This is a genomic window from Gordonia sp. IEGM753 (genome assembly GCF_050321825.1).
Lineage (GTDB): Bacteria > Pseudomonadota > Gammaproteobacteria > Pseudomonadales > Pseudomonadaceae > Aquipseudomonas.
In genome coordinates, this window is the sequence record NZ_JBNQGB010000001.1 from 2,033,490 (window position 1) to 2,148,832 (window position 115,343).

The following is a 115,343-nucleotide window of genomic DNA, read 5'->3' on the forward strand; positions in this document are numbered from 1 at the left end:
GAATGTTCATGGAATTCGTTCCTCATGAAGCGAATGGAGGTGCTCGAGCACGTATCAGGTATAAACCATCTTCAGCGATCGCGACGGCTGCGCAGCCGAACGGAGCCTGCATTTATTAGCCGGCACTCAACCGTCCGTTGAGCGGCTGAGCGCCTCCCACTGATCAATCTCGCGGCCCATGCTCGCCAGCCGCTCGCGCACCCGTTGCAACGCATCGCTGCCCAGCAGCAAGTGCGCTGGCGGAGCGTCACAGTCAATCAGCGCCAGCATGGCCCGGGCTGCCTTCACCGGATCACCCAATTGCTTGCCACTCTTGGCTTGCCGCTCATTACGGATCGGGTCGAATGCGGCATCGTAATCGGCAATGCTGCGTTGCGAACGCCGCATCGAACGCCCCGCCCAATCGGTACGAAAAGAGCCGGGAGCAACCGCCGTCACCGCGATACCGAATGGTTGGAGCTCTTTGCTCAACGTGTCGGATATTCCCTCAAGGGCAAATTTGCTCGCGCAATAGTAGGCAATGCCCGGCATCGTGATGAAGCCGCCCATCGAGGTGATGTTGATGATATGGCCTGCCCGGCGCTGGCGAAAGAACGGCACAAATGCCTTGGTGACGGCCACCGCGCCGAACACATTGACCTCAAACTGCTGACGCATTTCGTCGAGAGCAGACTCTTCGAAAATACCTTCGTGGCCATAACCGGCGTTATTCACCAGAACATCCACCGGGCCGAGGGTGGCCTCAACCTCGGCGACAACAGGATCGATGGCGGCGAAGTCTGTGACATCCAGGCACCGCCCGAAGGCCCTCTGCGAGGCATGCCGCTCGAACTCGACGCGAGCGGCGTCATTGCGCACGGTGCCGATAACCCGATGGCCAGCAGCGAGCGCTTCATTGGCCAATGCCTTGCCGAAGCCGCTGCTGACGCCTGTGACGAAAAGGGTCTTTTTCGTGCTCATGTTCATCTCCACGTTCAGAGCTGCTGCCGCACAGCGCGGCAGTCAAGCTGAAGCCCATGGTAGGAGTACCGCCCTGACGCCTGAACGCCCATTAGTGTGGATGATTTGCCTATTCCTATCAGACGATTGATTTTTTAATCTGAGCAGAACACATTTGCTTCAGTGAACACTGGGGAGTACCGCGTGGTGAGTCAGTCAGCATTAGATCAAAACGATTGCCAGCAGCGGACAGTCTCGTTACTCAGCGTGCTGGCGCCGGACGAAGGCTACAACCTGACGCCGCTGGCGGACGTGCGATTGCTGCGGTGCAACCGGCCATTGCAACGCACGCCGGTGCTTTACGACCCGGGCATCGTCATCGTCTGCCAGGGGCGTAAAAGGGGCTATTGGGGAGAGACAACCTACCGCTATGACGCCCGGCACTATCTGGTGGTGACCGTACCGGTGCCCTTCACCATGGAAACCGATGCCACCGCCCAGGAGCCACTGCTGGCACTTTATCTGCACCTTGATTTCAACCTTGTCGCCGAGCTGATGCTGCAACTGGGCGATGAGCCCGTGGCCAAGGCGCAAGGTATGTTTGCCTCGCCCATGGAGCCGCGTTTAAGCGATTCGGTACTCAGATTGCTGGAGGCGCTGCATTCACCGCTGGACAGTCGAATACTCGGACCGGCCCTGGTGCGCGAGATCTATTACCGGATACTCACTGGCGCCCAGGGCGGATCGATGCGCGCGGCACTCAGCACCCACGGTCGCTTCGGCAGAATTTCCCGTGCGTTGCGAAAAATCCACGCCAATCTCGGCGAAAGGCTGGACGTGGATGACCTGGCAACAGAGGCCAACATGAGCGTGCCAAGCTTCCACGCCCACTTCAAAGCCGTCACCCACACCTCGCCAATGCAATACCTGAAAACCACACGTTTGCACCAGGCCCGGCTGCTGATGGCCCGCAACGGTTACTCCGTGACGATGGCTGCAAACCAGGTCGGTTACGAAAGTGGCTCGCAATTCAGCCGGGAGTTCAAAAGGCTGTTCGGCCTGACGCCGACCGATGAGGTCGCTCGCATGAAAGGCGCGTTCGCGTTGCCGCCGCCACTGGAGAACTCGGTGTTTGTGTCATCGCACTGAACGCAATTGATCGTCAGCAGACCGACGGCAAAAATGTCTGCACGCATCGTCTACGATCATTAGCATCGAAAAATCGCCGACATTGAGGGTTCGCAGATGCCCGCTACACAGTTTTCCCTCGACAAGAAGATCATCACCCTCGACGCACGCCCGGACCGACTGGACCTGCGCGACCGGATTTTTACCCCACGTGTGCAGTCGCTGCCACCCTCGTGGCCCGCCGAAAATGAAATCACCGCCGAGCTCTCGGGTTACCTGGCCAGAGACATGGTGCTGTATCAAGGCAACGAAGGCGCGTGCACCGGGTTTGGCCTGGCGGAGGTGGTCAACTATTTGTTGTGGCTGCGCGACCGGGCCTCGACCAAAACCAGTCCGCGTCAGCTCTATCATCTGGCCAAACTGTATGACGAATGGCCTGGCGAGGATTACACCGGCTCCAGTTGTCGCGGCGCGTTGAAAGGCTGGCACAAACACGGTGTTTGCGCACAGGAGCTGTGGCCGTACACCGTCCGTCGCGACGGGTCGGTGCCGGCGTTCGAAGCGCCGGCCGAGGGCTGGGCCATCGATGCGGTGACCCGCCCGCTCGGGGTGTATTACCGTGTCGAAAAAGACGATGTCACCGCCATGATGGCAGCGTTGTTTGAGGCCCGGGCCTTGTACGTTTCGGCCAATGTGCACCAAGGCTGGGCATTGATGCGCGCCAAAGGCAAAAAACAACCTGCGGTGCAATTCAAGAGCCTGTCGCAACTGCCCGTGATCAAATGGCCGGCAAAAGCCCAGGGCGGTCATGCCTTTGCCATTATCGGCTACACCCGCCAGGGCTTTATCGTTCAGAACTCCTGGTCAACCGACTGGGGGTTTTCGGGCTTCGCCATCCTCACGTTCGAAGACTGGCTGGCCAATGGCACCGACTGCTGGACGGTCGCCCTCGGCGTGCCCATCGAACACGGTGGGCTATCGCACAACTCGCGCCCGGCGCGCTCGCGGGCCGATATCCAGTCGCCGTTTCGCAGCGCTTTGTCCAGCGCCAACGCCAAGCGCGAAGGCTTCTCGTTGTTCAGCGCCAGCAACCGCGACACCGAGCGTAAAGGGCCTGCGCTGCTGACCAGTGATCAGGCGTATGGCCTGACCGTGGTCATGGAAAACAACGGCAGCATCGGCCCCCGACTGACTGATGTGGAAAACGTCCGGGCGGGGGTTAAACGAATCGTCTACGAAGCACCGCGCGCCTGGTACGACAATTTGCCCGCGACCAACAAACCCTCGGCCCTGCGCATTGCGGTGTACGCCCACGGCGGGCTCAACTCCGAAGAAGATTCGATCAAGCGGATTTGCGCGATGGCGCCCTACTTCCTCGAAAATGGCATCTACCCGCTGTTTGTAACCTGGCGCACCGGAGCCCTGGAAACCTTTGCCGATATCGTCCGCGACACCTTGCCCGGTTTGTTTCCCGAGGCTGGCGGCATCAGTGATGTGTTGAAGAACCTCAAGGATAAAGCCCTCGAAGGCATGGACCGCACGGTGGAGCTGGCGACCAAAAAACTCGGTGGCGACCAGTGGAGTCAGATGAAGCAGAACGCCGACGCGGCTTCGGTGGCGGGTTTCACGCCGCGTGGCCTGGTGGAAATGGCCGACAACCTGAAAAAACTGGTGGCCGACATGGGCCAGAAGAACGTCGAACTGCACCTGATCGGTCACTCGGCAGGCTCGTTGATCAATGGTCACCTGATTCAATTGCTCTGGGCGCGAGGTTTGTCCATCGAGACGTCGACCCTGATGGCGCCCGCCTGCACCTTGGACTTTGCCAATCAGACTTTTCGCAAAGTGATTGAAGGCGGTGGGCTCAAACGCGCCGATTTCCACATCCACATGATGTCCGACAGCCGTGAGCAAGATGACAACGTCATCAGCGTTTACCACAAGTCGTTGCTGTACCTCGTTTCCCGCGCCTACGAAGAATTGCAACGCATGCCGCTGCTGGGCATGGCCAAGGCCCTGGACAAAGACTTCCAGGATTTCAGCGACCCGGACCTGTCGGAATGGAACATCGCGGCGAAGAACATGACCGAACAGTGGAACCGGTTTTATTGGGGCACCAACGTTCCAAGCGGTTTTGCCGCCACCGGCCGTGGGCTGCCGGACGCACTCGCGGCCACCCTGCACATTTTCAATGACCCGAAGATGAACTACGGCGCGGGCACCAAGGCCGACACCTCGCACGGCGGCTTCGACAATGATGTGAACGTCATGACCTATTCGCTGCTGACTATCCTGCGGCGAACACCCGACGGGAAACTGGATCAGCCAGTGGTAAACCTCAATTACTGAGGGCGTAATGGATGGAAACGGCAAAGCTGTACATCCATACAGATAAAGATTGCCCCAGCGTTCATCAACGGCCATTCTGTGCGCCTCTCGCACACTTGATGAACGATGGTGGCTATGCGGCTGTACCTCTGTGAAAAACCCTCCCAGGCCAAAGACATTGCGGCCGTGCTCGGCGCCAAACGCCGGGGCGAAGGCTGCTGGCTGGGAACAGACGTGACGGTGACCTGGTGCATCGGGCACTTGCTGGAAACCGCGCCGCCGGATGCCTACGACGCACGCTACAAGCGCTGGGTGCTGGCCGATCTGCCGATCATTCCCGACAAATGGAAAATGACCGTCAAACCGCGCACGGCCAGCCAGTACAAAGCCGTTAAACGCCTGCTGGGCGAGGCCAATGAGCTGGTGATCGCGACGGACGCCGACCGTGAGGGCGAAATGATCGCGCGCGAATTGGTAGAGCATTGCCGTTATCGCGGACCTATCCAGCGCCTGTGGCTGTCCGCGCTGGACGACGCGTCTATCCGCAAGGCTCTGGCGTCGCTCAAGCCTGGGGCCGAAACGTTCAGCCTCTATCATTCGGCATTGGGCCGCTCACGGGCCGATTGGCTGATCGGGATGAACATGAGTCGCTTGTTCACGCTTCTCGGGCGCCAATCCGGTTATCAAGGCGTGTTGCCGGTGGGTCGGGTGCAAACACCCACGCTGCGGCTGGTGGTGGATCGAGACCGCAGCATTGCCGATTTTGTCCCGATCGCTTATTGGGCAATCGATGTGCAATTGCTGCACGAAGGCACTGCATTCATGGCGCAGTGGCGGGCGGCCTCCGAGGTCTGCGATGATCAGGATCGTTGCCTGAACCCAGCGCTGGCACAACAGGCTGCGGCGGCCATTGGCAATGCCACGAGCGCCAGGGTGGTCAAGCTGCGTACCGAGCGCATGCGCGAAGTGGCGCCCCTGCCCTTCGATCTCGGCACCCTGCAAGAAGTCTGCTCGAAGAAACTCGGGCTCGGCGCCCAGGAAACACTAGACATCGCCCAAGCCTTGTACGAAACCCACAAAGTCATCACCTACCCGCGCAGTGACTGCGGTTACCTGCCCGTCAGCCAACACAGTGAAGCTTCGAGCATTCTCGCCGCGCTACGACAGGCCGATCCGGCGCTTGAGGCTCTGCAGGGCTACCTTGAGCCGCAGCGCCGTTCCCGGGCCTGGAACGACGCCAAGGTCAGCGCTCACCACGGCATCATCCCCACCGCCGCGGCAAAAAACCTCGAGCGGCTGGCGGGCAAACAGCGGGCGGTCTACACGCTGATTCGCGCGCGCTATCTGGCGCAGTTCCTGCCCAATCATGAATACGACAGAACCCAGGCCGATTTTGATTGTGCCGGCGAAGCGCTGCGGGCGGTCGGCAAGCAAATTGTCGAACCCGGCTGGAAACGCGCGTTACCCGAAGCACTCGCCCCGGCCAAGGGGCGCGAAGCACCGGCACCGCAAACGTTGCCGACGCTCGCCGAAGGACGTGATTGCGCAGTGGCGGACGTAAAGCTCAAGGACATGTGGACCCAACCGCCCAAGCCGTTCACCGAAGGCGACTTGATCAAAGCCATGAAAAATGTGGCCAAACTGGTCGAAGACCCGTTGCTCAAGCAGAAGCTCAAGGACACCACCGGCATTGGCACCGAAGCCACCCGCGCATCGATTATTCAGGGTCTACTCGACCGTGGTTACCTGATCAAGAACGGTAAGGCACTGGCCGCGACCCCGGCCGCTTTCAGCCTGATCGATGCGGTGCCCCGGGCGATTGCCGATCCCGGAACCACCGCGATCTGGGAGCAAGCGCTGGACATGGTGCAAAGCGGCGACATGAGCCTGGAAGAGTTCGTCACCAAGCAAGCCGCGTGGATGAGCAAGCAAGTCGCGCGTTGCGCCGGCCTCAGCCTGACCATCAATGGACCGGCGAGCCCTGCTGCACGTGCCGCCACGCCTTGGAAAAACAAGCGCAAACCGGCCAAACGCAAACCGGCGACCGGTGCCAAACGTGCGGCAAAACCTGCGGGCAAAGCCTGACGGCACTTCAAACCGCGTGTGATGGTCTAGTGTTCTTCAAGCCCAACGACAGCCCCACCCAACGAGAAGGCAACGACCATGATTATCGTGCATCACTTGAACAACTCCCGTTCGCAGCGGATTCTTTGGCTGCTTGAAGAACTGGCCATCCCTTACGAGCTGAAACTGTATCAACGCGACCCCAAAACCAACCTCGCGCCACCCGAACTGAAAGCGATCAATGCGCTGGGTAAATCACCGGTTATCGAAGACGGCGCGCAAAAGCTGATCGAATCTGGCGCGATCATCGATTACCTGATTCGCCGTCATGACGACGGTCGCCTGCAACCGGATCCAGCCACTGCCGCCTACGACGAATACGTGCAGTGGCTGCATTTTGCCGAAGGCTCGGCGATGTTGCCGCTGATGCTGAACCTGTACGTAGGCCGGCTGGGCGAAGCCGGAGCACCACTGCACCCACGGATCAATTCGGAAGTCGCTAATTACCTGGGTTACCTCGACGCGGCACTGAGCCAATCCGATTATCTGCTGGGTAATGAATTCAGCGCAGCCGATATCCAGATGAGCTTTATTGGCGAGATCGCCAGGGCCCAGGGCAAACTCGGCAACTATCCTCATCTGGCAGCCTGGGTTGAACGGTTCCAGAAACGTCCTGCTTATGTCGCCGCACTCAAAAAAGGTGGAAAGTACGACTTCGCCCCGCACTGATAAGCCCTGATTCCGGCTGGAGCCACTCCGCATGCCGTTAATAGAACTGCACGCCGCTCAGCGAGATGAATTGCAGACGATCGAAAACCTGATGCAGTTCTACCTGTACGACTTCAGCGAGTGGCTCCCGCTGAAGTTCGCTGACCACGGCTTCTACAGCAATCAAATAGAAACGGCGTACTGGCGCAACCCTGCGACACGGCCATTTTTGATCAAGGTCGACGACGAAATAGCCGGTTTCGTGACCGTTGATGACAACACACACATCGATGGCGCCGAGCACAACATTGGCTACATGTTTGTCGGCCGACGCTGGCGTGGCCGAGGTGTCGCGAAGTTTGTCGTGTCTACCCTCTTGAGCCAGATCCCTGGGCAATGGCAAATTTTTCATATCGACGCGAACCAGCCAGCGCGGCTGTTCTGGGCCAATGCGATGGCTCAACTCGAAGGCGTCGAATACACCCTGCATCAACAGTCGGTCGACGGCTACCCCTCCACCTTTTACCGCTTCCAATCCCTCGCCCGCTAATTCCAAACAGCTTTGTCGGACAATATGTAGTGCTTGAAAATATTCACTACAAAACCGTTGACGACTCCGTTTTGCCCTTGCATGATGCAGACATCTCCCCGATCGGGAGTACAGCAACATGTTTGAGCAAGCTCGTCTGACCGCCGAGCTGTTTTTTCCGGATACACCCTGCCCACAAGGCAGATTGAAGAAGCTGACCTGGCCCGAACGTCCAGTACAAGGACGAGAAGCGCTGGCGATCAATCCTCATGACGCTTGTGGCCGACCCTCAAAGTCGGCAATGGCCTCCAGGTTTTCGCTGCTTCTCTTCGTTGTGACGCTATTGCGTAGCAGTTATTCAATACGACTACATGCAACAGACGCGGGACCTCGCCACTTTTGGCGGCTGAACGCTGACGTCCTGGTTTCGGTGCCAGGGATCAACTAACCGATGGGCTACTTGTATTAGCGAATCAACTTTGAAAGATCACCAAATGGTCAAGGGGCATATTATGAATCTGAACAATCAACCCACTATCGATGAACTGGCTCGTATGTTCGCGGCGCAAAAAGACAGCCTGGACAGCCATATTTTGTGGATCAGCAAATCGGGCCAGGTTCATATCGACTGCCTGTCGCCTCACGCTCACGAAGCGGAGTTCGACAAGAATAACCAGCACTTGCTCGCCAGGCTGAAAATGTACCGTCGCGGCCAAGGCTACGTCGGCAAAAAAGCGGCAGCCGATAGGGATTTCATCGGCAATGTCCTGCAAACGCTGAAGCAGGCGTGGGCATCAATGCAGAATCAGAACGAAGTTCGGGTGATCGACCGCTTCTGCTGATAGTTGAACTCCAATAAAAAGGCCCCGCTCAAATTATCGAGCGGGGCCTTTTTTTATCGTGCGATTTAATAAAACCTACACACTGTTAGCGTTTAACACTCAGGTCGATTTGCGTCATGCGGCTACGGATGGTGAATACACCGTCGCCTGAAAGAATCGCACTACGGGCAAACAACCGCCCGTTCTCCCAGTTCGATAGACCCAACTCCGGTTTATTCAGTGCGTATTGTCCGTCGACCCAGCGGGTGATTCCGTTGCCGACAAAAGGAGCGTTGACGGCCTTGTAGAAACGCTCGTGCGCCGCGGCATCTTCACTGATCAACGACACGGTGAATTGCGGGCTATAGCGATTGAACAAGGCGATGGCGCAGTCCAGATCATCGACGATCTTCAGACTGACCTCCGGGGTTTCTTCCCACTCCCACTCTCGACCCAACTGAGCTTCAGGCAACGGCTCGGCCAGCGCTTCGGTTTGATAGCCATCGGCGCGATACACCTCGACGCTCGCCGTTTGCCAATCAGCCGGCAAATACTGCTCGCTGCCCTCGACGATGTGCAGCTTGCAACCCTGTCCGCGAGCCTTGCCGGCGTGTTGCAGCGCATCGAGGAACAACGGCAACAGCTCAGCAACACGGTCGCGCTGGATAAGGCAAACATTAAGGGTGTTGCAGACTTTACGGTCCAGCGAATTTCGCACCACGGCGGCGAAACGCGTGGCGTCAGCGTCTCGATCAGCGATTAACCAGGCGCCGCCAGTGCCATGCAAGCTGACGGCGGTGCCAGCCTGCTGCGCAATGCTGCCCAACTGGCTCACGGCGCGGCCCGACCCTCGGGCGACGGCGAGTGACAATCGGCGGTCAGCAAACATCGCCCAACCGGCGGCGTGATTGATGCTGTTCACCAGTGATACAGCACCGGCCGGCAGCCCGGCATCGGCCAGTGCCGGGTTCAGGGCATGAGTAACGATGGCTTGAGCCGTGCCCAATGCATCGCTGCCAATGCGCAACACAGCGGTATTACCGGTGCGTAAAACACCAGCGGCATCAGCGAACACATTCGGCCGACCTTCGAATACAAACGCGACAATGCCCAGTGGCGCCACGACTTGCTCGACTTTCCAGCCGTCGTGCTCAACGCAACTGACCACTTTACCGCGTGTGGCCGATGCATCGCGCCACGCCCGAAGGCCCGCGATCATGTCACCGCGCATGCGTTCATCAGCCAGTAATCGGGTGGTGGAGCGTCCACGGGCCTTGGCTCGTTCAATATCTGCCTGATTGGCGGCAGCAATCAGCGCCCAGCAATCTGGGGCTTCCAGGCGCTGTGCGAAACGATCAAAAAATTCGCTGATCGCTGAATCCGGCACACTTGCCATCGCCGCAAACGCTGCTTCAGCTTGCTCAATCGCAGTCGCTGCCGCTTGCTGGTCAGCCACCGGGATCAGCAATAACTCGCCACTGACCTGTTCCACCAACACATGGTCACCGGGCTGGAAGCGCGCCGCCAGTTCGGGGCTGACCACAGTGACGCGATTACCAGCGAAAGGGATTGGCGTGCCAGCGACTAGACGTTCGAGCGCAAGAGACATGAAGCGGTTTCACCATGCAATGGGCGGCCGGAAAATGTATAGGAAAAGCCCTCAGGCGTCACGTACCGGCCACGCCACTACAAGGGCGAAAACACACGCCTGGTGGAGGCAGCAGCGCCCGGCAGACTGAACTTTTCTTAGGTTGCAACCCTCACTGAAATGTTAACGTGGCAAGCTTCAACCCCTACCTCACTTGCGAAGACAGGAGCCACCATGAGCGTAACCACCCAATGGATCGAGATTGACAGCCCGGACGGTAAATTCGGCGCTTACCTGGCGATTCCTCACACCAGGAAAGGCCCGGGGATCGTGTTGATCCAGGAGATTTTCGGCGTCAACGAACACATCCGCTCGGTTGTCGAGCAATACGCCGCCGACGGTTATCTGGTGATCGCGCCGGACCTGTTCTGGCGCAGCGGCGCGCGTATCGAACTGTCCTACGACGAGGCCGGCTGGAAACGTGCGGTCGAGCTGATGAATGCCACTGACGTCGCCAAGGCCCAAGACGACATCCGGCTGGCCATCGAGGCACTCAAAGACCAGCCAGGCCTGGATGGCGGTATTGCCTCCATCGGTTACTGCTTTGGCGGCATGCTCTCGTACAACACCGCGGCCAACGGCCTGGTGGATGTGGCTGTTGCCTACTACGGCGGCGGAATCCAGAACCAACTGGACCGTGCCGATGAAATCGACGTGCCGCTGTTGATGCACTTCGGCGAAGAGGACAGCCACATTTCACTGGATGCCGTGGAGAAAATCGCCGAGCGTTTCGAGAACAACGACAACGTCGAAATCGTCGTCTACCCAGAAGCCCAACACGGCTTCAACTGCTCGCACCGCGACAGCTACAACCAGCGCGCCGCAGCCGAAGCACATGGCAATACCCTGATCTTTTTGGGTCAGGAGCTGTAAACACTGCCCGCGCCTGGGTTGCCGGCAATGGCGTTTTCGAAAACGCCTTCGCCGGCAAGCCTCCCTTCCAAAAATCGTTCAGAGCTGATTTGCCAGCGCCATGTTGACGAACCGGCTATCGAATCTCAGCTTGATGTTGTGCGTGTCGCCCAGCGTCGAACCGTCGGCAAACTGCATGCCCACCGCGTCCGCGCTGGTCGCTGCCTGACCCAGCAACCCTTTGGCAAACGAGAACGTGCGCACCTTGTCCATGGTGTGACGAATAGCCTCTGAGTTAGCGAATTCAAACGCGGTCCCCGGCGTGTAGAACAGCATGGTCTGGGTGAGTTGTTCCTCGTAGCCTTTTAGATCCGTGCCCGAACGCTCCGCCATTGAGGTGCGTGCAGCCCTCGCTTGCGCGCTGTCACCGGACATCAACTGCAGGGTTTCGAACCAGGCGCCGACCAATGCCTTGCCAAACGCCGGGTTGGCATTCAACGTCTCGGTATTGACCGCCATCATGTCGATGATTTCGCCGGGGATCTCCTTCGACGTAAAAACCTGTACCGCCGTCGGCGACTGCTTCATGACCATGCTCAATTGCGGGTTCCACAACGCGGCAGCGGTGACGCCCGGCGTGGTAAACGAGGCCACTGCATCGGCGTCGGAGGTGTTCATGATCTTGATGTCTCGCTGGCTCAGGCCATGAATATCCAGGGCCCGTGACATCAGGTAATCCGACACCGACAACTCCACCAGATTGACCTGCTGGCCCTTGATGTCAGCGAAGGTCTTGCCGTTTTTCAGCACGATCGCATCGTTGCCATTGGAATAATCGCCAAGGATCAATCCCGTGGTATCCACACCATTCGCGCTGGGGATGGTCAAGGCATCCATGTTGGTCATGCCACAGGCATCGAACGCACCGGCAGCGTATTGGTTGATTGATTCGATGTAGTCATTCAGTTGCACCAGTTCGATCTTGATCCCGTACTTCTTGGCCCATTTGTCGATGATCCCGTGTTCACTGGCATAACCCCACGGCATCCACCCGGAGTAGATCGACCAGGCGACTTTGAACGTCTGCTTTTTCTCGGCAGCGTTTGCGCCAGAGACGAGACAGGACAACACCAGCAACACGGCTGCACAACGATAAATCACGCACGAGAATGCCTTCATGAAAACCTCACGGAGTCTGAAATGGGGTGACGCGTAAATGTCAGAAAAGTGCTTGGGTATAGCGGCTCAGGGTTGGGGACTCACGTGCGTACCACTGCGCGGCACTGTCGGTGAAACCAGTGGATTGCGCGTAGCTGACCGTGGGTTCAAGCGTATCGATCACAAACAATCGCTCGCGGGCAATACCGTCGATCACCAGCGACTGGACCACGTGCTTGCCATCCGCCAGGCATTCAAAACCGTCCAGTGGGATCAGGGGCTGACCGATACGCGCCGGCGCGGTCGACAGATGCACGTTGAAACCTTGATTCAGAGAACCGCTGGCGACCGAGGTTTCGAAATTGAATGCTCGCTTCAGCCACGTCGAATCCTGCGCGTTGCGCGCAACCAGATCGCGCATCGGCGTCTCGCTCACAAGCGGATCAGCACGACCCAACACCAGCGCCGCATGATCACCGCAGACAATCAGCCCACCACCGCGGTGGTGCACAACGCCACTGTCCAGCGCCTTGTCTTCCAGCAACCGCAGGCCAATCAACGGTCCGGCGGCCGACGACTGCAACCGCCAGTCTTCAACATAAGCGCCACTGGGGGCGAACTCGATCATGCAGTTGCCGATACGTTGCACAACACCGGGTTCTGGCCAGCGGTTGTGCACCTGAAAAGAGGTATCGGTGTGCCAGCTCAACACGCCGCCCTCCCATGAACACAAGGCTTGCCAACCCTCATAATTGGCCAGCACCTGCAATTCTTCAGCGCTGTATAGCCCCAGCGGTTTGGCGGACACCTGTTGGGCCTCCAGCGGCAGGCGCAAATCGATGGTGAAATGTCGACTTTGAAACCAGCAGACGTGGGTTTGCACATCGGTCAGGCCATCGGCGAAGCTGATCGAGTGCCGCTTGTAGTAGCCGAGCATCCAGTCCGGAACGCCGTGCGCCGGTTGCTGCGGGTACTCAGCAAGTAGATCACGAAGGTGCATGTCAAACCTCCCCGGCCATGGCAGTGCGACCAAATGAAGACAAGCCCTTGGCCCCCGTCGGCAAGCTCAACTCGCCCGTGGCGACACGCTGTTTGAGGTAGCGGAATGTTTGCAGGGTTTGCGCGTACAGGTGATCGCCGCAGGCAAGCGGTGCATATCGCTCGGGCATTGCCGCGTCGACCAGTTGCGCAATGGGCCGTATCAGCGTGTCGTAATCACAGGCGCAAAACATCGGAAACGCATAGCGTTCTTCGCCAACCTTGCGCACCCGATGAGCCGTGGCGATGTAAGTGCCGTTACTGAGCACTTCCATCATGTCGCCGATGTTGATCACAAACGCACCGTCCACCAGCGGCACGTCGATCCACTGCCCTGCCCCGTTCAGCACCTCAAGACCCGGCGCGGTCGGCAGCAGGATGGTGAAGCACTCGTAATCGGTGTGCGCGCCAATGCCGGGACGGTCCACCGGCGCCTCCGGCGAGAACGGGTAGTGAATCAGCCGCAGTTGGCTTGGGGGAGTGTTCACCTGCTGGCTGATGGTGTTTTCCGGTAAGCCCAGCGCCAGCGCAAAGCCTTTGAACAACGTAAGGCTGAGGCTGAAAACCGCGTCGTAGTAAGCCTTGATGTCTTCCTTGAAACCCGGTAATGCTGGCCACCGATTGGCACCCAGCATCGGCCTGCACCCCGTTGGCAGCAGGTAATCGTAGCCGACGTCAAACGCCTCCTTGTGATCGATGCTGCCTTCGACAAACTGCTCTTCACCCTCAGGAACATAGCCGCTGTGATTACTCGACAGCCCGATGTAATCCTGCAATTTCTGCTCAAGCGGCTGCGCAAAATACTCCGCCGCCCGCAGTTTCAGCCGACTGATGACCTGAGGGTCGATGCCGTGCCCGGTCACATACAGAAAACCCGCTTGTTCGGCCGCATGCCCCAAAGCGCTGGCAGCGCCTGCGCGGTCGGCCTGATTCGCAGAGTAGAGCCCGCCGATGTCCACCAGAGGCAAGCTTTGAAACGCGGGGCGAGGGTTGATTCGAGGCGTGGGCGCCATAAGTAACCTCCTGATGATTAGTCAAAATGTCACCTGGTCGTCCAGATATTGCAGAGCCGCGAGGCCTCCGGGTCGTCCCGGATCAAACGCACCCGAAAAGGTGCCAGACCGATTTTGCAAGCCGCATGCCACGTCTCCTAAAACGTCGCCTGCGCGCTTATCTCGCTGATTTGAAAAGGCCCGGTGATTGACCGGGCCAGAGCAGTGACAGGTTTTACCCCACGCCGACAGCACCAGAATGGGGCCGCCTGCGCACTGAGCGCACTATTTCGCAGAACCGTCCTTGGGCTTGTAAAACAAAAACCGTCCGATCTGGGCGGTCTTGATGTACTTGCCCGCCCAGTCTGGCTTGACGTTCTTGTCATGGAAGTACATCGCGCCATGCGTTCGGTCATTCAGTTGCTTGTTCAACGCCTTGCGTGCGATTTCCTTCGCCAACGTGTATTGGGTCTCTTCCTGCACCTGATCCGAGCGGCCGTCACACCACCACGAGAACTGGCAGTTTTTGGTTTCCGAACCTTGCTTCACCACCGCACACACCTTGTCCGGGAAGCCTTCATGACCCAACCGGTTCATCACTACGCTGGCGACGGCTTCCATCTCAGGTGTTTCCCGACCCTTGGCTTCCCAATAAATGGAGCGCGCCAGACAGGTGATCGCGTCGTCCAGTGGAGCCGTGCCGGCCGGGTCCACGGCCTGCACTTCGGTGGTGGTAATGGCTTCGGTTTTGGGCACCGGCACATCAGCGCTCTTGTCGGCGGCTTTCTGTTCCAGAACCACGGCTTTGTCTTTGGCTACCTCTTTTTGCTGTTCCTGGTCCGTCGCCATGGCGTTGCCGCCGACGAAGGTAATTGCAAGGCAGGTTGCTATCCAGATAAATCGCATGATCGACCCTTTGAGTGCAGCGAATTTGAACAACAGGATATTGGCGCTGTAACGCGCCTGTTCGACAAACTGGCTAGATTGTAGTTGCCAAAATTCGTTCCAACAGGCCGTTAATTAAACTGTGTTGAGGCGCGAAAAGGCATTGCGCTCACGGGGGTAAAATCGCGCATCATGGGGGCAATCAGTTCAAGGGGAATTTCCATGCGTTGCATTGCATCCGTCACGCGTCTTGCTGTGTTGTCACTGGGCCTGGCGTTCGCCGCCAATGCGCTGGCCGCCGAAGAAAAACAACTGATTGATTCGATCAACGTCTACCGCAGCCAGGTACAACGTTGCGGGGATCAGGCAGCGGGCGAGTTGCCGCCACTGGCGGGCGACCCACGGCTTGCGCTCTCCGCCACCAGTGTCGGCAACCTGCAACAAGCCATGGCCACCGTGGGCTACCCGATGGTCAATGTGCAGGCAATCAGCTTGTCCGGCCCGCGCGATGCCGCATCGGCGATGACGGCCATCCGCGAAAGTTTTTGTCAGGTGGTGCTCGACCCGCAATTCGTCGACGTGGGCGTTAGCCGAAATGACCGTGAATGGCGCATCGTGTTGGCCCGGCCACTGTTGACCGCACGTTTGGGCGACACGCAAGCAGAGGGGCAAAAGCTGTTGCTGCAGCTCAATAGCGCCCGGGCGCAGCCGCACCAATGTGGCACGCAATCGTTCGCTGCCACCACGCCGCTGACCTGGAACGCCACGTTGGCCACCGCCGCCGAAACCCACTCACGAGACATGGCCAACAACAATTACTTTGATCATAAGGACCGCAACGGCGGCACACCGGGTGATCGCGCTGAGCTCGCAGGCTATATCGCCCAGCAAATCGGCGAGAACATTGCTGCCGGCCAAGACACCGTCGGCAAGGTTGTCGATGGCTGGCTGGCCAGCCCAGGGCATTGCGCAAACCTGATGAACCCGCAGTTCCGTGAGCTGGGCGCTGCCTATGCGGTGGACCCGAAAAGTGACTCCGGCATTTACTGGACCGCAATGTTCGGCACGCAGTAAGTGCCGCCCGCTATCAATTGCGTTGATCTTTCAAATCATCAATTGGAATTTTTTATTTGAATCCGACGTCTTCAAGATGACACCACTCGAAAAACGTCGGACAAAACCCTCATGAATATCAATTTTGCGTTTGCGTGCATGATCGTGGTGTCGTTTGCGATTGCGTTGGGCCACAGCTGAGCGGCGCCAACCCATCGACAAATAATTGAGCATTTACATGCACAATAATCATCCCTAGTATTCAGCCATCTCCGGATGGCTCGTAGCACCTGCCTCCGACGTTTTCCGCAACCGGAAACACGTTTTATGAAACGCCGCATCGTTAACCTGCCGATGGCCCTGCGCCGTTCGAAACTGCGTCATTCCGCACGCCCGCCAGATACCGTCCTGTCTGCTTGAACGCGCGCCTCAAGCGCCGCGTTCCTTCAACTATCAATGCCCCTTGTGGATCGAGCTTGCTCGCGAACAGCCTGTGTCAGTCACCCTTGCGGGACATGATGCAGCGCCGTTGCGGGCAGCCTTGCACATCGTCTGCATTGGTTGAATGGCCTCGAGCTATTGCCCATTTTTGGACACTGACATGACTCAACGTTGTGATTCCTACTACACCGCTACGCTCAATCAAGAAACCGACTATCCGACCCTGCAAGGCCAGCACCGCGTTGACGTGGTGATCATCGGCGGCGGTTTTACCGGTGTCGCCACGGCGGTGGAACTGACCGAAAAAGGCTTGAAAGTCGCCATCGTCGAAAGCAACAAGATCGGCTGGGGTGCCACTGGACGCAATGGCGGCCAGGTCACGGGAAGTCTTTCCGGCGACGAAGCGATGCGCAAACAGATGCGGCGCACGCTGGGCGATGAGGTCGATGACTTTATCTGGCACCTGCGCTGGCGCGGACACCAGATCATCGAGCAGCGCGTCAAGAAATACGCGATTGCCTGCGACCTCAAGCACGGTCACTTGCACGCCGCTTACAAACCGAGCCACATGGACGGCTTGCGCAAGGATTATGAGGAAGCGGTACGCCGTGGCATGGCCGATGACATCAGCCTGCTCGACCGCAGTCAGGTACGTGATTTGCTGGAAAGCGACCTGTATCACGGTGCGATCAAGAACACCCGCAACCTGCATTTGCACCCGCTCAATTTGTGCATTGGCGAGGCACGAGCAGCTGAAAGCCTGGGCGCATTGATCTTCGAGAACAGCGAAGTGCTGGAGATCATCCACGGCCCGACACCCGGTGTGCGCACCGCTCACGGTCGTATCGATGCGAATCAAGTGCTGCTGGCCGGCGATGTTTATCACACACTCGAACCGGGCAAGCTCAAGGGCAAGATATTCCCGGCCATGGGCGGCATCGTCACCACTGCGCCGCTGGGCGACCTGGCCCGGCAGATCAACCGCGAAGACCTGGCGGTCTACGATTGCCGTTTTGTGCTTGATTACTATCGCCCGACTGCCGACGGGCGCCTGCTCTTTGGCGGTGGCGCCAATTACAGCGGCAAGGATTCTCGCGACATCGCTGCCGAGCTACGCCCGTGCATCGAGCAGACATTCCCGGCGCTCAAAGGCGTGGCCATCGACTATCAATGGAGTTGCGCGATGGGCATCGTGATCAACCGCATACCGCAGTTGGGCAAGCTGTCGGACAATGTCTGGTATTGCCAAGGCTACTCCGGCCACGGCATTGCAACCACGCACATCATGGGTGAAATCATGGCGCGCGCCATCACCGGCCAACTCGAACAGTACGAAACCTTTGCTGCCTGCCAGCACATCCGTGTGCCGATGGGCGACCTGCTTGGCAACCCGATGCTGGCCGCTGGCATGTGGTACTACCAGATGCTCGAGCGCCTGCGCTAGCGGCTGAACATGATCGGCGCCTGCGGGAGCCTTCGCGAATCCGCAGGCGCTGGCGTGAATGGCAAACCCAACGTCAGGCGCCGACGCGTACCAGCAACACCCGCGTCACTCGACGCTCCTCAACCGACACCACGCTGATCCGCCAGCCGTCCCACTCCAGGTTGTCGCCGATCACCGGCAACCTGTCCAGCAGGCTGACCACCAGTCCCGCCAGCGTCTGATAGTCCTCGGTTGGCTCTGCGGCAAACCCGGTGCGTTGCCGCACCCGTGTCAGGTTCAATGCACCGCCGACCATGAATCCCCCCTGCTCTTCGACGACGTCCGGGCCTTCGATTTCACTGGCGTCAGGCAACTCGCCCGCGATCGACTCAAGAATGTCGGTCATGGTCAAGATACCCACGAAGTCACCGAACTCATTGACCACAAAGGCAATGTGAGTCGACGCCTTGCGCATCTGCTCCAGCGCATTGAGGATCGAGTAACTGTCCAGCAAGTTCAGGGTCTTGCGCGCCAACGGCTCAAGGCCCGGTTGATTGCCGGCCAGGTATTCCTTCAACAGTTCCTTTTTGTGCACGAAGCCCAGTGGTTCGTCGACGGCACCGTCGCGAATCAGCGGCAGGCGCGAGTAAGGCGAATGCATCAAGCGTGTGCGGATGGTTTCGGCGTCACTGGCCACATCGATGTAGTCGACGTCGGCACGTACCGTCATCACCGTGCGGATCGGCCGCTCGGCCAGTTGCAACACACCACTGATCATCACCCGCTCGCGACGGTCGAACAATTCTTCGGCCGGCGTCTCGCCATTGTCGAGCAGGTCGACGATTTCTTCCCCGACCTCCTCGACCGCCAGTTTTCGCCCACCCAACAAACGCAGGACTGCGTGGGCAGTGCGCTCGCGCATCGGCCGCAACCCTTGCACCGATTTCTTGCGCCGGGCACGGGCGATCTGGTTGAACACCTCGATCAGGATCGAGAAGCCAATGGCCGCGTACAAGTAGCCTTTCGGAATGTGGAAACCAAGGCCTTCGGCGGTCAGCGCGAAGCCGATCATCATCAAAAAACCCAGGCACAGCATGATCACTGTGGGGTGCGTGTTGACGAAGCGGGTCAACGGTTTGCTGGCGACAATCATCAGGCCGATGGAAATGATCACCGCGATCATCATCACCGCCAACTCATCAACCATGCCCACAGCCGTAATCACCGCGTCCAGAGAGAACACCGCGTCGAGCACCACAATTTGCGCCACGATCGGCCAGAACATCGCATACGTTGCGTTTGTCGAGCGCTCGCCAATGTGGCCTTCGAGGCGTTCGTGCAACTCCATGGTGGCCTTGAACAGCAAGAACACACCACCGAACAGCATGATCAGGTCACGGCCGGAAAAGCTCTTGTCGAACACTTCGAACAGCGGTTGAGTGAGTGTCACCAGCCAGGAAATACTCGCCAGCAAGCCCAGACGCATCAGCAACGCCAGGGATAAACCGATGATGCGTGCACGGTCCCGCTGCTCGGGCGGCAATTTGTCGGCAAGGATGGCGATAAACACCAGGTTGTCGATGCCCAGCACCAGCTCCAGCACAATCAAGGTCAACAAGCCCAGCCAGGCTGTGGGGTCAGCTATCCATTCCATAAAAACGTCTCTATCTCTTCAGTGAAATCAGAATGCCGGGCACGGCAAGGCGCGGCGCAGAGGCCGTGAAGCTGCGATGACGAGGCGGTTCACACGTGTAAAGAAAGGATGTCTGATGTGCATCAAGGCTGCGCGATTGCGCGGGGAAGAAGGATAACCGGGAGGCTCCAAAAGGGTGTTCATGTAGATCCTGAATCGAAAATGGCCTTGAAGCGTACAGTCGAAAGCGATATTTCCTACAGCCGAATTCATTACAAGATTTGTACTAACGGTTTTTCAGGGCCTCGATGTACCTTGCGACCGCGGGTGACTTCTCAAAGCGCCGGTACACCAGCGACAACCATGAACTCGCCTCGCAGCCGTCGATGGCGCGGTACAAGACCCCGGGCAAACCGATGTGCCCGACCACGGACGCCGGCACGACAGCCACGCCTTGCGCCAGTGAAACCAGTGCCAGTACCGCCACCAACCCACCCGGTTGCGCGCCGAGCTTCGGTGAAAACCCGCCCTCGGCGGCCACCTGCAGCGTGCCGCTGATTTGTTCGGGCAGGATAAATACTTCGTCCTGCAGATGCGCAGCGGAAATTTTTGGCAAACGCGTCAACCAGGATTCGCCCGACACGGCCAGTACAAATCCTTCTGCGTCGAGACGAATAGCGTCCAGGCCGTCCGGCAAGGTCATGGGCGAGCGAACGTAACCGATATCAAACCGCCCCTCGGCGACCATGGCAGGCAACGTTGCCATTGGACTTTCTCGAACACTGAGACTCACCTCGGGGCATTCGAGACTGAAGGCCTGCACCTGCTTTTGCAGCAACCCTGTGTAAACCGCAGAAGCCACGTAACCCAATTCGATATGACCCGTGTCGCCTCGCCCCGCTCGCTGGGCATGACGTTGGGCTGACTCAAATTGGCGTACCGTTGCCGCCGCCTCGATCATCAGCGCAGCACCCGCCTCGGTCAGGCTCACTTCGCGTTGCTGGCGAACAAACAGCCGCGTACCGAGTTCGTGCTCCATGTCCTGGATCTGCCGGCTCAGGGTTGGCGGTGCAATGCCCAGTTGTTCGGCGGCGCGGGTGAAGTTGCGCTGCCGGGCGACGGCCAGAAAGTAGCGAAAGTGACGAATTTCCATAACGGCGTTAGCTCAAAGGTAATGAAGTGACGAGTTACGCCTAACAGTGCAATCACTTGCCAGCGTTAATCTTTAACCACTTCACAGTAGAGATATTTCGCCATGTACGTCAAACCCAAGGTGAGCCCGCGCCTGACCTTACTTATTGCCTCAGGTGTCTGTTCATTGATTGTGCTCGACACCAACATTGTTGCGGTGACCTTGCCGACCATTGCTCGCGACCTGGGCGCCAATTTCGCCGACATCGAGTGGGTGGTCAGCGCCTACATGCTGGCCTTCGCCGCGCTGCTGTTACCTGCGGGCAGCATTGCCGACCGCTTTGGCCGGCAGAAAACCCTGCTCTGGGGCTTGGGTATTTTCATCCTCGCCTCCGTAGGCTGCGGTGCCGCGCCGACGGCAGTGTGGCTGGACATCGCACGCGCTATCAAAGGTATCGGCGCGGCACTGCTGCTGACCTCCGCGCTGGCGTCCATCGGGCATATTTTTCACGATGAGGTTGAACGTGCCAGGGCCTGGGCATTTTGGGGGGCCTGCATGGGCGTGGCGATGACTGCCGCACCGACCGTTGGCGGGCTGATCACCGAATACATTGGCTGGCGCTGGATTTTTTATCTCAATGTGCCGGTAGGCGTGTGTTTGATGTTCATGGTGTGGCGTGCGGTGCCTGAATCCCGTGATCCCGAGGCAGCACGCCTTGACCCTTGGGGAAGCCTGGCATTCAGTGCGAGCCTGTTGTGCCTTATCTGGGGCCTGATCGAAGCCAACCGCATCGGCTGGAGCAACCCGCTGACCTATGTCCGAATGATCGCAGGCGCGCTGTTACTGGGGCTGTTTGTGGTGATTGAACAGCGCCAGCAGCGGCCGATGGTCGACCTGTCGCTGTTCCGGCATCCGCGATTTATCGGTGCACTGCTGGGCATGTTTGCCTACGCCGGTTGCGCACAAGTCATGATGACCCTGCTGCCTTTCTACCTGCAAAACGGCCTCGGTTTTTCAGCCATCGCCTCTGGCCTGGGCATGCTGCCGTTTGCCCTGACCATGCTGATGTGCCCGCGTATCGGTGTGCGTCTGGCGCAGCGGGTAGCACCGGCCACATTGATGGCCACCGGTTTGACACTGGTAAGCGTCGGTAACTTGCTCTGTGCATGGGCCGTCAACAACGCAGGTTACCTGCCCTTCGCCTTGGCGATTGCGGTGACGGGCGCCGGCGCCGGGTTATTGAACGGCGACACGCAGAAAAACATCATGGCCTGTGTGCCACGCGAACGCACCGGGATGGCCTCCGGCATGAGCACCACCATGCGCTTCAGCGCCATCGTGCTGGCGATCGGTGTGTACGGGGCGTTGTTGTCCAGCCACACCGAGTCACTGCTGCACGCCAGCCTGTCAGTACAGGGGCCGCAATGGCTGGACCAAACCCAAGGCATAGCCTCACGCGTGGTGGCGGGTGACATGGCGGCGGCGCTGAGCCTGCTGCCGGAAACGGCGCGGCCGATAGTCGAACCCTTGGCACGCCAGGCATTTGTCGGTGGTTTCAGCCTGTTGTTGTGGGTCGCAGGCTGGCTTGGGCTGTTGGGGGCACTGCTGGTGGGGACACTGATGCGCAATCCGATCCCGACGCCAAAGGCTTTTTCCCTCGCCAGCAAATAACCGGGGAGTCATGCGCGCCGCTCAGTTGTCATCTTTTAACCCGACGGACAACTCACTGATCACTGGAGCACCCCATGGCGAAAATCACCATTGCCCAGCAACTGGCAACCACCCTGGAACAGGCCGGCGTCAAACGCATCTGGGGCCTGACCGGCGACAGCTTGAACGGCTTGACCGATGCGTTGCGTACCATGGACAGCATCGAGTGGATGCACGTGCGTCACGAAGAGGTCGCAGCCTTTGCCGCAGGCGCCGAAGCGGCGGTCACTGGAGAGCTGGCGGTGTGTGCCGGCAGTTGTGGGCCGGGCAATCTGCACTTGATCAACGGTCTGTTCGATTGCCACAGGAACCACGTTCCGGTGTTGGCGATTGCTGCGCAAATTCCTTCGTCCGAGGTCGGCCTCAACTACTTCCAGGAAACCCATCCGCAGGAACTGTTCAAGGAGTGCAGCCACTTTATCGAACTGGTGAGCAACCCGGCACAAATGCCCCAGGTGCTGCATCGCGCGATGCGCAGTGCAATCCTCAATCGGGGTGTGGCGGTGGTAGTGATTCCGGGCGATGTGGCCTTGACGGAAGTCGAGGACAACCTCAAACCCTGGCCAGCACTTGCCCAACCTCGCACCTTGCCGGCGCCACATGATCTGGATCGGCTGGTGGAGTTGTTGACCCGCAGTAAAGCCGTGACATTGATGTGCGGTGCCGGGTGTGCCGGCGCGCACGATCAGGTGGTGGCATTGGCCGATGCGCTCGGTGCGCCAGTGGTGCATGCCCTGCGCGGCAAGGAACACGTGGAGTGGGATAACCCGTACGACGTCGGCATGACCGGGCTGATCGGCTTCAGTTCGGGGTATCACGCGATGCTCAACTGCGACACGCTGGTGATGCTGGGCACTGACTTTCCGTATCGGCAGTTCTACCCTACCGACGCGACCATCATCCAGATCGACCATGATCCGCAAGCGCTCGGCCGCCGAGCCACGCTGGATCTTGGTATAGCCGCCGATGTCAGCGAAACCCTGGCGGCGCTGTTGCCACGCCTGCCTTACCGCGCCGACCGGAGCTTTCTTGAGTCCTCGCTCAAGCACTACGAGAAGGCTCGCCAAGGGCTGGACGACCTTGCCAAACCTTCCGCCGCGGGTCGCCCGATTCATCCGCAATACCTCACCCGCCTGCTCAGCGAATTGGCTGATGAAGACGCGATTTTCACCGCCGACGTCGGCACGCCAACCGTATGGGCGGCGCGGTATCTGAAGATGAACGGCAAGCGTCGCCTGCTGGGTTCGTTCAATCATGGTTCGATGGCCAACGCCATGCCGCAGGCCATTGGCGCACAAGCGGCGTTTCCCGACCGTCAGGTGATTTCGCTGTCCGGTGATGGTGGTTTCAGCATGCTGATGGGCGACTTCATCTCGCTCGCGCAGTTGAAGTTGCCAGTGAAAATCATCGTTTACGACAACGCGTCATTGGGTTTCGTGGCAATGGAAATGAAGTCGAGCGGCCTGCTCGACACCGGTACTGATTTGCATAACCCGGACTTTGCCGCCATGGCCAATGCCATGGGTATCCTGGGGATTCGCGTTGAAGAGTCCGAGGCACTGGAGCCGGCGTTGCGCCGCGCGTTAGCGCACGATGGGCCGGTGCTGGTGGACGTGATTACGGCGACGCAAGAGTTGGCGATGCCGCCGACCATCAAGCTGGAACAGGCAAAAGGGTTCAGCCTGTACATGCTCAAGGCAGTAATGAGCGGGCGCGGCGATGAAGTGATCGAGTTGGCGCGGACTAATTTGTTCCGCTGAAAACCACGTCGCCCCTTTCGCGATGCAGGCGTCTGGCTTGCCAGCGATGGCGTCTTTGGAATCGTCATCACCGGCAAGCCGGTTTCCTACGGGATTTGGGTTCGGGGCATCAACCCAGGCACCACAACAGATCCGTAGGAGACTGGCTTGCCAGCGATGGCGTCTTCGGAATCGCCATCACCGGCAAGCCGGTTTCCTACGGGATTTGTGTTCGGGGCGTCAATCTGGGCAGGCACCACCGATCCGTAGGAGTCTGGCTTGCCAGCGATGGCGTCTTTGGAATCGCCATCACCGGCAAGCCGGTTTCCTACGGGATTTGGGTTCGGGGCATCAACCCAGGCACCACCGGACCGTAGGCGTCTTGCTTGGCAGCGATGGCGTCTTTGAAATCGCCATCACCGGCAAGCCGGTTTCCTACGGGGTTTGTGTTCGGGGCGTCAATCTGGGCAGGCACCACCGGACCGTAGGCGTCTGGCGTGCCAGCGATGGCGTCTTTGAAATCGCCATCACCGGCAAGCCGGTTTCCTACGGGATTTGTGTTCGGGGCATCAACCCAGGCACCACAACAGATCCGTAGGAGACTGGCTTGCCAGCGATGGCGTCTTCGGAATCGTCATCACCGGCAAGCCGGTTTCCTACGGGATTTGGGTTCGGAGCGTCAATCTGGGCAGGCACCACCGGACCGTAGGCGTCTGACTTGGCAGCGATGGCGTCTTTGGAACCGCCATCGCCGGTGCGCCGGACAACAAAGTCACTTAACCCATCACTCAGTTTGAAAACAGGTCATCAATGTGCCGATAGTCAACCTGCAAATCAGCCGCGAGCTGCTTCGCCCGCCCCAGCCGAATCGGTCCGCGCTCGATATCAATCAACAACCCCGGACACGCCAGCGCTGGCAACAGTGACCACTGCTTCAACCGGCCATCCGTGACCAGCAACAAACGTTGCTGCTCTGCGGGGAAACGCTTCTGCCTGGCCGCCAACCAATGGCCAGCTTCAATCAGTGCCGCCAGCAACGGCGTACCTCCGCCCGCCCCTAATTCCTCCAGCCATGAGCGCAAACCGCTAGAGGCTTTCAAGCCTTGAACCTGCCATTGCGGCAGATTGCCACTAGCCGTCAGCAAGGCCAGACGCGCACGTTGCCGGTAGGCGTCATCGAACAACTGCGCCAGTAATCCCTTGGCATCACTCAATGCCTGATGCCGGCGTGTCGAGGCCGAGGCATCGACGATCACCAGCCATAGTTCATGGGGTGACCGGGTTCGCAGGTGAAACAGCACGTCTTTACGCTGCTTTGGCCGCCCGTTAAGCAAGGTGCCAGACCAGTTGATTGATCCGCTACGCGCCGCATGACGCTTGCCCTGTTTACCTGCGTCCAGCCGTCCTGCGCGGGGTTTGGCATTCGCCCCCGCATCAGATCGAGGGCGAATGCCTAAGGCTTTTTTGGCCAGCTCGGCACTTCACGCCGAGCACCAACCGGTAGCGCTTGCGCGGGCATTTCACCCCATTGACCCTGGTTCCGATTATCCCCGGGGTCGGCTTGCTGGCTGGACGGTGGCGTACTCTGCGACGGTGCAGGCGGCGTTGGTTCGCGGCGGCGGTGGCGCAAGGCAAACTCGGCAACCGCGTCGATGTCTTCCTTGGCAATCGCCGTCGACCCGCGCCATGCAGCATGCGCACGGGCGGCGCGCAGCCACACCAGGTCGGCGCGCAAGCCATCGACACTGGCAGCAAAGCAACGCTCGGTAATGTCTGCCAGCGCGGCATCGTCCAGGGGAATGCTGGCCAAGGCACCGCGCGCCTTTTCGCATTGTTCACGCAGTGCTTGCTGCTGATGTTCCCATTGAGCGCAGAAACGGTGCGGATCGCTGTCGAAATCCAGCCGTCGACGGATAATCTGCCCGCGCTCGGCCGGCAAGGCATGACCACTGAGCGCGACGTTCAAGCCGAAACGGTCGAGCAGTTGTGGGCGCAGTTCACCCTCTTCCGGGTTCATGGTGCCGATCAGCACGAACCTGGCTGAATGCCGATGCGAAATACCGTCGCGTTCTATCAGGTTGGTGCCGCTGGCGGCGACGTCCAGCAACAGATCCACCAGATGATCCGGCAGCAAGTTGACTTCATCGACGTACAGCACGCCGCCGTCAGCCTTGGCCAATACACCGGGGGAAAACTGCGCCCGGCCTTCGCTGAGCGCCGCATCGAGGTCCAGCGTGCCGACCAGGCGCTCTTCAGTCGCGCCCAGTGGCAAGGTGACAAATTGACCGCTGGCCAACAGGTCGGCGAGGCCACGGGCCAAGGTCGACTTAGCCATGCCGCGCGGCCCCTCAATGAGCACACCACCGATTTTCGGGTCGATGGCGGTGAGGCACAGCGCGAGTTTCAGTTCGTCGGCGCCGACCACGGCACAGAGCGGGAAATGCGGAGTATCGGTCATGGTTAAATCTCGGTCGTGGTCGATGTTCCATCAACGCGTTAACGGTCTTCTTCGATGTCCAGCAGCAGGTTTTCCAGCGCCTCACGGTATTCGCCCGGGGCCTTCCACATGCCGCGCTGTTGGGCTTCCAGCATGCGCTCTGTCATATCGCGCAAGGCATGCGGATTATGTTCGCGCACAAAATCGCGGGTTGCCGGATCAAGCAAATAGGCATCGGCCAGCAACGCGTACTGGTGATCGTCGATCAATTGCGTGGTGGCGTCGAACGCGAACAGGTTGTCGACTGTTGCTGCCATTTCAAACGCACCTTTATAGCCGTGCCGCTTGACGCCTTCGATCCACTTCGGGTTGGCGGCGCGTGATCGAATCACCCGGTTCAGCTCTTCCTTCAAGGTGCGGATTTTCGGCAAATCCGGTTGGCTGTGATCACCGTGATAACTGGCTGCCGCTTCGCCGCTCAGGCTTTCAACGGCCGCCAGCATGCCGCCTTGAAACTGGTAGTAGTCGTTGGAATCGAGCAGGTCATGTTCACGGTTATCCTGGTTTTGCAGCACGGCTTGCACCTGGCTCAAACGCTGGGCGAACTGCTCGCGGGCGGCAGTGCCTTCGTCGGCGCCGCCGTACGCGTAACCGCCCCAGTTCAGATAAACCTCGGCAAGGTCTTCGCGGCTTTGCCACAAACGCCCGTCAATCGCGCCCTGCACGCCCGCGCCGTATGCCCCGGGTTTGGCACCGAAGATTCGCCAGCCGGCCTGTCGCCGGGCGGCGTCTTCGTCCAGCCCGGAGTGCATCAAAGCTTCGCGTTCGGCACGCACTTTGGCGGCCAGAGGGTTGAGGTCGTCCGGCTCGTCAAGCCCCGCAACCGCCTGCACTGCGGCATCGAACAGGCGAATCAGATTGGCGAAGGCATCACGAAAAAATCCGGACACGCGCAAGGTCACGTCCACCCGGGGACGGTCGAGCAAGCTCAGCGGTAGAATCTCGAAGTCATCGACCCGCTGACTGCCAGTCGCCCACACCGGACGCACGCCCATCAGCGCCATGGCTTGGGCGATGTCGTCGCCGCCAGTGCGCATGGTGGCGGTGCCCCATACGGATAATCCGAGTTGGCGCAGGTGATCGCCGTGGTCCTGCAGGTGCCGTTCCAGAATCAGACTCGCCGACTGGAAACCGATGCGCCACGCGGTGGTGGTCGGCAGGTTACGCACGTCCACCGAGTAGAAGTTGCGCCCGGTGGGCAATACGTCCAGACGTCCGCGGCTCGGTGCACCACTGGGGCCCGCCGGGACGAAACGACCACTAAGCGCATCGAGCAAACCGCGCATTTCAGCAGGCCCACAGGCATCCAGTCTTGGAGCAACCACTTCGCGAAGGCTGTCGATGATGGCGCTTACATCAGACCCACCTGATCCCGGTGGGCGCCAGCCTTCGTGGTGAGGGGATTCATCCCCGATGGACTGTGCAATCGACCCCATTTCCGGGGCCGCTTCGCGACCCGACGGGGATGAATCCTCTCGCCACAAGGGCGTGTTGCCACAGGGATCGGGGTTGGCATCCAGGACGTGCGAGATCAGCTGCGCGGCGAACAGTTCCAGACGTTCGCGGGTGTCGCCTGCGGTGCGCCAAACGTCGTTAAGCACGGCTTGCAACTCGGCAGGCTGCGGACCGTTCCAGGGTTCGGCCAGCGCGCAATCCAGCGGATCGAATCCCAGGCCAAAGGCCTTGGCCAACGCCCGCAACAAGCTCGACTGCGCGCCGCGACCATCGCCACGTGGAATGCGCAGCAACGCAAGCAACGTATCGATGCGCAGGCGTCCGGTCGGCGACTCGCCAAAAATGTGCAAACCATCGCGAATTTGCGACTCTTTCAAGTCACACAAATACGTGTCGAGGCGTGGCAACCAGATCGCAGCATCGGCATCGCTGTCGAGCTTTTCGTCCAGTTGCAGTTCACGGTCGATGTGCGTTTCGCGAACCAGTTGCAGGATATCGCGCTGCAGTTCTCGTGCACGTCGCGGATCCAGCAATTGCGCCTCGTAATACTCGTCGGCCAGCAACTCGAGATTACGCAGTGGCCCGTAGGTTTCAGCGCGGGTCAGCGGCGGCATCAGGTGATCGATGATCACCGCTTGGGTGCGGCGCTTGGCTTGAGCGCCCTCGCCCGGATCATTGACGATAAACGGGTAAATATTCGGCAGCGGCCCCAGCAGTGCATCCGGCCAGCAATGCTCTGACAATCCGACGCCTTTGCCTGGCAGCCATTCGAGGTTGCCATGCTTGCCAACATGAATCACCCCGTGGGCGCCATAGGTATTGCGCAGCCAGAAATAGAACGCCAGGTAGCCGTGGGGCGGCACCAGGTCCGGGTCGTGGTACACCGCACTGGGATCGACCTGATAACCGCGCGCCGGTTGAATGCCAACGAAGGTCTGGCCGAAACGCAGCCCGGCGATCATCATTCGTGCGCCTCGAAACATCGGATCGTTTTGTGGCGCCCCCCAACGCTCCAGCACCGCTTGTCGGTTGGCCTCGGGCAGCGCATCGAACATCCGATTGTAGTCATCCAGCGCAAGGCTTTGATGGCAAGGACGCTGGTCGAGGGTGTCGAGGTCGTTGCTGACGCCACCGAGCAGTTGCTGGATCAAATCCGTGCCGCTGGCGGGTAACTCAGCCGGCAACGGATAACCGTGCTGATGCAGCGCACGCAAGATATTAAGCGCCGCCGCCGGTGTATCAAGGCCCACGCCATTGCCGATACGACCGTCACGGGTCGGATAATTGGCCAGAATCAGGGCAATGCGTTTATCGGCGTTGGGCACTCGCGCCAGATCACTCCAGCGCCGCGCCAGTTGCGCGACAAAATCCATGCGCTCGGGTTGCGCCCGATAGCAAACCACATCCGACTGACTGCGCTCACTGCGCCAGGCCAGGTCCTTGAAGCTGATCGGGCGACTGATGATTCGCCCGTCCAGTTCCGGCAAGGCGATGTGCATTGCCAGGTCTCGCGGGCCCAATCCCTGCTCGCTCGCCCGCCAACCAGGCTCGTTGTCTTGGGCGCAGATGGCCTGGATAACCGGAATGTTGCGCCGAAACGGTCGCAAATGCGGCGCTTCAGGGCTCGACTGGGCGAAACCGGTGGTGTTCAAGATCACCGCCGCTTCAACCTCGTCCAGCAAATCTTCGACCACGGTGAGGCAACCTGGCTCTTTTAGACTGGCCAGCGCAATCGGCAATGGGTTAAGCCCTGCCGCCTGCAAACGCTGGCAAAAAATATCGATGAAAGCAGTATTGGCCGCTTGCAAATGTGAACGGTAAAACAGCACCGCCGCGACCGGTTGACCGACCTGCCATTCGGCTTGCCAATCGCTGAGGACTGCGGGGCTTTTTTGCGGGTGATAGATCGCGGTGCGTGGCAGCGTTTGCGGTTCGGCCCAGGCATAGTCACGGGCTAGCCAACGATTGGCCAGGCAGCGAAAAAAGTCCAGGGCATTGCTCATGCCGCCCTGACGCAGGTATTGCCAGAGCCGGTCACGTTCGCCCGCGTCAACCGTGCTCAGATCGCTGAGTTCGGGGTCTGGACGGTCATCGCCCGGCACCAGAATCAGCTGCACACCACGCTCGGCCAGTTGCACCAGACGCTCGACACCATAGCGCCAATAGCCAATGCCGCCGTGCAGCGAAATCAGGATGACCTTGGCATGGCGCAACACCTGGTCGACATACAGGTCAACCGAGGCGTGATTTTGCACCTGCATCGGGTTGGCCAGACGCACGCTCGGGTAATCGTCGGGCAATTGCTGCGCCGCTTCGGCGAGCAGCGCCAGGCTGGAATCACCACTGCACAGGATCACCAGTTCGGCGGGGGTTTGTCCAAGGTCGGCAATGTTGTCATCCGACACGAAACCGCCGGGCTGGGTCCTGAGCAGGTGCATGGGTTAGACGCTGAGCGCAGCGCGCAATTGCGCTTCGAGTTGCGCCGCATCCAGTTCCTGGCCGATCAACACCAGGCGTGTGGTGCGCGCTTCATCGGCGCCCCACTGCCGGTCGAAATGCTTGTCGAAACGCGTGCCCACGCCCTGAATCAGCAAACGCATCGGCTTGTTCGGGATTGCCGCAAAACCCTTGACGCGCAAGATGCCGTGCTTGACCACCAGTTGCGTCAGCGCATCCATCAGCAGGTTTTCATCGGCTTGCGGCAGCTCGATGGAGATCGAATCGAAGGCATCGTGATCGTGGTCGTCTTCGCCTTCATGATGGTGATCGTGATGGCTATGACGGCTATCGATGTGTTCTTCGGAACCGGCGCCGAGGCCAATCAACACGTCCAGCGGCACGCGGCCGCTACTCGCTTCAATTACTTTCACGGCGGGCGGCAGTTCTTCAGCGACTTCCAGGCGCACACGGGCCAGGTCTTCGGCACTGATCAGGTCGGATTTGTTGAGGATCACCAGGTCGGCGCTGGCCAGTTGATCGGCAAACAACTCGTGCAGCGGCGATTCGTGATCCAGGTTCGGGTCCAGTTTACGCTGGGCATCGACCTGGTCCGGGAACGCGGCGAAAGTACCGGCAGCCACGGCTGGGCTATCAACCACGGTAATCACCGCGTCAACCGTGCAAGCACTGCGGATTTCCGGCCATTGGAAGGCCTGGACCAAAGGCTTTGGCAGGGCCAGCCCAGAGGTTTCGATGAGAATGTGATCGAGGTCGCCGCGACGCGCGACCAGTTCGCGCATCACCGGGAAAAACTCTTCCTGCACGGTGCAGCACAGGCAGCCATTGGCCAGTTCGTAGACGCGGCCGTTGGCCTCTTCTTCAGTGCAGCCAATGGAGCACTGCTTGAGGATTTCACCGTCGATACCCAGTTCGCCAAATTCGTTGACGATGACCGCAATGCGGCGCCCCTGGGCGTTGTCGAGCATGTGCCGCAGCAACGTGGTTTTGCCCGAGCCGAGGAAGCCGGTAACGATGGTGACGGGAAGTTTGGCCAGTGTTTTCATCGGATGCCCTTTGGCAAGGTGGCGGGCATACGGGACGACGACCGCTGCGACAGTTGCGCGGAAGATTTCGCCACCGGATCACCCCGCCCGGTTGTAGTGAGAATCTATGACGAGGCAGGTCTCCTGGCTGACGGCGTGCAGGGCGTTGGCCCGGCATTCGCTGCGCCTTCCCGCGAAGCCGTTAAACAGGCTTCGCAGTGGCGTGGCAGCGAACAACACCGTTCACAGTTGCGGGGGCAGCCGCGGCATCGACCGCGTTCCCTTCTTAGCTTCGGCAAACGCCGAAGAACCTCGAAAGCGCAAGGCTACGCATCGTCTGGTGGCCGGTCAATCTCTTGTGGCGAGGGGATTTATCGTTAGGCAGCGAAGCGGCCCCGGTGTCTATTGGCGACGGCTTCGCCGCCGAGCGGGGATAAATCCCCTCGCCACAAAAAACACACCTGAGCTAATTGAGAACCCTTGCCAATTGACGTCAAACCCTCGCCCATGGTCTCCTACGCATCTTGTTACGGGTGCCCTTCACAGGGTGAAACGGGAAACCGGTGAATCATGTGCTTTACTCTAAAGCCATGTCAGTCCGGTGCTGCCCCCGCAACGGTAAACGAGCGAAGAATCAAAACCACTGTGCCAGCAGTTCGGCATGGGAAGGTGATTCTTGCAGGTCAAGGCGACAGCCGAACCCCCTCGTGAGCCCGGAGACCGGCCAGTAACACAAAGTGACCACTACGATCACTGAATAACAAACCCGCGGTGGGCGGGCGCTGTTTGCACCCCTGCGCGCCCGACTCGCGGGGGTTTTGCATGCGCCCCTTATCACCCGCTGACAGACCAGAGGGAAGCGCCATGTCGACCATCAGCAGCACCAAGCACAGTACCGCCAGCAGCACCACAACCCTGAGCCAACGCCTGACCGCCGCCATTTGTGCGTCGATCCTTGGCGCGTGCCTGGTGTATTTCGCCGGTTTCTCGCACATTGAAGCGGTACACAACGCTGCTCATGACACCCGTCACAGCTCCGCATTCCCGTGCCATTGAGACCTGCCGACATGATCAAGCGTATTGCTCAAACCGCAGGTTTTACCGGTCTGCTGGCCGCCCTCCTGCTGACCCTGTTGCAAAGTTTTTGGGTGGCCCCGTTGATTTTGCAGGCCGAGACCTACGAAAAATCCGAGCCAGCGGCGGTTGAAGTTCACGAACACGATGCCGCCGCCATGGCCGGCCATACTCACGATGCCGAAGCCTGGGAGCCGGAGAATGGCTGGCAGCGCGTTGCATCGACCACCGGCGGCAACCTGGTAGTCGCCGTTGGTTTCGCCCTGATGCTGGCGGGCCTGTACACCTTGCGCGCCCCGACCAAAACGTCCCAGGGCTTGCTCTGGGGCCTGGCCGGTTACGCGACATTTGTGCTGGCGCCAACCCTGGGCCTGCCACCCGAACTGCCGGGCACCGCAGCGGCTGATCTGGCCCAGCGGCAACTCTGGTGGATCGGCACCGCTGCCTCAACGGCTGTCGGCATTGCATTGATCGTGTTCAGTCGCCACTGGCTGATGAAAGTACTGGGCGTGGCAATCCTGGCCGTTCCGCACGTGATCGGCGCACCGCAACCGGAAGTGCACTCGATGCTGGCCCCGGAAGCACTGGAATCGCAATTCAAAATCGCTTCGCAGCTGACCAACGTGGTGTTCTGGCTGGCCTTGGGCCTGATCAGCGCATGGTTGTTCCGCCGCAAAAGCGATGGCCAATACCACGCATGAGTGAACCCGGCACAGCGCCGACTTTAGTGGTCGGCCTGGGCTGCCAACGCGGCTGCCCCGCCGGTACCTTGCGAGCATTGCTGGAGCAGGCATTACAGGCTCACCGCATCGAATTGCACCAGATAGTTGCCCTGGCCACTATCGACCTGAAGCGCGACGAGCCTGGCCTGCTCGAATTGGCCGCAGAGCTTGAGTTGCCACTGAGCTACTTCAGCAGCGAACAACTGGCCAGGTACCAAACGCAACTCAGCCATCGCTCGCAAATCGCTTTCGAACGCACCGGCTGCTACGGCGTCGCAGAAAGCGCAGCATTGGCGCTTGCGGAACACCTGGCGCAGTCACCGGCAACGCTACTGATTTCACGACAAAAATACGCTCAGGCCACCCTGGCATTGGCCTGCGCTGTATAAATTCCCCGATAATCCCCCCGTCCATCATGAGCGATCTTCATCTGAAGACCCGCCTAACCCTTTTTCTGACAGGAAATGACGATGACCGTCTTCTTCATTGGCGCAGGTCCCGGCGACCCGGAATTGATCACCGTCAAAGGCCAGCGGCTGATTCGCACGTGTCCGGTAATCATCTACGCCGGCTCGCTGGTGCCAGAGGCGGTGCTGCAAGGACACAGCGCGGAGTTGGTTGTAAACAGCGCTGAATTGCACCTGGAACAGATCATCGAGCTGATCAAGACCGCTGATGCCAAGGGGCAGGATGTGGCGCGCGTACATTCCGGCGATCCGAGCCTGTATGGAGCGATTGGCGAGCAGATTCGTTACCTGCGCGAACTCGAAATTGCATTTGAGATCGTCCCCGGCGTCACTGCCACCGCAGCGTGCGCGGCACTGCTGGGCGCTGAATTGACGCTGCCAGACGTATCTCAAAGCGTAATCTTGACCCGCTATGCCGACAAGACCGCGATGCCAGCAGGTGAGGAGCTGGGGAATCTGGCACAGCACGGCGCGACGATGGCGATCCACCTGGGGGTCAATCATCTGCAAAAAATCATTGTTGAACTGCTGCCGCATTACGGCGCCGACTGTCCAATCGCGGTGATTCATCGCGCGACCTGGCCGGATCAGGATTGGGTGGTGGGAACGCTTGCGGACATCGCCGGGAAGGTTGAAGCCAAAGGGTTTCGGCGCACGGCGTTGATATTGGTGGGTCGGGTATTAGGCAGTGATCACTTCAGTGAGTCATCGCTGTATCGCGCAGGGCATGCGCATCTGTACAGGTCCTGAAGCGTTGGTGGCGAGTGAGCATGCTCGCGCAGGACCGCTATGCGGCCCAACGACAGCCAATGCATTCATCACGGGAAAATGCATTAGCTGCTTTGCGACTGCTGCGCAATTGATGGGAGCAAGCTCCGTCGCCACCGCGACGTTTTTTTTCGCAGCGAACGCCCTTAGTAGTAGGCGTTTTCTTTCTGCGTGTGGTCGGTAACGTCACGCACACCCTTAAGCTCGGGAATACGCTCGAGCAACGTGCGCTCGATGCCTTCGCGAAGGGTGACGTCTGCCTGGCCGCAGCCCTGGCAACCGCCGCCGAACTTGAGCACGGCAATGCCGTCTTCAACCACATCGATCAGGCTGACCTGACCGCCGTGGCTCGCAAGCCCCGGGTTGATTTCGGTTTGCAGGTAGTAATTGATGCGCTCATTGACCGGGCTGTCGGCGTTGACCATCGGGACTTTGGCGTTTGGCGCCTTGATGGTCAGTTGGCCGCCCATGCGGTCGGTGGCGTAATCGACGACCGCATCATCCAGAAAAGCTTCGCTGAACGAATCGATATAGGCAGTGAAGCTTTTCAGCCCCAGTGCCGTGTCTTCCGGTTTTTCTTCGCCCGGCTTGCAGTAAGCAATGCAGGTTTCGGCGTACTGGGTGCCAGGCTGGGTGATGAAGACGCGGATGCCGATGCCTGGGGTGTTCTGCTTGGAAAGCAGATCAGCCAGATAATCGTGGGCGGCGTCAGTGATGGTAATAGCGGTCATGGAAACTCCTCGCAGGCTTGGGCGCAGTTTACGCCAATCATCGCGCCGCACAAAGTCCTAGTATTTTTGTCGGGAAAGCACTGGCTTCGATCTTTTCGCAGGTTCGCCGTCAATTCGGTCTTTTAGCCACCGATAGCTGCTTTTTTCGATCCATTCGTAACTTGCCCAAGACCCAAGGCCAATAGTCAAAGCACAAACCACAAACATCACGTAGGGATTCACCCCATAACGCTGTGCGATAAAACCACCGGCCGACAGCACCAGAACGTGCATCAAGTACACGGAATAGGAGCAATCGCCCAGCAACTTGAGCAGGCGTTTGTTCTCGAAATAGCGCTCCAGTGCCATGCAACACGCCACCAAAATCGCACTTGGTACGCCCCACGCCAGAAACCGCGGTTGGGGCTGCACGTGATAAATCGCCAGTAAGGCCAAGGCGATGCCCAGCAAGGGCAGGCTCAAACCGGGTTTTATCCAGCCACGACGGTAGATCATGCCGATGGCGATACCCAATAGAAACTCATAGACGATGTCCGAACGGTAGAACTCGCTGATCCAGCCCCAGTCAGTCCAGGCCCGGCAAACAGCAAATAGCAGGGCTGCGACGATCAGCAGGCGAACCTGCAAACGAAACAGCAGCGCCCACGCAAACAACACGTAGAAGAGCATTTCGTAGTTTAGGGTCCAGCCGACATTGAGCGTGGGGTAGATGCCGTAGCCGCCGGGGTTTTCAGAAGGGATAAACAGCAGCGACATCAGGAAGTGCGACCAGTCGACCGTTTGATCGGGCAACACGGGTCTGGCGAAGACCACCGCCAATGCCATCAACACCGAGTACAACCAGTACGCAGGCACGATACGAATCAATCGATAAAGCAGAAAACGCGCCGGCGGCAGCGATTTACCTTCGGTTGAGAGGAAGATCACCAAACCGCTGATGACGAAGAAAATGTCGACGCCGACCGCGCCTTTGTCGATGAACATCTGACCTATCGGACCACGTGCGTGGAAGTCGAAAAATATCTGCATGAAATGGTGGCAAACCACCGTCCAGGCCGCGAGCGCACGCAGCGCCTGTACCGAAATCAACATTGACGGCCCTCCCGCAACCACCGCGCCCACCAGAAATAAATGGCGCCTGTAGAGTCCGACAGCGGGAGGCCATCAAAAGTCGATCAAAGATTCTCGTACCGGTTCATGTCCAGCACACCCTCCTCCACCGGGTTGGTTTCGCGGATGTATTGGCTCAAGTCGTGGAAGTAGAACCAGAATTGCGGATGGCTGCGGCGAATTCCCCAGCGTTCGACGATTTTTTCAAAGCGGTTGGCGTCCTTGGCGTTTTCCATGGCGCTGACGAAATCCGGCACCTGGTCGGCCGGGATGTTGAACATGAAATTCGGATAGCTGCTGAGCACACCAGGGAAAATGGTCAGCGTGTCCAGACCCGGCTGGTAACGCAGTGATTCACCCAGAATAAACGCCACGTTGCTGTGCGCCCGGTTACGCAGCAAGCTGTAGATTTCGCGTTTGCCGGTTGAGGTTTCGATGCGCAGCATGGTGGCTTCGGGTAGTTGGTCAATCACCTTCAGCCCCGCGGCCGGCCGTGACGTCAAGCGACTGAGCGACTGCTCGGCGGCCTGCAACTGCGGGTCGATGTTGGGCCGTGAACAGTAGGCACCGTCGCAACGATTGATAGGGTCGGGGCTGGCGTTGAGGTCGCCGTAACGGGCCAGCAACTGCTTCGCGAAGTCGCGCTTCGGGTCCTTTTCGTCAAGCTTGAGCGCCGTCGGCTTGTCGTCATCGATCGACTCGTAATCCAGCCACATTTTGAATTGACCGCTGCTCTGGTACCAATCGTCGAGGTAATCATCGCGCGAGTCGGCAGGCATCAGGCGCAAGAAGTTCTGCTCGGCACCGTTGCGGATCAGGTCGAAATACAAGCGTGTCTGCGCCTGATGAGAGACGTTGCCATAGACATCGAAGTTGACCGCCAGCTGATAATACGTGCGCTCCAGCAGCGGAAAATCGAACAGCCACATCGTTTGCGGCACGTCACCAATCAAGCCTTTGTTAACCGAAGCGCTGTCAAAGTGGCGGAAGATACTCAGCAGCGCGTTGTCGTTCCCCGCCCACAAGGTCGACCAACTCGGTGCCGGCGCATCGGCGTAGCTGTCGCGGCGCAAGGCCTCGTACTGGTTGCGTTTATTGCGGTAGTCGTGCCACAAGCTCAGAACGCTGCCCACGTCGTCGTTTTGCCCGGGCATGGCCAACAACGGCGTGGCTTGACCGCGATAGTTAGGGTCGACGATATAAAGGTCGTGTTCCGGCGCCTGGAACATCACCCAGAAATTATCGCGAATCACATCCGTCGCGATCTGGCCGCGGCACACCGGACCACGGATGAAGGTGCGCACAAAGTACTCAGCGTTATCGAGCATGAACTGGTAACGCGCCTGAGCCGGAATCGCCTCGAAGGTACTGAATGGATTCGCCCGACGCTCCGGCCCGTAGCCCGGCAACGCGTCAACCTGCCAGTTGCCGCTGTAAAACAGGCTTTTGACGCGGGCCATCTTCGCCGCACTCAGCGCATAGGTGATGTGGGTTTTCTGCACAATCACGCCTTGCACCGGCCACAGACGGTAATACACCTGAGTGCCTGGATCGTCGTTCGGGCGGCGTGTACTGATCAGGTCGATAGGCTGCCCGGTTGGCGTGCGCGAGCGCACCCATTGGAAGAAATGCCCAGGCTCGCCCTCCTTGAAATAGAGGTGGGCCAGAAACCAATGCTCGAACAACCAGCGCCCCACCAGGGTCTCGCGAGCGCCTGGCGAGTTAAGGAGATTTTCCCACTGCACGATTTGCGACGCTTCTGCGGCACTCGGCACCAGGCTTTGTTCGTCGATCTGCGCGCCGGACGCCAGCCAGCGTTGCAATGTTTGATATTGCCGATCAGTCAGGCCAGTGACCGCCAGTGGCATGCCTTCTTTAGGGTGCGCGCTGGCATAACCCTCAAATTCCGCCGGCATCGCACACATGTTCTCGCGGTTCAGACCCAGAACGATGTCTTGCGGCAATTTGGCATTAGGCTGCAACGGTGCGTTATGGCCCAGCTCAAGCATCCGCGCCATCAACGAGGCCTGGCTGCCCTGACTGTCCAGCACCGGGTAGAAGCCCTTCTGCTGCCAGGCGTGCTTGCCAAAAGCGTCGAAAAAGAGCCGGGTCGGCGCTGAAGCTGTGCTGCGCTCGCCATCGTAAACCGGGATTTTGTTCGCGCCACGGGCTGCGCCCTCTCCACTGCCAAGATTGAGCTGGCACGCGGCGTCGTTGCACGCATGGCAGGCCACGCACTTTTCGGTGAAGATCGGCTGGATATCGCGGCTGTAAGAAATTGCCGGCGAAACGGCAGGATCCTGCGCACCGGCACTCAGGCTTAACAAAAGCAACACACTGCCGATGATGACGCGATACGACATGTCCTTGGTCCCAGTTATGAAAAACGCGCGATTCTACCGGTCTGGCGCTGCCACCAACATGAACGATATTCATGCAAAACCGGGACATGCTCTAAAAGCGCACAGGTTTGCTATTATCCCCGCCCTTCGTAATGGTCTTTCCGAGTAGTCCAAATGTCCGATCGCAGCCTTCGCCTTCAAGCTTTCAAGCACGCACTCAAAGAGCGCATCCTGATTCTCGACGGCGGTATGGGCACGATGATCCAGAGCTACAAGCTCGAAGAGCAGGATTATCGCGGCAAACGCTTCGCCGACTGGCCGAGCGACGTCAAAGGTAACAACGATCTGTTGGTACTGACTCGCCCGGACGTCATTGGTGCTATCGAGAAAGCGTACCTCGACGCCGGCGCCGACATTCTGGAAACCAACACCTTTAACGCCACTCAAGTGTCGCTGGCCGACTATGGCATGCAGCAACTGGCCTACGAGTTAAACGTAGAAGGCGCTCGGCTGGCGCGCAAGGTCGCAGACGCCAAGACTCTCGAGACGCCGGACAAACCGCGCTTCGTTGCCGGCGTGATCGGGCCGACCAGTCGCACCTGCTCCTTGTCGCCGGACGTCAACAACCCTGGCTATCGCAACGTGACCTTCGACGAACTGGTGGAGAACTACACCGAGGCCACCAAAGGCCTGATCGAAGGCGGCGCCGACCTGATCCTGATCGAAACCATCTTCGACACCTTGAACGCCAAAGCCGCGATTTTCGCGGTACAGGGCGTGTTTGAAGAACTGGGCGTCGAATTGCCGATCATGATTTCCGGCACCATTACCGATGCGTCCGGCCGCACCCTGTCAGGCCAGACCACCGAAGCGTTCTGGAACTCGGTGTCACACGCCAAGCCAATCTCGGTGGGACTGAACTGCGCGCTCGGCGCCAGCGAATTGCGCCCCTACCTGGAAGAGTTGTCGAACAAGGCCAGCACCCACGTTTCTGCGCACCCGAACGCCGGCCTGCCGAACGAGTTCGGCGAGTACGACGAACTGCCGGTCGAAACTGCCAAGGTCATCGAAGAATTCGCCCAAAGCGGCTTCCTCAACATCGTCGGTGGTTGCTGCGGCACCACGCCAGGCCATATCGAAGCCATTGCAAAAGCCGTGGCGGGTTACGCTCCCCGGGTTATTCCGGACATCCCGAAAGCGTGCCGCCTGTCAGGCCTGGAACCGTTCACCATTGATCGCAGCTCGTTGTTCGTCAACGTCGGCGAGCGGACCAACATCACGGGTTCCGCGCGGTTCGCCCGCCTGATCCGTGAAGACAACTACACCGAAGCCCTGGAAGTCGCACTGCAGCAAGTCGAAGCTGGCGCGCAGATTATCGACATCAACATGGACGAAGGGATGCTCGATTCGAAGAAGGCCATGGTGACCTTCCTCAATCTGATTGCCGGTGAACCGGACATCTCCCGCGTGCCGATCATGATCGACTCCTCGAAATGGGAAGTGATCGAAGCCGGCCTGAAGTGCATTCAGGGCAAAGGCATCGTCAACTCGATCAGCATGAAAGAAGGCGTCGAGCAGTTCATCCATCACGCCAAACTGTGCAAGCGCTACGGCGCTGCCGTGGTGGTGATGGCCTTCGACGAAGCCGGCCAGGCCGATACCGAAGCGCGCAAGAAAGAAATCTGCAAACGCTCCTATGACATCCTGGTCAACGAAGTGGGCTTCCCGCCGGAAGACATCATTTTCGACCCGAACATCTTTGCCGTGGCCACCGGCATTGAAGAACACAACAACTATGCCGTGGACTTCATCAACGCCTGCGCTTACATCCGCGATGAACTGCCGTACGCACTGACCTCGGGCGGCGTGTCCAACGTTTCGTTCTCGTTCCGGGGTAACAACCCGGTACGCGAGGCGATCCACTCGGTGTTCCTGCTGTATGCGATCCGCAACGGCCTGACCATGGGCATCGTCAACGCCGGTCAGCTGGAGATCTACGACCAGATCCCGGCCGAGCTGCGTGATGCGGTTGAAGACGTGGTGCTGAACCGCACCCCGGAAGGCACCGACGCCCTGCTCGCCATTGCCGACAAGTACAAGGGTGACGGCAGCGTCAAGGAAGCGGAAACCGAAGAGTGGCGCGGCTGGGAAGTCAACAAACGGCTGGAACATGCGCTGGTAAAAGGCATCACCACGCACATCGTTGAAGACACCGAAGAGTCACGCCAGTCGTTCGCACGCCCGATCGAGGTCATCGAAGGCCCGTTGATGTCCGGCATGAACATCGTCGGCGACCTGTTCGGTGCCGGCAAAATGTTCCTGCCGCAGGTAGTAAAATCTGCCCGCGTCATGAAACAGGCCGTGGCCCACCTGATTCCGTTCATCGAACTGGAAAAAGGCGACAAGCCGGAAGCCAAGGGCAAGATCCTGATGGCCACGGTCAAGGGTGACGTGCACGACATCGGCAAAAACATCGTTGGCGTGGTGCTGGGCTGTAACGGCTACGACATCGTCGACCTCGGCGTGATGGTGCCGGCGGAAAAAATCCTGCAAGTGGCCAAAGAGCAGAAATGCGACATCATTGGCCTGTCCGGTTTGATCACGCCTTCGCTGGATGAAATGGTGCATGTCGCCCGGGAAATGCAGCGTCAGGAGTTCTACCTGCCGCTGATGATCGGTGGCGCGACCACCTCCAAAGCGCACACGGCGGTGAAAATCGAGCCGAAGTACAGCAACGATGCAGTGATCTACGTGACCGACGCCTCGCGCGCGGTGGGTGTGGCCACGCAGTTGCTGTCCAAGGAATTGAAACCGGCGTTCGTCGAAAAAACCCGTCTTGACTACATTGAAGTGCGCGAGCGCACCGCCAACCGCAGCGCCCGTACCGAACGCCTGAGCTACCCGGTTGCAATCGCCAAGAAACCACAGTTTGACTGGAGCACGTATGAGCCGGTCAAACCGACGTTTACCGGTTCCAAGGTGCTGGACAATATCGATCTGAAAGTCCTGGCCGAGTACATCGACTGGACGCCGTTCTTTATCTCCTGGGACCTGGCCGGCAAGTTCCCGCGCATCCTCGAGGACGAAGTGGTGGGTGAGGCGGCGACCGCGCTGTACGCCGACGCGCAGGAGATGCTCGCCAAGCTGATCGACGAGAAACTGATCAGCGCCCGCGCGGTATTCGGTTTCTGGCCAGCCAACCAGGTACGCGACGACGATATTGAAGTCTACGGCGATGACGGCAAACCACTGGCCAAGCTGCATCATTTGCGCCAGCAAATCATCAAGACCGACGGCAAGCCAAACTTCTCGCTGGCGGACTTCGTGGCGCCAAAAGACACTGAGATCACCGATTATGTCGGTGGCTTCATCACCACCGCCGGTATCGGCGCTGAAGAAGTGGCCAAGGCCTACCAAGATGCTGGCGACGATTACAACTCGATTATGGTCAAGGCCCTGGCTGATCGCCTGGCCGAGGCCTGTGCCGAGTGGCTGCACCAACAGGTGCGTAAAGATTATTGGGGTTACGCCAAGGACGAAACACTCGACAACGAGGCGTTGATCAAAGAGCAATACACCGGCATCCGCCCCGCTCCCGGCTATCCGGCCTGCCCGGATCACACCGAGAAAGGCACGCTGTTTGCCTTGCTCGACCCTGAAGCCAGCGAAATGCAGGCGGGACGCAGCGGCGTATTCCTCACCGAACACTACGCGATGTTCCCGGCGGCAGCGGTCAGTGGCTGGTACTTCGCTCACCCGCAAGCGCAATATTTTGCGGTGGGCAAGATCGACAAGGATCAGGTGCAGAGCTACACCTCGCGCAAGGGTCAGGAACTGAGCGTAACCGAGCGCTGGTTGGCGCCAAACCTGGGTTACGACAACTAAGGCTGCCTTGTGGTGAGGGACCGGGGCGGCTACGCCCCCCATCGGGGATAAATCCCCTCACCACGCAGGTCTCGCCAACTCCGGCGCGACGCAAAAATTCTTCGACGTGGATCTATCCCCACTCACAGCAGTAATGAGGGCCTCTGTCCCTGATCACAGCCCTCTGCATGAGGGAATTTGCCCCCTGATCACTGCTCACTGTGGTGAGGGGATCTGAAATCCTGATCACAGCCCCCTGTGATGAAGGGATCTGAAATCCTGATCACAGCCCCCTGTGATGAAGGGATCTGAACCCTCATCACCGCCCCCTGTAATGAAAGGTTCTGAACCCTCATCACATCACCCTGCATGAGGGGATTTATCCCCTGACCACCGCTCACTGTGGTGAGGGGATTTATCCCCGTTCGGCTGCGCAGCAGGCGCTGAATCGTTAAACAAAACGCGGTTCAGGGTTGGCGTCCATAACTTGTCTATGCTTAGGCTTGAATTCAGCTGATGGGGGATTTATGGACGATCCAGTCGACAACAAGCCGCCGAGCTTCTGGCAAATGCTGCACAGCGTCATGGCCGCGGCATTCGGCGTGCAAAGCGGAAAAAACCGTGCCCGCGACTTCACTCACGGCAAGCCCAGTCATTTCGTGATTCTTGGCATTCTGTTCACGGCGCTGTTCGCCCTGACGCTGTTTGCCATCGTGCAATTGGTGCTGCACTTCGCCGGCGTCTGAAGGCGATCAGTGCATCACTGTTTGCAAGCTGAACGGATACCGATACGACGTCGGCCGACCTTTTGCTGACAACTTTTTAAAATCAACGCCGTAATCCTGGTCCGCGCCCAACGCCAACAGGCGTTTGGCCTGCACGTGATCAATCAATTGCAGCGCTGGAACCTGGCGGTCGCGACCGCCGTACTGGCTGATGTCCACACCCTGCTCGTCGTCATGCAACTCGACCAAGGCCCAGCCCCCGAGGGTGAAATGCCCGCCGAGCAACACACTCAGGCGTCTGTCGAGCAACGCCTGCAACGCTTCGGGGGATGTATTGAAAGCCCCGAACAACACGTCCTTGCCCGGTTGCCCGCCTGTTTGCGAATAGGCCTGCATGGCTCCGAAGGCCATTTCGTCATTGGCCGACCACACCAGCGACGTCTGCGGATAACGCGCCAACAGCATTTTCGCCTGTTCGTAAGCGCGTTCCCGGGTCCATCCGCCATACACCAATTGACGCAAATGCACTTCAGGGTGCTCGGCCAGCGCACGCATCATGCCCTTCTCCCGAAGTTGCGCCGCGGGCGTAATCTTCAACCCGGAAAAAGCCAGCAGGTCAACGCCTTGGCCAGGAGGAACCGGACCATGCAAGCGAATCAGTTCCTTGAGCATCAGGTAGCCGCCCTCCTCGTCATTGGGCACAAGACTGCCCAGCCAAGCGGGGTACTTGCCCGGTTGCGAGTCGTACAGGCGCTTCTGATCGGGCGTCAGAGCGTTATTGACGATGAACAGCTTCACGCCACTGCCTTGCGCCAGGCGCAAGATTTCAGGGGCGACATACAGTTCGTTGACGAAGACCAGATAGTCCGGCCGAATGGGGCCTTGAAGCGCATCGCGCGCCTGCTGGATGGTGGTTTCAGCCACTCGCTCGGAGTACTTGACGCGCAGTTCCATACCCAATTCATCGGCCGCAGCCTGCATGAACTGCGAATAGCTGACCCAAAAAGCTTCCCTCTCGGTCCCAGGGTTCAGGAACAGCACCGACGACGCCTGGGCGCAACTAGCCACGACCGCAGCCAGCGCCAGTATCAAACCGCAGAAAAACTTAAGCATTGTCCGTCCGAGCCCCGAAAATTCGCCGCGCATTATAGCCAGCGAAGTCCCGTAAAACGGGGTTTATTCCGGTTTTTTGTCCGACAATCGTCAGAACGGACCCGGACGGTGTGGTTTATTGATGGCTAACCCAGAAAACGGCCGTACCGACCACCAGGATTATAATAAACAGAATGGCCCAAGCATCGACCGTACTATCAGGCTTTGTAGCTTTGGTAGGGTTGCTCATTGCATCGCCTCTTGTCGGTTTTATCGGTGATTGCATAAAGACTCGACCACAGTTAAGACGATGATTGCCCACACCACAAATACGGGTTTAGTAATAACGATTCTCGTTAGTCGATTTGGTTCTTTACATATACTCAAACATCACTTTTGCGCATAACTGCAAACTGGTATCTTGCCCCGGCTCCGTTGGGAGTGCGCGGCCGTGCGCGCAGAATTGCCGAGGCAGTATCGGTCTTCAGCAAGCAAAAAACGCAACTGGAACCGACCGGCCCAAGCCTGAGAACAGGACTTATATGTACGTATATGACGAGTACGATCAGCGGATCATCGAGGACCGCGTCAAGCAGTTCCGTGATCAGACCCGACGCTATCTGGCAGGTGAGCTGAGCGAAGAAGAATTCCGCCCCCTGCGCCTGCAGAATGGCCTTTACATCCAGCGCTTCGCGCCGATGTTGCGAGTGGCGGTGCCTTACGGCCAATTGACTTCGCGCCAGACGCGAATGATGGCCAAGATTGCCCGCGATTATGACAAGGGCTACGCCCACATCAGTACCCGCCAGAACGTTCAGTTCAACTGGCCGGCGCTGGAAGACATCCCGGACATCCTTGCCGAACTGGCGACCGTGCAGATGCACGCCATCCAGACCAGCGGTAACTGCCTGCGCAACGTCACCACCGACCAGTTCGCCGGTGTCGCTGCAGATGAACTGATCGACCCGCGCCCATGGTGCGAGATCGTTCGACAGTGGACGACGTTCCACCCGGAATTCGCCTACCTGCCGCGTAAATTCAAGATCGCCATCAACGGTTCGACTTCGGACCGTGCAGCCATCGAAGTCCACGACATCGGCCTTGAGCCCGTGCACAACGCCGCTGGCGAACTGGGTTTCCGTGTATTGGTCGGGGGCGGTCTGGGCCGTACACCGGTGGTGGGCGCGTTCATCAATGAATTCCTCCCCTGGAAAGACCTGTTGAGTTACCTGGACGCCATCCTGCGGGTTTATAACCGCTATGGCCGTCGTGATAACAAGTACAAGGCGCGCATCAAGATTCTGGTGAAAGCCCTGACACCTGAAGTCTTCGCGCAAAAAGTCGATGCGGAAATGGAACACCTTCGCGGTGGCCAGACGACGCTGACCGAAGCCGAAGTGCATCGCGTGGCAAAACACTTCGTCGACCCCGATTACAAGGCGCTGGACAACCAGACTGCCGAACTGGCCGACCTCGACAAGCAACACCCGGGCTTCGCACGCTGGCGCACCCGCAACACCCTGGCTCACAAGAAGCCGGGTTATGTGGCCGTGACCCTGTCGCTGAAGCCTACCGGCGTCGCGCCGGGCGACCTGACCGACAAGCAGCTCGATGCTGTTGCCGACCTGGCTGACCGTTACAGCTTTGGTCAACTGCGCACTTCCCACGAGCAGAACATCATTCTGGCCGACGTTGAGCAGAGCCAACTGTTCGTCATGTGGGGCGAATTGCGCGAGCAAGGTTTTGCCACGCCGAACATCGGCTTGCTGACCGACATTATTTGCTGCCCGGGCGGGGACTTCTGCTCGCTGGCCAACGCCAAGTCGATCCCGATTGCCGAATCCATCCAGCGCCGCTTTGACAACCTGGATTACCTGTTCGACATCGGCGAGCTGGACCTGAACATTTCCGGTTGCATGAACGCCTGTGGTCACCACCACGTCGGCCACATCGGCATTCTCGGCGTGGACAAGAAAGGTGAAGAGTTCTACCAGGTGTCCCTGGGTGGCAGCGCCAGTCGCGACGCAAGCTTGGGCAAGATCCTCGGCCCGTCCTTCGCCCAGGAAGCCATGCCTGATGTGATCGAAAAGCTGATCAATGTGTACGTTGAGCAACGTACCGAAGACGAACGCTTCATCGACACCTACCAGCGTATTGGTATCGACCTCTTCAAGGAGCGCGTCTATGCAGCGAATCATTAAGAACAACGAGGTTGTCGACGAAACCTGGCACTTGCTGCCAAAGGACTTCAACATCGACGAGATCAGCAATTGCGACGACTTGATCGTTCCTCTGCAGTTGTGGCGCGAACACAGCCGTATGCTCAAAGCCCGCGATGGCGGCCTGGGTGTTTGGCTGGATGCCGATGAAGAAGCTGAAGAAATCGGTGAAGACGTTGATCAGTTCACGGTAATCGCCCTGAACTTTCCAGCCTTCACCGATGGCCGCAACTACTCCAACGCACGTCTGCTACGCGACCGCTATGGCTTTAAAGGTGAACTGCGGGCGATTGGCGATGTGCTGCGCGACCAATTGTTCTACCTGCGCCGCTGCGGTTTCGATGCCTTCGCATTGCGCGCCGATAAAGACCCGTACGAAGCCCTGGAAAGTCTCAAGGATTTCTCGGTAACGTATCAGGCCGCCACCGACGAACCGCTGCCGCTGTTCCGCCGCCGTTGATAGTCAACCCGCGAGCCCCTTCAGGCTCGCGGGTTCAACGTCGCCAGTCGCTGCTCCAGCATCTCGAATATCGCAAGCGGATTGTCCGCATCGCCCGCCGCTGCTTCCACATCCTCGCTTAATTGCTCCCACAGGGCCGGCGTCGCGTGCGCTTCACCCAACAGCCGCCACACCCGCGCCTTCAAGGCCAGATAGTCAACGCGAAAATCTGCCATCAAACTCAGGCCATCGATCACACGTAAAAAACGCGGTCCGGAAGGCTTGTCTTTCAACTGCTGCCAGATCAGTTGAGCGGCTGCGCGCTCATCCGCAGTACTCTCGTTTAACCAGCCTGTTGGTAAACCGTAATCGGGGCCCGGCTCACTCAGCCAAAGGTTGAATCCGGTTTGCTGCCTATGGGTCACCAAACGCCTTAATGTGTCTGCGTCGGTTATCGGGTTGCCCCACAACTGCACGCGCCCACGAACAGTGGCTTGATTGAACACGGACTGAGGAACCCGGGTGATCAAATTGTCGCGTAAGTCCAGGTAACTGAGGTAAGGCTCATCCATGATGCCGATCGGGCATCGACTGATACCGGTATTCCTGAGATTGATGCGCTGCAAATTGTTCATCCCCAACAACAGCGGCGGAACGCCCAACGGGTTTTCACTAAGGTCAAGGCTGCGCAGTGCATGCAGTTCACACAAACCCGACGCACTTTTTTCGGTAAAAGCCAACCGGGTATCGCTAAGGTTAAGCTTAACAAGGCGGCGTAGTTTCGAGATATCAGCCGGCAAAGCACTTTCCAGTACCCCGTCAATATTGAGCTGACGCAGATTAACGCTTTTCAGATTCAAGATGTGCAGGTTAGGAAACGTTGCGAGAAAGCCGCTGAGGCTGTCCTGCTCGGTCACGCTTGAGTTTCCCATCGACAGTTCAACGACATCATTGATCTTGACATTCAGCACCGGCAAACGGTGATAGTCCTCGAAATCCATATCGAGTTTGACATCGCTCAACCCGCCTCGCTTCTGCCAGATAGCGACCAGTTCCACGGCCAGCTCGGTTCTGATCACTCGCTCGTAATGCATTTCACTTTGCAGAAGCTCGACATTGTAAGCATTGATTTGCGTCTCGCTTAATCCCTGCGCAGCCTCATCACCCGCCCTCAAGTACGCAATGTCCATGTCATTGATATCGCGTGGTACTTGGTCAATCCAAGTGTGCAAGTCGATGTTCAATTGTTGAAACTGTGCACTCAACCACTCCATGCGTTCCGACGCTCTGGCGCCCATGCCCTGCAACGCTGCCTGCGCTTGGGCATCGCTGAAATCCGGATATATTTCCTTTATCCGCACCTTGATCATTGCGTGGTGGAACGCGTCGCCTTGCGCGGTTGTGGGAAAGCCGCCGCCTCGCAGCCCCTGCGAATCAAAAGCCAGCCCGGAGTCCATTCTGCTCAGCCCGGCAATCAATTCGTCCCGTGACAATGCGCAGTTGCTAATATTCAGCCGTAAATCACCGGCGGAACGCAGTTTTAACGCCATGCGCTCTTCGTCTGTTAATACCTGAAAAATCGCCTCATAAATGTCCATGTCGAGCAGTGTGTGCCGGTAGTGGTTTTCGACCTTGATCAGCCGCCTGATGTCAGTGGCATTGATCGACCCGCTATGGTCCAGAATCCGCCCCGACGCCGAGCGGTCGAGTACCTCAAAACGCAGATTCACAGGCCAATCCGGCAAATTGTGCAGCGAGTGCAACACCAGCACATCCGTCTCCGGATGGATCACCGAGCGCAGGTACAGCCCTTCATAGGCGCGATTCAGCCGTGCATGTTGCTGATATTGACGAGCCTTGCCATCCAGACGCTTGAACACCTCTAGCGCCTCGCCAGCATCAGGCGACACCCGAATATCCACGCCATAGCGATCAAGCGTTTGCTCGATGGCGCTTTTAGGCAGCCCGGGGTATTCATGCTGAAACAATTTCACCCACTCACTGGTGGAGTGCTGCAGCAATTCATAACGACTGTTGAACAGTTCAGCACGCTGCGCTGGTGAGCTGAACGTTTCGCCGATCTCTTGTTCGATCCGGAACCGGCTGATCGTATCCGCCAGCAACGGCGACGGTGCACGTCCGGTCTGAATCAGGCGCAGCATATCGTCATCGACCGTGCTGATCTTGCCGATGTACTTCAGCACATCATCGCTGAAGGAGGCCACCGAAGGCCCGATACCCCGAATCAACTCCAGACGCGATTGCCCGGTGACGGCAGCGGGCTCCGGGGCGTAAGCCGCGTCGCCTGGAACGACGTGCTCGATGTGCGCCCCGGCCTCCGTGCGTTCGGCTGCTACTTCCAGCTCAGCGCCGGCGCCAACCAGTGGCAACGCATTGAGCAGGCCAAAGACTGTGCGAGTCACACCCGCTGTTCGCTCAGCGTAAGTACCGCTATTCACCGCCTCATTCAGGCCATAACCGGCATCGATAAGACCCGCCAGCGCCAGTAATCCATCGCCGCCCGGCACAAACAAAGCCAATGGCCCAAACTGGTTGATCCAATGCACAACCGGCTCAACGACTGCGCTCAATTCATCACGATTGACCTGCGCATCGCTGCGAATTTCCTTGAGGCTGGCAGTGGCGGCCTGCTTCATCGTCAGCACCAGTTGTGCAAACGGATCGGGCATGTCTGCCTGTTCATCGAAGCTGATGTACTGCTGCGGATCCCAGAAGCCGTCGTTGTTGAAGAATCCCGCATCTTTTGTCAGCCAGTGCTGCTTGGGGTAAACCGCCATTGCATCAAGCGCCGTCACCACACCGGCGTGAAACATGCCGTCCTGGCGGTCATCAGCAGAAAAATGCTCAGCCAACGCCTGCCGCGTCTCAACACCGTGGCCCTGCGCCACAACCCACTGGCGCAGCTGGCCCACATCGGTGAACTCATGCAGCGCAGATGAATTGCCGGGTATGTACAGCAGCAGCCTTGAGAGGGTTCGGTCGGTGAAACACCAGATATCTGTCGCGGTGTATCGGTAGAGCTTCAAGCGTCTCGCAAGGATCGCCGGTATAGAATGGGTACTTGCCTGCAATTGTTCGATAGACAGCGTTTCCCACGCCTGGTCGGGCGACAAACCGGCCACTTGCATGGCAAGCATCAATCCCCCTTCAGTCAAGCGTTGCTCATGCCTTTGCAGCCAGGCCGTCATGAGAAACGCAGCTTTGGTTGCGGTCCTGAGCGCATAAGGCGGGTCGGCGGCAATGACCGTGTCCGAAGGCCAGGTTCGAGCGAGGTAAGCCTGATACAAGCTAGGCAGATCCAGTTGCCACACCCACTGTTTGAAATCAGCCGGCCTGATCGAGATCTGCGTCAGGGGACCATAGGTTTGCGGCTGTACGCTGCGATAAATGCCTTCAAACGTTTGATGATTGCCACTGCCGTGATCAGCAAACTCATCGACATTTTCCACCGCCCGGAACGTTGGCGAGGTATCAGGCGGTGTGTAAAAGCCAAAAGCGTTTTCGGCAAAACGCCCGTCGCCTACGCGTTGTTCATTGTTCAGTAAAGCTTGCAGCAGTGATTGAGAATTCGCCACGCGCCCCTGATGCACGCCATTAATTGCGCTATGGCCACGGTAGTCGTAGTCAAGCGTAACCAGGCAAACCCTGTGCGGATCAAGGTCCTGCCCCCACTTTTTTTGGATCAAACGTTCGGCAAATTGACTTGGCGTTTGCGGTAACGCGATGTCGACAGCAGCCTGCAGTTTCAGGCGCATCGGGTATATCGGCGACGGCACCGGGGTGGTGCCGTGATGGAGATCGGTCATGGTGCATTCCATTGCAGACATTTGAGGAACACCACCATAACCAGCCTCCGCTCAATCCTGCGCGGGAACAGTCGACAGAGGAGCTGGGACATTTCGCAAATACGGCAAGGAAAGCGTATCGCTGAAATAAAAAAACCGTGGGGTTAGCCACGGTTCATTTTTCCAACGATGAAGACTAAAGCATCACCAGAAGCGTTGCTGGGTCAAGCGGCTCCACCAGCTCAGCAGCACGCGGTCGACCGAACCGCTGGCAGCCATACCGATACGTTCCTGCAAGCTTTTGCGTTCGGCGTAATGCAAGTGATAAAGCTCGGACTGCTTGGCGCGCTCTGCCAGGTACTCATCGCTGGTCTTCAGTTCATCAACCAGTTGCTTGTCGAGTGCGGCCACGCCCAGCCAGATTTCCCCGGTGGCGACTTCATCAATCGCCAGTTGCGGGCGATAACGCGAGACGAAGTTCTTGAACAATTGATGCGTGATGTCCAGGTCTTCCTGGAATTTCTCGCGGCCCTTTTCGGTGTTTTCGCCAAACACGGTGAGGGTGCGTTTGTATTCACCGGCAGTCAGCACTTCAAAGTCGATGTTGTGCTTTTTCAGCAAACGATTGACGTTGGGTAACTGTGCGACCACACCAATGGAGCCGAGGATCGCGAAAGGCGCGCTGATTATTTTGTCGCCGATGCACGCCATCATGTAGCCACCACTGGCGGCCACCTTGTCGATGCACACGGTCAACGGCACACCAGCGTCGCGAATGCGCGCCAATTGCGAAGAGGCTAGGCCGTAGCTGTGAACCATCCCACCGCCGCTTTCCAGACGCAGCACCACTTCGTCTTTCGGCGTGGCGAGGGTCAGTAACGCGGTGATCTCATGGCGCAGGCTTTCAGTGGCGGATGCCTTGATGTCACCGTCGAAATCCAGCACAAAAACCCGGGCCTTGGCGTCGGGTTTCTTCTTTTGTTTTTTCTCGGTTTTAGCCTGCGACTTGCGCAGTGCCTTGAGCTGGTCCTTGTCGAGCAGGGTTTGCTCCAGGCGCTCACGCAACCCTTTGTAAAAATCATTGAGCCTGCTGACTTGCAACTGGCCGGCCGACTTGCGTCGACCTTTACTGCGCAACGCCGCAAAACTGGCCAGAACCACCAGAATGGCGACTACCAGTGTTACGGTCTTGGCCAGAAAACTGGCGTACTCGGACAAAAAATCCACAGAGGCTCCTTAAACGATGCGCTGCATGAAAGCGCGCGGGATGTTCCCAGCATACCCATGCGCCGGCTCGACGGCCAGTCGCGAAACCACGGGCAACACGCCTCAAGCGAGCATTTCAAACAAGCGTATGTTTTTTCATTGACAGCTCACTGCCATCCTCATAATCTCGCCAAACCTTCAACGTACCGGGATGACGCGGACGTGGGCAGCATCTATCTGATACGACATGGCCAGGCCTCCTTTGGTGCAGACAATTATGACGTCCTGTCGCCCATCGGTATTCGCCAGGCAGAAATACTCGGCCAACATCTGGCTGAGCTTGGCGTCAGCTTCGATCGCTGCCTGTCGGGCGACCTGCGCCGTCAGCAACATACGGCCAGTTGCGCGCTTGAGCAGTACGCTGCTGTTGGTCTTGCGGTGCCGATTGTCGAAACCGATTGCGCCTTCAACGAGTTCGACGCAGACGCGATCATCCGCGCGCTGTTGCCCGCCATGCTGGAAGACGAACCACACGCCCTAGATGTCCTGCGCAATGCCGCGCAGAACCGCACCGAGTTCCAGCGCATCTTCGCGTTGATCATCGAGCGTTGGCTGGCGGGCACTTATGACACGCCCGGTCTCGAAAGCTGGTTGGGTTTTGTCGAACGGGTTCGGGCTGGTCTGCAACGGATTCTCGACAGCACTGACAACACGCAAAAAATCGCCGTGTTTACCTCCGGCGGCACCATTACCGCCCTGCTCCACCTGATTACCCAAATGCCTGCCAGGCAGGCGTTTGAGCTCAACTGGCAGATCGTTAACACCTCGCTCAACCAATTGAAGTTTCGTGGTCGCGAGGTGGCTCTGGCTTCCTTCAACAGTCATGCGCACCTGCAACTGCTGAAGACCCCGGAACTCATCACGTTTCGCTGAGTCCGGATTACTGTGACCCTGGCTGTATCACCCAGCTCTCATTACCCAAGAAAGGATCGAACCATGACCTCCGTAGCTGACGCCGTACAAGCAATGAAAGCCAAGTTCAACCCAGCCGCTGCGGCCGGCCTGGACCTGGTGTTCGGTTTTCGCATCGACGACACCAAGAACTTCTCGCTGATCGTCAAAGACAGCACCTGCGAGCTGAAAGAAGGCGAGAACCCGGACGCCCAGGTGACCCTGGTGATGGACGGCGAAACCCTGGAAGGCATCGTCGACGGTTCTACCGACGGTATGCAAGCCTTCATGGGCGGCAAACTGCGCGCTGAAGGCGACATGATGCTGGCCATGAAACTGTCCGAGCTATTCCCTTCGTAAGAGGATGGCTCCCTGCTTCGGGGAGCCTCTGTGGCTGTACTCGAATCCCGCCGGTTTGGCGGGATTCGTCGTTCAGGGGCTCAACGAGTCCCGGCGTCATCCATTTCTTCAAAGACCTTGACGTACGCTTCGTGCTCTTCGTTGCCAGTGTCGACTTCCACCACGTCACCGTCGTAAACAAGATTACCGTCGTCCCCGTCCAACTGAAGGCCGATGACGAACTTGCGATAGCTGACTTGCAGGTAAAGATTGTAGAGATCGGCAGGTTTGTTCGGCGCGCTGAAGACGCTGTAGGTGTACCGCACACGACGGGTCAACACCGGCCACGCGTCCCAGATGGGCTTGGTGTCGACCTCGGGCTGGACATCTTCCAGCGCCTCAATCGCAGCTTGGATCAGGAACTCGTTGTCCTTGGCCGTGAAAACAAACGGTTTGCTGCGCATCATGATGAACGGATTCAACTTGCCATCGAATTCCTGTGCCACATACATCCCGCTGCGAAACCACTGGGTGGCGTCGAACGTCGGCCCGTTAGCGCCCGTAGCCCGGCTGGTCATCAAGAAGCTGTCGGCAGCGTTGGCGTAGAGGTTTGTTGCCAACAGGCCGACGGTTATCAGCGCCACGACCCATCGATGTTTCGAGGGAGCAGCATTAAGTGATGTCACTGTGCGTTTTTCCTTGTCCTTCGGATCGCGCGGCAGCGTACGCCATCGTCTACGTCCTTGTGTGAGCCCGGCGAGGAATATAACCGATCTGTCGACGGTTAAAATCCATCACCGGCTCCGGCACAAGACACCCCATTACGTCGGTAGCACACCCCGGGCGCGTGATAGGGTCAGCGCCAGATCTTCGATCATGTCCTCCTGACCACCGACCGTGCCGCGCCGGCCCAACTCCACCAACAACTCACGCGCGGGAATGCCGTATTTCTGCTCGGCACGCTTGGCAAACAGCAGGAATGAGCTATAGACCCCGGCGTAGCCCAACGTCAGCGCATCACGATCCAGGCGTATCGGATGGTCCATCATCGGCACGACCAGGTCTTCGGCGACGTCCATGATCCGGTACAGATCGATGCCGCTGCTGACGCCCATCCGTTCAAGTACCGCGACAAACACCTCTAGCGGCGTATTGCCGGCGCCCGCCCCCAATCCGGCGACCGAGCCGTCGATGCGTACCGCTCCGGCGTCGATCGCCGCCAGCGAGTTGGCGATGGCCATGCCCATGTTGTGATGACCGTGAAAACCGACCTCCGTGCCGGGGTTGAGCCCCTGACGCAGTGCGCCGATCTTCTCGCTGACTTCGTCAGGCAGCATGTAACCCGCAGAGTCGGTGCAATAGATGCAGTTGGCGCCGTAGCTTTCCATCAGCTTTGCCTGCGCCAGCAGTTTCTCGGCGCTGAGCATGTGCGCCATCATCAGGAAACCGACGGTGTCCAGACCCATTTTTGCCGACATGCCGATGTGCTGGCCGGAGACATCGGCCTCGGTACAGTGGGTCGCCACACGAATGGTCGTGACGCCGTGTTCATGCGCCATTTTCAAGTGATCGAGCGTACCGATGCCCGGTAACAACAGCGCCGACACCTTGGCCTGCTTGAGCTGCGGTATCACGGCGGCAAAATACTCTTCATCGCTGTGGGCCGCAAAACCATAGTTCAACGACGCGCCACCCAAACCATCGCCGTGGGTAATTTCAATCAATGGCACTCCGGCGGCATCCAGTCCGGTGGCGACGCTGACCATCTGTTCCAGACTGATCTGATGACGTTTGGCGTGCATGCCGTCGCGCAGGCTCATGTCGTGCAGCCGAACACTTTTACCTTGCAGATTCATGGCAATTCTCCACTTAACGAACGGGCAGTTGCAGGGTGCCCTTGTGGGCTTGCTCGGCGAACATTTCGGCGGTGCGCAAACCGGCGGCCGTCATGATGTCCAGGTTGCCGGCGGACTTGGGCAGGAAGTCCCCGAGGCCTTCCACCTCGATGAAAATCGACACTTTGTGCCCATCGAATACCGGCCCGTTAATCAGTTTGTACCCCGGCACATACCGCTGCACTTCGCTGACCATCTCCAAAACCGAGGCGCGGATCCGGTCCTGTTGCGGTTCTTCATCGGTCAGGCAATGGATGGTGTCGCGCATCATCAGTGGCGGCTCGGCCGGGTTGATCACAATGATCGCCTTGCCCCTGCGCGCGCCTCCGATCTGCTCGACCGCGCCTGCCGTGGTGCGGGTGAACTCATCAATATTTTGCCGGGTGCCGGGGCCTACGGAGCCTGAGGACACGGTGGCGACGATTTCGCCATAACTCACCGACTGCACCATAGAAACCGCCGCCACCATCGGGATGGTTGCCTGCCCGCCACAAGTGACCATGTTGACGTTCATCGCCAGGTTCGCCGCGTGCTCCATGAGGTTGACCGGCGGCACGCAAAACGGGCCGATGGCCGCGGGAGTCAGGTCGATCATGATCACCCCAAGCTCATTGAGCTTGCGGCTGTTTTCAGCGTGCACATAGGCTGAGGTTGCATCAAAGGCAATGCGGATATCGTCGTCGAGCACATGCGGCAGTAAACCGTCGACGCCGTCAGCCGTGGTTTTTATGCCCAGCTCCCGCGCGCGCTTCAGGCCTTCGGAGTGCGGATCGACGCCCACCATCCACACCGGCTCGATCCATGGCGAGCGGTGCATTTTCATCAGCAGGTCCGTGCCGATATTGCCTGGGCCGATAATGGCCGCTTTGAGTTTCTTGCTCATCCGGTTACAACCCCACAAGTCAGGCGCAGAAGGACACCCGGGCACTGCCCAGGCCATCGATGGTCAAGGAAAAACGGTCGCCAGGCGCCGCCGGCTCCAGCGGCACCAATGAGCCGGACAGAATGATTTCCCCGGCCTTGAACGGAATGCCGAAGGCGCCCAGCGTATTGGCCAGCCAGGCGACGGCGGTCAGCGGATTGCCCTGGACTGCAGACCCCATGCCTTCGCTGATCAACCGATCATTCTTGAACACACGCATCTGCAAATTAGGCAGGTCCAGTTCGCGCGGATCAATCTGCGTATCGCCGAGTACAAATACCCCGCAGGACGCGTTATCGGCCACGGTGTCCTGAATACGGATGCGCCAGTCATGAATGCGCGAATCGACGATTTCAAAGCACGGCATCACATAGTCGGTGGCCGCCAGCACATCGGCTTCGGTCACACCGGGGCCTATCAGGTCGTGCTTGAGGATGAAGGCAATTTCGCCTTCCGCGCGCGGCTGGATCAGGCGGTTGGCGGACAGCGAAATCTGCGCATCATTGGCGAACGACATCTGCTCGGTAATGAAGCCGAAATCCGGCTGATGCACGTTGAGCATCTGTTGCACGGCAGCTGAAGTCACGCCGATCTTCTTGCCGACGACACGATCACCGTCCTCCACCCGGCGTTGAATGCTGTACAGGGAAATATGATAAGCGTCGTCGATGCTGATCTGGGGCCAACGCTCGGTCAGCGGCGCCAGCGTCGAGCCATTCTGCAACGCCTGATAAAGTTCTTCGCCGTACTGTTGGCGCAATTGAACGCTCATGCGGTGTCGTCTCTGTCTATTGTCGTGCGGGAAGTATTGCGGGCACTCACCACTGCGACATCGTCCGACAGGACTACACCCCCACGGTATTCAAGCGCTGCTAAAATGCATACATCGCTGCAACAGTGCAGCACTCAATCATTGAAGCGTGCTTGAACGCCCATGTTTACGGGCTTTCGAGTTGGCATGCGATGTGCCCCGGTATTAGTACCTGATACCCAATGGAGCCGATCCCACCATGGATACCCTTAATGTGCTGGCCAGCCATGCACAGCTGCTTTCAAGCACGCTCAGTGCTGATGCACGCCTGATCAATGTGTCTGCCAGCCTGAGCGATCAGTTGGGTTACGCACCCGATGAACTCCTGGACCAGCCGATCGAGCGCTTTTACAACGTCGAGTCCGTGCGCACCTTGCGTCAGCTGTTGGCGAACCCGCCCGCCGACGAGCAAATCCACAGCCTGGAATTGACCCTGATACGGCGCAACGGCGGCCTGCTGCAAGTGATTGCCAGTGGGCTGCTGCAGTGGCGCTCCGTTGAGCAGCCACGACTGCACCTGTTGAAAATCCCGCTGGGAAAATTGGGCCATCAGCTGCGCGAAATGCACAACGCCACTGAAGTGATGAGCCAGATGCTGCAGAGCGCAAAAGTTGCCTATTGGTGCATCGAGTTTGCCGAGGCAGTCGACATCAATACGTCTCCCGACGAAATCGTTCGTCAGGTGTTCGAAAACGACTCGCACTGGCGCTTGTGCAACCGGGCGATGGCCGACGTCTACGAGATGCCTTCAGACGTCGACTTCAACCAGCAACCGGTGCGTCTCTACTGGCCACGCAGCCCGGCTAACGAAGAGTTTGTGAGGCGCCTGATCGAGGCTGACTTCAGCGTCGATTGCGCACTCTCGGTCGATCGGCGTCACGATGGTTCACCGGCTTACGTCGAGAACGATGTACGCGCCACGCTCGTCAATGGGCACTTGCTGCGGATGTGGGGCAGCATCCGCGACGTCAGTCAGGAGCTGCGCATGCAACATGATGCGCAGCAACGTATCGACGCATTGCGCCAGGTATTTGATGCCGTTCCGGATGCGGTACTGGTCATCGACGAGCACCTGCAGCCGCAATGGCGCAACGCAGCCTTTGAAGACACCTTCGGCATCACCAACGCCGCTGGCATTGCGCGGCGCCTGCTGGACAACGCCTTGCCGGAGAGAACGTGGCATAGCCTGGCGCTGCCCGATGTGAGCGGGCGCGATCTACAGTTCAATGTGCATTGCTCACGCATTCTGGTGCGTGAAGGTGAGGCCTGGCGTGTAGCAGTCTTTCGCGAGCGCTTGGGTGCTCATCAAGCAGAAGAGTTGCACCCATGAAAGACAAGAGCCTGCCGCCCTCACTGCAGATGGGCATGCGTTCTTCGGTCAATGTCAGTAGCGAGGTATTGGGCGCGTTAATGGAAACACCCGCGTTGCACGCCTTGCTCGACAGTTTCGGCGACGCGCTGATCGTGTTGGATGGCGAGGGCCGGGTACGCTTCCTCAACCTGGCCGCCGAACGCATAAACCGGCTATCGCGACAGCAAGCCGTCGGACTCTCCGATCATGATTTTTTTCAGCGCTCAGCGTTGAATTACGACGACTTGCAGGCGGCATTGCATCGCGGCGGTAACAGCGCACTCACACGTTCACGCGAAGGTCGGGTACTGCTGAGCAGCACGCACCCGATCCCGACCGGCGCCTATGAAAACCCGTTCGTGATGTTGACTCAAAAAGATTTCGACGCCAGCAAACCGCAACGGCGCGCGTCGCTCAGCGCCCGGCCGGTAGAGCCACCAGGCCTGCGCGACCCGCAGGACAATGCCCTGCACCTTTCACCACAGCTATCGAGCATTGCCGACACCGGTGTGCGAGCCTTCCGACGCCGCGCACGCCTGTTGCTGCTAGGGGAACCTGGCGTCGGCAAAACCGCCATCGCGCGCCACATCCACCGTGCTGCCGGTTGGGGCGACCGGCCGTTTATCCACGTCAACTGCGGCAGCATCCCTGAAAGCCTGTTCGAGTCAGAGATGTTCGGCTATGAGCGCGGAGCCTTTACCGGAGCGCTCGCGGGCGGCAAACAAGGCTATATCGAGGCGGCCTCGGGCGGCACGTTGTTCCTCGACGAGATCGGCGAAATCCCGCTGCACGTGCAAGCCAAACTGTTGAAGTTTCTTGAAGACAGCACCATACAATCGGTGGGTTCACCGCTGAGCAAAACGGTTCAGGTGCAGGTCATTGCCGCCACCAACAAGGACCTGCGTCACCTGGTCAGCACCGGCGAGTTTCGCGCCGACCTCTATTATCGTCTGGCGGTACTGCCGGTGGAAATTCCGCCGCTGCGTGAGCACCGTGATGATCTGCCGTTCCTGATCGACATCCTGTTAAGCCGCATCAACGGTGACCGCGAGCCGTCGCTGAGCCTGTCCGCCAATTGTCGCAAACGGCTGATGGGCTATGACTACCCAGGCAATGTCCGTGAGTTGGTGAACATCTTTGAACGGTTGGCGGTGCTCGCCGATGACGAGGCGCAGGAACATCATTTGCCAGCCGAGTTGCTCGAACCGGTGCGCCCTCAGCAGCGTTCGAAAGGGGTCATCACCGACGATGAGGCAACAGATGATCCGCAACAAAACCTCAAGCTCCAGGTTCAGTACTTCGAAACCGAAGTCATCCTCAAAGCCGTAAAGCTGTGTGGCAGCAAACGCAAAGCCGCCGCGCACCTGGGCATCGACATTGGCACGCTGATTCGCAAGCTGCAACGCGACTGACGCGCCAACGGTGGGTGCCAGCCTGCACCGTGCCCGAGTTTGGCGGCGCTATCGCCATCGTCAGATCGCGGTCCGGAGCAGGCAGCCAGCGTCCACTGGGACTTCGATTGCTGCCGAACCGCTGCAAAAATGCCTACACATCTAGTTACTTTTGCCTGCACCCCTCTTACAGATCAAGATAAAACCCTTTAATTTCAAATAGTTAAAACATGGCACGCCCTGTGCTCCTGCTATCGCAACCCATCACTGTTGGGCTTTGCATTAGAACCGGCCGCTTTCAATAGCGCCGGTAGCCAGGAGGAATAACAAAAATGTTGATCACCGGGATCAAAAGCCGACCGGTCTACGACCGTTTGCAACCGTTGCCGGGAGGTATGCGCCACATCATTGTCGGCCAAGGCAGCGGCGGTCGCGCCATGTTGCGTTTACTGGATGAAATGACGGGGCTTGATCGTCCGATCACCCTGCTCTATTCCCAGGAGTCATTTTCCGGCCAGGATTTTCTGTCGCAATTACAACAGCACTCCGGCCATCAATTGCAGGTGTACGCCAGCAATCAGGCATTGATCGACGACCTGAACGATCTGCTGTTTGACGCACGCATGGGCACCCGGCTGTACCTCGCCGGCTCGGAGAGTTTCCTGGGCAGTGCGATGCAAGTGGCGACCCGTTTCGACCTCAATCGCGATGAAGTGCTGCGCGAACACTCCGGAACGCTGGTGCGCCGCGTGTGGTGCGTGCACTGCGATACCTACACCGAAAACGTCACCCAACGTGTTTATGACTGCCCTGGCTGCAGCTTGACGCTGGTGGTGCGCGATCACTATTCCCGCCGACTGGCCGCTTTTCAGGCGGTCAAGGCCGATGCCGAAGTTGCGGGTGAATTACCGCAAGCAGAGGAGCTCGACACATGAGCCAGAGCAATGGAACGTTGAATCTGCGTGTGGCCCGAATCGAATCGGTAACCCCTGAAATAAAACGGTTTACCCTGGTGTCGCCTACCGGCGCGCACCTGCCCGCCTTCTCCGGTGGCAGCCACGTCGTGGTGTTGATTGGGGGTCAAAACAACACCCTGCGCAACCCGTACTCGCTGCTGAGTTCGCCCTACGACACCAGCAGCTATCAGATCGCGGTACGCCGAGTGGACAGCGGTCGCGGCGGCTCGGTATCGCTGCACGATAACGTCAGTGAAGGTGACCTTATTGAAGTCACGCCACCGGTAAACCTGTTCCCGCTGATCAAGCAAGCACGCCTGCATCTGTTTATCGCCGGTGGCGTGGGCATCACTCCGGTGATTTCGCAACTCGAAGAACTGCGGCTCAGCAAGGTGCCATTCGAGCTGCACTACGCGGTCCGTGGTGAAGAACATGCGCAACTCGGCAAGGAGTTGCAGGCGACCTACGGCAAGCAGGTACACCTGTACCGCAAGGGTATCGAGGCGCGGATGCAGATAGGCCAGATACTGGCCAATCGACCGCTGGGCAGTCACGTCTATGCCTGCGGCCCGGACAGCATGATCGACGCCACGCTGGTGTGCGCCCGTGACCTCGGCTGGACCGACAGTCACGTGCATTTCGAGCGTTTTCTTGAGCAAAGCAGTGGCGGTGAAGCGTTCAGTTTCACCCTCGGCCGCAGCGGCACGACCATTGAGGTATCGCCTGACCAGACGATGCTCGAAGCAGTCGAAGCCGCGGGTTACAGCATGCCTTACCTGTGCCGCGGCGGTGCCTGCGGGCACTGCGAAACCGAGGTACTGGAACTCGATGGCGAGATTCTGCACAGCGACGACTGGCTGTCTGACGAAGACAAAATCAGCAGCAAGAAAATCATGCCCTGCGTATCCCGCGCCAAGTGCAATCGACTGGTCATCGACCTCTGATCGACGGAGACATAACAATGAACATCAAATTTAATCCCGACGAAACCTACCGCGACGACTACACCTTCGTCAACAGCCCCGAAACCATCGCTCGTGCGCCCTTCCCGTTCCCGGATGATGACTACATGTACTCGATGAACCTCGAGCCGCATGTATCGCTGGGCGATGGTGCATTTCGTGCGGCCTTCGATATCGACGAGCACTACATCAGCGAATGCCGCGACCGTGCGATCACCCTGGAGAAAGATCCGGGCATGCACTACGTCTCCGCACCGCACATGATGGAAGCGCAGTGGGATTTACTTGAACTGATCATGGAGTCCTACGCCCGAGACTATCCGCAGTACTTCAGCCTGGCGCGGGAAGGACGGCAATGGCACTGGACCAATCGTCTGCTGGACATCGACGACCGTTTCACCTTCGGCGATCCGGCCACCCTGCCCTATGAACCGATGGAATACGTGACCCGACAGGCTCAGGGCGACTGGGTGCTGCAAGAGGAGCGCGACGGCACATTGTTCTGGGGGGCCGGCATCGCAACGCAACGCGCCGATTACTCGTTGCGCTTCAACCTCGGCATGAGCTGGGAGGAGTTTCACGGCCCAGTGCCGCTGGTCAAGGAAATCGGCATGCTCGACCGCGCGCTGAAGTTCCTGCTGCGCCTGCGTACCGGCCACCCGGTTCGCCGCCTCAACTGGTCGCTGACGGTTAATCCACGCCTTGAAGTGTCGGCGGAAAGCCTGCCGGAATGGGCACCGGATCGCACCATCGTCACCGCGCAAAACGCCGGAAAACTCGTGTACCTGCGCATCGAATTACAGCCCTTGCACCGTTTGCCGCGCAGCAACGCCATCGTGTTCCCGATTCGCACTTATTTGCTCAGCCTCGAAGACATTGCCACCAACCCGGCGTGGGCGCGCCGCATGCACCGAGTGCTTCGTGATTTGAACCAGCAACTGGTCGATTACAAAGGTTTCAGCCGCTACCGCGATGCCGCCGTGGAGTGGCTTTCGCAGTACGACGACGGCCGCGACAACACAACAAAAAAAGATCAAGCGTGACGGTACCACCTTGCAAAAACCTGCCATTGATAACGAGGAAATAAAATGAGTGGCTCAACTAATACGCGTGCAAACGTCAGTGCAGACCAGGATGCGGAACAGCTCCGCGCCCTCGGCTACAGCTCGGATTTCAATCGAAGCATGAGCCTGTGGGAAAACTTTTCCCTGGGCTTTACCTATCTGTCGCCGGTTGTCGGCGTCTACACCCTGTTCGGTTTGTGCCTGGCTGCGGGTGGACCACCGATGTTCTGGTCCTACCTGCTGATCGGAGCAGGCCAGTTGCTGGTGTGCCTGATCTTTGGAGAAATCGTCTCGCAGTTCCCGATTTCCGGTGGGGTTTACCCATGGGCGCGTCGATTGGTGGGCAAGCGCTGGGCGTGGATGGTGGGCTGGGTGTATGCCTGGGCATTGTGCGCGACCATCGCCGGTGTCGCGGTGGGCGCTGGACCTTACTTGGCAATCATGCTGGGCTTCCATCCGGGGCCCGAGGCCAATATCTACATTGCACTGACGATTATCCTGCTCTCGACCGCACTGAATCTGGTTGGCACCAAACTGTTGGCGCGGGTAGCGATGTTCGGCTTCCTCTGCGAACTGGTCGGCGCCATCCTGGTGGGTGGTTACCTGTTGATTTTTGAACGTCACCAGCCATTCAGCGTGTTGTTCGACACCTTCAATCTGCAAGTCAATGGCTCATACTTGCCGGCATTCCTCGCGGCATCACTGGCGGGTTTGTTCCAGTACTACGGTTTTGAGGCCTGCGGTGATGTCGCCGAAGAAACCCCGAACCCGGGCAAACGCATTCCGAAAGCCATGCGCATGACCATCTATATCGGCGGCGCCGCAGCCATGTTTGCCTGCCTGGCGCTGATTCTATCGGTGCCGGACATGGCCAAAGTGTTGGCAGGCGAAGACACCGATCCGGTCGCAACCATCCTGGCCAATGCGTTCGGGCCAGTGGGTTCGCGATTGGTGATGGCCGTGGTGATGGTGTCTTTCATTTCTTGTGTATTGAGCTTGCAAGCAGCCGCCAGCCGTCTGTTGTTCGCTTATGCCCGAGACGAAATGATCATTGGCAGCTCATTGCTCAAGCGGCTTTCGGGCAACCATGTTCCGTCATTCGCACTGCTGATCAGCGGCCTGGTGCCGGCAGGCATTGTCTGCCTTGGGATGTTCATGGCAGATGCCGTAGCGACCATCGTCGGCTTCGCGGCCATCGGCATCTACGTCGCGTTTCAATTGATCGTAGTGGCGGCGTTGATCGCTCGCGCCAAGGGCTGGCGGCCGAATGGTCAATTCACTCTGGGCGCCTGGGGCATTTGGGTGAACGTGGCGGCGCTGATCTACGGCGTGTGCGCGATCACCAATATGGTCTGGCCGCGCTCGCCGGATGCGCCGTGGTTCATCAATTATTCGATGATCCTGACCACCGCAATCGTGATGGGTGCCGGGCTGGTCTACATGCTGCTGGGCAAGCCGTACGACAAAGGCACTGCTCCGGCAGGCGATGCCTGGAAGTTCTCCAGACCTGTTGCCAACACAACAGCAATGAGCGGCGCAACGGTCACCAGGCCCACAATCTGATCACCATTACCTCCCCTGAAAACCGGAACTAAACATGGGAGCAAGCCTGCTCGCGAAGAGGCCATCACATCCAACATTGATGTTGCCTGACACGCCGCTTTCGCGAGCAAGCCCGCTCCCACAGGGGACCGAATTCCAAAGCGACAAAAACAACAGTTTTGATGAGGACACGTCATGCAAACCAAGTTACTGATCAACGGCCATCTGATTGACGGCGAAGGCCCCGCCCAACCGGTGTTCAACCCGTCGCTGGGCCGTGTTCTGGTCGAAATCAAAGAGGCCAGCGAAGCCCAGGTCGATGCCGCCGTACGCGCCGCCGATGCGGCGTTCGAGGGTTGGTCGCAGACGCCACCCAAGGAGCGCTCGCTGCTGCTGCTCAAACTGGCTGACGCCATCGAAGCGCATGGCGAGGAACTGGCCAAACTTGAATCCGACAACTGCGGCAAACCCTACAGCGCCGCGCTGAACGATGAGATTCCGGCGATTGCCGATGTGTTCCGGTTCTTCGCCGGCGCCAGCCGTTGCATGAACGGCTCGGCCGGTGGCGAATACATGGCCGGCCACACCTCGATGATCCGCCGTGACCCGGTCGGCGTCATCGCCTCCATCGCACCGTGGAATTACCCGTTGATGATGGTGGCCTGGAAAATCGCCCCGGCGCTGGCGGCCGGTAACACCGTGGTGCTCAAGCCGTCGGAACAAACCCCGCTGACCGCATTGCGCCTGGCGCAACTGGCGTCAGACATTTTCCCGGCCGGCGTGCTTAACCTGGTGTTCGGCCGTGGTCCTACCGTTGGCAGCCCGCTGGTCACGCACCCGAAAGTGCGCATGGTGTCGCTGACCGGTTCGATTGCGACCGGCGCCAACATCATTTCCAGCACCGCCGACAGCGTCAAACGCATGCACATGGAGTTGGGCGGCAAGGCCCCGGTGATCATCTTCAATGACGCCGACATCGACGCCGCCGTGGAAGGCATTCGCACCTTCGGTTTCTACAACGCGGGCCAGGATTGTACGGCGGCGTGCCGCATCTATGCGCAGGAAGGCATCTACGACAAGTTCGTCGAGAAACTCGGCGCCGCTGTCAGCAGCATCAAGTACGGCCTGCAGGATGACCCGGCGACCGAACTCGGCCCGCTGATCACCGCGCAGCACCGCGACCGTGTCGCCGGGTTCGTCGAGCGCGCCGTGGCGCAATCGCACATCCGCTTGATCACCGGCGGCAAAGCGGTGGAAGGCAATGGCTTCTTCTTCGAGCCGACCGTGCTGGCCGATGCACAGCAGGACGACGAAATCGTGCGTCGCGAAGTGTTTGGGCCGGTGGTTTCGGTCACCAAATTCAGCGATGAAGCGCAGGTGCTGGGCTGGGCCAACGACTCGGACTACGGCCTGGCGTCGTCGGTGTGGACCACCGACATCGGTCGCGCCCATCGCCTCGCCGCACGCCTGCAGTACGGCTGCACGTGGGTCAATACGCACTTCATGCTGGTCAGCGAAATGCCGCACGGCGGCCAGAAACTGTCCGGTTATGGCAAGGACATGTCCATGTACGGCCTGGAGGATTACACCACCGTGCGGCATGTGATGTTCAAGCACTAAAGAGCACCGCCGCACAGCCGCTCCTACAGGTCGGTGGTGATGCCGGAATGTGTAGTGCTAACGCAAATCCCGTAGGAAACCGGCTTGCCGGTGATGGCGATGCCGAAAACGCCATCGCTGGCAAGCCAGGCTCCTACAGATCGGTGGTGAATCCCGGATTTATGCCGTAACGCAAACCCGTAGGAAACCGGCTTGCCGGTGATGGCGATTCCGAAAACGCCATCGCTGGCAAGCCAGGCTCCTACAGGTCGGTGGTGATTCCCAGATTGATGCCGTTAACGCAAACCCGTAGGAAACCGGCTTGCCGGTGATGGCGATTCCGAAAACGCCATCGCTGGAAAGCCAGGCTCCTACAGGTCGGTGGTGATTCCCGGATTGATACCGTAACGCAAACCCGTAGGAAACCCGCTTGCCGGTGATGGCGATTCCGAAAACGCCATCGCTGGCAAGCCAGGCTCCTACAGGTCGGTGGTGATTCCCGGATTTATGCCGTAACGCAAACCCGTAGGAACCCGGCTTGCCGGTGATGGCGATTCCGAAAACGCCATCGCTGGCAAGCCAGGCACCAAGGGAATGCAATTACCGTGTGGGAGCGACGGCGTCACGTCCATCCCTCAAGCCGCAACGTCGCCCTGACCAGCCGCTGTTCTTCGCTTTCGATTTCCTTCAGGCTTTCACAAATACTCTGGATGTGCGCAACCGCCGCCTTGCGTGCCTGCTCCGGCATCCGACCGGTGACGGCGTTATAGAGCCGTGCGTGTTGGCGGTCGATCTGGCGCTTTTGCGGCTCGCGGTGGTACAGGTTATTGACCGAGGCAAACACCGTGCTCAACAGCAAATCCGTCAACGAACGCAGGGTTTGCACCAGCACCGGATTGTGCGAAGCCTCGCAAATAGCCAGGTGAAACGCATGATCGAGCCGAGCGTGGTCGGAGGCGTCCAGCTCACGGCTGTGGGCATCGAGCAGCGCCTGGTAGCTGCGAGTGATGAGCACAAAATCGGCCTCGGTGCCTCTTAACGCCGCGAGCCGCGCAGATTCGCCTTCAAGCAAACTACGCACCTCGAACAAGTCATACAGCGTGCGTGGCTGCGAGCTGAACAAATGCATCAGTGGCGAGCTGGCAGCCTGCGCCGAAAAATCGGCAACAAATGAACCTTTCCCCTGCTGCGTATTGATGATCCCGCGTGCGCGTAACAGCTTCAGCCCTTCACGCAGCGCGGTACGCGACACCCCCAGTTTCTCGGTCAGGCGACGCTCGGATGGCAGCAATTGTCCGGTCTTCAGCACGCCGTCGACAATCAACCGTTCAATACGCTCGCTCACCACATCGGCGACTTGCGGATTGCGATCTGTTTGCAGGCTATCCATCGACTCCCTCACTGGTATGACCAGTTTCGCCGGCACTATTGGGTGTGCTCAACTTTTGATCCAACACTATGTTTTAAAGCGATTATTTTTGTAGAACCACACACCAGCCACAGAAGAACTGGTTCGACCAGCAAAACCACCCGTAGACAGTAGAACGCCTGCGGCCAATCATGCAAGCCAGTTGCAGCCGCAAAACAGACCTCTAATAACAACAACCGAGTGTCTTAAGCCGATCATGAATATTCTCTACGACGAACGCGTTGACGGCGTCCTGCCTGACGTCGACAAAGTCGCCCTGCTGCAAGCGCTGCAAAAGCGCCTGCCGGATCTCGACATCCTGCACCAGCGCGAGGAACTCAAGCCATACGAGTGCGATGGGCTCTCGGCTTATCGCACCACGCCAATGCTGGTCGTGCTGCCGCGCCACCTCGACGAGGTTCAGGGCATACTGCGCATCTGTCACGACATGCAGGTGCCAGTGGTCGCGCGTGGCGCCGGTACCGGTTTGTCCGGCGGCGCATTACCGCTGGAGAAAGGCGTGCTGCTGGTGATGGCGCGCTTCAACAACATTCTGCACATCGACCCCGCCGCTCGCACCGCACGGGTTCAGCCTGGGGTTCGAAACCTGGCGATTTCCCAGGCCGCCGCACCGTTTGGCTTGTATTACGCGCCGGACCCTTCTTCGCAAATCGCCTGCTCGATCGGTGGCAATGTCGCCGAAAATGCCGGTGGTGTGCATTGCCTAAAATACGGCCTGACCGTGCACAACCTGCTCAAAGTCGACATTCTTACCGTCGACGGTGAGCAATTGAGCCTGGGCTCACAGGCGCTCGATTCTCCCGGGTTCGATCTGCTGGCATTGTTCACCGGGTCCGAAGGCATGCTTGGCGTCATCACCGAAGTCACGGTCAAACTGTTGCCCAAACCACAGACCGCCAGAGTGCTGCTGGCGGCGTTCGATTCGGTGGAAAAGGCCGGTCGCGCGGTCGGTGACATTATTGCCGCCGGGATTATTCCAGGTGGCCTGGAGATGATGGACAACCTGGCCATTCGTGCCGCCGAAGATTTTATCCACGCCGGCTATCCGGTCGATGCGCAAGCCATTCTGCTGTGTGAACTCGATGGCGTCGAAGCCGACGTCCACGATGACTGCACCCGAGTGCGCCAGGTGCTGGAACAGGCAGGTGCCACTGAAGTGCGTCAGGCCCGCGATGAAGCCGAGCGTGTGCGTTTCTGGGCCGGGCGCAAGAATGCTTTTCCGGCGGTCGGGCGCCTGTCTCCGGATTACTACTGCATGGACGGCACCATCCCCCGCCGGGAACTGCCCGGTGTTCTGCAAGCCATTGCCACGTTATCGGCCGAGTACGACTTGCGCGTGGCCAACGTTTTCCATGCTGGCGACGGCAATATGCACCCACTGATTCTGTTCGACGCCAATCAACCGGGCGAACTTGATCGCGCCGAAGCACTGGGCGGCAAGATCCTCGAATTGTGCGTGAAAGTGGGCGGCAGTATCACCGGTGAACACGGTGTAGGCCGCGAAAAAATCAATCAGATGTGCGCGCAGTTCAACAGCGACGAATTAACCCTATTCCATGCCGTCAAAGCGGCCTTCGACCCCAGCGGTTTACTCAACCCTGGCAAAAACATACCTACGTTGCATCGCTGCGCCGAGTTTGGCGCGATGCACGTGCACATGGGCCAGTTGCCCTTCCCTGAACTGGAGCGCTTCTGATGCACAGCGAACACGATGTCGATGACAGCGCGATGCTGCTGGAGCAGGTCAATCAGGCGCTGCAAAACGCCACGCCGCTGCGCATTCAAGGTTCAAACAGCAAAGCGTTCCTGGGGCGGATCGTCGCGGGTGAAGTGCTCGATACCCGTTCACACCGGGGCATTGTCAGCTACGACCCTACCGAGTTGGTGATCACTGCCCGCTGCGGCACCCCATTGTCGGAGCTGGCTGAAGTGCTGGACGCCGCGCAGCAAATGCTGCCCTGCGAGCCGCCCTCCTTCGGCGACGAGGCCACGGTGGGCGGGATGATCGCCAGTGGCCTGTCTGGGCCACGTCGGCCGTGGTCGGGCTCGGTACGCGACTTCGTCCTCGGCACGCGGGTTATCACCGGGCATGGCAAGCACTTGCGTTTTGGTGGTGAGGTCATGAAAAACGTCGCCGGTTACGACCTGTCGCGCCTGATGGCCGGCAGCTTTGGCTCGCTGGGCGTGGTCACGGAAGTCTCGCTCAAGGTGCTGCCTAAACCGCGGCAATGTTTGAGCATCAGCCTGGAGCTGGACAGCGATCATGCGCTGACTCGACTCGCCGAATGGGGCCAGCAACCGTTGCCCATCAGCGCTGCGTGTCACGATGGGCAACGTCTGCATGTGCGACTGGAGGGCGGCGAAGGTTCGGTCGCAGCGGCTCACGACCGCTTGGGTGGCGAGTTGTTGAGCCCCTCATTCTGGGATGACCTGAATGAACATCGCTTGAGTTTTTTTGATGAAGATCAGCCCCTGTGGCGTCTGTCCTTACCGCACAACACTGCCCCGCTTTCATTGCCTGGCCGGCAGTTGATCGACTGGGCGGGTGCGCAGCGCTGGCTCAAGTCCGATGCGCAAGCGGCGCTGATTCGCCAGATCGTCGAGGAGGTCGGCGGGCATGCGACCTGCTACAGCCATGGCCTTATCGACAGCCCTTTCCAACCGCTGCCGACAGCATTGATGCGCTATCACCAAAACCTCAAGCAGCAACTCGATCCACGGGGAATTTTCAACCCCGGACGCCTGTACGCGGAGCTTTGAACCATGCAGACCACGTTAAGCGAACACGCACTGAAACTGCCTCGCGCTGCCGAAGCGCAACGTATCTTGCGCAGTTGCGTGCACTGCGGCTTCTGCAATGCAACGTGCCCGACCTATCAACTGCTGGGCGATGAACTGGATGGGCCACGCGGCCGCATTTATTTGATCAAGCAGGTACTCGAGGGGAACGAAGTCACGCGTAAAACCCAAGAGCATCTGGACCGCTGCCTGTCTTGCCGCAACTGCGAAACCACCTGTCCGTCCGGCGTCGATTATCACAACCTGCTGGACATCGGCCGCGCCGTGGTTGACGCCGCAGTGCCACGTTCACTGGGTCAGCGTGTGTTGCGCGAGGGCTTGCGCGCCATCGTGCCAAACCCGCAACTGTTCAAAGGGCTGGTCGCCAGCGGTCAAGTCTTCCGTGCACTGCTGCCCACCGCCCTGCAAGCAAAGTTGCCACACCGGGCGCAGCCGGCAAAGGCGCGCCCGACCAATCGCCATGCGCGGCACGTGCTGATGCTTGAAGGCTGTGTGCAGCCAGGTCTGTCACCCAATACCAATGCCGCCGCCGCCCGCGTGATGGATAGACTGGGGATCAGCGTGACCGCCGCCCGTGAGGCGGGTTGCTGCGGCGCTGTGGATTATCACCTCGATGCACAACAGGCAGGCCTTGACCGGGCCCGACGCAATATCGATGCGTGGTGGCCAGCCATTGAAAACGGGGCCGAGGCAATCGTCCAGACTGCGAGCGGTTGCGGTGCGTTCATCAAGGACTATGGGCATTTGCTTAGCACCGATCCGGCCTATGCCGACAAGGCGCGCAAGGTCAGCGCGCTGGCCAAGGACCTGGTCGAAGTATTGCGCGACGAACCACTGCACCTGCTCAACGCACACGCTGATCAGCGCTTGGCGGTCCACTGCCCCTGCACCTTGCAGCACGCACAAAAACTCGGCGGCGCGGTTGAAACGGTTCTCACGCAACTGGGTTTCGACCTGACACCGGTTCCCGACGGTCATCTATGCTGTGGCTCGGCAGGCACCTATTCGCTGACACAACCCGAACTGTCACGGCAACTGCGCGATAACAAGTTGAACGCACTGGAAAGCGGTCGTCCAGATGTTATTGTCACGGCCAACATCGGCTGTCAGTCACACCTCGATGGCGCGGGCCGAACCCCGGTAAGGCACTGGATCGAACTGGTCGAAGCCGCGCTGCCCCCATTAAATACTGGAGAATCTTCATGAAAACCAAAGCCATCCTGAGTCAGGTCGAAGTCAGCCAGATTCTTAACGCCGCACGCGCTGAAGCGCAGGCCAATCAATGGGCTGTCACCATCGTGGTGGTCGATGACGGTGGTCATCCCCTGGCGCTCGAACGTCTTGATGGTTGCGCCGCCATCGGTGCCTACATCGCCACTGAAAAGGCACGCACTTCAGCTTTGGGTCGGCGCGAATCAAAAGGCTATGAAGACATGGTCAATGGCGGCCGACACGCCTTTTTGTCCGCGCCATTGCTGACGTCCCTGGAAGGCGGCGTGCCGATCATGGTTGATGGCCAGGTGATCGGCGCCGTGGGCGTTTCCGGCGTCAAGGCCGAGCAGGACGCACAAGTCGCCAAAGCAGGCGCGCAGTGCCTGAGCTGATTTAGCAAGGCTTATTGGCGGGGCCGCCCCAGATAAAGCGTCACCAGGTCCAGGCACGCAGCAATCCCATGTTCGATGGATTTCATGTTCTTGCTGCGCTGCCAATCCAGCCATAAGCCGTCCAGCATCGCCATCAAAGCGTCTGCCGAGCGCTCTATCGCTTCCGGCGAAGAGTCATGCTCTTGCGCAATCTTGTTCAAGATTTCGAGCAACCGCTCCCGGTAAATGGCGTAAAGCTTGCGCTCAGTGTCGGCGATATTCTCGTGAAACAACGAGGCAGACCAAAAATCGATTCGCACCGACAGGTAACTGCGATCAAGAAACTGACCGGTAAAACCGCTGCGCAGAAAAATCTCCAACTGGCTCATCGAAGACCCGACTTTTGCCACAAGCCCAGCCTGGGTCGCCTCATACAATTTGCGCGAAGCGTATTTATAGGTTTCGACCAGCAGTTCGTTCATGTCCTTGAAGTGATATGAGATATGCCCCAGTGACATTTCAGCGCGAGCGGCGATTTTCCTGGCGGACAACTTTGCGTAGCCCTCTTCGCTCAGGCACAGAAAAGCGGACTTGATGATCTCCTCTTTGCGCTGTTCGGGGCTGTCATAAACTTTTTTGGGTGTTTGCCGCGCCATTGCCAAGTCCGAATCCAGTCAGAAAAAGAGGGCAGCATTGTCCCCTGCCCCCGATACCCCGTCAAACGCAAGCCCGCCAAGGGCTAGAGCTTTATCCAGGTTGATTTGAGTTCCGTGTATTTATCGAACGAATGCAATGATCGATCCCGCCCATTACCCGACTGCTTGAACCCGCCAAACGGCGCAGTCATGTCGCCTGCCGAATATTGGTTGACCCATACCGAGCCAGCCCGCACCGATTTGGCCACTAGATGTGCCTTGGACAAGTCACGCGTCCAGACAGCGGCAGCGAGGCCATAAGGTGTGTCGTTGGCAATCGCGACCGCTTCTTGCGCGGTGTCAAAAGAGATCACTGACAGCACCGGTCCGAATATTTCGGCTTGCGCGATGGTCATTGCATTGTTCACGCCGTCGAACACTGCCGGCTTCAAGTAACACCCCTCCACGCCCGCAATCCCGACCTCGCCGCCCTGTACCAAACGTGCGCCTTCGCCAATCCCCGTGTCGATGAATCCCCGAACCTGTGTCAGGTGTTGCTGATCGACCAATGCACCTAGTTTAGTCGCAGGGTCGAGAGGGTGCGCCGGCGTCCATGCCTCCAACGCTGATTGCAACAACTCCATGAATTGCGCCTGGGCGCTGCGTTCGATCAACAAGCGGGAACCTGCGACACAAACCTGGCCCTGGTTATAGGCAATGGCTGAAGCCGCGCTTAATGCGGCGGCTTGCAGATCCGGCGCATCGGCAAACACGATATTAGGGCTTTTACCACCGGCCTCGGTCCACACACGCTTCAGGTTCGAACGCCCAGAGGCGATCATCAACTCCTTGGCAATCCGGGTGGAACCGGTGAATGCGATGGCATCCACATCCATATGCAATGCAAGCGCGCTGCCGGCTTCGTGACCAAAACCTGGCAGGACATTGAACACGCCCGCAGGCAGGCCTGCTTGCGCGGCCAGTTGCGCGACCCGAATCGCCGTCAATGGCGAGCGTTCCGAGGGTTTGAGAATCACCGAGTTTCCAGTTGCCAACGCTGGACCCAGTTTCCAACTCGCCATCAGCAGTGGAAAGTTCCAGGGCACCACCACGGCGACCACGCCAACCGCTTCGCGGGTAATCAAGCCCAATTGGTCTGCAGCGGTCGGCGCAACTTCACCGTACACTTTGTCGATAGCCTCCGCGCTCCAACGGATAGCGTTGGCAGCTCCCGGAATGTCCACGTTCAGCGCATTGCTGATCGGTTTGCCCATGTCCAGCGTTTCGAGCAAAGCCAGTTCTTCGGCGTGCTGCTCGATAAGGTCGGCAAACGCGATTAAAACACGCTTGCGAACCACCGGCGCCATACGCGACCACGTACCCGCCTCGAACACCCTGCGTGCGCAAGCGACAGCCACGTCAACATCTTGCGAAGTGCACCGCGCAACGGAGGCGATCACGCGACCATCAATGGGGCTGATCTTTTCGAACACCTGCCCCTCAACAGCATGACGGTATTGACCATCGACAAAACACTGCCCGTTTGCCGTCAACGAAGCGGCCAATGTCGTCCAGTCTGAAAAGTTTTTCTGCAACATCTTTCGCTTCCTTATGCCTGTGATTGAGCCGAGCCACAGCGAACGAGATCATCCAGCCAATCAGGGTTCATTTGCGGCATGCTGTTAACGAGTTGAGTGACGTATTTATCGCACGGAGGTGTGAACACATGGCCCCGCTCTCCGTACTCGACGACATTTCCGGCCTTGAGCACGAGGACGTCATCGGCGATCGATTGCACCACCGTCAGGTCATGAGTGATGAAAAGATAAGACAGCCCAAGCGTGTTTTTCAGGTCATCGATCAAACGAAGAATACCTTCGGCCACGAGTTGATCGAGAGCGCTGGTGATCTCATCGCAGATAATCACCGCCGGGTCGGCAGCTAGTGCTCTGGCAATGCCCACACGCTGTTTTTGACCGCCGGACAACTCATGCGGAAGCCGCGAAAAAAACGTGTCTGGTTCAAGACCCACCGCGTCGAGAATTTCGCGGGTTCTGGCGTGCAGTCTTGCGCCTTTCAAATCACTGTAAAACCGCAATGGCCTGGCCACGATGTCACCGATACCATGCCTTGGGTTCAGCGCGGTGTCAGCCATCTGGTAGATCATTTGAATGGACTTCAATTGATCCCTGCTGCGTTTTTTGAATGAGCTTGCGAGCGCCACATCGTTGTAAGTGATGACTCCGTTCTTGATCGGCAGCAGGCCGGTGATACAACGCCCCAGGGTTGATTTACCGGACCCGGACTCCCCCACGACCGCCAATGTACGGCCGCGATACAGATCGAACGAAATCCCTTCAATCACATTCTTGCGCCCGTAACCAGCTTCGATGTTTTTCACCGACAGTACAGGCTTGGCAGTGCCGCTGACCGGTGGCTGCGGAGCGCACGCCAGGTTGCGTACGGCCCAAAGCGATTGGGTGTAACGTTCGACCGGGTTTTCGATCAGTCGCCGCTTGTCCCCGGACTCGACGACACTCCCGTCCTTCAACACCACCACCTGATCAGCCATCTGAGCCACGACTGCCAGATCGTGGGAAATGTAGATCGCCGCGACCTGAAACTCGCGCACCAACTCACGAATGGTCAGCAGCACATCAATCTGGGTGGTGACGTCGAGCGCTGTCGTCGGTTCGTCGAAAATAATCAGATCGGGACGGCAGGACATTGCCATCGCAGTCATCACGCGCTGCAACTGGCCACCGGATACTTGATGCGGGTAACGCAAGCCAATCGTTTCCGGCTCAGGCAGCGAAATTTTCCGGTAAAGGTCTATCGCTTCGCGCCGAGCCACCTCACGGTTGGCAACGCCGTGTTCGATCGCGCTCTCGCAGTGTTGATCAATCAGCTTGTGGGCCGGGTTGAAACTCGCCGCAGCAGACTGTGCGACGTAAGCAATCCGGGCGCCCAACAACGCTTGGTGGCGAGCGGGCGAAAGACTGCGCATATCGATGCCGTCGAACACAACCTCGCCAGCCGAAATTCTGCAGCCTTCTCGGGTGTACCCCATTGCAGCGAGCCCGATGGATGACTTTCCAGCACCCGACTCACCCACCAGCCCCAAGATCTTGCCCGGCTCCAATTCGAGATCAACTCCATGAACGATTTCGGTCCAGCCATCTGCTGAAGCGGCTTCGATACGAAGGCCGGTAATTTTTAGGAGTGGCTCAGACATGCTCATAATCCCCACACATTTTTATGTTTTTTGGCTTGTATTCGAATCAGCGACGCTGCGCTAAAAACCAATCGACGACGAAGTTGACGGCAATCGCCAGCACCCCGATTGCGGCAGCGGGAATCAAAGGCGTAAGGTCGCCAAACGAGATCAATGACGCGTTCTCGCGCACCATGCTCCCCCAATCGGCCATGGGTGGCTGGAGCCCAAGACCGAGAAAAGACAATGACGATATCGTCAGGAAAACAAAGCAGAAGCGCAGCCCGAATTCAGCAATCAGCGGCGCTCTGACGTTCGGCAAAAGCTCTACAAAAACCAGCCAATACAGGCCTTCACCGCGCAGCCGCGCCACTTCCATGTAATCGGTAACCATCACATTCATCGCCACCGATTTGGCAAGCCGATAGATGCGCGTGGCATCGACCAGTGCGATGACAAACACCAGGTTGAGCAAACTTGTACCGAATATCGTCAGTAACAATAGGGCACCAATCAACTGCGGTACCGACATCAGCATATCGACCAAGCGCGACAACACGGCTTCGTACCAGCCACCGACAGTGGCTGCGACCAGCCCCAATACACCGCCCATAAAAAAAGCCAACAGCGTGGACAACAGCGCGATACCGATCGTGTTGCGCGCACCGAAGATCAATCTTGAAAACATGTCGCGGCCCAGGTTATCGGTGCCCAACCAGGTCTGGGCGTTCCAGGGGTCATATTCGCCACCGACAATTTGTGTTTCGTTGTAAGGCGTTATATAGGGACCGAAGACCGCCATAAACGCGTATACCACAATAATCAGAACCCCCAGACGCGCCGTCCAGGACATAGACTTGAAAACTGTCAGCATGTTCATGCGCAGATCCTTTACTTGCGATGCAGTAAACGAGGATTAGTGGCGATAGAGATGATATCGGCGAGCAAGTTGATGCTGATATACACCACGGCGAAGATACAACAGCACGCCTGCACAACCATAAAGTCACGCTTGACCACTGAGTCCACCATTAATTGCCCGAGCCCTGGGTAAACAAACACAACTTCGACTACCACCACGCCCGTTATCAGATATGCCAGGTTAACCGCCACCACATTCACGATAGGCGCCCATGCATTGGGCAGCGCATGGCGAACTACAACTCTGAACCGGGACAGCCCCTTTAGCCTGGCCATTTCGATATACGGCAACATGAGTAAATCAAGTACCGCGACACGTGTCATGCGCATCATGTGCGCGGTAATTACCAGCGTCAGGGTCATTACCGGTAGAAATGCAGAATGGAGCCGGTCGGTAAAACTGGCGGATTGCGGGACATCAGCGATAGAGGGAAACACCGAATACGTAACGGAGAATAAAAGAATCAATATGTAGCCAATAAAGAATTCTGGAAGTGATACTGCCGCCAGAGAAATAACGTTCACAATACGGTCGTAAAGAGAGTCTTTATAAAGCGCCGCAAACAGGCCCAACGTGATGGCTAACGGTACCGCAATGAACGCGGTATACGATGCCAGGAAAAGTGTATTGGCCAGCCTCTGCCCGATCATTTCAGCCACTGGCTGTCCGTTGGACAATGAGGTACCGAAATCACCCTGAAGGCTGCCGTATAACCAATGCAAATAACGGGTCAACGGCGACTGATCCAGCCCCAGGTCATGCCGCAGTGCGGCTAATGTTTCAGGGGTTGCAGACTGTCCCAGGATTTGCTGAGCCATGTCGCCAGGCAACATCTGCACGGCTACAAAAATGATCGCTGACACGCATAGTAAGGTGAATATTCCGATAAGTACTCGCCGCAAGATCACCTGATACAACATACCCATAACGTTTACCTGCTGACCTGAAGAGATAACGTTCTTTTTATAAATTGATCGGCTGGAAGGATCAGACGCCCATCAGCCAACCAAATGTGAGCAACGTCAGGAATCCACTTTTTCGAGGAAGGTTTTTATAAACGGCGCGACGCGGTCACTGGCCTCGATCAATATGGCGTGCTTTAACCCAGGCATGATCGCCAGTTGTGAGTTGGGCAATGCATCGGCAATTTTCTGGTTCAACTCCGGATTGCAGCCACCATCAAGCTCGCCAGTCAACACCAGGCACGGCTGTTCGATTTCGTGCAACCAGGGCGACATCTCAGTCTGGGCATAGACACGGAACACGTTGAGGAAAACCTCACCATCAGTGTCGATCACCTGCTGCTTGCGCCACTCGATCACCTCTGGATGTTGTGCGCAGAACGCTTCGGTGAACCAACGCTGCGTCAGGGTCTGCAACACTTGCGCAATACCCTTGCTCTCCATGGCGCGTACGACGTTCAACACGTTTTCGCTGTCTTGCGCAGAACGGAATGCGGCAGTCGACAACAACCCGATACTCAGCACGCGCTCGGGGTACTTGTGGGCATACGCGGGGCCGATCATGCCACCCAGTGAATGCCCGACAATGTGCATCCGCTCTACGCCCAAGCGCTGACGAAGTGCCTCCAGGTCCGCCACCAGCTCATCCAGCCCGAAAGGTTCGTCTGGCACCGGCGATTCACCATGACCGCGCAGGTCGTAGCGAATACAGGTGTACCGATCCTTCAAGGCAGCGGTAATTTTGTCCCAACCCGTCTTGCGCGCGCCGATGCCATGAATCATCACCAGCGCCGGGCCTTGTCCCTCAACCGCTACAGCACACTCAATCGCCTTGCTCATGACTCACCTCTCTACGACGACTTATGCGCATTTTCAGCAATCACATCCGCGTACGGCCTGCCCGCCGAACCCCAGTTAACTGGATCGACTTCCTTAAGTAATATCGTTATCCCCTGAGCCGTACCGCCACAAACATTCACATAACTGTCCGTCAACGCTTTAATCAACTCGCGCTTGGTGTCCGGGGTTCTCCCTGGAAACAACTCAACTGTAATTACAGGCATTAGCCGACCCTCTTTTTTATAGTTTTAACGCGCCTGGAAAAATGAGGAATTATCTCTTCACCGAACCGGCGAATCATGTCGAGCGAATCTTCTTGGGACTGGCCGAAGTTTGACGTCATGATGACTTCATCAATACCTGCCTCGGCATACTTACCCAACTGATCCAGCATTTTATCTTTGGTGCAAATCAGTAAATTCTCGCCAAGTTCCTCGATCGACTGCTTGCGCGGCAGCGGTTCTATACTGCCCGCCGTCACCTGGCCCGGACCGGTGAAAACATTGTCAAAACGTTTGTAGTAATCAAATGCCAGGTTAATCTTTTCCTTGGCATCCGCTTCATCTTTAGCCAGGTAGATTGCACGCTGTAGTGATAACCGACTGTTGGCTGTTCTTGTGGCAACTTCAGCCTTACCGCGGCGGAAGGCATTCACCTGTTCCAGCAACATCTGGTGATCGCCGCTCAGGGGCGTGGTTTGAACCGAATACCCTTGTTTGGCACAGGCAAATATCCCTTCAGGTACCATCGTAGCGACCATCAACGGAATAGTGCGTTCGGGGCGAGGCATAATAGTCAACGAATCAAACGTGTAGTACTTACCGTCCCATGACACGTCTTTTTCGGTCAGCAGCGCTTTTAACACCGCAAGGGATTCATCGAATCGCTCCCGCGTTGAATCCATGGGTACGCCCAGACGCTCTATTTCATACTTGAACGCCCCACGCCCTACTCCGAGCACCAACCGTTGGTCAGTCATTGCATCCGCTTGAACAACTTCGCCGGCAAATACCCGCATATCACGAACTGGCAATACAACGATTGATGTCACCAGTTCGATGTGCTTAGTGACCGATGCGATTTTTACAGCCATTTGCAATGGCGACGGCACTAGCAAAATGTTGATCAGGTGATGTTCAGGAATTGAAATACCGACATAGCCGGCCTTCTCGGCCTCAATGGCTTGCTCGACCATACATTGGTACAACTTCTTGCCAGAACCCAGATGATCAGGCAGGTAAGCACTTAGAAAATGATTAAATTCCATATTAAAACCCACTTTATAAAAATCGGATGTTTGAGTTAGTTACTCAGTTTCATCCTATTCAGCCGAGACTGTTACTCACGGAAAAATTGATGTAACTGCCTCGAAAGTATCCCAACGGGCTGCCCGCCGTACTTGCATACCGGGTAACTTCACCAATAAGAATCAGATGATCGCCTGCATCAATGCACTGACTTCTTTTGCAGCACATCACGCTCAGGCTGTTAGCCAGGCTTGGCGCCATGGCCTCATCCAGCAGTTTCACACCCTCAAACTTGTTGGCCGTGCGCCCGGCGAAGGTGTTCGACAGGTCGCGCTGCCATTCCCCCAGCACGTTGATCGCGAAGTGCTCGGCCTCACTGTAGGCTGCAAGGCTGTTGGAGTTCTTGGCGATACACACCAAGACCAGCGCAGGGTCCAGCGACACTGAAGTGAATGAGTTGGCGGTAAACCCGCGAGGCAAGCCCTCACTGTCCCACGCTGTGACGACGGTGACGCCCGTCATGAAGCTTCCAAATACATCACGCAGGCTTCGAGTTTCCTCGCTGCTGACATCCCGCCATTCAAGGTTGTTCATAATGAATACCGCCTTTCATTACTCAGGAAAGTGACCAGCGCTCGATGGCGCGCATGCCATCCAGTGCCATGTTCCCCGCCACTGGGCTTGAGGTCACAACGTTGGTGCCCATCCCCATGATGTAATTCATGAACATCGGCACAATCGTCGACCCTTCATCGCGCAGTTGCTGTTGCATCTCCCAGTAAATTTGCGTGCGCCGCGTATCATCGAGTTCTGATCGCGCCATGAGCATCAGTTTGTCGAAGCGCTCGTTGTTCCACTGCGTATCGCCCCAGGAGGCGCCGGTTGCGTATATCTGGCTGAAGATCCAGTCAGGAGTTGGCCGGCCGGTCCAGTAGCACATGCAAAATGGCTTTTTGGACCAGACATTGATCCAGTAACCGTCGTTGGATTCTCGGACCACCTTGAGGTTGATTCCCGATTTGCGTGCACTTTCTTCAAACAGAACGGCGGCATCAACCGCACCGGCAAAGGCTGCATCGGCAGCGCTGATGTTGATATCGAGACTGTCGAGCCCGGCCTGTTTCAGGTAGAAACGTGCCTTGTCCGGGTCGTATTGGCGCTGGGCTAAATCTTTGTTGAAGTACTTTTGCTGCGCGCCTATCGGGTGGTCATTGCCCACCGAACCGTGCCCACGCAGCAAGGTTTTGACCCATTGCTCGCGGTCCACCGCGTGCTTGAGCGCCAACCGCACATTGTTGTCCTGGAAGGGGCTGACCTTGGCGATCATGGGCATGGTGGCGTGGTTGTATCCCGCCACTTCCTCGATGCGCACCTTGTTGCTGCGCTGGAGTAATGACAAGGTTTTGATTTCGACCCGGTTGATCACATTGACCTTACCGGTAAGCAACGCATTCTGGCGGGCTACCGGGTCGGAAATCGCGATGAGTTCCGCCTCTTCGACGTGTGCGCGATCAGGCTTCCAATAGCTTGGGTTTCTGACCACCAGCGCACGAACACCCGGGTTGTATTCCTTGAGCACGTAACCGCCAGTGCCGTTGCCGGATCGCCAATCAGCCTGCCCGTCCGCCCCACGCGGTAGAATGCTCAGGTGGTAATCACTCATTAACGTCGGGAAATCAGCGTTACCACTTTTGAGCACGACTTTGAGAGTCGTGGCATCAACCGCGACGATTTCATCAATTTGCGAAACAATAGATTTCGACAGTGACTTGGAGCCATCCCGACGATGGTAATCGAGCGTTGCGAGAACATCGTCCGAGGTGAACGTTTTGCCGTTGTGAAACTGCACACCGCTGCGCAACTTGAACGTCCAGACCTTGGCATCCGGCGAAGCTTCCCATGATTCTGCAAGCTCGGGCACCGGATTGCCTGTGGCATCCACTTCAACCAAATTGCCGCGCAAGGACTGCGATAGCAGCATCATGAAATCGTCTTCAGCAAGACCCGGATCAAGGCTATCGGTGGTCGACGCCCCGGCGAGGCCGAAAATCAGGCGCCCGCCCTTTTTCGGCTGCGCAAACACCGACATTGGCAAACCGCTCAACGCCACTCCGGCAAAGAGCAACCCTGCCGTGCCTTTGACCACCTCACGACGGGATAGACCAAACGACATCTCTTCGGGACGCTTATCTCTCATGTCAGACCCCAAACTCTGTACGATCGTACAGTCACGTGCCAAAAAAATAGTCCGCAAGCAGGCTGGCCTTTGACGGCCATTACACTCGGAAGGACTGAGCATTAACTAGGAGTTTCCCTAGGCATGAGGTTTTATAGCATTGGCTCTGAAAGCTGGCAAGATTATTTTGTACGGTCGTACAGATATTATAAGCTGTTAAGCGAATGTGCCCACAGCCACAGGCTCAAGCCTGCAGCTGTCGGCGATCAGGGGGTGTCTCAACTGCGCTCCAGCCATGCACGGGCGATTTCCTCGCGCGTGGCAAACCAGACGTCACCGTGCTGGTTAGCGAACTCGATAAATTGCTTGATCGCTCGCACTCGTCCGGGACGCCCCACCATGCGTGGGTGCAACCCGATCGACATCATGCGCGGGCCTTCAGCCGACTCTTCGTAGAGCACCTCGAAGCTTTCTTTCATGTACTCCAGAAAGTCCGACGCCTGGGAAAGTCCGGGCGAGTTCCAGTAGCGGAAATCGTTGACGTCAGCGGTGTACGGCACCACCAGATGACGTTTGCCCTCGACGTCGACGAAGTACGGAATATCGTCGTTATAGGCGTCGGAGTCGTAGAGAAAGCCGCCCTCTTCGGCGACCAGGCGCCGGGTGTTGACGCTGGCGCCGTAGCGGCAATACCAGCCCACGGGACGTTTGCCACAGGTGCGTTTGAAGGACTCAATGGCCAGGCGCATGTGTTCGCGCTCCTGCTCTTCGGTGAGGCGAAACACTTCTTCCCAGCGATAACCGTGGCTACAGATTTCATGCCCCCCCGCGACCGCCGCCCGGGCCACGTCGGGGTTTTGCTCGAAGGCCACTGCGCACGCATGAAACGTGGCGCGCACCTGCTGCTGTTCCAGGATCTCCAGAATGCGCCAGATGCCCACGCGCGAACCGTATTCGTACATCGACTCCATTGCCAGGTTGCGGGTGCCGTCCGGTATCGAGTAACTGCCCCATTCGGTCATTGATTCCTGGTCTGGATCACCCATCGCCAATGAGCGCTCGGAGCCCTCTTCATAGTTGATAACCAGGCTGATCGCCAGGCGCGCACCATTGGGCCAGGTGCCTTTCGGACGTTCTTTGCCGTAACCGATCAAATCGCGTGCAGGTGAAACCATCGGGATATTCTCCTGAAACTCTGGCTTATGAATAAAGGGTAAAACGGGGACTCAACAGTCGATATCGTTCAACCGGTCATGGTTCAGGGTGCCCCACTCACGAAAGGCCAGGCCCATGGCCAGGGTTTGCGCGACACAGAACGAGGCAGTGAGCGAGCGGAAACCAAGCAATTGCGCATCGTTGACCTCGATGACCGTGTCGGCCATCTGCCCGATTGGGCTCAAGACGCTGTCGGTGATTGCCACCAGCGTTACGCCCGCCTCCCGTGCCTGGCGACATGCCTCAACGGTGTCGTTGGCGTATGGCGGAAAGCTCACGGCAATCAATAGATCGTCGTTGGCAATCGCGCTCACCTGCTCGGGCAACGTGCCGCCAGCACCGCTGATGTGCACGGTTCGCCGACCGACGCGGCTCAATGCATAACTCAGGTAAGCCGCCACCGGAAAGGCACGACGCATGCCGATGACGAAGGTGGTACGCGCCACTTGCAGGTGCGCAATCGCCTCTTCGATATTGGCCTGTTCGCCACCTTCGGCCAGGTGCTCCAGCGACACGATATTGGCCTGGCTGAACTCACGCAAAATCCCGCCGACATCGCTCGGATCCTCGAGCAATGTTTCACCGCCGTAGTGACGAATGCGCTCGCTGTAATGCGTGTCGGCAGCCTGTTGCAGCGGTGCGCGAAACAGCCGCTGCAGGTCCTTGAACCCCGCAAAACCAAGTGCCTGCGCCAACCGGATGTAAGCGGACGGCGCAATACTGGAGCGCTTGCCCAGTTCGGCCACCGTGTTGAGCGCGACCTCATGCGGGTTGTCGATCAGGAACCTGGCTGCATCACGCAGTCGGCCGGTCAGTTGATCGTGCTGGGCAGCAATGGTGTCGCGCAGCTCGGCAAGGGTTTCAGGCAAGGCCATAAGGAAGGCTCATAAAATTAAAAGTGTGCGCGCTTATCAACGCAACGCAGTGATGGCTTGATCCAGCGCAATGACCAGCCGGTCGACTTCTTCCAGCGTGTTGTAATGCGCTAACGAGACGCGCACGACGCCGCCCAATGGAGCCAGCCCAAGGGCTTCGATAAGTCGTCGGGCGTAGAAGTCACCAAAACGGATACCGATCCGGTGTTCATCGACGTGGCGCACGATGGCTTCGGACTGCACGCCTGGCACTACAAAACTGATGGTAGGCACTCGATCGCGCGTGTGCGCCTTGCCGATGATGCGAACGCCCTCACGTTGGCGCAAGAATGCCAACAGGCGCTCGGCGAGTGCATCTTCCTGCACCTCGAAGGCATCGAACGCCGCTTGCATGCGCTTGCGCTCGTTGCCCTGCGCGCCAAGCCGGGTGCTGATATCGAGCAGGTAATCGGTAATGCCGATGCAGCCGTACGACAGTTCATAGTTCACGTTGCCCGGTTGCAGTTTGTATGGCACCACGTCCTGGCCAATAAAGAAGTGGTTGAGGCTTTGCAACTGCAGCAACAGATAACGTCGGCCCCACAGCACGGCAAAGTGCGGGCCGAACGTTTTGTAGAAGCTGTAGACGTAGAAATCAGCGCCGCTGGCCTGCACATCCACCAGGCGATGTGGCGCATAGGCAACCGCATCCACGCACAGTTTGGCGCCCACGGCATGCACGCGCCGCGCAACCTCGGCCACCGGATTCACCGAGCCGAGAATATTCGAGGTGTGGGTCATCGCCACATAGCGGGTTTTTTCATTGAGCAATAGCTGCAAGTCATCCAGTTCCAGCTCACAACTGTCGAGGTTGACCTGCCACACCCGCAAGGTCGCGCCTTGGCTCTCGCACAACTTCACCCAAGGGCCGATGTTCGCTTCGTGATCGCAATTGGTGACGATGATTTCATCACCGGGGACGATTGAAGGCGCGATGGCACGGCACAGGATCTGCAGCAGGTGGGTGGTCGAGCCGCCCATGATCACTTCTTCAGGGTGCTCGGCGTTGATCAGTTGCATCACCGAATGCCGCGCCTGCATCACGCGCTCGCCAGCGTCCACTGAAGGCTGGTAAGACGCGCCCAACTGCACGCTACTGTTGAGCAGATAGTCACTGACCCGGGCCGCCACGGCGCTCAGCACCATCGAACCACCGGCGTTGTCCATGTAGGCGTAGCCCGTGGCCAGGCCTGGAAATTGCGTTCGAACGTAATCGATATCGAGGGATTTCACTTAACTGTCTCCAGTCGGGTTCAATGATGCAGGATGGCCTGCAGGAACGCTTTGGTGCGCGGTTCCTGCGGCGAGGTAAAGAACGGTTCAGGGGTGTTCTGCTCAACGATGCGTCCGCTTTCCATGAAAATCACCCGGTCGGCAACGCGGCGCGCAAAGCCCATTTCGTGGGTCACCACTACCATCGTCACGCCAGAGCGCGCGAGGTTTTGCATGACATCCAACACTTCGCCGACCATCTCCGGGTCCAGCGCCGACGTCGGTTCGTCGAACAGGATGGCACGAGGCTCCATGGCCATGGTGCGCGCAATGGCAACCCGTTGTTGCTGGCCGCCGGACAATTGGCTTGGGTATTTGTGGGCGTGATCGCCCATGCCCACTTTCACCAGCAACTCCTTGGCCCTGGCATGCGCATCACGCCGGCTCAGGCCGCGCACACGAATCGGCGCCAGCGATACATTGTCCAACACAGTGAGGTGCGGGTAGAGGTTGAAACTCTGGAACACCATGCCCACTTCGCTGCGAATCGCCGCCAGTCGCGGGCCACTTTCGACTCGCTCGCCGGCCACGCGAATATGACCTTGCTGGTAGTTTTCGAGCATATTGATGCAGCGAATCAGGGTTGACTTACCGGAGCCCGAAGGCCCGAGGATCACCACCACTTCGCCCTCTTCCACTTGCAGATTGATGTCGCTCAATGCCTGGAAGCTGCCGTAGTACTTGTCGAGTTTTTCAATGTCGATCAACGTGCTCATGCGGTCTTGCCTCCTTTGGCATTGCGCCGTTCAACCCAACTGACCATCTGTACCAGCGGCAACAGCAGCAACAGGTACAACAACGCAGCGCCCACCAGCGGTGTCGGGTTGGCCGCCAAGGCCTGGGCTTGCGTTGCCTGCTTGAGCAAGTCCGGCATCGCCACCACCGAGGCGAGCGCGGTGTCCTTCATCACGTTGATGCAGTTGCTGGTCATCGGCGGCATCACGATACGAATCGCCTGCGGCAGGATGACGTCGCGCATGGTGTTGAAAAAGCTCATGCCCTGCGAGGCGGACGCCTCGAACTGACCCCGGGGAATGGCTTCGATGCCGGAACGAAAAATCTCCGCGCTGTAGGCGCATGACACCAGTGACAGGGCGCTGGCCGCCGCGGCAAATGACGACAATCGAATGCCGACAAAGGGCAGCGCGTAGTAGATGAGTACCAGCAGAACCAACAAGGGAATAGAACGCATGATGTCGATATACACGCGTGCCAATACGCGTACCGGTGCGTATGAATACAAGCGCAACAGGGCCAGCAACAGCCCACCCACCAGGCCCAGGACAATACTCGTCACCCCAAGCAGGATGGTCACGCCGAGCCCGCGCAGCATCATCGGCAATGACTCGACCAGCACATTCCAGTTAAAAAATGTCTGCAACAGATCCATGGAAAACCTCGGTCAATACAGTGGCGAACTTGCGTCGCCACTTTCATGCGTCATCGGCGGGGCTTACTGAGGGACAGCCGTTACCTTGAGGGTGCTGGAATCTTTATCGGCTTCAGCGCCGAACCACTGCTTGTGGATTTTGCCGAGCGTGCCGTCCTCTTTCATCTTGCTGATGATGTCGTTTACCTGGTCACTCATCGCCCAGCCCTTGGCGTGCATCAGCGAGTAACGTTCACCGGTAGGGATGCGCGCAACAATGGTGTATTGCGGCTTGTCCTTGATGTAATACAGCACCGCAGGAATATCGCTGAGGTAACCGTCGATGCGTCCGGAAGCCAGGTCGAGCATGGCAGGCGACAGGCCTTCGTAACGCGATACATCGGCAAACTTGTACTCGTCCTTGTGCTGACCGATCCACATGTCACCGGTCGAACCGGTATCCACCCCAACCACTTTGTCGGCCATATCGGCCAGGCTCTTGACCTTGGAGGTGGTCAGCGCCGTCAGCGACTGGTCACTGTCGAAGTAAGGCTGGGCGAAGGCTACCGACTCCAGGCGTTTGGGGGTGATGGTGATCGATGAAATAGCGATGTCGACTCGCTTGGACTGCACGGCACTGAACAGTCCGTTGAACGGAATGTTGATGAACTCCACGCTTTTCCCGGCGCGTTTGGCCACCTCTTTCACCACATCGACTTCGAAGCCGGCAAACTCACCTTTGGCGTCCTGGAACTCCCACGGCACGTTGCCAACGTTAGCACCTACAGTCCAGTCAGCTGCCCAGGCTGGCAGTGAAACTGCAGCCGTCATGAACAATCCCAACATTACTTTCGATTTCATGTTTGCTCCCCGTTGATTTGTCTTTTTAGGTGCTAACAGCTGCTGATGTCGTGCAACGTGGAATTGAGACTAAAACAGTGAATTAAATAATTCAACGATTTATTTTGATGAATATTTTGCTCCATCTTGGCGCCAAAAACGTGCCGCTGCCCCGTAATTGAGCCACCGCATATAGAGGCATCGTGACAGCTCACCTGACCAAAGGTGTTAACCGTCCGGACCATCTCCGAGGAATAGCCATACAATTTCGTATACCATCTGCGAATCTCCCTGCGAATGATCAAACCCGTGGCCCTACCAAAACTTAACGCTCCCGACCTTGGCAACTCGCCGTCGACGTCGGAAATCATCACCCGCCATCTGCGCGATGCCATCGTCGCCGGACATTTCGCCGAGGATGAGCCGATTCGTCAGGACGACGTCGCACGTCAGTTCAATGTCAGCAAGATTCCGGTGCGCGAAGCCCTCAAGCGTCTGGAGGCCGAAGGCCTGGTGATGTTCCAGCGCAACCGCGGGGCGATGGTCACGCGGGTTTCCGATGCTGAATTGGCGCAAATGTTCGAAGTGCGCATGCTGCTTGAAGACAAAGTGCTGCGCCTGGCCATTCCGAACATGACCGAAGAAACGTTCGCCCGCGCTGAACGCATCTGCCAGGAGTTCATCGGTGAGGACGACGTGGGACGCTGGGCCGTGCTGAACTGGGAACTTCACGCCTGCCTTTACGAGCCGGCGCAACGACCGTTTCTGGTGGGGTTGATTCGCTCGGTGAACGACAAACTGGAGCGTTACCTGCGCATGCAGATGAGCCTGTCGGCGGGCAAGGAGCGCGCAGACCACGAACACCGCGAAATTCTGGCCGCGTGTCGCGCCGGTGACGTGGATTTGGCAGTGAAACTGCTCGACGAGCACATCGCCGGCGTCTGCAAAACCCTGTTCGAGCATCTGCCACACAGCCATTGATCACTCGTAGCACTGTGCTGATTTCGTCACAGGCACCGAATAAAACCCTCAAGCCGACACCCCCCTGCAAGGGCCACTCTTTCGTTCACTCATCTGAACGGACGTGGCCTTCCCATGAAACGCATCACCGTGATCGACTCCCACACCGGCGGCGAACCGACCCGCCTCGTCACCGCAGGCTTTCCTGACGTGGGCACCGGCAGCATGGCCGAACGCCGACAGCTGCTGGCCGCAGAGTATGATCAGTGGCGGGCGGCGTGTGTGCTCGAACCCCGCGGCAGTGATGTACTGGTCGGCGCCTTGCTCTGTGAACCGGTAGACCCGAGCGCCTGTGCCGGTGTGATCTTCTTTAACAACAGCGGTTACCTCGGCATGTGCGGCCACGGCACCATCGGCCTGGTGGCGTCGCTGGCGCACCTGGGCAAGATCGGGCCCGGTGTCCACAGCATCGAAACCCCGGTGGGGACAGTTCAGGCAACGCTGCACGAAGACCATTCGGTGAGCGTGCGCAACGTGCCGGCCTACCGTTATCTCAAGGCTCTAGCGCTGGAGGTGCCTGGCGTTGGCCGGGTGGTCGGCGATGTCGCCTGGGGCGGAAACTGGTTTTTCCTGGTCGCCGAGCACGGTCTGCAAATCACTGGCGATAACCTTGAAGCACTCACCGCTTACACCTATGCCGTGCAACAAGCGCTAGAAACGCAGGGCTTTCGCGGTGAAGACGGTGGCCTCATCGACCACGTCGAACTGTTCGCCGAGGACGCCCACGCCGACAGCCGCAACTTTGTCCTGTGCCCCGGCAAGGCGTATGACCGCTCACCGTGCGGCACTGGCACCAGCGCAAAACTGGCGTGCCTTGCCGCCGACGGCAAACTACAACCGGGACAGCTCTGGCGCCAGGCCAGCGTGATCGGCAGCGAATTTGAAGGCTCGTATCAAGTTCAGGGCGAACGTATCGTACCGACGATTCGGGGCCGGGCCTTTATCAGTGCCGAAGCCAGCCTGATCATCGAACAGGATGACCCGTTTGCCTGGGGCATTCGCCCATGAGTGACGGCCTCGCCGCCGACGTGATCGTGATCGGTGCCGGCATTATCGGCGCCGCGTGTGCGCAGGCGCTGGCCCGGCGTGGCTTACGCGTGCTGGTGCTCGATGCTGGGCTGCCCGGTGCAACGGCGGCGGGCATGGGCCACTTGCTGGTGCTCGACGACAATCCTGCCGAATTGGCGCTCAGCCAATACTCGCTGCAGCGCTGGCGCGAACAGGCGCCCTCCTTGCCCGAGGGCTGCGCCTACCGCAGCAACGGCACGTTGTGGCTGGCGGCCAATACTGAAGAAATGGCCGTCGCCCACAGCAAATACCTGAACCTGCAGGCCCACGGCATTGCTTGCGAACTGGTCACCAGCCGTGCCCTGCGCGAGCGTGAACCGCAGTTGCGCGAAGGCCTTGAAGGCGGATTGCTGATCAACGGTGACGGCATTCTGTATGCCCCGACCACCGCTCGCTGGATGCTCCAAACACCCAACATCAGCCTGCGCCGAGCGCGTGTCAGTGAAGTCGATGGCAACCGTGTACGCCTCGATGACGGACACTGGTTGAAGGCCGAAGCGGTGATTCTGGCCAACGGGATCCAGGCCAGCGAACTGTGCCCGGAACTGCCGATAGAACCGAAAAAGGGTCACCTGCTGATCACCGATCGCTACCCGGCAATGGTTCGTCACACGCTGGTCGAACTCGGCTATGTCACCAGCGCCCACAACGCCAGCGGCCCATCGACGGCCTGCAATATCCAGCCACGTCCGACCGGGCAATTGTTCATCGGCGCCTCACGACAGTTTGGTACGACCGACCCGCAGGTAGAAGGCTGGATGCTCGCCAAAATGCTCAAGCGGGCCACTGAATACATGCCGGGGCTGGCGCAACTCAACGGCATCCGCGCCTGGACCGGTTTTCGCGCCGCCAGCCCCGATGGCTTGCCGTTGGTGGGCCAGCACCCGCAACGCCAAGGCTTGTGGCTGGCCGTCGGGCATGAAGGACTGGGCGTTACCACGGCGCCCGGTACCGCCGACCTGTTGGTGGCGCAGCTGTTCAATGAAACATCGCCGCTGGCCGCCCAAGCCTATTTGCCGCAGCGTTTTCTGGGAGCACGTGCTTATGCCTGAATTGACGCTGGACGGTCGCACCCTGAGCGTTGCCGACGGCACCAGTGTCGCCGCTGCATTGGCGCTGGGTGGCGACGGCTGCAGTCGCACATCGGCGAGCGGCCAACGCCGGGCACCGCTGTGCGGCATGGGCATTTGCCAGGAGTGCCGGGTGACCATCGATGGCCGTCGGCGCCTGGCGTGTCAGACGCTGTGCCGTGACGGCATGCACGTGGAGACTCAGCCATGAGCGAGTATGCCGACCTGCTGATCATTGGTGCCGGTCCTGCCGGCATGGCTGCCGCACTGGCCGCCGCACCGAGTGGCGCACGCATCGTCATGCTCGACGACAATCCGTTGCCGGGAGGGCAAATCTGGCGCGATGGCCCTCAAGCAAAACTGCCCGAATTAGCCCGGCAGTTGCGTCAGCGCATAGAGCGCTGCAGCAACATCACCCGCCATCCCGGCACACGAGTCATCGCCTGTGACGGCCCGAAAAACCTGCTGGTCGAAGATGACGAGCGTGGATGGCTGATCAGCTATGACAAGTTGATCGTGTGCACCGGCGCCCGGGAATTGCTGCTGCCCTTCCCCGGTTGGACCTTGCCTGGCGTGACCGGAGCCGGCGGCTTGCAAGCGCTGATCAAGGGCGGCTTACCGGTGTCCGGCGAGCGCCTGGTGATTGCCGGCAGCGGGCCTCTGTTGTTGGCCAGCGCCTCCACCGCTAAACACCACGGCGCCCAAGTACTGCGGATCGCCGAACAAGCAAGCATCGTCCGGGTGGCCGGTTTTGCAGCACAACTGCCACGCTGGCCGGCCAAGCTGCTGCAATCGTGCACCTTGTTCGACCGCCATTACGTCACCGGCACCCATGTATTGGCCGCGCTGGGCACTGATCGCCTGGAGGCTGTGCGCTTGCAGCAGCACGGCAAAATCATCGAACTGGCGTGCGAGCGATTGGCGTGTGGTTTCGGTTTGATCCCTAACACTCAGCTCGGCCAAGCCCTGGGACTCGAACTCCGTGGGCAGGCACTGGCGGTTGATGCCTGGCAGGCCAGCAGCCGCGTCGATCATTACGCGGCGGGCGAATGCACCGGTTTTGGTGGCAGCGAACTGGCGCTGGCGGAGGGCGCGATTGCCGGTCACACCGCGGTCGGTGAATCTCGACAAGCGCAAGCATTATGGCCGCGTCGTGCACGCTGGCAGGGTTTTGCCGATGCGCTGAACAACGCCTTCCGTCTCGACCCGCAACTGAAGACGCTGGCACAACCCGACACGCTGGTATGCCGTTGCGAGGATGTGCCTTACGGGGCACTGGCAACCCACACAGAATGGCGCGAAGCCAAACTGACCAGCCGTTGCGGAATGGGTGCCTGTCAGGGCCGGATCTGTGGTGGCGCCGTGCAGCATCTATTCGGCTGGCAACCGTCGGCGCCGCGCCCGCCATTCAGTCCGGCACGTATCGAGACATTGATGTGCCTGGACGACACTGCACCTGAGTGAATAACGAATTGGGGGTTTCGGCGTTACTGCCGAGTCTTTATGATCGCGCAGACAGCCCCCAGACCTCAGCGCCATGTACGCCTCGCTTACTGACTTAAAACCGTGCGACCTGCCCACGCTGCTGAGCAGCTTGCAACCGATTCGCGCATTGCTCGACACGCTGTCGGACGTGGTTTTTTTCATCAAGGACAGCGAAGCCCGCTACGCCTTCGTCAACCAGACACTGGCCCGGCGCTGCGGTTATAAAGAACGCGAAGAGCTGCTCGGGCGTACCGCCGAAATGGTGTTCCCGGAGCGCTTCGGCCCGCTCTATACCGCCCAGGATCGCCGCGTGCTGGCGAGCGGTCGGGAGCTGGCGGATCAACTGGAATTGCACCTCTATTACGGCAACCAGCCTATCTGGTGCCTCACCCACAAACTCGCGTTGTATGACCAGCAAGGTCAGATTGTTGGCCTGGCCGGTATCTCCCGCGATTTGCAATTACCGCAATCCAGCCACCCGGCGTTCCAGAAACTGGCAGCGGTGGATGCGCATATTCGCAACCATTTCGCCCGACCGATCAGCCTCGCCGAATTGACAGCGATTGCCGGGTTTTCCGTGGCGCAACTGGAACGCCACTGCAAGCGGGTATTCCAGCTCACCCCACGGCAAATGATTCATAAGGCACGCCTCGAAGAATCCTCGCGACTGTTGTTGCACACCGATTTGCCCATCACCGAAATTGCCCTGCGCTGTGGTTACACCGACCACAGCGCATTCAGTCGGCAGTTCCGTGCGTTGACCAGTCTGGCGCCCAGCCAATACCGCGAAAGCCGCCGCTGAAAACAGGTGTTCCTTAAAGGGGCGCCGAGCACAGCAATGCTCCCTTCTGTAACACCCGTTTGCCTGCTGATTTTTTCCCGACCTCGACCGCCGCCGCTGTAAGCCGCGTGACAGAACGCCTGACTGCTAATTAATGCATCGAACAAAAACAGGCACGCTGATTGCTAATTAAATATCGTATACGAAATTCACAATACGATATCTAACAGCACTTCACCGACACGAGGCCTCTATGAAAAACCCCGCATTTGCCGTAGCCCTCAGCGCTGTTCTCAGTACCTCCTTCATCGCCACGGCCCACGCCGACAAGCTCGATGACATCATTGGCTCGGGCAAGCTGCGCTGCGCCGTCACCCTGGATTTCCCGCCGATGGGCTTTCGTGATGAAAGCAATAACCCGGCAGGTTTCGACGTCGACTACTGCCGCGATCTGGCGAAAATCCTCGGGGTTGAGGCCGAAGTGGTTGAGACGCCGTTCCCGGATCGAATCCCGGCACTGGTTTCCGGTCGCGCAGACATCATCGTCGCGTCCACTTCCGACACCCTGGAACGGGCCAAAACGGTCGGCCTCACCGTGCCCTATTTTGCGTTCCAGATGGTGGTGCTGACCCGAGACAACACGGGCATTAACAGCTTCGATGACTTGAAAGGCAAAGCCTTGGGCAACACCAGCGGCACCTATGAAGCCATTGCGCTTGAGAAAGACGTGAAGAGCTGGGGCAGCGGCAGTTTCCGGGCCTATCAATCGCAAAATGACACCTTGCTGGCAGTCGCCCAAGGTCACATCGACGCCACCGTCGTTACCAACACTGTGGCCGCCGCGACCCTTAAATCGGGCAAATACAAAAACCTGAAGATCGCCGGTAACGCACCCTATGTGATCGACTATGTATCGCTGGGCGCCAAGCGCAACGAGTACGGCCTGATCAATTACCTCAACCTGTTCGTCAACCAGCAGGTGCGCACGGGTCGCTACAAAGAGCTGTTCGTCAAATGGGTAGGCACCGATATTCCGCCAACCAATCTCACCGTGCCTCAGGTCTACTACTGAGGTGTCCGGCATGCCTAGGAGCACTTCTCTCACCGGTCGCAGCCTGGTCAACGGCGCCGCCCAGGGCGAGCTACTGTTCGCCGATGTCGGGCTGAGTTTTTGGGGCGGTGTCGACCCGGTCAGCGGCGAGGTCATTGACCGCCATCACCCGCTCAGCGGCGAACAACTGGCCGGCCGGGTGCTGGCCATTCCCAGTGGTCGCGGCTCGTGTACGGGCAGTAGCGTGATGATGGAGTTGATCAGTAACGGCCACGCACCCACCGCATTGGTGCTGGCCGAGCCGGATGAAATCCTGACCCTGGGCGTGCTGGTGGCACAGATTATTTTCGAGCGCTCACTGCCGGTGCTCTGCATCGGCCAGGAGGCTTTTGCAGCCCTTCGCGGCAACGCCTTCGCACGGCTCGAACGCAGCTCACTAACGGTGTTCGAACACCTGCCGGAGGACACATGGCAGCTACCTGAATTTCCATTGACCATCGATGAAACCGGCGCTTCGATTGAGCTGACCGAACAGGATCGGGCGTTGCTTGACGGGCAGCACGGCAAAGCCGCACAGGTCGCGATGCAGATTGTCTTGCGCATGGCACACCTGCAAGGTGCCCGACACCTGGTGGATGTGACTCAGGCGCACATCGATGGCTGTATCTACACCGGTCCGGCGAGCCTGCGCTTTGCCGAACAATTAGTGCAGTGGGGGGCAAACGTTCGCGTGCCCACCACCCTCAATTCAATCTCGGTAGACCAGCGTCGCTGGCGTGAATTGGGCATCGACCCGGCACTCGGCGAGCCGGCCAGTGCCTTGGGCGATGCGTATATGGCAATGGGTGCGCAATTGAGTTTTCCTGCGCGCCGTACTTGCTCGACAGCGCCCCGAAGGCCGGGGAGCAAATTGTCTGGGCTGAATCCAACGCCGTGGTCTACGCCAACAGCGTGCTCGGCGCACGCACCCTTAAATACCCCGACTACCTCGACATCTGCATCGCCCTGACCGGTCGTGCACCCTTGATAGGTTGTCATCTGGACGCGCCTCGCAAAGCTCAATTACTTGTCGAGTTACCGGCGTTGGGTGAACTGGATGACTCTTTTTACCCGTTGCTGGGTTATCACATAGGTGCATTGTCCGGCAGCCGCATTCCGTTGGTGCTGGGGCTGGAACAACGCAAACCTGGCCTGGACGATCTGAAAGCGTTCGGTGCGGCGTTTGCCACCACCTCCGCCGCGCCGCTGTTTCACATTGCCGGCGTAACCCCGGAAGCACTCGATCCGGTACAGGTGCTGGTAGCCGATGGATCGCTGCCGGTTGAGAAAATCCAACTGCAGGACTTGTTGCTCAGTTGGCGCGAACTCAACAGCGCCCGTGATCCTGAAGTGAACGTGGTCTCACTGGGTAATCCGCATTTTTCCCTCAGCGAGTTCGCGCATTTGGCGCGTCTTTGCCTTGGCCGACACAAGCACCCCGACGTGGTGCTGGCCATTACGTGTGGCCGAGCAGTGCTGGAACAGGCACGCGAGGCCGGGCACATCGCGGTGATCGAAGCGTTCGGCGCAACGCTGGTGACCGATACCTGCTGGTGCATGCTCGGTGAACCGGTTATCCCGCCGGCCGCCACCACACTGATGACCAACTCGGGCAAATACGCCCATTACGCGCCGGGACTCGTAGGTCGCAAGGTGCATTTTGCCAGCCTTGGCGAATGCGTAGACAGCGCTTGCACGGCCCTTGCCAGCGGACGTTTGCCGACCTGGTTGCAACCGGCCACCTGCGCGGAGTGCCCAACGCATGTTTGATTACACCTTCCAATGGCGCTCGGCTCTGCGCGCCTTGCCGGACATGCTCGCCGGTGCCTTGGTCACCTTTGAGACCGCAGCGCTGTCGATGATTTTTGGTGTGCTGATCGCCTTGGCGTTGACGGTAATGCGCGAAGCCAAACACCCGTTGTTGCGCGGCATTGGCAATGGCTGGGTATCGATTGCGCGGAACACGCCGTCGCTGTTTCAAATTTACGTGCTGTATTTCGGCCTCGGCTCCATGGGCCTGCACGTCAGCTCGTGGTTCGCGCTGCTGGCCGGGATCACTTTCAACAACGCGGGCTACCTCGCGGAAAACTTTCGCGGCGGCCTCAAGGCCGTGCCGGATACGCAAGTACGCGCCGCGCGTTCGTTGGGCATGAGCGCATTCCAGGCCTACCGGATGATCATCGTCCCGCAATTGCTGCGCATCGTCTTTTACCCGCTGACCAATCAAATGGTCTGGGCGGTATTGATGACGTCGCTGGGCGTGATCGTCGGGCTCAACAATGACCTCACTGGCGTCACGCAGGACTACAACGTCAAGACGTTCCGCACCTTCGAATACTTCGCCATTGCAGCGGTGCTGTATTACCTGATTGCCAAAGCGATCGTCGCGACAGCCCGGCTGATGGCCTGGCGGTTGTTCCGCTATTGAGGACGTGACCATGTTTACCACCAGTTTTTCCTGGAACGACCTGTTGTTCTTGCTCGAAGGTGCCTGGGTCACGCTGCAACTGACGTTTTGGTCGATCATTTTGGGCTCGGTGGCCGGGCTGCTGTTCGGTTTGCTGCGCGCACTGTTGCCGCGCGCCAGTTTGCCGCTGGCGTGGGTGCTCGACGTGTTTCGCAGCGTGCCGTTGCTGATCCAGTTTGTACTGTTCAATTCACTGAAAAGCATCGTCGGCTTGAACATCAGCGCGTTCAGCGTCGGCTGCATTGTGCTGGGGGTTTATGCCGCCGCGTATTTCACCGAAATCGTGCGCAGCGGCGTGTTGTCGGTGCCGTTGACCGTACGCCGCGCCAGTCGCTCCCTGGGCCTGAGCTACCTGCAAGACCTGCGCTGGATCGTCCTGCCAATGGCCACGCGGGTCGCTTTCCCCGGCTGGCTGAACCTGGTGCTCAGTGTGATGAAAGACACTGCACTGGTGATGTGGATTGGCATCGTCGAACTGCTGCGCGCCTCGCAAACCATCGTCACCCGCATTCAAGAACCATTGCTGGTGCTGTGCATCGCGGGCCTTATCTATTACGTCATGAGCCTGGTGGTCGCTCGCCTCGGCGCTCGTCTGGAAAGAAGGTGGCAAGAAAATGATTGAGATCGACAACGTGCACAAATCCTTCGGCGACCTGGAAGTGATCAAAGGCGTCAGCCTGACAGTGAACAAGGGCGAAGTGGTGTCGATCATCGGCGGCTCCGGTTCCGGGAAATCGACGCTGTTGATGTGCATCAATGGCCTGGAACCCATCCAGAAAGGCACCATCCGCGTCGACGGAACCGAGGTTCATCACAGCGCCACCAACCTCAATCACCTGCGGCAAAGAATCGGCATTGTGTTCCAGCAATGGAATGCCTTTCCGCATTTGACCGTGCTCGAAAACGTGATGCTCGCACCGCGCAAAGTGCTCGGCAAAAGCAAGGCCGAAGCCGAAGCCCTGGCCGTGCAGCAACTGACCCACGTTGGTTTGAGTGACAAGCTCAAGGCGTTTCCCGGCAAGTTGTCGGGCGGCCAGCAACAGCGGATGGCCATCGCCCGGGCCTTGGCGATGTCACCGGATTACATGCTGTTTGACGAAGCGACCTCGGCCCTTGACCCACAACTGGTCGGCGAAGTGCTGGACACCATGCGCATGCTCGCCGAAGACGGCATGACCATGGTTTTGGTGACTCACGAAATCCGTTTTGCCCGGGACGTGTCCGACCGCGTGGCGTTCTTTCGCAACGGCTTGGTGCATGAGATCGGTGCGCCAGACCAGGTTATCGGCAATCCGGTGCATGCGGAAACGGCGGCGTTTCTTAAATCGGTGAAATAACGGATGGCCCCATCGCTGGCGAGCCGGCGCCCACTGTGGGTGCGGGTGTGCTCGTAAAGGGGCCCCATCAGACGAAACCAGGAGCAATCCATGCGTTCATCAAAAGTCATTCATGTGGTCAGCTGCCACGCCGAAGGCGAGGTCGGCGATGTGATTGTCGGCGGCGTTGCGCCACCACCCGGCGCCACGGTATGGGAGCAATCGCGCTGGATCGCCCAGGATCAGACCTTGCGCAACTTCGTGCTCAACGAGCCTCGCGGTGGCGTGTTTCGCCACGTCAATTTGCTGGTGCCGGCCAAGGACCCGAGGGCGCAAATGGCGTGGATCATCATGGAGCCGGCCGACACGCCACCGATGTCCGGTTCTAACTCATTGTGCGTGGCCACGGTGTTGCTCGACAGCGGCATTTTGCCGATGACCGAACCGCAAACCCGGCTGGTACTTGAAGCGCCCGGTGGGCTGATCGAGGCAGTGGCTGACTGCCGCGACGGTAAGGTCGAGCGCGTGGAAATCAAGAATGTGCCCTCCTTCGCCGACCGGCTCGACGCCTGGATAGAAGTCGAAGGCGTCGGTTCGCTACAGGTCGACACTGCGTATGGAGGCGATAGCTTCGTGATCGTCGATGCCGAGCGCCTGGGCTTTTCGATCAGCCCGGACGAGGCCGCCGATCTGGTTGCAGTCGGCTTGAAAATCACCCGCGCCGCCAACGAACAACTGGGCTTCGTTCATCCGCTGAATGCCGAGTGGTCACACATATCGTTCTGCCAGATTGCAGCGCCAATCGTCTACGAGAACGGCATCGCAACCGGTGCCAACGCGGTGGTGATCCAACCCGGCAAGATTGACCGCTCGCCCACTGGCACTGGCTGCTCGGCGCGCATGGCGGTGTTGCAGGCCAAAGGATTGATGCAGGTAGGCGAGCGCTTTATCGGACGCTCGATCATCGGTTCCGAGTTTCACTGCCGTATCGATTCCTTGACCGAAGTGGCAGGACGTCCGGCCATCTACCCATGCATTTCCGGCAGGGCCTGGATCACCGGCACCCACCAATTGCTGCTCGACCCGAGCGACCCGTGGCCACAAGGCTATCGCCTGTCCGACACCTGGCCCGGCGCCTGAAAACCCTAACGATCAACAGACTGACAAACGGCTGAAAAACCGCCGGCCACAGTGAAAAAAGCAGTAGCCGGAAGTGGGCCTTTGCAATATCGTATACGAAATACTTTTCTACGAACCGGAGGTAACAATGAGCAAGCGCATAAACTGGAGTGGCGTCTTCCCCGCGGTGACCACTCAATTCAACGATGACTTTTCGATCAACCTGGAAAAGACCCATCAGGTCATCTCCAACGTGATCCGTGACGGTGTCTCGGGGCTGGTGGTCTGCGGTTCGGTTGGCGAAAACACCTCGCTGACCGCTGAAGAAAAAATCGCCGTGACCGAAGTGGCAGTCGATGCCTCTCGCGGTCGCGTGCCGGTCATCTGCGGCGTCGCAGAATTCACTAGCGTGCAAGCCGCCAAGGTCGCCAACGCCGTGCGCAAGGTCGGCGTCGACGGCGTGATGCTGATGCCGGCGCTGGTGTACGGTTCCAAACCCTTCGAGACCGCCGAGCACTATCGCTACGTCGCAAAAAACGCCGATGTGCCGTTGATGGTTTACAACAATCCACCGATCTACAAAAACGACGTAACCCCGGACATCCTGATTTCACTGGCCGACTGCGACAACGTGGTGTGCTTCAAGGATTCTTCCGGCGACACCCGGCGCTTCATTGATGTACGCAATGAAGTGGGTGACCGTTTTGTACTGTTCGCAGGCCTCGACGACGTGGTGCTGGAAAGCATCGCGGTGGGTGCCGAAGGCTGGGTGTCGGGCATGTCCAACGTGTTCCCCAAAGAAGGCGAGACCATTTTCCGCCTGGCCAAGGCCGGACGCTTTGCCGAAGCCATGCCGATCTACGAATGGCTGATGCCGATCCTGCACCTCGATGCCCGCGCCGACCTGGTGCAGTGCATCAAATTGTGCGAAGCCATCGCCGGTCGCGGCAGCGCGCTGACCCGTCCACCACGTTTGGCCCTGCCAGAAGCTGATCGCGTATTTGTCGAGCGGATCATGGCCAAGGCCCTGGCCAATCGTCCGCAGTTGCCGGACGTCGGCCTCTGAGTGATTGCCGGGCGGACTTTCTCGGGTCCGGCCCGGCTGCCTGTTATTGCGCCCCCACAGGAAACGCCAGCATGTCTAATCCTCAAAGCACTGCAAGCGCAACCACACCGTCAGGCTTGAAACGTGTCGTGGCAGCCGCCATGGCCGGCACCGTTGCCGAATGGTATGAGTTTTTTCTTTATGGCACCGCTTCGGCACTGGTCTTCGGCCAGTTGTTTTTTCGACAGACCGACAGCCCGGTCGACGGCATTCTTGCCGCGTTCGCGTTGTACGCCGTCGGTTTTCTTGCTCGCCCGTTAGGGGGGTTGGTATTCGGTCATTACGGTGACAAATTCGGCCGCAAACGCCTGCTGCAATTAAGCCTGGTGGTGGTGGGCGTCACCACGTTCCTGATGGGTTGCCTGCCTGGCTTCGACCAGATCGGCTACGCGGCGCCGATACTGCTGGTGTTGTTGCGGCTGATCCAGGGTTTCGCGTTCGGCGGTGAATGGGGTGGCGCAATCCTGCTGGTGTCTGAACATTGTCCGGACAATCGCCGTGGCTTCTGGGCCAGTTGGCCGCAAGCAGGCGTGCCGGCCGGCAACCTGGTGGCGACCGTTGCCCTGCTGCTGTTGTCATCGAATTTGTCCGAGGAGCAATTCCTGGCCTGGGGTTGGCGCGTGGCGTTCTGGTTCTCGGCGGTGGTGGTGCTGATCGGTTACTGGATTCGCACCAGCGTCGATGACGCGCCGATCTTTAAAGAAGCTCAAGCGCGACAGGCGTTGAACAAGCAACAGCAACTGGGCGTGGTGGAAGTTTTGCGCCATCACTGGCGCGCAGTGCTGGTCGGTATCGGTGCCCGATTTGCCGAAAACATTCTCTACTACACCGTGGTTACCTTCTCCATCACCTACCTCAAACTGGTGGTGCACAAAGACACTTCACAGATTCTGTTGCTGATGTTTGGCGCGCATTTGCTGCACTTTTTCCTGATTCCGCTGATGGGTTACCTGTCCGACCTGGTGGGGCGCAAACCGGTGTACCTGACCGGCGCGGTACTGACGGCATTTTGGGGTTTCGTCGGGTTTCCGATGATGGACACCGGTAATAACTGGCTGATCATGGCCGCCATTACGTTGGGCCTGGCCATCGAGTCTATGACCTATGCGCCCTACTCCGCGTTGATGGCCGAGATGTTCCCGACTCATGTGCGCTACACGGCGCTGTCGCTGTGTTATCAAGTGGCGCCGATATTCGCAGGCTCACTGGCACCGTTGATAGCCCTCACCTTGCTCAACAAGTATCACAGCTCTACACCCATTGCCTTTTACTTGGTGGGCGCTGCGTTGATCTCGATTGTTGCCGTCGGATTGACCCGCGAGACCCGTGGCAAGTCACTGCATGCTGTGGACGCAGAATCCGCCGCGCGCATCGCCGCACTCGAGCCAGCGAACGCTGCCCGTCGAGCCGATTCATTGGCCTGATCGGCGCACACCGAGATTTATGCCTCGAACGCAAATCCCGTAGGAAACCGGCTTGCCGGTGATGGCGATTCTGAAGACGCCATCGCTGGCAAGCCAGTTTGTCACGACACCAGCAGTGCGTTCAGATCGTTGTACAGCGCCTCGGGGATTTGCACCCCGTCCACCGCGCTCCGCGCTCGTGCTTCATAACGCCGCTGCGACGGCAAACGTGCACCCTGGCCTTGAATGCTCGCGAACAACACTTCGGCCCGGGCTAAATGCTGCTCGGTAGCGTCACCGAGGAAGCGTCGCGGATCCAGGGCAATGATCAGCTCGCCATGGTACGGCGACGATTTGCTGCCAGCGTCGTACGCCAGCGATTCGGCACTGGTCAGGTCACCAATCAGCGGCCCGGCAATCAACTCCACCATAGCCGCCAGCGCCGAGCCTTTGTGCCCGCCAAACGTCAGCATCGCGCCGGCATCCAGCACCACATTGGGGTCAGTGCTCGGCTGCCCTTCAGCATCTACGCCCCAACCTTCGGGAATGGCATGGCCGGCACGCCGATGCAGCTCGATCTCACCTCGGGCAATCGCACTGGTCGCGAAATCGAACACAAAGGGTTCGGTCCCGGATCGCGGCCAACCGAACGCAATCGGATTGGTCCCGAACACCGGCAGGCTGCCACCCGCCGGCGCGACCCAGGCATGGCTGGGATTGCACGCCAAGGCGACCAGACCGGCAGCGGTCAGCTGTTCGATCTCGACCCACAACGCAGAAAAATGCACACACCGGTTGATCGCCAGTGCAGCGACTCCGTTAGCGCGGGTTTTTTCCTGCAGCATCGGCAGTCCGGCCTGGAAGGCCAACTGGGAAAAACCGCCCGCCGCATCGACGCGTACTATTGAAGGCGCCTGATCGATCACCGTCGGCTGCGCATCGGCAACAACCTTGCCGGCACGCAGTGAGTTCACGCAGCCCAGTACCCGGTACAAGCCATGCGAGGCGCAGCCATCACGCTCGCCCGCCACCACCGTGTCGGTAATCGCACGTGCGTGGGCCAGGTTAAAACCGTTGTGCAGCAAGATTGATTCGGCCAGCTCGCGAGCTTCAGCCAGGGACAGTCGGATCATGATCAACTCCTTGAACAGACCTTCCAGCCTGACCTGTTCGAGGATTCACGGCTTGATCACTTTAACCCTGGCTTATGACGAATTCGGCACACTGCAATGACCGTTGCTACGACACCACATCGATCAACTGCTCGCGCAGCGCCCCCGTCAGCATCGGTCCAAAACCAGCGCCGGCGTTGTCTGCCATCGAACGCGGGTTGCCAGTGCCCGGGATCACACAGGTGACGGCCGGATGCGTCAGCAAAAACTTCAGCAGCAGTTGCGGCCAGCTGTTGACCTGCACCTGTGAAGCCCAACCTGGCAGGGGTTTACCTTTCAGTCGGCGGAGCAAATCACCGCCGCCAAACGGCCGGTTGCAGATCACCGCAACGCCCCTTTCACGGCACAGCGGCAAGATGCGCTTCTCGACGGCGCGGTCATCCAGCGCATAATTGATCTGCAAAAAATCCAGAGATTCAGCCTGCAGCACCGCTTCCACTTCGGCATAAGCCGACGAGGTGTAGTGGCTGATACCGATATAGCGGATACGCCCTTCTTCCTTCCATTGACGCAGCGTCGGCAAGTGGGTTTTCCAGTCCACAAGGTTGTGGATCTGCATCAGGTCGATACAGTCGGTTTGCAACAACCTGAACGATTGCTCCATCTTCGCGATGCCTTCCTTGCGTCCGCGCGTCCAGACCTTGGTCGCCAGAAACGCCGGCGATCGCGGTTGATGAATCGACAACAGTTCACCGCTGGTTTGCTCGGCGCGGCCATACATCGGCGAGCTGTCGATCAGCGTGCCACCCTTTTCGAACAACGCATTGAGCACCGCAGGCAACTGTTTACCAGCAGGGTCTGACGGCGCGACATCAAAGCCGCGATAAGTACCCAACCCGACGATGGGCAGCGGCTCGGCGCTGGAAGGAATGGCTCGGGTCTGCATGTTTTTGCCTCCTGGTGCGATCGATAAAGTCGATGGCGCGACCGATCTACTACACTCTGACAGCGATTCAGCCATCGCAGTATCCGAGCCCAGAGCATTCAATGCCGCCACCTAACGTTAGCCGAATGTCGCGCATCCTGATGGTTATCGTCATCGTCGCTGCCGCGTTGTACCTGGCTCTGTGCGCCGCGCTGCTGGTATTTCAGCGGTCGCTGATCTACTTCCCACAACCCGATACCGCAGACACACCGGCCTCGCTGCTGAAGCTTGCGCGCGTGGACGCTGAAGTGCTGGTGTCTGTTCGAGCACACGCAGGCCCTGAGGCATTGATTTATTTTGGGGGTAATGCCGAAGACGTTTCACGAAACCTGCCGGTGTTCGCCCACGCCTTCCCTGAGCAGGCGCTTTACCTGATGCACTACAGGGGATTCGGCGGCAGCACGGGCTCGCCATCGGAAGAAGCAAACGCAAGCGATGCCATCGCGCTGTTCGACAAGGTTCACGCTGAACATCCGAACGTAGCCGTGGTGGGCCGCAGTTTGGGGTCCGGCGTTGCCGTGCGTCTCGCCAGCGAACGCCCGGCCTCGCGGCTGATTCTGATCACGCCTTACAACAGCCTGCAGGAAATCGCCCAACGCCAATACCCGATGTTTCCGGTGAAGTGGCTGCTGCGCGACACGTTTGAATCCTGGAAGTACGCCAGCCAGATCCACGTGCCAACGCTGCTGATTGCCGCCGAACTCGACGAGATCATTCCGCGCGCCAGCACCGAACGGCTGTATCGGCATTTCGCCAAAGGCGTCGCAACGCTGAAGGTGATACCGGGCGTGGGGCATAACTCGATAGCCGAGAGCCAAGATTATTTGAAATTGCTGGGCTCCGGTTTGCCTTGATCAATCAGGCTTTCAAACGATAGCCGGGTACTCATCCGAACTGTCCGGCCACGCGGTCAGTATCTCAAACCCGTCATCGGTGACCGCCACCATGTGCCCCACTGCGCCGACAGCGACTGGTCCTTGGTGACGACGGTCCAGCCATCCGCCAGGGTTTTCACATAGCGTTTACCGGCGTTCAACATCGGCTCGATGGTGAAAATCATCCCGGGCTTGAGCTTCATGCCTTGGCCCGGATAACCGTAATGCAGGATTTGCGGTTCATCGTGGTAGACCTTGCCGATGCCGTGCCCGCAGTACTCACGCACCACACTGAAGCCTTCCTGTTCGGCCTTGGCCTGAATGGCGTGGCCGATGTCGCCCAATGTAGCGCCGGGGCGGACCATTCTGATGCCGGCACACATGGCGTCGTAGGTGGTTTTGACCAAGTGCCTGGCCTGAGTGCTGGGTTCACCGACAAAATACATGCGGCTGGTATCGCCGAACCAGCCATCCTTGACCACGGCAATGTCGATGTTGACGATGTCGCCGTTCTCCAGTGGCGTAGCCGAGGGAATGCCGTGGCACACCACCTGGTTGACCGAGGCACACACGGTTTTCGGAAAGCCGTGATAACCGACGTTACCGGGAATGGCTTTTTGCACGTTGACGATGTAGTCGTGGCACAGCCGATCGAGTTCGTCGGTGGTGACCCCCGCTTTCACGTGGGGCGTGATCATGGCCAGCACTTCGGCGGCGAGCTGCCCCGCGACGGCAGACCTGGCGATGTTTGCCGGGCTATGGATAACCACATCAGCCTTCATTGCTTGGCTCCCGACACCGCACGAACCCGCGGGTTTTGCGCAACGTCGGCGAGTTCGCAGAGGCTGTTCACGTCAAGGCCACCTGCTTGCTCGGCACGAATCAGCAAGCGACAGATTTCGCTGTGGTTCAGGTCGGGATACAACTCCGTCAGCATCCCGATGCGCATCCAGTGTTCGGCCTGCGCGTTGATCGAACGACTAAGTGCATCGCTCGCAACGCGCAGGTTTTCGTGCATGCCTTCTGAAATTTTTACGATACCCATGAATCCATCCGATATGAAATGCATATGAAACGTATATTATGCGATATCGATGGGGATCACAAATTCGCCTACAAAAACGAGATCGGGTACTGCAGGATCAACCGGTTTTCATTAAAACTGTTGGTATTGCCGAAGCTTCGACGCTGGGTTGCATTGCGCCAGCGCAGGTTGAGGGTTTTCAATGTTCCGCTCTGAAACGTGTAGCCCACCTCGGTTTCACGGCCCCGTTCTTCGCCATCGGTGACGGCACCGGTGTGCACATTGCTGCCCTTGATAAAGCGGTTCATCAAGGTCAGGCCGGGCACACCCAACGCTGCGAAGTTGTAGTCATGGCGTACCTGCCAGGAACGCTCCTTGGCCAAGTCGTAACTGGAGCCATAACTGTCGTTGGCCAATGTCCCGCCGCTGGTGCCGGCGATGCGTTGCAAGCCTGTGTCGCCGGTAAGGCGCTGCAAACCGATATAAAAGGTGTTGCCGCCGGTCTTCAGCGAGAACAGGCCCGACAACGTGCGGTTGTCTTCGCTACCGGCCAATGCGGCGCCATCCTCGGTGCCGATGAAATAGCCGATGTTGGCCCCCAGCGTCAGGTTTTCGCTGATCGGTTGCGTGTGCAACAACTGGAAGTACTGCTGCTGATAAACGTCTTCGAGCTGGCCGTACCAGGCAGCTACCACGGTGTGTTTGTCATTGAAGGTGTAGTCGGCGCCCGCGAAGTTGAACGCATCGGATTCGATACTGTTTTTGCCATGCAACGACGTGCCGACACTGTTTTGTGACAGCTTCTCCATGCTTGCATCGTTGCGCTGGCTGTTGCCGCGAAACTGGCCGCCGTACAGCGTGACGTCAGTTATTTCCCGCGAGGTGATCTGCGCGCCTTCCAGTGTTTGCGGCAATGAGCGGCCGTCATCCGCACGCAATATCGGCAACACCGGCATCCATTCGCCGACTTTCAGTTCGGTGTTCGACAGTTTGACCTTGCCGGCCACCGCCAGACGGCCGAAGTCATCCGCCGGGCGGTTGCCGTCGTGGGTCGGCAATAATTGCGTGCCATAGGTGCCGCGGCCACCGTCCAGCTTGAGCGCCCACATGCCCAGCGCATCGACGCCAAAACCAACGGTGCCGGCAGTGAAACCGGATTTTGCGTCCAGGATAAAGCTCTGCGTCCACTCGGCAGCCTGGCCATGCCCGGTCGATCCGGGCAGTGCTTTCGAGGCGCCGTTATCCACAAAATTACGGCTCATGTAGAAGTTGCGCAGCGTTAGATTGACCTTGGCATCGTCCACAAAACCCTCGGCCTGAACCACAGGCGCAAGGCTGGTGAAACCCAGTGCGATGACCAGGGATTTCTGGCGCGCACGGCTAAGTATGAGGTTCATTATGGTTGTCCCCGATTTATTGTTATTGGGTGAAACCCAGGCCTCGTCAGACGAGGCTCCGGTTTTTCAGGCGCAAGTGATCCCGTCCCCGACCTCGGTCGCGGAGCGCATTCAAGGATCAGGAAGCGTCAGGTATTGGAGTGCAGCGTAACCAGTGGCGAGTGACGACGAGGTCGGCGTGCCACCCAGGACAACACGCACGTGAGCAGCACCGAGCCGATGGCCGCGCCCACCCACAACTGCGACAGGGTATTGAAGTCGTAGAGTTTGATGCCCGTGGCCGACAGCGTCGTACCGCGCTGAATGATCACCCCGGTGAGCATCTCGCCTGCGGCCGCACCGATGTAACTGACAATGCCGATCATGCCCAGCGCCGCACCGGCCGCTGCTTTACCGGCGATGTCGACCGCCATCAGGCCGCCAAGGAAACACAGCAGCGCGCCCAACGAACTGCCGAAAATAACCATCGACAGCACGTCCATCCAGTAATGCCCGGCCGGGCCGTAGAGGAACAACGCCAGGCCTGCGGCATTCATCGCACCGAAGGCAATCGCCAGACCGTGACGGCGACCGGCGAAGAAACGATCCGATATCAACCCGCTCAAACCTGTGCCGGCAATACCGCAGATGCTCGCCACCGAGATCAGCGTTGATGCACTGAGGGTGTCGTAGTGCTTGGCGTTTTCGAGGAAGAACACACCCCAGGAATTGACCGCGTAACGACCCACATACATCAGGCAGGACGCCAGTGCCAACAGCCACAGCGCTGGGCTTTTGAGCAACAGCCACTGGATAGAAGCGACGCTGGCGGCGGTGTCTTTTATCTCAAGTTCTGGCTTGGAGTTGACCGGAGCAAAGCCCTCGCTTTCCGGCGAATCCGACATGAAGGCGAACACCAGCACAATGCCGAGCAGGCCCATGGCAGTGGCTAGCCAATAACCGTACTGCCAGCCCCACGTCACCACCACAGCCGCCACCGCGACATAGGTCAGCGCTTCGCCAAGGTTATGCGCGATCGACCAGAAACCGTAATAAGTACCGCGTTCGGTATCGCCATACCAGCGGGCCAGCGACACCACGCACGGTCCTACGCCCATTGATTGCGCCCAGCCATTGATGCCCCAGGCCAGGGTCAGAATAACCGCGTTGGTGGTCAGACCCATGCAGGCATTGACCAGTGCGCTCAGCGCCAGGCCGAGCATCATGAAGCGGCGTACGTTGGCGTGATCCGCGAGAAAACCGTTGACCAGTTTGCCGATGGCGTAAGTGAAAAACAGCGCCGAACCGATCATGCCCAATTCGCTGGGGCTGAGAATGTCCTGGGACACCAATGCCGGTTTGACCACGTTGAACGACAACCGACACACGTAGAACAATGCGTAACTCAATGACATCGACAACAGCGTTTGCAGGCGCACACGCCTGAACAGCTTGGGGTCTATTTCGGGGTCCAGCGCACGCGCTGGTGCAGCCTTGAGAAAGCTGAATAAAGATTTCATAGCCGACAGTTCCTGTTTTTATTGTGCTGTACGTGCTTTCAAGATGCAGCGCTGATCAAGCGTCCAGGGAAGTTCCAATCATGGAAGCGACCTGGGCGTAGATTCGCGGATTGGCCACCAGCAGCGGGTTGCCTTCGGTGAGGCCGTCATTGCGCAGAAAGTCATTGCTGATACCGCCCGCCTCTTTCACCAACACCAGGCCCGCGAGGCAATCCCAACTGTTGATGTGCGTTTCGTAGTAACCGATCAATCGGCCGGCTGCGACGTACGCCACCATCAAGGCGCCCGAGCCGTTACGAATGAACGTACCACCCTGCTCCAGCAACTGCGTGACGAAAGGGATGAAGTGTTCTTTGCCACGTCGATGAGAGGTGCCAACGCCCATCACACCGTGACGAATATCGGGCGCGGCGTGCACACTCAGCCGTTGCTCGTTAAGCCAGGCGCCTTGACCGCTGCAGGCATGGAACAACTCGTCATGCACGGCATCGGCGACCGCTCCGAGCCAAGGCTCGCCGTCCACCAACAACCCGATAGACACGCACCAACTGTGCAAGCCGTTGACGAAGCAACTGGTACCGTCGATAGGGTCGACCACCCAAACACAACGTGCATCCAGCGTTGCAGCGCCGGTTTCTTCACCGAGAAAACCATCCTCGGGAAAGCGCTCGGCCAATTGCCCCTTGATGTAGGCCTCGGTGTCTTGGTCGACAATGCTGACCAGGTCCTGAAGCTCATCGCCTTTATGGCTGACCACCAGGCTATCGCGCTGGCGGTAAGGCCCGAGCGCGCGCCGCGCGGCCTCCATGGCCAGCTCCTTTGCACACGCGTAACGCGCTTGAATATCGGTGGAACCCAATGATTTAAACACCTGCTGACACTGCTGCATGGCTAGTCCTCATCTCCTGTTGCGGTCTTTCGCCAAGTTTTGCACACGTGTGCAACGCTTGACCAAAAAAATAGCGGACTGGCCGCCATGCGCCACCCTTTCAGGTCGCGCCTTTCTATAAGGCACGAAACTTTTATTCGTTTCAACTTATTTTTAAACTATTTATTCCATCGTGCTGCTGCGACGAATCAACTCGATCGGCACCACCACCGGCCCTTCAACGGCTTCTCCAACCGTCGCCACCACAGCCTGGCGGGCCAACGCTTCGGGGTTTTGACGAATCGTCGTCAGGTGATAGGCACCTTGCGCAGCCTGCGGAATATCATCGAAACCCACCACGCAAACGGCCTGCGGAATAGCGACGCCGAGCTGAAAACGCAACGCGTCCATCACCCCCAAGGCCAGCATGTCGGTGGCGCAAAAGATGCCATCGGGCCGCTGACCTTGGGCAAACAGCGCGAGCGCCGCTTGAGTACCACCGGCATAACCACCGGCGGCTGAATAGTGCTCGGCCAGCGGCACAAGACCTGCTTCGTTCAGCACCTGGCGAAACCCCTGCAAGCGTTGCCGGGAACTGTAATTGCCTTCGTTCTGGCCGATAAACGCCAGCCGCGTGGCGCCTCCGCGCAGCAATTCACGGGCGGCCAGGCGCCCTCCTTCCACGTGATCGCTGACCACGACATTGGCGCCGCCGATGTGGGCGTCACTGTTGATCATGGTCAACGGAATCTGTCGGCTCAGGTAGCGCTCAACCTGCTCTACAGAAGCCGATGCCGACGTCAGGATAACGCCCGCCACCTGATAACTCAGCAGCTCCTGCAATGAGCGTTCGAGTTGCTGCGGGTCGTTGGCGTTCATCAGCAACGGCATCAGGCCATGCACATTCAAGTGATGAGTCAGGGGAGCAAGCAGGCTGGCCAAAAACGGATTTTCAAAACCTGCAGTAATCACCCCCACGAAATTGCTGCTGCCCTTGTTCATGGTCCTGGCTATCAGGTTGACCTGATAACCCAAGGCCTCGGCAGACTTCATCACGCGCTCGCGCATGCGTGGCGACACGCTGGCACCGGGGGTGAATGTCCTCGACACAGCCGACCGTGAAACCCCGGCATGCAGGGCTACGGCTTCGGCGTTGATGATGTCCGGGCTGGGCATAAAGCAATGGTCTTGAGGGAAGAAAGCCATTCTGGCAGCGCCACATCCTGAAGTCGACTGCAGCGCTGGCCTTCCTCAGGTTCAGAGGTTTACAGGCTGCCAATCAAAAGCGTGGCTTGACTGCTTTCCAGTCCGGTTTATAGCGTTGCATCTGCTTCACGTCGTCGCGCTGGCGAATGCCGCAATTCAGGTATTGGTCATGCAGTTTGCCGAGTTGATCGTGATCCAGTTCCAGACCCAAACCGGGGGCGCGAGTGATCTTCACGCAGCCATCGACGATGGGCAGTTTACCGCCCTTGATCACCTCTTCGTCCGGTTCCTGCCAGGGGTAATGCGTGTCACATGCATAATCCAGATTCGGCACCGAGGCCGCGACATGCGCCATGGCCATCAGGCTGATTCCCAGGTGCGAGTTGGAATGCATCGACACGCCAAGGCCAAAGGTGTCGCACATTTTTGCCAGCGCCTGCGTATCACGCAGGCCACCCCAATAATGATGATCGGCCAGCACGATCTGCACGCTATTCAACGCTACGCTGCGCCGAAATTCATCAAAGTCGGTGACCACCATGTTGGTCGCCAGCGGCAAACCCGTGCGTTTGTGCAATTGGGCCATGCCCTCCAGGCCCGGGGTCGGGTCTTCGTAATACTGCAGGTCGTCACCCAGCAATTCGGCCATGCGAATCGCCGTTTCCAGCGACCAGTTGCCGTTCGGATCGATGCGCAACGGAAAACCGGGGAAGGCCTTTTTCAACGCCTTGATGCACGACACTTCGTGCTCGGGCGGCAATGCGCCGGCCTTGAGCTTGATGCTCTTGAAGCCATAGGTTTCGATCATCCGCCGTGCCTGGGCGACGATTTGTTCTTCGTTCAGGGCTTCGCCCCAACTGTCGGCTTTGTACGGCGAGTCGACATGCTCTGCGTATTTGAAAAACAGGTAGGCGCTGAACGGAATCTGATCGCGAATTGCACCGCCCAGCAGGTCCACCAACGGCACGTTCAATGCGTGCGCCTGCAGATCCAAGAACGCCACTTCGAACGCCGAATACGCGTTGCTCACCGCTTTGCTGGCATGCGAACCCGGCGCCAGCTCTGCCCCCGCGAGGCTTGCCGGTTTATTCGCCGCCACGGTGGCCTGGACGATGCTGCGTAAGCGATTAAGGTTGAACGGATCCAGCCCGATCAGCTGCGATTGCAGTTGCTGCTGGATCAGCAGCGCCGGGGCGTCGCCATAACTTTCACCCAGACCGATGTAGCCATTGTCGCTTTCGATTTCAATGATCGAGCGCAGTGCAAAGGGTTCATGGATACCGCTGGCGTTGAGCAGCGGCGGGTCACGAAAAGCGATGGGGGTAACGGTGACGCGTTTGATTTTCAAGAGGCTGCTCCCTTTGGACCTGAACTCAAGGCTTGATGACTGACTGATTTTTTTGGCCCGGCGACATCGGCCGGTTGGCTGCCCCGTGCAAGCATCGAATCACCACGCGGCGCGGTGCGGGCGAAGAAAATCACCACCGCCGCGACCAGGGACGTGGCGGCAAGGCCATACAGACCGCCCTCGATTGAGCCGGTTTTCTGCTCCAGAAAACCGAAAGCCGTCGGCGCCACAAAACCGCCGAGATTGCCGATTGAATTGATCAATGCGATCACCGCGGCAGCGATGCGTGCATCCAGATAGGCCTGCGGGATCGGCCAGAACAGCGCGGAAGCGGCCTTGAACCCAATGGCCGCAAAACAGATGGCGACGAAGGCGAAGATCGGCCCGCCAGTGGTGGACATGAACATGCCGAACGCTGCGATCACCAGCGTCAGTGCAACCCACGCCTGCTGGTGTTTCCATTTACTGGCCATGGCCGCGAAACCATACATCGCGACAATCGAGATCAGCCACGGAATCGAGTTGAACAGACCGACCTGGAAGTCACCCAGGTTGCCCATTTTCTTGATCATGCTCGGCAGCCAGAACGTGGCGCCATAGATCGTCAGGGCGATCGAAAAATAGATGAAACAGAACAACGCGATTTGCCGGTCGGCCAACAGCTTGAACATCGACGGCTTGACGGTCTGCTGACCTTCGCGTGCTTGCTGTTCAAGCGCAATGGCGCCAATCAACGCGTCCTTCTCTTCAGTGCTCAACCACTTCGCCTGACGTGGATGCGATTGCAACCAGAACCAGACAAAGCCGCACAACACGATCGAGGCAAAGCCTTCGATCAGAAACATCCATTGCCAGCCATGCAGGCTGAAACCGTTGACGTTCAGCAGCGCGCCGGACACCGGTCCGGAAATCACCGAAGCGATGGCCGAGCCGCTGAGGAAAATCGCCATCGCCTTGCCACGGTCGGTGGACGGTAACCATTGGGTGAAGTAGTAGATGATGCCGGGAAAGAACCCCGCCTCGGCCGCACCGAGAATAAAACGCAGCACATAAAAACTGGTCTCACCACGCACGAAAGCCATGGCCATGGCGGCGGCGCCCCAGGTGAACATGATGCGCGTCAGCCAGGCGCGGGCACCGTAACGTTGCAACAGCAAATTGGAAGGCACTTCGAAGATCGCATACCCGACGAAGAACAGCCCGGCGCCAAGGCCGTAAGCCGCAGCGCCGATACCGAGGTCGGTTTCCATGTGGCTGCGCACGAAGCCAATGTTGACCCGGTCTATGTAGTTGACGATGAACATCACCACGAACAATGGCAGCACGTGACGCTTCACCTTGGCCGCGGCTCGGGCGAGCACATTCGGATCTGGCGGACTGTGGACGGTATTCAAGGGCAACTCCCGGTCATTGTTTTTTTAGGGGCAAACCGATCATGGACGCGGGAATTGATCCCGTCTAATCTAACTTGGCATGCGATTGATACCAGGATTAGATCAATGTTCGAACTGACTCAGCTGCGTTGCTTCACCACCGTGGCCACCGAACTCAACTTCCGTCGCGCCGCCGAACGACTGAACATGACCCAACCGCCGCTCAGCCGACAGATTCAACTGTTGGAACATCACCTCGGCGTAGAACTGTTTACCCGCACCACCCGCAGCGTCGCGTTAACGGCGGCGGGCCGGGCGTTTTTCATCGAAGCGCAAAATTTGCTGGAGCGCGCGCAACAAGCCGCCGTCACCGCCCGACGCTTCGCCGAGGGCGACATCGGAACGGTCAACATCAGCTTCGTGGGCAGCGCGGTCTACGAGTTTTTGCCGAAAGTGATCGCCGAGGCGCGACTGAAACAGCCCCACGTGAAAATCGACCTCTCGGAAATGAACACTTATCAGCAACACGAGGCCTTGCGCGCCCGGCGCATCGATTTGGGCATCGTCCGCGCGCCGTTGCTGGAACCGGGTTATGCGACTGAATGCCTGGTTCGTGAACCGTTTGTGTTGGCCGTTCCCAGCAACCACCGGTTGGCCGAAACAGCGCAGGTATCCGTCAACGACCTGGATGCGCAACCGTTCCTGATGTACTCCCACGCCGCTTATCCGCCGTTTAACGAACTGCTGACGGGCATGCTGCGCTCTGCCCGCGTGGCGCCGGAATACGTGCAGTGGCTGGGTTCGTCATTGACGATTCTGGCGCTGGTAAACGCCGGCATGGGATTGGCGCTGGTGCCGCGCTGCGCCACCAGCGTGGTGTTCAAGAACGTGGTGTTCCGCGATATCGATTTGGGTGAAGGCGTGCAAAGCGAGCTGCACCTGATCTGGCGCGAGAACAACGACAACCCGGCATTCGCGATGCTGCTGGAGGGGATTCGTACGGCTGTGAAGGATGGATGGGGCTTATGAGTCAGCCCAACAAGGCGTGCTTGAGCACCGAATCAGTGGTGGCCTGATAGTGGTCTGACAGCAATTGGCAGGCCTTGTCGATGTCTTTCGCCAGCGCGGCGTCCATCAACTGCCGGTGTTCGTTGGGCACATCGCGCACGGTGCTGTCGTCATAGTGCATCGACAAAAAGCGGTAGCGCGCCGTTTGGTCTCGCAACGACGTACACAGACGCAACAACGTCGGTGAATGACAGCTGGAAATCAGCGCCTGATGGAACACTTCATGGGCGCTTTCCCATTCGGGTTTCAGCAACCGCGCCGGCCCTTCGACAATGGGCAGGCGATCCAGCCGATGGTGCGCGGCAAGCACCCGGCTCTCCCATTCCACATCCCCTTGGCGAATCGAATCGGCCAACGCCTTGCACTCGATGTGTAAGCGCGCGGCAGTGATGTCGGCGATTTCTGCGGCGGAGATCCGGCCGACGCTGAAGCCCTTCTGATCTGCAGCAGAAACAAAACCGCTGCTGGCCAGGCGCGACAGTGCTTCACGCAGCGGAATCACCCCAACCTCATAGGACTCTGCCAATTCCTTCAAGCGCAGGCGGCTGCCTGGGGCCAGATGGCCATTGATGATGTCCTGGCGAATCCGGGCTTCCAGTTGCGACGCCATCGTGCGCTTCTCAGCGGGCTCGGGCGATTGCCAGTTGATCAGAGGTGAATTCACGCGTGCTCCATTTTTACAGTGCCTGAGCGAATCATACACAGACTGAATAATTTCTCACATTCTCAAAAATATATATTTTATTGTTGACGGTATATTTTTTTGGCTCTAGCTTTGTGACCACGCAGTCGGTGCTGCCCTATACCACCGACGCCCTTCACATTCCTGAGAGAAAACTGCCATGCGTTACGTTCGCTTCCTCAATCAAGGTCAACCGGTACTGGGTGTCGTCACTGCCGAAGGTGTACGTGTACTGGGTGCCGAATCTCTTGAGTCGCTATTGGCCCGGGGCGTCGACCTGACCACTCACGGTGCCGAAGCGAGCGGCGAACTGGTGCAAATCGCCGAGGACGCTTATTTACCGCTGATGCAGCGTCCCACCAAAATTGTGTGCGTGGGGCTGAACTACGCCGACCACACCAAAGAATCGCCTTATGCTCAGCCGAGCTACCCAACCCTGTTCCCTCGCTGGAACTCCAGTCTTACCGCCCACAACAAACCGCTGGTGCGCCCGCGCGTCTCCGACAGCCTCGACTACGAAGGCGAAATGGCGGTAATTTTGAAGAGCGGTGGGCGGCATATC

At 58.6% G+C, this 115,343-nt stretch carries 100 protein-coding genes, 1 pseudogene and 2 riboswitches (2 of these 103 cut by a window edge); of the genes and pseudogenes, 50 read left to right on the forward strand and 51 right to left on the reverse strand.

Annotation, left to right across the window (positions count from 1 at the left end):
* Together ACQR3R_RS09115 and ACQR3R_RS09120 are read right to left on the reverse strand one after the other, a co-directional pair.
* On the reverse strand, positions 1–10 hold the start of the coding sequence (locus ACQR3R_RS09115) for a DUF427 domain-containing protein (RefSeq protein WP_428271723.1). 359 nt of this gene lie to the left of the window's left edge; only the first 10 of its 369 coding nucleotides appear in the window; its start codon is at positions 8–10; its stop codon lies off the left edge, out of view.
* A 116-nt stretch (positions 11–126) separates the two neighbouring features.
* A complete protein-coding gene (locus ACQR3R_RS09120; RefSeq protein ID WP_428271724.1) occupies positions 127–960 on the reverse strand; it encodes an oxidoreductase in 834 nt (277 codons plus the stop codon).
* A gap of 186 nt (positions 961–1,146) precedes the next feature.
* On the opposite strand from ACQR3R_RS09120, the gene ACQR3R_RS09125 reads away from it, so the two are divergent.
* The 6 genes from ACQR3R_RS09125 to ACQR3R_RS09150 all read left to right on the forward strand — a co-directional run bounded on the left by ACQR3R_RS09125 (position 1,147) and on the right by ACQR3R_RS09150 (position 8,538).
* The gene (locus tag ACQR3R_RS09125) at positions 1,147–2,088 is read left to right on the forward strand and encodes an AraC family transcriptional regulator N-terminal domain-containing protein (protein WP_428271725.1); all 942 of its coding nucleotides are present in this window, start codon (positions 1,147–1,149) and stop codon (positions 2,086–2,088) included.
* A 96-nt stretch (positions 2,089–2,184) separates the two neighbouring features.
* On the forward strand, positions 2,185–4,416 hold the full coding sequence (locus ACQR3R_RS09130) for a C1 family peptidase (RefSeq protein ID WP_428271726.1): 2,232 nt from the start codon (positions 2,185–2,187) through the stop codon (positions 4,414–4,416).
* Between the two features lie 114 nt (positions 4,417–4,530).
* Positions 4,531–6,480, forward strand: coding sequence for a DNA topoisomerase 3 (locus ACQR3R_RS09135; protein ID WP_428271727.1), 1,950 nt, complete (start codon positions 4,531–4,533; stop codon positions 6,478–6,480).
* Positions 6,481–6,558: 78 nt separating this feature from the next.
* Positions 6,559–7,188 carry a glutathione S-transferase N-terminal domain-containing protein gene (locus ACQR3R_RS09140; RefSeq protein ID WP_428271728.1) on the forward strand — a complete coding sequence of 210 codons (630 nt, stop codon included), beginning with the start codon at positions 6,559–6,561 and terminating at the stop codon, positions 7,186–7,188.
* Between the two features lie 31 nt (positions 7,189–7,219).
* Positions 7,220–7,717: a GNAT family N-acetyltransferase gene (locus tag ACQR3R_RS09145; protein WP_428271729.1), complete on the forward strand. Its 498-nt coding sequence runs from the start codon at positions 7,220–7,222 to the stop codon at positions 7,715–7,717.
* Positions 7,718–8,208: 491 nt separating this feature from the next.
* On the forward strand, positions 8,209–8,538 hold the full coding sequence (locus ACQR3R_RS09150) for a hypothetical protein (RefSeq protein ID WP_428271730.1): 330 nt from the start codon (positions 8,209–8,211) through the stop codon (positions 8,536–8,538).
* Between the two features lie 85 nt (positions 8,539–8,623).
* Here the strand turns inward: ACQR3R_RS09150 and ACQR3R_RS09155 are convergent, their stop codons facing one another.
* A complete protein-coding gene (locus ACQR3R_RS09155) occupies positions 8,624–10,126 on the reverse strand; it encodes an aldehyde dehydrogenase family protein (RefSeq protein WP_428271731.1) in 1,503 nt (500 codons plus the stop codon).
* A gap of 213 nt (positions 10,127–10,339) precedes the next feature.
* Here ACQR3R_RS09155 and ACQR3R_RS09160 point away from each other — a divergent pair, with 213 nt between their 5' ends.
* A complete protein-coding gene (locus ACQR3R_RS09160; RefSeq protein WP_428271732.1) occupies positions 10,340–11,038 on the forward strand; it encodes a dienelactone hydrolase family protein in 699 nt (232 codons plus the stop codon).
* A 78-nt stretch (positions 11,039–11,116) separates the two neighbouring features.
* Here ACQR3R_RS09160 and ACQR3R_RS09165 read toward each other — a convergent pair whose 3' ends face one another.
* The 4 genes from ACQR3R_RS09165 to ACQR3R_RS09180 all read right to left on the reverse strand — a co-directional run bounded on the left by ACQR3R_RS09165 (position 11,117) and on the right by ACQR3R_RS09180 (position 15,111).
* Positions 11,117–12,196, reverse strand: coding sequence for a putative urea ABC transporter substrate-binding protein (locus ACQR3R_RS09165; RefSeq protein ID WP_428271733.1), 1,080 nt, complete (start codon positions 12,194–12,196; stop codon positions 11,117–11,119).
* 40 nt (positions 12,197–12,236) lie between these two features.
* On the reverse strand, positions 12,237–13,175 hold the full coding sequence (locus tag ACQR3R_RS09170; RefSeq protein WP_428271734.1) for a hypothetical protein: 939 nt from the start codon (positions 13,173–13,175) through the stop codon (positions 12,237–12,239).
* A 1-nt stretch (position 13,176) separates the two neighbouring features.
* Positions 13,177–14,226, reverse strand: coding sequence for a 2OG-Fe(II) oxygenase family protein (locus ACQR3R_RS09175; RefSeq protein ID WP_428271735.1), 1,050 nt, complete (start codon positions 14,224–14,226; stop codon positions 13,177–13,179).
* A gap of 264 nt (positions 14,227–14,490) precedes the next feature.
* Positions 14,491–15,111: a cell wall hydrolase gene (locus ACQR3R_RS09180; protein ID WP_428271736.1), complete on the reverse strand. Its 621-nt coding sequence runs from the start codon at positions 15,109–15,111 to the stop codon at positions 14,491–14,493.
* Between the two features lie 201 nt (positions 15,112–15,312).
* On the opposite strand from ACQR3R_RS09180, the gene ACQR3R_RS09185 reads away from it, so the two are divergent.
* Positions 15,313–16,164, forward strand: a complete 852-nt coding sequence (locus tag ACQR3R_RS09185; RefSeq protein WP_428271737.1) for a CAP domain-containing protein — start codon at positions 15,313–15,315, stop codon at positions 16,162–16,164.
* 580 nt (positions 16,165–16,744) lie between these two features.
* Positions 16,745–18,028, forward strand: a complete 1,284-nt coding sequence (locus ACQR3R_RS09190; protein ID WP_428271738.1) for an FAD-dependent oxidoreductase — start codon at positions 16,745–16,747, stop codon at positions 18,026–18,028.
* Positions 18,029–18,101: 73 nt separating this feature from the next.
* On the opposite strand, the gene ACQR3R_RS09195 is transcribed toward ACQR3R_RS09190, so the two are convergent.
* Positions 18,102–19,661, reverse strand: a complete 1,560-nt coding sequence (locus ACQR3R_RS09195; RefSeq protein ID WP_428271739.1) for a TerC family protein — start codon at positions 19,659–19,661, stop codon at positions 18,102–18,104.
* Positions 19,662–19,926: 265 nt separating this feature from the next.
* The gene (locus ACQR3R_RS09200; RefSeq protein ID WP_428271740.1) at positions 19,927–20,793 is read right to left on the reverse strand and encodes a LysR substrate-binding domain-containing protein; all 867 of its coding nucleotides are present in this window, start codon (positions 20,791–20,793) and stop codon (positions 19,927–19,929) included.
* A gap of 102 nt (positions 20,794–20,895) precedes the next feature.
* Here ACQR3R_RS09200 and ACQR3R_RS09205 point away from each other — a divergent pair, with 102 nt between their 5' ends.
* The 3 genes from ACQR3R_RS09205 to ACQR3R_RS09215 all read left to right on the forward strand — a co-directional run bounded on the left by ACQR3R_RS09205 (position 20,896) and on the right by ACQR3R_RS09215 (position 24,819).
* On the forward strand, positions 20,896–22,443 hold the full coding sequence (locus ACQR3R_RS09205; protein WP_428271741.1) for an MFS transporter: 1,548 nt from the start codon (positions 20,896–20,898) through the stop codon (positions 22,441–22,443).
* A 74-nt stretch (positions 22,444–22,517) separates the two neighbouring features.
* A complete protein-coding gene (gene poxB, locus ACQR3R_RS09210) occupies positions 22,518–24,242 on the forward strand; it encodes a ubiquinone-dependent pyruvate dehydrogenase (protein ID WP_428271742.1) in 1,725 nt (574 codons plus the stop codon).
* A 361-nt stretch (positions 24,243–24,603) separates the two neighbouring features.
* Positions 24,604–24,819: a hypothetical protein gene (locus ACQR3R_RS09215; RefSeq protein ID WP_428271743.1), complete on the forward strand. Its 216-nt coding sequence runs from the start codon at positions 24,604–24,606 to the stop codon at positions 24,817–24,819.
* Positions 24,820–25,009: 190 nt separating this feature from the next.
* On the opposite strand, the gene ACQR3R_RS09220 is transcribed toward ACQR3R_RS09215, so the two are convergent.
* The 4 genes from ACQR3R_RS09220 to cobW all read right to left on the reverse strand — a co-directional run bounded on the left by ACQR3R_RS09220 (position 25,010) and on the right by cobW (position 31,676).
* Complete coding sequence (locus ACQR3R_RS09220; RefSeq protein ID WP_428271744.1) at positions 25,010–25,522, reverse strand: VWA domain-containing protein; 513 nt, start codon at positions 25,520–25,522, stop codon at positions 25,010–25,012.
* A gap of 152 nt (positions 25,523–25,674) precedes the next feature.
* The gene (locus ACQR3R_RS09225; RefSeq protein ID WP_428271746.1) at positions 25,675–26,679 is read right to left on the reverse strand and encodes an AAA family ATPase; all 1,005 of its coding nucleotides are present in this window, start codon (positions 26,677–26,679) and stop codon (positions 25,675–25,677) included.
* A 38-nt stretch (positions 26,680–26,717) separates the two neighbouring features.
* A complete protein-coding gene (cobN, locus tag ACQR3R_RS09230) occupies positions 26,718–30,611 on the reverse strand; it encodes a cobaltochelatase subunit CobN (protein WP_428271747.1) in 3,894 nt (1,297 codons plus the stop codon).
* A 3-nt stretch (positions 30,612–30,614) separates the two neighbouring features.
* Positions 30,615–31,676 (reverse strand): cobalamin biosynthesis protein CobW, encoded by a 1,062-nt coding sequence (cobW, locus tag ACQR3R_RS09235; RefSeq protein WP_428271748.1) that lies wholly within the window; start codon positions 31,674–31,676, stop codon positions 30,615–30,617.
* A 96-nt stretch (positions 31,677–31,772) separates the two neighbouring features.
* Positions 31,773–31,985, reverse strand: a riboswitch (cobalamin riboswitch).
* Between the two features lie 184 nt (positions 31,986–32,169).
* Positions 32,170–32,398: riboswitch (cobalamin riboswitch) on the forward strand.
* A 121-nt stretch (positions 32,399–32,519) separates the two neighbouring features.
* On the opposite strand from cobW, the gene ACQR3R_RS09240 reads away from it, so the two are divergent.
* The 4 genes from ACQR3R_RS09240 to cobM all read left to right on the forward strand — a co-directional run bounded on the left by ACQR3R_RS09240 (position 32,520) and on the right by cobM (position 34,668).
* The gene (locus ACQR3R_RS09240) at positions 32,520–32,711 is read left to right on the forward strand and encodes a CbtB domain-containing protein (protein WP_428271749.1); all 192 of its coding nucleotides are present in this window, start codon (positions 32,520–32,522) and stop codon (positions 32,709–32,711) included.
* Between the two features lie 11 nt (positions 32,712–32,722).
* Complete coding sequence (locus tag ACQR3R_RS09245; protein ID WP_428271750.1) at positions 32,723–33,430, forward strand: CbtA family protein; 708 nt, start codon at positions 32,723–32,725, stop codon at positions 33,428–33,430.
* A complete protein-coding gene (locus ACQR3R_RS09250; RefSeq protein WP_428271751.1) occupies positions 33,427–33,840 on the forward strand; it encodes a cobalamin biosynthesis protein in 414 nt (137 codons plus the stop codon). Before ACQR3R_RS09245 ends, ACQR3R_RS09250 begins: the two co-directional genes overlap by 4 nt.
* 81 nt (positions 33,841–33,921) lie before the next feature.
* Entirely contained in the window at positions 33,922–34,668 is a 747-nt protein-coding gene (gene cobM, locus ACQR3R_RS09255) for a precorrin-4 C(11)-methyltransferase (protein ID WP_428271753.1), read from the forward strand.
* 164 nt (positions 34,669–34,832) lie between these two features.
* On the opposite strand, the gene nfuA is transcribed toward cobM, so the two are convergent.
* From nfuA to ACQR3R_RS09270, 3 genes are all read right to left on the reverse strand, one after another.
* Positions 34,833–35,417 carry a Fe-S biogenesis protein NfuA gene (gene nfuA / locus ACQR3R_RS09260; RefSeq protein ID WP_007898222.1) on the reverse strand — a complete coding sequence of 195 codons (585 nt, stop codon included), beginning with the start codon at positions 35,415–35,417 and terminating at the stop codon, positions 34,833–34,835.
* 57 nt (positions 35,418–35,474) lie between these two features.
* On the reverse strand, positions 35,475–36,509 hold the full coding sequence (locus ACQR3R_RS09265) for an acyltransferase family protein (protein WP_428271754.1): 1,035 nt from the start codon (positions 36,507–36,509) through the stop codon (positions 35,475–35,477).
* Positions 36,510–36,592: 83 nt separating this feature from the next.
* Positions 36,593–38,890, reverse strand: a complete 2,298-nt coding sequence (locus ACQR3R_RS09270; protein ID WP_428271755.1) for a fatty acid cis/trans isomerase — start codon at positions 38,888–38,890, stop codon at positions 36,593–36,595.
* Between the two features lie 153 nt (positions 38,891–39,043).
* Between ACQR3R_RS09270 and metH the strand changes: the two genes are divergently transcribed.
* Together metH and ACQR3R_RS09280 are read left to right on the forward strand one after the other, a co-directional pair.
* On the forward strand, positions 39,044–42,754 hold the full coding sequence (gene metH / locus ACQR3R_RS09275; protein WP_428271756.1) for a methionine synthase: 3,711 nt from the start codon (positions 39,044–39,046) through the stop codon (positions 42,752–42,754).
* A gap of 506 nt (positions 42,755–43,260) precedes the next feature.
* Positions 43,261–43,479: a DUF2970 domain-containing protein gene (locus tag ACQR3R_RS09280; protein ID WP_428271757.1), complete on the forward strand. Its 219-nt coding sequence runs from the start codon at positions 43,261–43,263 to the stop codon at positions 43,477–43,479.
* Between the two features lie 6 nt (positions 43,480–43,485).
* Here the strand turns inward: ACQR3R_RS09280 and ACQR3R_RS09285 are convergent, their stop codons facing one another.
* Complete coding sequence (locus tag ACQR3R_RS09285; RefSeq protein ID WP_428271758.1) at positions 43,486–44,571, reverse strand: substrate-binding domain-containing protein; 1,086 nt, start codon at positions 44,569–44,571, stop codon at positions 43,486–43,488.
* Positions 44,572–45,092: 521 nt separating this feature from the next.
* On the opposite strand from ACQR3R_RS09285, the gene ACQR3R_RS09290 reads away from it, so the two are divergent.
* Positions 45,093–46,751, forward strand: a complete 1,659-nt coding sequence (locus ACQR3R_RS09290; protein WP_428271759.1) for a nitrite/sulfite reductase — start codon at positions 45,093–45,095, stop codon at positions 46,749–46,751.
* Entirely contained in the window at positions 46,735–47,229 is a 495-nt protein-coding gene (locus tag ACQR3R_RS09295) for a DUF934 domain-containing protein (protein WP_428271760.1), read from the forward strand. Before ACQR3R_RS09290 ends, ACQR3R_RS09295 begins: the two co-directional genes overlap by 17 nt.
* Positions 47,230–47,249: 20 nt before the next feature.
* Here ACQR3R_RS09295 and ACQR3R_RS09300 read toward each other — a convergent pair whose 3' ends face one another.
* Together ACQR3R_RS09300 and sohB are read right to left on the reverse strand one after the other, a co-directional pair.
* Entirely contained in the window at positions 47,250–51,035 is a 3,786-nt protein-coding gene (locus ACQR3R_RS09300) for a dermonecrotic toxin domain-containing protein (protein ID WP_428271761.1), read from the reverse strand.
* Positions 51,036–51,218: 183 nt separating this feature from the next.
* Positions 51,219–52,241: a protease SohB gene (gene sohB, locus ACQR3R_RS09305; RefSeq protein ID WP_428271762.1), complete on the reverse strand. Its 1,023-nt coding sequence runs from the start codon at positions 52,239–52,241 to the stop codon at positions 51,219–51,221.
* Between the two features lie 201 nt (positions 52,242–52,442).
* Here sohB and ACQR3R_RS09310 point away from each other — a divergent pair, with 201 nt between their 5' ends.
* Both ACQR3R_RS09310 and ACQR3R_RS09315 read left to right on the forward strand, forming a co-directional pair.
* Positions 52,443–53,153 (forward strand): histidine phosphatase family protein, encoded by a 711-nt coding sequence (locus ACQR3R_RS09310; RefSeq protein WP_428271763.1) that lies wholly within the window; start codon positions 52,443–52,445, stop codon positions 53,151–53,153.
* A 63-nt stretch (positions 53,154–53,216) separates the two neighbouring features.
* Positions 53,217–53,531 (forward strand): SCP2 sterol-binding domain-containing protein, encoded by a 315-nt coding sequence (locus ACQR3R_RS09315; RefSeq protein WP_019690779.1) that lies wholly within the window; start codon positions 53,217–53,219, stop codon positions 53,529–53,531.
* 80 nt (positions 53,532–53,611) lie between these two features.
* Here ACQR3R_RS09315 and ACQR3R_RS09320 read toward each other — a convergent pair whose 3' ends face one another.
* The 4 genes from ACQR3R_RS09320 to ACQR3R_RS09335 all read right to left on the reverse strand — a co-directional run bounded on the left by ACQR3R_RS09320 (position 53,612) and on the right by ACQR3R_RS09335 (position 57,099).
* Positions 53,612–54,196, reverse strand: coding sequence for a hypothetical protein (locus ACQR3R_RS09320; protein ID WP_428271765.1), 585 nt, complete (start codon positions 54,194–54,196; stop codon positions 53,612–53,614).
* A gap of 135 nt (positions 54,197–54,331) precedes the next feature.
* Positions 54,332–55,366: a 4-hydroxy-2-oxovalerate aldolase gene (dmpG, locus tag ACQR3R_RS09325; protein ID WP_428271766.1), complete on the reverse strand. Its 1,035-nt coding sequence runs from the start codon at positions 55,364–55,366 to the stop codon at positions 54,332–54,334.
* 13 nt (positions 55,367–55,379) lie between these two features.
* Positions 55,380–56,288, reverse strand: coding sequence for an acetaldehyde dehydrogenase (acetylating) (locus tag ACQR3R_RS09330; protein WP_428271767.1), 909 nt, complete (start codon positions 56,286–56,288; stop codon positions 55,380–55,382).
* Between the two features lie 19 nt (positions 56,289–56,307).
* Positions 56,308–57,099 carry a fumarylacetoacetate hydrolase family protein gene (locus tag ACQR3R_RS09335; RefSeq protein ID WP_428271768.1) on the reverse strand — a complete coding sequence of 264 codons (792 nt, stop codon included), beginning with the start codon at positions 57,097–57,099 and terminating at the stop codon, positions 56,308–56,310.
* 238 nt (positions 57,100–57,337) lie between these two features.
* Between ACQR3R_RS09335 and ACQR3R_RS09340 the strand changes: the two genes are divergently transcribed.
* From ACQR3R_RS09340 to ACQR3R_RS09370, 7 genes are all read left to right on the forward strand, one after another.
* Positions 57,338–58,468, forward strand: coding sequence for a PAS domain-containing protein (locus ACQR3R_RS09340; RefSeq protein WP_428271769.1), 1,131 nt, complete (start codon positions 57,338–57,340; stop codon positions 58,466–58,468).
* Entirely contained in the window at positions 58,465–59,901 is a 1,437-nt protein-coding gene (locus ACQR3R_RS09345; RefSeq protein WP_428271770.1) for a sigma 54-interacting transcriptional regulator, read from the forward strand. The genes ACQR3R_RS09340 and ACQR3R_RS09345 overlap by 4 nt, the downstream gene beginning before the upstream one ends.
* 311 nt (positions 59,902–60,212) lie before the next feature.
* Positions 60,213–60,815, forward strand: a complete 603-nt coding sequence (locus ACQR3R_RS09350) for a dimethylamine monooxygenase subunit DmmA family protein (protein WP_428271771.1) — start codon at positions 60,213–60,215, stop codon at positions 60,813–60,815.
* Entirely contained in the window at positions 60,812–61,780 is a 969-nt protein-coding gene (locus ACQR3R_RS09355) for a 2Fe-2S iron-sulfur cluster-binding protein (RefSeq protein WP_428271773.1), read from the forward strand. Before ACQR3R_RS09350 ends, ACQR3R_RS09355 begins: the two co-directional genes overlap by 4 nt.
* Positions 61,781–61,797: 17 nt before the next feature.
* Positions 61,798–62,841 carry a heme-dependent oxidative N-demethylase subunit alpha family protein gene (locus tag ACQR3R_RS09360; protein WP_428271774.1) on the forward strand — a complete coding sequence of 348 codons (1,044 nt, stop codon included), beginning with the start codon at positions 61,798–61,800 and terminating at the stop codon, positions 62,839–62,841.
* 45 nt (positions 62,842–62,886) lie between these two features.
* On the forward strand, positions 62,887–64,425 hold the full coding sequence (locus ACQR3R_RS09365) for an amino acid permease (protein WP_428271775.1): 1,539 nt from the start codon (positions 62,887–62,889) through the stop codon (positions 64,423–64,425).
* Positions 64,426–64,599: 174 nt separating this feature from the next.
* Positions 64,600–66,024 (forward strand): aminobutyraldehyde dehydrogenase, encoded by a 1,425-nt coding sequence (locus tag ACQR3R_RS09370; protein ID WP_428271776.1) that lies wholly within the window; start codon positions 64,600–64,602, stop codon positions 66,022–66,024.
* Between the two features lie 601 nt (positions 66,025–66,625).
* Here ACQR3R_RS09370 and glcC read toward each other — a convergent pair.
* The gene (gene glcC, locus ACQR3R_RS09375; protein ID WP_428271777.1) at positions 66,626–67,393 is read right to left on the reverse strand and encodes a transcriptional regulator GlcC; all 768 of its coding nucleotides are present in this window, start codon (positions 67,391–67,393) and stop codon (positions 66,626–66,628) included.
* 235 nt (positions 67,394–67,628) lie between these two features.
* Here glcC and glcD point away from each other — a divergent pair, with 235 nt between their 5' ends.
* Genes glcD through ACQR3R_RS09395 form a run of 4 tightly spaced genes read left to right on the forward strand, consistent with a single transcriptional unit; the run spans position 67,629 to position 71,835 of the window.
* Positions 67,629–69,128: a glycolate oxidase subunit GlcD gene (gene glcD, locus ACQR3R_RS09380; RefSeq protein ID WP_428271778.1), complete on the forward strand. Its 1,500-nt coding sequence runs from the start codon at positions 67,629–67,631 to the stop codon at positions 69,126–69,128.
* The gene (gene glcE / locus ACQR3R_RS09385) at positions 69,128–70,192 is read left to right on the forward strand and encodes a glycolate oxidase subunit GlcE (protein WP_428271780.1); all 1,065 of its coding nucleotides are present in this window, start codon (positions 69,128–69,130) and stop codon (positions 70,190–70,192) included. The genes glcD and glcE overlap by 1 nt, the downstream gene beginning before the upstream one ends.
* A 3-nt stretch (positions 70,193–70,195) precedes the next feature.
* A complete protein-coding gene (glcF, locus tag ACQR3R_RS09390) occupies positions 70,196–71,437 on the forward strand; it encodes a glycolate oxidase subunit GlcF (RefSeq protein WP_428271781.1) in 1,242 nt (413 codons plus the stop codon).
* Positions 71,434–71,835 carry a heme-binding protein gene (locus tag ACQR3R_RS09395; RefSeq protein WP_428271782.1) on the forward strand — a complete coding sequence of 134 codons (402 nt, stop codon included), beginning with the start codon at positions 71,434–71,436 and terminating at the stop codon, positions 71,833–71,835. The genes glcF and ACQR3R_RS09395 overlap by 4 nt, the downstream gene beginning before the upstream one ends.
* 11 nt (positions 71,836–71,846) lie before the next feature.
* Here ACQR3R_RS09395 and ACQR3R_RS09400 read toward each other — a convergent pair whose 3' ends face one another.
* The 16 genes from ACQR3R_RS09400 to ACQR3R_RS09475 form a co-directional block, all read right to left on the reverse strand.
* The gene (locus ACQR3R_RS09400; RefSeq protein WP_428271783.1) at positions 71,847–72,470 is read right to left on the reverse strand and encodes a TetR family transcriptional regulator C-terminal domain-containing protein; all 624 of its coding nucleotides are present in this window, start codon (positions 72,468–72,470) and stop codon (positions 71,847–71,849) included.
* Between the two features lie 83 nt (positions 72,471–72,553).
* Positions 72,554–74,047, reverse strand: a complete 1,494-nt coding sequence (locus ACQR3R_RS09405; RefSeq protein ID WP_428271784.1) for an aldehyde dehydrogenase family protein — start codon at positions 74,045–74,047, stop codon at positions 72,554–72,556.
* Between the two features lie 11 nt (positions 74,048–74,058).
* Positions 74,059–75,684, reverse strand: a complete 1,626-nt coding sequence (locus tag ACQR3R_RS09410) for an ATP-binding cassette domain-containing protein (RefSeq protein WP_428271785.1) — start codon at positions 75,682–75,684, stop codon at positions 74,059–74,061.
* A 46-nt stretch (positions 75,685–75,730) separates the two neighbouring features.
* Positions 75,731–76,543: an ABC transporter permease subunit gene (locus ACQR3R_RS09415; RefSeq protein ID WP_428271786.1), complete on the reverse strand. Its 813-nt coding sequence runs from the start codon at positions 76,541–76,543 to the stop codon at positions 75,731–75,733.
* Positions 76,544–76,554: 11 nt separating this feature from the next.
* Positions 76,555–77,511: an ABC transporter permease subunit gene (locus ACQR3R_RS09420; protein ID WP_428271787.1), complete on the reverse strand. Its 957-nt coding sequence runs from the start codon at positions 77,509–77,511 to the stop codon at positions 76,555–76,557.
* Between the two features lie 96 nt (positions 77,512–77,607).
* Positions 77,608–78,387 carry an alpha/beta fold hydrolase gene (locus ACQR3R_RS09425; protein WP_428271788.1) on the reverse strand — a complete coding sequence of 260 codons (780 nt, stop codon included), beginning with the start codon at positions 78,385–78,387 and terminating at the stop codon, positions 77,608–77,610.
* A gap of 11 nt (positions 78,388–78,398) precedes the next feature.
* Complete coding sequence (locus tag ACQR3R_RS09430) at positions 78,399–78,611, reverse strand: tautomerase family protein (RefSeq protein ID WP_428271790.1); 213 nt, start codon at positions 78,609–78,611, stop codon at positions 78,399–78,401.
* The gene (locus ACQR3R_RS09435; protein ID WP_428271791.1) at positions 78,611–79,654 is read right to left on the reverse strand and encodes an LLM class flavin-dependent oxidoreductase; all 1,044 of its coding nucleotides are present in this window, start codon (positions 79,652–79,654) and stop codon (positions 78,611–78,613) included. The genes ACQR3R_RS09430 and ACQR3R_RS09435 overlap by 1 nt, the downstream gene beginning before the upstream one ends.
* A 58-nt stretch (positions 79,655–79,712) precedes the next feature.
* Positions 79,713–80,228, reverse strand: a complete 516-nt coding sequence (locus tag ACQR3R_RS09440) for a flavin reductase (protein ID WP_428271792.1) — start codon at positions 80,226–80,228, stop codon at positions 79,713–79,715.
* A 22-nt stretch (positions 80,229–80,250) separates the two neighbouring features.
* Positions 80,251–81,831 carry an ABC transporter substrate-binding protein gene (locus ACQR3R_RS09445; protein WP_428271793.1) on the reverse strand — a complete coding sequence of 527 codons (1,581 nt, stop codon included), beginning with the start codon at positions 81,829–81,831 and terminating at the stop codon, positions 80,251–80,253.
* A gap of 257 nt (positions 81,832–82,088) precedes the next feature.
* Positions 82,089–82,985, reverse strand: a complete 897-nt coding sequence (locus ACQR3R_RS09450; protein ID WP_428271794.1) for a polysaccharide deacetylase family protein — start codon at positions 82,983–82,985, stop codon at positions 82,089–82,091.
* A gap of 51 nt (positions 82,986–83,036) precedes the next feature.
* Entirely contained in the window at positions 83,037–83,900 is an 864-nt protein-coding gene (locus tag ACQR3R_RS09455; RefSeq protein ID WP_428271795.1) for an SIS domain-containing protein, read from the reverse strand.
* Positions 83,901–83,936: 36 nt separating this feature from the next.
* Positions 83,937–85,172, reverse strand: a complete 1,236-nt coding sequence (locus ACQR3R_RS09460) for a cysteine desulfurase-like protein (protein ID WP_428271797.1) — start codon at positions 85,170–85,172, stop codon at positions 83,937–83,939.
* Between the two features lie 20 nt (positions 85,173–85,192).
* On the reverse strand, positions 85,193–85,927 hold the full coding sequence (locus ACQR3R_RS09465) for an ATP-binding cassette domain-containing protein (RefSeq protein ID WP_428271798.1): 735 nt from the start codon (positions 85,925–85,927) through the stop codon (positions 85,193–85,195).
* Positions 85,924–86,601, reverse strand: a complete 678-nt coding sequence (locus tag ACQR3R_RS09470) for an ABC transporter permease subunit (RefSeq protein ID WP_428271799.1) — start codon at positions 86,599–86,601, stop codon at positions 85,924–85,926. The genes ACQR3R_RS09465 and ACQR3R_RS09470 overlap by 4 nt, the downstream gene beginning before the upstream one ends.
* A 63-nt stretch (positions 86,602–86,664) precedes the next feature.
* Positions 86,665–87,441, reverse strand: a complete 777-nt coding sequence (locus ACQR3R_RS09475) for a transporter substrate-binding domain-containing protein (RefSeq protein WP_428271800.1) — start codon at positions 87,439–87,441, stop codon at positions 86,665–86,667.
* 288 nt (positions 87,442–87,729) lie between these two features.
* On the opposite strand from ACQR3R_RS09475, the gene ACQR3R_RS09480 reads away from it, so the two are divergent.
* From ACQR3R_RS09480 to abaF, 14 genes and pseudogenes are all read left to right on the forward strand, one after another.
* Positions 87,730–88,401, forward strand: a complete 672-nt coding sequence (locus ACQR3R_RS09480; protein ID WP_428271801.1) for an FCD domain-containing protein — start codon at positions 87,730–87,732, stop codon at positions 88,399–88,401.
* Between the two features lie 114 nt (positions 88,402–88,515).
* Entirely contained in the window at positions 88,516–89,448 is a 933-nt protein-coding gene (locus ACQR3R_RS09485) for a 4-hydroxyproline epimerase (protein ID WP_428271802.1), read from the forward strand.
* A complete protein-coding gene (locus ACQR3R_RS09490; RefSeq protein ID WP_428271803.1) occupies positions 89,445–90,560 on the forward strand; it encodes an FAD-dependent oxidoreductase in 1,116 nt (371 codons plus the stop codon). The genes ACQR3R_RS09485 and ACQR3R_RS09490 overlap by 4 nt, the downstream gene beginning before the upstream one ends.
* Positions 90,553–90,789: a 2Fe-2S iron-sulfur cluster-binding protein gene (locus ACQR3R_RS09495; RefSeq protein WP_428271804.1), complete on the forward strand. Its 237-nt coding sequence runs from the start codon at positions 90,553–90,555 to the stop codon at positions 90,787–90,789. The genes ACQR3R_RS09490 and ACQR3R_RS09495 overlap by 8 nt, the downstream gene beginning before the upstream one ends.
* On the forward strand, positions 90,786–92,042 hold the full coding sequence (locus ACQR3R_RS09500) for an FAD-dependent oxidoreductase (RefSeq protein WP_428271805.1): 1,257 nt from the start codon (positions 90,786–90,788) through the stop codon (positions 92,040–92,042). The genes ACQR3R_RS09495 and ACQR3R_RS09500 overlap by 4 nt, the downstream gene beginning before the upstream one ends.
* A gap of 73 nt (positions 92,043–92,115) precedes the next feature.
* Complete coding sequence (locus tag ACQR3R_RS09505; RefSeq protein WP_428271806.1) at positions 92,116–92,865, forward strand: helix-turn-helix domain-containing protein; 750 nt, start codon at positions 92,116–92,118, stop codon at positions 92,863–92,865.
* Positions 92,866–93,097: 232 nt separating this feature from the next.
* Positions 93,098–93,916 (forward strand): transporter substrate-binding domain-containing protein, encoded by an 819-nt coding sequence (locus tag ACQR3R_RS09510; protein WP_428271807.1) that lies wholly within the window; start codon positions 93,098–93,100, stop codon positions 93,914–93,916.
* A gap of 10 nt (positions 93,917–93,926) precedes the next feature.
* Positions 93,927–95,704, forward strand: a pseudogene (locus ACQR3R_RS09515) (aconitase X).
* On the forward strand, positions 95,697–96,362 hold the full coding sequence (locus ACQR3R_RS09520) for an ABC transporter permease subunit (RefSeq protein WP_428271808.1): 666 nt from the start codon (positions 95,697–95,699) through the stop codon (positions 96,360–96,362). The pseudogene ACQR3R_RS09515 and the gene ACQR3R_RS09520 overlap by 8 nt, the downstream one beginning before the upstream one ends.
* 10 nt (positions 96,363–96,372) lie before the next feature.
* Positions 96,373–97,023, forward strand: coding sequence for an ABC transporter permease subunit (locus tag ACQR3R_RS09525; RefSeq protein ID WP_428271809.1), 651 nt, complete (start codon positions 96,373–96,375; stop codon positions 97,021–97,023).
* Positions 97,016–97,738 carry an ATP-binding cassette domain-containing protein gene (locus ACQR3R_RS09530; RefSeq protein WP_428271811.1) on the forward strand — a complete coding sequence of 241 codons (723 nt, stop codon included), beginning with the start codon at positions 97,016–97,018 and terminating at the stop codon, positions 97,736–97,738. The genes ACQR3R_RS09525 and ACQR3R_RS09530 overlap by 8 nt, the downstream gene beginning before the upstream one ends.
* A 90-nt stretch (positions 97,739–97,828) precedes the next feature.
* Positions 97,829–98,857, forward strand: coding sequence for a trans-3-hydroxy-L-proline dehydratase (locus tag ACQR3R_RS09535; protein ID WP_428271813.1), 1,029 nt, complete (start codon positions 97,829–97,831; stop codon positions 98,855–98,857).
* Positions 98,858–98,984: 127 nt separating this feature from the next.
* Positions 98,985–99,902, forward strand: a complete 918-nt coding sequence (locus tag ACQR3R_RS09540; protein WP_428271814.1) for a dihydrodipicolinate synthase family protein — start codon at positions 98,985–98,987, stop codon at positions 99,900–99,902.
* A gap of 71 nt (positions 99,903–99,973) precedes the next feature.
* Complete coding sequence (gene abaF / locus ACQR3R_RS09545) at positions 99,974–101,365, forward strand: fosfomycin efflux MFS transporter AbaF (protein WP_428271815.1); 1,392 nt, start codon at positions 99,974–99,976, stop codon at positions 101,363–101,365.
* Between the two features lie 101 nt (positions 101,366–101,466).
* Here the strand turns inward: abaF and ACQR3R_RS09550 are convergent, their stop codons facing one another.
* Both ACQR3R_RS09550 and ACQR3R_RS09555 read right to left on the reverse strand, forming a co-directional pair.
* Positions 101,467–102,477: an Ldh family oxidoreductase gene (locus tag ACQR3R_RS09550; protein WP_428271817.1), complete on the reverse strand. Its 1,011-nt coding sequence runs from the start codon at positions 102,475–102,477 to the stop codon at positions 101,467–101,469.
* A gap of 106 nt (positions 102,478–102,583) precedes the next feature.
* Positions 102,584–103,402 carry an aldo/keto reductase gene (locus ACQR3R_RS09555; protein WP_428271818.1) on the reverse strand — a complete coding sequence of 273 codons (819 nt, stop codon included), beginning with the start codon at positions 103,400–103,402 and terminating at the stop codon, positions 102,584–102,586.
* A gap of 125 nt (positions 103,403–103,527) precedes the next feature.
* Here ACQR3R_RS09555 and ACQR3R_RS09560 point away from each other — a divergent pair, with 125 nt between their 5' ends.
* Positions 103,528–104,295, forward strand: a complete 768-nt coding sequence (locus ACQR3R_RS09560; RefSeq protein ID WP_428271819.1) for a serine aminopeptidase domain-containing protein — start codon at positions 103,528–103,530, stop codon at positions 104,293–104,295.
* A gap of 56 nt (positions 104,296–104,351) precedes the next feature.
* Here ACQR3R_RS09560 and map read toward each other — a convergent pair whose 3' ends face one another.
* The 8 genes from map to ACQR3R_RS09600 all read right to left on the reverse strand — a co-directional run bounded on the left by map (position 104,352) and on the right by ACQR3R_RS09600 (position 113,052).
* Positions 104,352–105,098, reverse strand: coding sequence for a type I methionyl aminopeptidase (gene map, locus ACQR3R_RS09565; protein WP_428271821.1), 747 nt, complete (start codon positions 105,096–105,098; stop codon positions 104,352–104,354).
* Positions 105,095–105,361, reverse strand: a complete 267-nt coding sequence (locus ACQR3R_RS09570) for a TA system antitoxin ParD family protein (protein ID WP_428271823.1) — start codon at positions 105,359–105,361, stop codon at positions 105,095–105,097. The genes map and ACQR3R_RS09570 overlap by 4 nt, the downstream gene beginning before the upstream one ends.
* 68 nt (positions 105,362–105,429) lie before the next feature.
* Complete coding sequence (locus tag ACQR3R_RS09575; protein ID WP_428271824.1) at positions 105,430–106,737, reverse strand: OprD family outer membrane porin; 1,308 nt, start codon at positions 106,735–106,737, stop codon at positions 105,430–105,432.
* A gap of 128 nt (positions 106,738–106,865) precedes the next feature.
* Entirely contained in the window at positions 106,866–108,236 is a 1,371-nt protein-coding gene (locus tag ACQR3R_RS09580) for an MFS transporter (RefSeq protein WP_428271826.1), read from the reverse strand.
* Positions 108,237–108,291: 55 nt separating this feature from the next.
* Positions 108,292–109,125 carry an inositol monophosphatase family protein gene (locus ACQR3R_RS09585; RefSeq protein WP_428271827.1) on the reverse strand — a complete coding sequence of 278 codons (834 nt, stop codon included), beginning with the start codon at positions 109,123–109,125 and terminating at the stop codon, positions 108,292–108,294.
* Positions 109,126–109,287: 162 nt separating this feature from the next.
* Positions 109,288–110,310 carry a substrate-binding domain-containing protein gene (locus ACQR3R_RS09590; RefSeq protein ID WP_428271828.1) on the reverse strand — a complete coding sequence of 341 codons (1,023 nt, stop codon included), beginning with the start codon at positions 110,308–110,310 and terminating at the stop codon, positions 109,288–109,290.
* A 73-nt stretch (positions 110,311–110,383) separates the two neighbouring features.
* Positions 110,384–111,658 (reverse strand): enolase C-terminal domain-like protein, encoded by a 1,275-nt coding sequence (locus ACQR3R_RS09595; protein ID WP_428271829.1) that lies wholly within the window; start codon positions 111,656–111,658, stop codon positions 110,384–110,386.
* A complete protein-coding gene (locus ACQR3R_RS09600) occupies positions 111,655–113,052 on the reverse strand; it encodes an MFS transporter (RefSeq protein WP_428271830.1) in 1,398 nt (465 codons plus the stop codon). The genes ACQR3R_RS09595 and ACQR3R_RS09600 overlap by 4 nt, the downstream gene beginning before the upstream one ends.
* Positions 113,053–113,157: 105 nt before the next feature.
* On the opposite strand from ACQR3R_RS09600, the gene ACQR3R_RS09605 reads away from it, so the two are divergent.
* The gene (locus tag ACQR3R_RS09605) at positions 113,158–114,060 is read left to right on the forward strand and encodes a LysR substrate-binding domain-containing protein (protein ID WP_428271831.1); all 903 of its coding nucleotides are present in this window, start codon (positions 113,158–113,160) and stop codon (positions 114,058–114,060) included.
* Position 114,061: 1 nt separating this feature from the next.
* Here ACQR3R_RS09605 and ACQR3R_RS09610 read toward each other — a convergent pair whose 3' ends face one another.
* Positions 114,062–114,763, reverse strand: a complete 702-nt coding sequence (locus ACQR3R_RS09610) for an FCD domain-containing protein (RefSeq protein WP_428271832.1) — start codon at positions 114,761–114,763, stop codon at positions 114,062–114,064.
* A 178-nt stretch (positions 114,764–114,941) separates the two neighbouring features.
* On the opposite strand from ACQR3R_RS09610, the gene ACQR3R_RS09615 reads away from it, so the two are divergent.
* Positions 114,942–115,343: the start of a fumarylacetoacetate hydrolase family protein gene (locus ACQR3R_RS09615; RefSeq protein ID WP_428271833.1), read on the forward strand. Its footprint extends 432 nt past the window's final position; the window shows 402 of its 834 coding nt (coding positions 1–402); it begins with the start codon at positions 114,942–114,944; the stop codon falls past the right edge of the window.

What these genes read in the sequence shown, in the direction of transcription:
- ACQR3R_RS09120 (WP_428271724.1), bottom strand. Translation starts at nt 960, where the DNA reads ATGAGCACGAAAAAGACCCTTTTCGTCACAGGCGTCAGCAGCGGCTTC.
- ACQR3R_RS09130 (WP_428271726.1), top strand. Translation starts at nt 2,185, where the DNA reads ATGCCCGCTACACAGTTTTCCCTCGACAAGAAGATCATCACCCTCGAC.
- ACQR3R_RS09135 (WP_428271727.1), top strand. Translation starts at nt 4,531, where the DNA reads ATGCGGCTGTACCTCTGTGAAAAACCCTCCCAGGCCAAAGACATTGCG.
- ACQR3R_RS09140 (WP_428271728.1), top strand. Translation starts at nt 6,559, where the DNA reads ATGATTATCGTGCATCACTTGAACAACTCCCGTTCGCAGCGGATTCTT.
- ACQR3R_RS09145 (WP_428271729.1), top strand. Translation starts at nt 7,220, where the DNA reads ATGCCGTTAATAGAACTGCACGCCGCTCAGCGAGATGAATTGCAGACG.
- ACQR3R_RS09150 (WP_428271730.1), top strand. Translation starts at nt 8,209, where the DNA reads ATGAATCTGAACAATCAACCCACTATCGATGAACTGGCTCGTATGTTC.
- ACQR3R_RS09155 (WP_428271731.1), bottom strand. Translation starts at nt 10,126, where the DNA reads ATGTCTCTTGCGCTCGAACGTCTAGTCGCTGGCACGCCAATCCCTTTC.
- ACQR3R_RS09160 (WP_428271732.1), top strand. Translation starts at nt 10,340, where the DNA reads ATGAGCGTAACCACCCAATGGATCGAGATTGACAGCCCGGACGGTAAA.
- ACQR3R_RS09165 (WP_428271733.1), bottom strand. Translation starts at nt 12,196, where the DNA reads ATGAAGGCATTCTCGTGCGTGATTTATCGTTGTGCAGCCGTGTTGCTG.
- ACQR3R_RS09170 (WP_428271734.1), bottom strand. Translation starts at nt 13,175, where the DNA reads ATGCACCTTCGTGATCTACTTGCTGAGTACCCGCAGCAACCGGCGCAC.
- ACQR3R_RS09175 (WP_428271735.1), bottom strand. Translation starts at nt 14,226, where the DNA reads ATGGCGCCCACGCCTCGAATCAACCCTCGCCCCGCGTTTCAAAGCTTG.
- ACQR3R_RS09180 (WP_428271736.1), bottom strand. Translation starts at nt 15,111, where the DNA reads ATGCGATTTATCTGGATAGCAACCTGCCTTGCAATTACCTTCGTCGGC.
- ACQR3R_RS09185 (WP_428271737.1), top strand. Translation starts at nt 15,313, where the DNA reads ATGCGTTGCATTGCATCCGTCACGCGTCTTGCTGTGTTGTCACTGGGC.
- ACQR3R_RS09190 (WP_428271738.1), top strand. Translation starts at nt 16,745, where the DNA reads ATGACTCAACGTTGTGATTCCTACTACACCGCTACGCTCAATCAAGAA.
- ACQR3R_RS09195 (WP_428271739.1), bottom strand. Translation starts at nt 19,661, where the DNA reads ATGGAATGGATAGCTGACCCCACAGCCTGGCTGGGCTTGTTGACCTTG.
- ACQR3R_RS09200 (WP_428271740.1), bottom strand. Translation starts at nt 20,793, where the DNA reads ATGGAAATTCGTCACTTTCGCTACTTTCTGGCCGTCGCCCGGCAGCGC.
- ACQR3R_RS09205 (WP_428271741.1), top strand. Translation starts at nt 20,896, where the DNA reads ATGTACGTCAAACCCAAGGTGAGCCCGCGCCTGACCTTACTTATTGCC.
- poxB (WP_428271742.1), top strand. Translation starts at nt 22,518, where the DNA reads ATGGCGAAAATCACCATTGCCCAGCAACTGGCAACCACCCTGGAACAG.
- ACQR3R_RS09225 (WP_428271746.1), bottom strand. Translation starts at nt 26,679, where the DNA reads ATGACCGATACTCCGCATTTCCCGCTCTGTGCCGTGGTCGGCGCCGAC.
- cobN (WP_428271747.1), bottom strand. Translation starts at nt 30,611, where the DNA reads ATGCACCTGCTCAGGACCCAGCCCGGCGGTTTCGTGTCGGATGACAAC.
- cobW (WP_428271748.1), bottom strand. Translation starts at nt 31,676, where the DNA reads ATGAAAACACTGGCCAAACTTCCCGTCACCATCGTTACCGGCTTCCTC.
- ACQR3R_RS09240 (WP_428271749.1), top strand. Translation starts at nt 32,520, where the DNA reads ATGTCGACCATCAGCAGCACCAAGCACAGTACCGCCAGCAGCACCACA.
- ACQR3R_RS09245 (WP_428271750.1), top strand. Translation starts at nt 32,723, where the DNA reads ATGATCAAGCGTATTGCTCAAACCGCAGGTTTTACCGGTCTGCTGGCC.
- ACQR3R_RS09250 (WP_428271751.1), top strand. Translation starts at nt 33,427, where the DNA reads ATGAGTGAACCCGGCACAGCGCCGACTTTAGTGGTCGGCCTGGGCTGC.
- cobM (WP_428271753.1), top strand. Translation starts at nt 33,922, where the DNA reads ATGACCGTCTTCTTCATTGGCGCAGGTCCCGGCGACCCGGAATTGATC.
- nfuA (WP_007898222.1), bottom strand. Translation starts at nt 35,417, where the DNA reads ATGACCGCTATTACCATCACTGACGCCGCCCACGATTATCTGGCTGAT.
- ACQR3R_RS09265 (WP_428271754.1), bottom strand. Translation starts at nt 36,509, where the DNA reads ATGTTGATTTCGGTACAGGCGCTGCGTGCGCTCGCGGCCTGGACGGTG.
- ACQR3R_RS09270 (WP_428271755.1), bottom strand. Translation starts at nt 38,890, where the DNA reads ATGTCGTATCGCGTCATCATCGGCAGTGTGTTGCTTTTGTTAAGCCTG.
- metH (WP_428271756.1), top strand. Translation starts at nt 39,044, where the DNA reads ATGTCCGATCGCAGCCTTCGCCTTCAAGCTTTCAAGCACGCACTCAAA.
- ACQR3R_RS09280 (WP_428271757.1), top strand. Translation starts at nt 43,261, where the DNA reads ATGGACGATCCAGTCGACAACAAGCCGCCGAGCTTCTGGCAAATGCTG.
- ACQR3R_RS09285 (WP_428271758.1), bottom strand. Translation starts at nt 44,571, where the DNA reads ATGCTTAAGTTTTTCTGCGGTTTGATACTGGCGCTGGCTGCGGTCGTG.
- ACQR3R_RS09290 (WP_428271759.1), top strand. Translation starts at nt 45,093, where the DNA reads ATGTACGTATATGACGAGTACGATCAGCGGATCATCGAGGACCGCGTC.
- ACQR3R_RS09295 (WP_428271760.1), top strand. Translation starts at nt 46,735, where the DNA reads ATGCAGCGAATCATTAAGAACAACGAGGTTGTCGACGAAACCTGGCAC.
- ACQR3R_RS09300 (WP_428271761.1), bottom strand. Translation starts at nt 51,035, where the DNA reads ATGACCGATCTCCATCACGGCACCACCCCGGTGCCGTCGCCGATATAC.
- ACQR3R_RS09315 (WP_019690779.1), top strand. Translation starts at nt 53,217, where the DNA reads ATGACCTCCGTAGCTGACGCCGTACAAGCAATGAAAGCCAAGTTCAAC.
- dmpG (WP_428271766.1), bottom strand. Translation starts at nt 55,366, where the DNA reads ATGAATCTGCAAGGTAAAAGTGTTCGGCTGCACGACATGAGCCTGCGC.
- ACQR3R_RS09330 (WP_428271767.1), bottom strand. Translation starts at nt 56,288, where the DNA reads ATGAGCAAGAAACTCAAAGCGGCCATTATCGGCCCAGGCAATATCGGC.
- ACQR3R_RS09335 (WP_428271768.1), bottom strand. Translation starts at nt 57,099, where the DNA reads ATGAGCGTTCAATTGCGCCAACAGTACGGCGAAGAACTTTATCAGGCG.
- ACQR3R_RS09340 (WP_428271769.1), top strand. Translation starts at nt 57,338, where the DNA reads ATGGATACCCTTAATGTGCTGGCCAGCCATGCACAGCTGCTTTCAAGC.
- ACQR3R_RS09345 (WP_428271770.1), top strand. Translation starts at nt 58,465, where the DNA reads ATGAAAGACAAGAGCCTGCCGCCCTCACTGCAGATGGGCATGCGTTCT.
- ACQR3R_RS09350 (WP_428271771.1), top strand. Translation starts at nt 60,213, where the DNA reads ATGTTGATCACCGGGATCAAAAGCCGACCGGTCTACGACCGTTTGCAA.
- ACQR3R_RS09355 (WP_428271773.1), top strand. Translation starts at nt 60,812, where the DNA reads ATGAGCCAGAGCAATGGAACGTTGAATCTGCGTGTGGCCCGAATCGAA.
- ACQR3R_RS09360 (WP_428271774.1), top strand. Translation starts at nt 61,798, where the DNA reads ATGAACATCAAATTTAATCCCGACGAAACCTACCGCGACGACTACACC.
- ACQR3R_RS09365 (WP_428271775.1), top strand. Translation starts at nt 62,887, where the DNA reads ATGAGTGGCTCAACTAATACGCGTGCAAACGTCAGTGCAGACCAGGAT.
- ACQR3R_RS09370 (WP_428271776.1), top strand. Translation starts at nt 64,600, where the DNA reads ATGCAAACCAAGTTACTGATCAACGGCCATCTGATTGACGGCGAAGGC.
- glcC (WP_428271777.1), bottom strand. Translation starts at nt 67,393, where the DNA reads ATGGATAGCCTGCAAACAGATCGCAATCCGCAAGTCGCCGATGTGGTG.
- glcD (WP_428271778.1), top strand. Translation starts at nt 67,629, where the DNA reads ATGAATATTCTCTACGACGAACGCGTTGACGGCGTCCTGCCTGACGTC.
- glcE (WP_428271780.1), top strand. Translation starts at nt 69,128, where the DNA reads ATGCACAGCGAACACGATGTCGATGACAGCGCGATGCTGCTGGAGCAG.
- glcF (WP_428271781.1), top strand. Translation starts at nt 70,196, where the DNA reads ATGCAGACCACGTTAAGCGAACACGCACTGAAACTGCCTCGCGCTGCC.
- ACQR3R_RS09395 (WP_428271782.1), top strand. Translation starts at nt 71,434, where the DNA reads ATGAAAACCAAAGCCATCCTGAGTCAGGTCGAAGTCAGCCAGATTCTT.
- ACQR3R_RS09400 (WP_428271783.1), bottom strand. Translation starts at nt 72,470, where the DNA reads ATGGCGCGGCAAACACCCAAAAAAGTTTATGACAGCCCCGAACAGCGC.
- ACQR3R_RS09405 (WP_428271784.1), bottom strand. Translation starts at nt 74,047, where the DNA reads ATGTTGCAGAAAAACTTTTCAGACTGGACGACATTGGCCGCTTCGTTG.
- ACQR3R_RS09410 (WP_428271785.1), bottom strand. Translation starts at nt 75,684, where the DNA reads ATGTCTGAGCCACTCCTAAAAATTACCGGCCTTCGTATCGAAGCCGCT.
- ACQR3R_RS09415 (WP_428271786.1), bottom strand. Translation starts at nt 76,543, where the DNA reads ATGAACATGCTGACAGTTTTCAAGTCTATGTCCTGGACGGCGCGTCTG.
- ACQR3R_RS09420 (WP_428271787.1), bottom strand. Translation starts at nt 77,511, where the DNA reads ATGGGTATGTTGTATCAGGTGATCTTGCGGCGAGTACTTATCGGAATA.
- ACQR3R_RS09425 (WP_428271788.1), bottom strand. Translation starts at nt 78,387, where the DNA reads ATGAGCAAGGCGATTGAGTGTGCTGTAGCGGTTGAGGGACAAGGCCCG.
- ACQR3R_RS09430 (WP_428271790.1), bottom strand. Translation starts at nt 78,611, where the DNA reads ATGCCTGTAATTACAGTTGAGTTGTTTCCAGGGAGAACCCCGGACACC.
- ACQR3R_RS09435 (WP_428271791.1), bottom strand. Translation starts at nt 79,654, where the DNA reads ATGGAATTTAATCATTTTCTAAGTGCTTACCTGCCTGATCATCTGGGT.
- ACQR3R_RS09440 (WP_428271792.1), bottom strand. Translation starts at nt 80,228, where the DNA reads ATGAACAACCTTGAATGGCGGGATGTCAGCAGCGAGGAAACTCGAAGC.
- ACQR3R_RS09445 (WP_428271793.1), bottom strand. Translation starts at nt 81,831, where the DNA reads ATGAGAGATAAGCGTCCCGAAGAGATGTCGTTTGGTCTATCCCGTCGT.
- ACQR3R_RS09450 (WP_428271794.1), bottom strand. Translation starts at nt 82,985, where the DNA reads ATGGTTTCACCTGCACGCGATTTGATCGGTTACGGCAAAGAACGTCCG.
- ACQR3R_RS09455 (WP_428271795.1), bottom strand. Translation starts at nt 83,900, where the DNA reads ATGGCCTTGCCTGAAACCCTTGCCGAGCTGCGCGACACCATTGCTGCC.
- ACQR3R_RS09465 (WP_428271798.1), bottom strand. Translation starts at nt 85,927, where the DNA reads ATGAGCACGTTGATCGACATTGAAAAACTCGACAAGTACTACGGCAGC.
- ACQR3R_RS09470 (WP_428271799.1), bottom strand. Translation starts at nt 86,601, where the DNA reads ATGGATCTGTTGCAGACATTTTTTAACTGGAATGTGCTGGTCGAGTCA.
- ACQR3R_RS09475 (WP_428271800.1), bottom strand. Translation starts at nt 87,441, where the DNA reads ATGAAATCGAAAGTAATGTTGGGATTGTTCATGACGGCTGCAGTTTCA.
- ACQR3R_RS09485 (WP_428271802.1), top strand. Translation starts at nt 88,516, where the DNA reads ATGAAACGCATCACCGTGATCGACTCCCACACCGGCGGCGAACCGACC.
- ACQR3R_RS09490 (WP_428271803.1), top strand. Translation starts at nt 89,445, where the DNA reads ATGAGTGACGGCCTCGCCGCCGACGTGATCGTGATCGGTGCCGGCATT.
- ACQR3R_RS09495 (WP_428271804.1), top strand. Translation starts at nt 90,553, where the DNA reads ATGCCTGAATTGACGCTGGACGGTCGCACCCTGAGCGTTGCCGACGGC.
- ACQR3R_RS09500 (WP_428271805.1), top strand. Translation starts at nt 90,786, where the DNA reads ATGAGCGAGTATGCCGACCTGCTGATCATTGGTGCCGGTCCTGCCGGC.
- ACQR3R_RS09505 (WP_428271806.1), top strand. Translation starts at nt 92,116, where the DNA reads ATGTACGCCTCGCTTACTGACTTAAAACCGTGCGACCTGCCCACGCTG.
- ACQR3R_RS09510 (WP_428271807.1), top strand. Translation starts at nt 93,098, where the DNA reads ATGAAAAACCCCGCATTTGCCGTAGCCCTCAGCGCTGTTCTCAGTACC.
- ACQR3R_RS09520 (WP_428271808.1), top strand. Translation starts at nt 95,697, where the DNA reads ATGTTTGATTACACCTTCCAATGGCGCTCGGCTCTGCGCGCCTTGCCG.
- ACQR3R_RS09525 (WP_428271809.1), top strand. Translation starts at nt 96,373, where the DNA reads ATGTTTACCACCAGTTTTTCCTGGAACGACCTGTTGTTCTTGCTCGAA.
- ACQR3R_RS09530 (WP_428271811.1), top strand. Translation starts at nt 97,016, where the DNA reads ATGATTGAGATCGACAACGTGCACAAATCCTTCGGCGACCTGGAAGTG.
- ACQR3R_RS09535 (WP_428271813.1), top strand. Translation starts at nt 97,829, where the DNA reads ATGCGTTCATCAAAAGTCATTCATGTGGTCAGCTGCCACGCCGAAGGC.
- ACQR3R_RS09540 (WP_428271814.1), top strand. Translation starts at nt 98,985, where the DNA reads ATGAGCAAGCGCATAAACTGGAGTGGCGTCTTCCCCGCGGTGACCACT.
- abaF (WP_428271815.1), top strand. Translation starts at nt 99,974, where the DNA reads ATGTCTAATCCTCAAAGCACTGCAAGCGCAACCACACCGTCAGGCTTG.
- ACQR3R_RS09550 (WP_428271817.1), bottom strand. Translation starts at nt 102,477, where the DNA reads ATGATCCGACTGTCCCTGGCTGAAGCTCGCGAGCTGGCCGAATCAATC.
- ACQR3R_RS09555 (WP_428271818.1), bottom strand. Translation starts at nt 103,402, where the DNA reads ATGCAGACCCGAGCCATTCCTTCCAGCGCCGAGCCGCTGCCCATCGTC.
- ACQR3R_RS09560 (WP_428271819.1), top strand. Translation starts at nt 103,528, where the DNA reads ATGTCGCGCATCCTGATGGTTATCGTCATCGTCGCTGCCGCGTTGTAC.
- map (WP_428271821.1), bottom strand. Translation starts at nt 105,098, where the DNA reads ATGAAGGCTGATGTGGTTATCCATAGCCCGGCAAACATCGCCAGGTCT.
- ACQR3R_RS09570 (WP_428271823.1), bottom strand. Translation starts at nt 105,361, where the DNA reads ATGGGTATCGTAAAAATTTCAGAAGGCATGCACGAAAACCTGCGCGTT.
- ACQR3R_RS09575 (WP_428271824.1), bottom strand. Translation starts at nt 106,737, where the DNA reads ATGAACCTCATACTTAGCCGTGCGCGCCAGAAATCCCTGGTCATCGCA.
- ACQR3R_RS09580 (WP_428271826.1), bottom strand. Translation starts at nt 108,236, where the DNA reads ATGAAATCTTTATTCAGCTTTCTCAAGGCTGCACCAGCGCGTGCGCTG.
- ACQR3R_RS09585 (WP_428271827.1), bottom strand. Translation starts at nt 109,125, where the DNA reads ATGCAGCAGTGTCAGCAGGTGTTTAAATCATTGGGTTCCACCGATATT.
- ACQR3R_RS09590 (WP_428271828.1), bottom strand. Translation starts at nt 110,310, where the DNA reads ATGGCTTTCTTCCCTCAAGACCATTGCTTTATGCCCAGCCCGGACATC.
- ACQR3R_RS09605 (WP_428271831.1), top strand. Translation starts at nt 113,158, where the DNA reads ATGTTCGAACTGACTCAGCTGCGTTGCTTCACCACCGTGGCCACCGAA.